At 70.4% G+C, this 115,343-nt stretch carries 56 protein-coding genes (1 of these 56 only partly in view); 13 read left to right on the forward strand and 43 right to left on the reverse strand.

The features are described from left to right. The 4 genes from ACZ5DS_RS08320 to ACZ5DS_RS08335 form a co-directional block, all read right to left on the reverse strand. Positions 1-6,862: SDR family NAD(P)-dependent oxidoreductase (locus ACZ5DS_RS08320; protein WP_468235174.1), on the reverse strand; the 6,862-nt coding region annotated here is incomplete at its 3' end. Continuing rightward, positions 6,859-20,613 (reverse strand): SDR family NAD(P)-dependent oxidoreductase, encoded by a 13,755-nt coding sequence (locus tag ACZ5DS_RS08325; RefSeq protein WP_468235176.1) that lies wholly within the window; start codon positions 20,611-20,613, stop codon positions 6,859-6,861. The genes ACZ5DS_RS08325 and ACZ5DS_RS08320, both read right to left, overlap by 4 nt. 2 nt (positions 20,614-20,615) lie before the next feature. Continuing rightward, a complete protein-coding gene (locus ACZ5DS_RS08330; RefSeq protein WP_468235177.1) occupies positions 20,616-44,006 on the reverse strand; it encodes an SDR family NAD(P)-dependent oxidoreductase in 23,391 nt (7,796 codons plus the stop codon). A 515-nt stretch (positions 44,007-44,521) separates the two neighbouring features. Next, positions 44,522-44,917, reverse strand: coding sequence for a DUF4180 domain-containing protein (locus tag ACZ5DS_RS08335; protein ID WP_468236365.1), 396 nt, complete (start codon positions 44,915-44,917; stop codon positions 44,522-44,524). Between the two features lie 737 nt (positions 44,918-45,654). Between ACZ5DS_RS08335 and ACZ5DS_RS08340 the strand changes: the two genes are divergently transcribed. The 3 genes from ACZ5DS_RS08340 (at position 45,655) to ACZ5DS_RS08350 (ending at position 48,449) form a co-directional block, all read left to right on the forward strand. Then, positions 45,655-46,803 carry a cytochrome P450 family protein gene (locus ACZ5DS_RS08340; protein WP_468235179.1) on the forward strand — a complete coding sequence of 383 codons (1,149 nt, stop codon included), beginning with the start codon at positions 45,655-45,657 and terminating at the stop codon, positions 46,801-46,803. A gap of 224 nt (positions 46,804-47,027) precedes the next feature. Continuing rightward, positions 47,028-47,720, forward strand: coding sequence for a formylglycine-generating enzyme family protein (locus tag ACZ5DS_RS08345; protein ID WP_468235180.1), 693 nt, complete (start codon positions 47,028-47,030; stop codon positions 47,718-47,720). Between the two features lie 54 nt (positions 47,721-47,774). After that, entirely contained in the window at positions 47,775-48,449 is a 675-nt protein-coding gene (locus tag ACZ5DS_RS08350; RefSeq protein WP_468235182.1) for a 4'-phosphopantetheinyl transferase family protein, read from the forward strand. Between the two features lie 19 nt (positions 48,450-48,468). On the opposite strand, the gene ACZ5DS_RS08355 is transcribed toward ACZ5DS_RS08350, so the two are convergent. The 13 genes from ACZ5DS_RS08355 to ACZ5DS_RS08415 are packed head-to-tail and all read right to left on the reverse strand — an operon-like array spanning position 48,469 to position 68,301. Then, positions 48,469-48,864, reverse strand: coding sequence for a flavin reductase family protein (locus tag ACZ5DS_RS08355; protein ID WP_468236368.1), 396 nt, complete (start codon positions 48,862-48,864; stop codon positions 48,469-48,471). Beyond that, a complete protein-coding gene (locus tag ACZ5DS_RS08360) occupies positions 48,864-50,102 on the reverse strand; it encodes a cytochrome P450 (protein WP_468235183.1) in 1,239 nt (412 codons plus the stop codon). Before ACZ5DS_RS08360 ends, ACZ5DS_RS08355 begins: the two co-directional genes overlap by 1 nt. A 5-nt stretch (positions 50,103-50,107) precedes the next feature. Then, entirely contained in the window at positions 50,108-51,889 is a 1,782-nt protein-coding gene (locus ACZ5DS_RS08365; RefSeq protein WP_468235184.1) for a non-ribosomal peptide synthetase, read from the reverse strand. After that, entirely contained in the window at positions 51,886-52,692 is an 807-nt protein-coding gene (locus ACZ5DS_RS08370) for a thioesterase II family protein (RefSeq protein WP_468235186.1), read from the reverse strand. The genes ACZ5DS_RS08365 and ACZ5DS_RS08370 overlap by 4 nt, the downstream gene beginning before the upstream one ends. 35 nt (positions 52,693-52,727) lie before the next feature. Further along, positions 52,728-53,462 carry a beta/alpha barrel domain-containing protein gene (locus ACZ5DS_RS08375; protein WP_468235187.1) on the reverse strand — a complete coding sequence of 245 codons (735 nt, stop codon included), beginning with the start codon at positions 53,460-53,462 and terminating at the stop codon, positions 52,728-52,730. Continuing rightward, positions 53,459-54,400 carry an aminotransferase class IV gene (locus ACZ5DS_RS08380; RefSeq protein WP_468235188.1) on the reverse strand — a complete coding sequence of 314 codons (942 nt, stop codon included), beginning with the start codon at positions 54,398-54,400 and terminating at the stop codon, positions 53,459-53,461. Before ACZ5DS_RS08380 ends, ACZ5DS_RS08375 begins: the two co-directional genes overlap by 4 nt. Continuing rightward, positions 54,397-55,125 (reverse strand): thioesterase II family protein, encoded by a 729-nt coding sequence (locus tag ACZ5DS_RS08385; protein WP_468235189.1) that lies wholly within the window; start codon positions 55,123-55,125, stop codon positions 54,397-54,399. The genes ACZ5DS_RS08380 and ACZ5DS_RS08385 overlap by 4 nt, the downstream gene beginning before the upstream one ends. After that, complete coding sequence (locus ACZ5DS_RS08390) at positions 55,122-56,411, reverse strand: LLM class flavin-dependent oxidoreductase (RefSeq protein WP_468235191.1); 1,290 nt, start codon at positions 56,409-56,411, stop codon at positions 55,122-55,124. The genes ACZ5DS_RS08385 and ACZ5DS_RS08390 overlap by 4 nt, the downstream gene beginning before the upstream one ends. Next, positions 56,408-59,521 (reverse strand): type I polyketide synthase, encoded by a 3,114-nt coding sequence (locus ACZ5DS_RS08395; RefSeq protein ID WP_468235192.1) that lies wholly within the window; start codon positions 59,519-59,521, stop codon positions 56,408-56,410. The genes ACZ5DS_RS08390 and ACZ5DS_RS08395 overlap by 4 nt, the downstream gene beginning before the upstream one ends. Then, a complete protein-coding gene (locus ACZ5DS_RS08400) occupies positions 59,518-61,257 on the reverse strand; it encodes a non-ribosomal peptide synthetase (protein ID WP_468235194.1) in 1,740 nt (579 codons plus the stop codon). The genes ACZ5DS_RS08395 and ACZ5DS_RS08400 overlap by 4 nt, the downstream gene beginning before the upstream one ends. A gap of 4 nt (positions 61,258-61,261) precedes the next feature. Then, complete coding sequence (locus ACZ5DS_RS08405; RefSeq protein ID WP_468235195.1) at positions 61,262-64,693, reverse strand: fatty acyl-AMP ligase; 3,432 nt, start codon at positions 64,691-64,693, stop codon at positions 61,262-61,264. Between the two features lie 11 nt (positions 64,694-64,704). Beyond that, positions 64,705-66,621 carry a non-ribosomal peptide synthetase gene (locus tag ACZ5DS_RS08410; RefSeq protein WP_468235196.1) on the reverse strand — a complete coding sequence of 639 codons (1,917 nt, stop codon included), beginning with the start codon at positions 66,619-66,621 and terminating at the stop codon, positions 64,705-64,707. A 48-nt stretch (positions 66,622-66,669) separates the two neighbouring features. Next, positions 66,670-68,301, reverse strand: a complete 1,632-nt coding sequence (locus ACZ5DS_RS08415) for a PhpK family radical SAM P-methyltransferase (protein ID WP_468235198.1) — start codon at positions 68,299-68,301, stop codon at positions 66,670-66,672. Positions 68,302-68,810: 509 nt separating this feature from the next. Between ACZ5DS_RS08415 and ACZ5DS_RS08420 the strand changes: the two genes are divergently transcribed. Both ACZ5DS_RS08420 and ACZ5DS_RS08425 read left to right on the forward strand, forming a co-directional pair. Then, complete coding sequence (locus ACZ5DS_RS08420) at positions 68,811-69,641, forward strand: AfsR/SARP family transcriptional regulator (RefSeq protein ID WP_468235200.1); 831 nt, start codon at positions 68,811-68,813, stop codon at positions 69,639-69,641. 50 nt (positions 69,642-69,691) lie between these two features. Next, positions 69,692-70,321, forward strand: coding sequence for a maleylpyruvate isomerase N-terminal domain-containing protein (locus ACZ5DS_RS08425; RefSeq protein WP_468235201.1), 630 nt, complete (start codon positions 69,692-69,694; stop codon positions 70,319-70,321). Positions 70,322-70,366: 45 nt separating this feature from the next. Here the strand turns inward: ACZ5DS_RS08425 and ACZ5DS_RS08430 are convergent, their stop codons facing one another. The 7 genes from ACZ5DS_RS08430 to ACZ5DS_RS08460 form a co-directional block, all read right to left on the reverse strand. Then, a complete protein-coding gene (locus tag ACZ5DS_RS08430; RefSeq protein ID WP_468235202.1) occupies positions 70,367-70,585 on the reverse strand; it encodes an MbtH family protein in 219 nt (72 codons plus the stop codon). Positions 70,586-70,649: 64 nt separating this feature from the next. Beyond that, positions 70,650-72,356 (reverse strand): condensation domain-containing protein, encoded by a 1,707-nt coding sequence (locus ACZ5DS_RS08435; RefSeq protein WP_468235204.1) that lies wholly within the window; start codon positions 72,354-72,356, stop codon positions 70,650-70,652. A gap of 2 nt (positions 72,357-72,358) precedes the next feature. After that, entirely contained in the window at positions 72,359-73,948 is a 1,590-nt protein-coding gene (locus ACZ5DS_RS08440) for an amino acid adenylation domain-containing protein (RefSeq protein ID WP_468235205.1), read from the reverse strand. Continuing rightward, positions 73,945-76,167 (reverse strand): penicillin acylase family protein, encoded by a 2,223-nt coding sequence (locus tag ACZ5DS_RS08445; protein ID WP_468235207.1) that lies wholly within the window; start codon positions 76,165-76,167, stop codon positions 73,945-73,947. The genes ACZ5DS_RS08440 and ACZ5DS_RS08445 overlap by 4 nt, the downstream gene beginning before the upstream one ends. Further along, complete coding sequence (locus ACZ5DS_RS08450) at positions 76,164-77,846, reverse strand: condensation domain-containing protein (RefSeq protein ID WP_468235208.1); 1,683 nt, start codon at positions 77,844-77,846, stop codon at positions 76,164-76,166. The genes ACZ5DS_RS08445 and ACZ5DS_RS08450 overlap by 4 nt, the downstream gene beginning before the upstream one ends. Positions 77,847-77,850: 4 nt before the next feature. After that, entirely contained in the window at positions 77,851-78,648 is a 798-nt protein-coding gene (locus ACZ5DS_RS08455; RefSeq protein WP_468235209.1) for a thioesterase II family protein, read from the reverse strand. Further along, a complete protein-coding gene (locus ACZ5DS_RS08460; RefSeq protein WP_468235211.1) occupies positions 78,635-78,916 on the reverse strand; it encodes a hypothetical protein in 282 nt (93 codons plus the stop codon). Before ACZ5DS_RS08460 ends, ACZ5DS_RS08455 begins: the two co-directional genes overlap by 14 nt. A 504-nt stretch (positions 78,917-79,420) precedes the next feature. On the opposite strand from ACZ5DS_RS08460, the gene ACZ5DS_RS08465 reads away from it, so the two are divergent. Further along, positions 79,421-80,689, forward strand: coding sequence for a condensation domain-containing protein (locus tag ACZ5DS_RS08465; protein WP_468235212.1), 1,269 nt, complete (start codon positions 79,421-79,423; stop codon positions 80,687-80,689). 267 nt (positions 80,690-80,956) lie between these two features. Here ACZ5DS_RS08465 and ACZ5DS_RS08470 read toward each other — a convergent pair whose 3' ends face one another. From ACZ5DS_RS08470 to ACZ5DS_RS08500, 7 genes are all read right to left on the reverse strand, one after another. After that, the gene (locus ACZ5DS_RS08470; protein ID WP_468235213.1) at positions 80,957-82,561 is read right to left on the reverse strand and encodes an ABC transporter family substrate-binding protein; all 1,605 of its coding nucleotides are present in this window, start codon (positions 82,559-82,561) and stop codon (positions 80,957-80,959) included. A 323-nt stretch (positions 82,562-82,884) separates the two neighbouring features. Continuing rightward, the gene (locus tag ACZ5DS_RS08475; RefSeq protein ID WP_468235215.1) at positions 82,885-83,850 is read right to left on the reverse strand and encodes an aldo/keto reductase; all 966 of its coding nucleotides are present in this window, start codon (positions 83,848-83,850) and stop codon (positions 82,885-82,887) included. Positions 83,851-84,122: 272 nt separating this feature from the next. After that, positions 84,123-85,058: a phytanoyl-CoA dioxygenase family protein gene (locus ACZ5DS_RS08480; protein ID WP_468235216.1), complete on the reverse strand. Its 936-nt coding sequence runs from the start codon at positions 85,056-85,058 to the stop codon at positions 84,123-84,125. Positions 85,059-85,061: 3 nt separating this feature from the next. Continuing rightward, positions 85,062-85,277, reverse strand: a complete 216-nt coding sequence (locus tag ACZ5DS_RS08485; RefSeq protein ID WP_468235217.1) for a hypothetical protein — start codon at positions 85,275-85,277, stop codon at positions 85,062-85,064. Between the two features lie 4 nt (positions 85,278-85,281). Then, positions 85,282-86,886, reverse strand: a complete 1,605-nt coding sequence (locus ACZ5DS_RS08490; protein WP_468235219.1) for a condensation domain-containing protein — start codon at positions 86,884-86,886, stop codon at positions 85,282-85,284. 117 nt (positions 86,887-87,003) lie between these two features. Then, positions 87,004-88,806: an ABC transporter ATP-binding protein gene (locus ACZ5DS_RS08495; protein ID WP_468235221.1), complete on the reverse strand. Its 1,803-nt coding sequence runs from the start codon at positions 88,804-88,806 to the stop codon at positions 87,004-87,006. Further along, a complete protein-coding gene (locus ACZ5DS_RS08500; protein WP_468235222.1) occupies positions 88,806-90,737 on the reverse strand; it encodes an ABC transporter ATP-binding protein in 1,932 nt (643 codons plus the stop codon). The genes ACZ5DS_RS08495 and ACZ5DS_RS08500 overlap by 1 nt, the downstream gene beginning before the upstream one ends. 760 nt (positions 90,738-91,497) lie before the next feature. On the opposite strand from ACZ5DS_RS08500, the gene ACZ5DS_RS08505 reads away from it, so the two are divergent. Genes ACZ5DS_RS08505 through ACZ5DS_RS08520 form a run of 4 tightly spaced genes read left to right on the forward strand, consistent with a single transcriptional unit; the run spans position 91,498 to position 97,798 of the window. Further along, positions 91,498-94,269, forward strand: coding sequence for a condensation domain-containing protein (locus ACZ5DS_RS08505; protein WP_468235224.1), 2,772 nt, complete (start codon positions 91,498-91,500; stop codon positions 94,267-94,269). Next, entirely contained in the window at positions 94,266-94,514 is a 249-nt protein-coding gene (locus tag ACZ5DS_RS08510; protein ID WP_468235225.1) for a phosphopantetheine-binding protein, read from the forward strand. The genes ACZ5DS_RS08505 and ACZ5DS_RS08510 overlap by 4 nt, the downstream gene beginning before the upstream one ends. Before the next feature lie 30 nt (positions 94,515-94,544). Further along, positions 94,545-95,825, forward strand: coding sequence for an ATP-grasp domain-containing protein (locus tag ACZ5DS_RS08515; protein WP_468235227.1), 1,281 nt, complete (start codon positions 94,545-94,547; stop codon positions 95,823-95,825). Between the two features lie 2 nt (positions 95,826-95,827). Further along, positions 95,828-97,798 carry a hypothetical protein gene (locus ACZ5DS_RS08520; protein ID WP_468235228.1) on the forward strand — a complete coding sequence of 657 codons (1,971 nt, stop codon included), beginning with the start codon at positions 95,828-95,830 and terminating at the stop codon, positions 97,796-97,798. 3 nt (positions 97,799-97,801) lie between these two features. Here ACZ5DS_RS08520 and ACZ5DS_RS08525 read toward each other — a convergent pair whose 3' ends face one another. From ACZ5DS_RS08525 to ACZ5DS_RS08540, 4 genes are all read right to left on the reverse strand, one after another. Then, the gene (locus ACZ5DS_RS08525; RefSeq protein WP_468235230.1) at positions 97,802-98,722 is read right to left on the reverse strand and encodes an NAD(P)/FAD-dependent oxidoreductase; all 921 of its coding nucleotides are present in this window, start codon (positions 98,720-98,722) and stop codon (positions 97,802-97,804) included. Positions 98,723-98,754: 32 nt separating this feature from the next. Further along, complete coding sequence (locus ACZ5DS_RS08530) at positions 98,755-100,293, reverse strand: amino acid adenylation domain-containing protein (protein WP_468235231.1); 1,539 nt, start codon at positions 100,291-100,293, stop codon at positions 98,755-98,757. A 124-nt stretch (positions 100,294-100,417) separates the two neighbouring features. Next, a complete protein-coding gene (locus ACZ5DS_RS08535; protein WP_468235233.1) occupies positions 100,418-101,893 on the reverse strand; it encodes a condensation domain-containing protein in 1,476 nt (491 codons plus the stop codon). A 601-nt stretch (positions 101,894-102,494) separates the two neighbouring features. Next, on the reverse strand, positions 102,495-102,941 hold the full coding sequence (locus ACZ5DS_RS08540) for a hypothetical protein (RefSeq protein WP_468235234.1): 447 nt from the start codon (positions 102,939-102,941) through the stop codon (positions 102,495-102,497). Between the two features lie 110 nt (positions 102,942-103,051). On the opposite strand from ACZ5DS_RS08540, the gene ACZ5DS_RS08545 reads away from it, so the two are divergent. Together ACZ5DS_RS08545 and ACZ5DS_RS08550 are read left to right on the forward strand one after the other, a co-directional pair. Continuing rightward, complete coding sequence (locus ACZ5DS_RS08545; RefSeq protein ID WP_468235236.1) at positions 103,052-103,384, forward strand: alpha/beta fold hydrolase; 333 nt, start codon at positions 103,052-103,054, stop codon at positions 103,382-103,384. Next, the gene (locus ACZ5DS_RS08550; protein WP_468235237.1) at positions 103,384-103,584 is read left to right on the forward strand and encodes a hypothetical protein; all 201 of its coding nucleotides are present in this window, start codon (positions 103,384-103,386) and stop codon (positions 103,582-103,584) included. The genes ACZ5DS_RS08545 and ACZ5DS_RS08550 overlap by 1 nt, the downstream gene beginning before the upstream one ends. A gap of 399 nt (positions 103,585-103,983) precedes the next feature. On the opposite strand, the gene ACZ5DS_RS08555 is transcribed toward ACZ5DS_RS08550, so the two are convergent. The 5 genes from ACZ5DS_RS08555 to ACZ5DS_RS08575 form a co-directional block, all read right to left on the reverse strand. Next, positions 103,984-106,125: a SpoIIE family protein phosphatase gene (locus ACZ5DS_RS08555; protein ID WP_468235238.1), complete on the reverse strand. Its 2,142-nt coding sequence runs from the start codon at positions 106,123-106,125 to the stop codon at positions 103,984-103,986. 568 nt (positions 106,126-106,693) lie between these two features. Further along, the gene (gene tuf / locus ACZ5DS_RS08560) at positions 106,694-107,881 is read right to left on the reverse strand and encodes an elongation factor Tu (RefSeq protein WP_468236371.1); all 1,188 of its coding nucleotides are present in this window, start codon (positions 107,879-107,881) and stop codon (positions 106,694-106,696) included. A gap of 183 nt (positions 107,882-108,064) precedes the next feature. Beyond that, positions 108,065-108,916: a geranyl diphosphate 2-C-methyltransferase gene (locus tag ACZ5DS_RS08565; protein WP_468235240.1), complete on the reverse strand. Its 852-nt coding sequence runs from the start codon at positions 108,914-108,916 to the stop codon at positions 108,065-108,067. Positions 108,917-108,946: 30 nt separating this feature from the next. Further along, complete coding sequence (locus tag ACZ5DS_RS08570) at positions 108,947-110,131, reverse strand: family 2 encapsulin nanocompartment cargo protein terpene cyclase (RefSeq protein ID WP_468235241.1); 1,185 nt, start codon at positions 110,129-110,131, stop codon at positions 108,947-108,949. A 10-nt stretch (positions 110,132-110,141) separates the two neighbouring features. Further along, on the reverse strand, positions 110,142-111,551 hold the full coding sequence (locus tag ACZ5DS_RS08575) for a family 2B encapsulin nanocompartment shell protein (protein WP_468235242.1): 1,410 nt from the start codon (positions 111,549-111,551) through the stop codon (positions 110,142-110,144). A gap of 376 nt (positions 111,552-111,927) precedes the next feature. Between ACZ5DS_RS08575 and ACZ5DS_RS08580 the strand changes: the two genes are divergently transcribed. After that, on the forward strand, positions 111,928-112,614 hold the full coding sequence (locus tag ACZ5DS_RS08580; RefSeq protein ID WP_468235243.1) for a phosphatase PAP2 family protein: 687 nt from the start codon (positions 111,928-111,930) through the stop codon (positions 112,612-112,614). A gap of 22 nt (positions 112,615-112,636) precedes the next feature. On the opposite strand, the gene ACZ5DS_RS08585 is transcribed toward ACZ5DS_RS08580, so the two are convergent. The 3 genes in view from ACZ5DS_RS08585 to ACZ5DS_RS08595 are tightly spaced (at most 7 nt apart) and all read right to left on the reverse strand, a layout consistent with a single transcriptional unit that may run on beyond the window. Then, a complete protein-coding gene (locus ACZ5DS_RS08585) occupies positions 112,637-113,962 on the reverse strand; it encodes a glutamate-1-semialdehyde 2,1-aminomutase (RefSeq protein WP_468235244.1) in 1,326 nt (441 codons plus the stop codon). A gap of 7 nt (positions 113,963-113,969) precedes the next feature. Continuing rightward, on the reverse strand, positions 113,970-114,521 hold the full coding sequence (rfbC, locus tag ACZ5DS_RS08590) for a dTDP-4-dehydrorhamnose 3,5-epimerase (protein ID WP_468235245.1): 552 nt from the start codon (positions 114,519-114,521) through the stop codon (positions 113,970-113,972). Continuing rightward, positions 114,518-115,343, reverse strand: the 3' portion of a protein-coding gene (locus ACZ5DS_RS08595) for a polysaccharide pyruvyl transferase family protein (protein ID WP_468235247.1). 401 nt of this gene lie beyond the right edge of the window; 826 of the gene's 1,227 nt are visible here — the last part of the coding sequence; its start codon lies off the right edge, out of view; the stop codon is at positions 114,518-114,520. The genes rfbC and ACZ5DS_RS08595 overlap by 4 nt, the downstream gene beginning before the upstream one ends.

Consider the following 115,343-nt stretch of genomic DNA (forward strand, 5'->3'; position numbering starts at 1 on the left):
TACGCCGCGGATCGACCTCACTCTCCGACAGGAACAACACCGCCGCGAGCCCCGCCCGCAACTCCTCCCGCAACACACGCGAAGAACGACCCGACGACGCAGTCCGAGCCGCGGCCGGGGGCCCCTCGAACCGGGGCACGGCAACAGGCTCCGGCTCCGGCTCCGGCTCCGGCTCCGGCTCCGGGGAAGCGGTCTCCCCGGCCGGCATCAACTGCTCGACATAAGCAGCCAACTCCATCACCGACGGGTAGTCGTACAACCGCGTCGCCGTCAACGACGTGCCATACGCCTTGTTGATCGACTTCACCCACTCCACCCCGATGATGGAGTCCAGACCCAGTTCCACGAAATTACGCCGCGGATCGACCTCACTCTCCGACAGGAACAACACCGCCGCGAGCCCCGCCCGCAACTCCTCCCGCAACACACGCGAAGAACGACCCGACGCACCGCCCCGACCCGACGCAGCCACCGGAGCAGGCAGCGCGGGGGCTGGGGAAACCGGAAGAGGCAGAGGAACCGGAGATGCCGGAGACGCCGGAGGAACTGTCCGCGCAGTCCTCTCACCCGTGTCGGTCAGTACGACGTTCCGGGGCTTGCCCACCGGAACCGTCGTCGGGACTGCCGCTGCGCCCGGGTCCTGGAGCCGGATCCGGTGCTTCCCGGGGACGGCCCTCGGCGCGGCGGGCTCCCTCGGGCCTTGTGCCGGGAGAGCCGGGGGTTCCGATGGCGTCGAGGGTGCCGGGGCGAGCTCCCGCGCGGCCGGCCGTGCCGGGGCATCACGCCCGTCGGTGGCCCAGTGCAGCGAGCGCGCGAAGGAATAGCCGGGCAGCGAGATGATCCGCGGCCTGTCGGGCGTGAACACCGACGACCAGTCCGGGAAGGCGCCCCGGCAGTAGAGCTCTCCCAGGGCGGAGCACACCTCCAGGTACCGCTCCGCCGGTACGCCGGGTGTCCGGAGCACGTCCAGCAGCGCTCCCGCCTGGACGTCCAACAGTGAACGGTCCTGGTCGCGTGGTGCTTCGCCGCGTCCGACCATGGGATGGTCCCGCCCGCTCTCGACCGCAGACAGCACGGAGAGGACATCGTCGGCACCGCTGACGACGAGTGAGCAGCGGTGGGTGAAGTGCTGCCTGCCCTCCAGGAGCGTGTAGGCCGTGTCCCGCAGCCGCTGGTGGTCGAGTTCTCCTTGCGCGAGGGCCGACCGAAGCTCCTGGATGCGCCGCTGCAGTCCCTCCGGGGTCTTGGCGGACAGGAGCAACAGCAGAGCCGGGGCCTCCGTCGCCGGGGCCGGGCGGACGGGCTCGGAGTAGCTCTCCACCACCATGTGGACGTTGGTTCCGCTCATGCCGAAGGAGCTGACCGCGCCGAGCCTCGTTCCCGTGGAGCCGGCCGGCCAGGGCCTGGTCACCTTGTTGACGTAGAAGGGGCTGTCCTTCCACGCGATGTAGTCGCTGTCCTGGTCGCAGTTGAGGCTCGCCGGGACGACGCCGTGCCGTACCGACTGGACGAGGGCGATCAGACTGACCAGCCCGGACGCGGCCAGGGTGTGACCGACCGCGGTCTTGGTGGAGGTCAGCGCGCAGAAGTTCTTCTTGTCCGTGCGTTCCCGGTACACCTCGTTCAGGGCGTTCACCTCGACCGGGTCGCCGAGCCGTGTTCCCGTGCCATGGGCCACGATGTGCTCGATGCGCTCGAGGTCGATCCCGTGCCGCTCGTAGACCTGTCGGTAGAGCCGCGCCTGGGCCGCCCCGTTCGGAGCGGTGATGCCGTTGGTGCGGCCGTCGTAGTTCATGCCGCTGCCGCGGATGACCGCCAGGACGCGATCGCCGTCGGCCTCCGCCCGGGACAGACGCTTGAGGACCAGGGCGGGGACCGCCTCACCGAGGACCATGCCGTCGGCCCGCTTGTCGAAGGCGCGGCAGACCCCACTCTCGGAGAGCATCCCCGACTTGCCCATCTCGGTGAAGCCGCGCGCGGTGGTCGCCACGTTGACGGCGGCGACCACAGCGGTGTCGCACTCGCCGCCGCGCAGGCTCGCGCATGCCTGGTGGGCGGCCGTCAGCCCCGAGGAGCAGGCAGTGTTGACAGTCAGCACCGGGCCGGAGAAGTCGAGGAGGTAGGCCAGGCGCGCGGCCATGATCGCCTCGTGCTGGGCGGTGATGCCGCCCTCTCCCCCGGTCAGCTCGGCGTAGTCGCCCTGTTCGGCACCGACGAACATGCCGATCGTCCCGGCGCGCAGCCGCCGTTCACCGTAGCCCGCGTCCTCCAGGGCACTCCAGGTCTCCTGGAGCAGCAGTCGCTGACGCGGGTCCATGGTGCGTGCCTCGCGCGGCGATATCTCGAAGAACGCGGCATCGAACTCCGCGACTCCCGGGACGAAGCCGCAGCGGACGGCCTCCCGCCACCCGGTCCCGTGCCCCTGCCAGTCGGCCTGCCGGTCCGCCGGGACGGGTGACAGCGCGTCCTTGCCCTTCAGGAGGTTCTCCCAGAACTCGTCGACGGTCCGGGCTGCGGGGAAACGTCCGCTCATACCGATGACGGCGATCGGTTCGGGCTCTGTGTCCGCTGTGGACCGCGGTGCCGGAGCGGACGCGGCCCGCGCCTCGGCCGCGGTGACGGGGGCCTCAGCCTCCGGGGTCATGGAAGGCGCGGCAGCGGTGTCCGGGGCCACTGCCCGCTCGGCGCGGTGCCGGCTCAGTGCCTCCCCGTGTTCCGCGGCCAGGTGGGCGATCAGCTTCTCCGGGGTGGCGTGCGAGAAGAAGACGGAGGGCAGCACCTCGATCGCGAGGCTCTCGCCCAGGGCCTTGGCCAGCTTGACCAGGCTGACCGAGTCGAACCCGAGCTCGGAGAAGTTCTCGTCGGCGTGGATCTGCTCGCGGGGCACCCGCAACACGTCGACGATCGCCGTCCTGAGGGTCGAGAGCACCAGCGCCTCGACGTCCGTGTCCTGCCTGCCCTCCGTGTTCACCCTGGCCGACATGTCCTGCCGTCCCTCCGTGTTCGAGATGTCCGCGGAGCGGGCGACGCCCGCGCGGGGAGTGGGTGCGGCGGGGCGGACCTCGGGTCGTGGGGCCGCCGAAGCAGGGTCCGCGTCGAGCATGCGCCGTATGCGTACCGGATCGCCGGCCATGACGATCTGCTGTGTCTGGTCCGAGCCCAGAAGGCGTTCGAAGAGCGCGAGGCCCTCGTCCTCCCCCAGCAGACGCAGCCCGCTGGTCGAGAGGTACAGCTCGATGCCCGCCGCGTCGTCGAACCCCATGCCGCCACCGCTCCACAGGGGCCAGTTGATGACGACCGTGGCACCCGACGACGCTCCCTGGCGCACCCGCTCGTCGCGATGGCGCGCGTAGGACGTCTGGAAGCGGTTGGCCACCGCGTAGGCGCAGCCGCCGAAGTCGCCGAGGACGGCCGAGGTGGACGAGAAGTAGCAGACGAAATCGAGGGGTTCCGCGGCCAGTACGTCGTCGAGCACGCGCGTGCCGTCCACCTTGGCGGAGAGAACGTCCCGGAAGGATCGGACGTCACCGGCGGTGAGCGAGCCGCTCTCGGGGACGCCGGCGGCATGCACGACACCGTGGACCGGGCCGAACCGCTCGCGTGCCGCGGCCACCGTCTCCCGCATGGCCCGAGGGTCGGCGACATCGGCCTGTCGGTACAGGACTTCGCCGCCCAGGGACTCGATGCGCGCGATGCTGCGCCGCTTGCGGGCGTCGAGGGGTGAGCGCCCGGTCAGCACCAGGCGCGCCGACCAGTTCCTGGACAGGTGCTCGGCGAGCAGGAGGCCCAGGCCGCCGGTGCCCCCCGTGATGAGGTAGGTGCCGTGCGGTCGGAGGAGGTGCCGGCCGGCCCCGGCCGGACTCGGCAGGACCCGGCTTACATGGCGCACACCGGCGCGGTACAGCACGCTGCCGGACGTCCCGGCCGTCCACTCGTTCCACAGGCGTTCGAACCAGACGCCCCGGGGCGTCCTGCTGGGGGTGTCCTGGACCTCCTCCAGGATCGCGGCGAACCGCACATCGGGAAGCGCCCGCTCGAGGGAGCGGTCGAAGCCGAGCCACGACTCCGCGTACGCCCGCTCGACGCCGTCGCGGAACTCTCCGGCCTGCAGGACGCGCCCCACCGGCAGCCCCGACGCGGCGATCGCCCGCAGAAGATGCACCGTGACGGTGTACGAGCCCGGCTCCGCAGCGTCGTCCAGGGACCACAGGTTCAGGACCCCGTCGACCGCGCCGTACCGCGCCCGGATGTCCTCGAACACCTGGACGTAGTCGTCCGGGTTCCGGTGATCGGCCTCGTAGGAGTGGTCGGACGTCCGGGCGAACGCCTGTCCCCGCGTGACGAACAGCAGGGTGAGGTCGGGGTCCCGCTCGTCGGCGATACGTGTCGGCTCGGCCCGGTCCGCCGGGTCGGGGCAGAGACAGACCAGGGTGCGCGGCGCACCGGCCCGGCGACCGGCGGGCAGCGCCTCGGGCTCCCAGGACTCCGTGAAGAGGAGGGGGGCCACAGTCCGTTCGTCACCGGTCGCCACGGCGTCGGACGGCGCTGTCGTCCCGCGCCCGGCGAGGGCGGCTGCCGAGCGTGTGGTGTCGATCCAGTACCGGTTTCTGGCGAACGGGTAGGAAGGCAGGGCGATGCGGGCCGGGCACCGGCTCCCGTGCAGGGCGTGCCAGTCGACGGTGCAACCCTCGGCCCACAGCGCCAGCAGTGCCGCGAGGTCTCGCCGGGCGAGTGCTTCGGACACGCCCGTGTCAGCGGCCGAAGGGCGCGCCCTGCCGCGGACCAGGCCCTCGGTGTCCTGGCGTCCTTCGGCGAAGTCCCGGAGCCGGACGACCAGGTCCGGCATGGCGGTCACGACGAGACCGAGCCGCTCCCGCATGGCCTCGCGCCCCACCTGGAGGGTGTGGGCGAGCGCGGGCAGGTCACCGGTCAAGAGGTTCTTCCGCTCGATCCAGTCCGCGAGCTGCGCCGCCCTCTGCCTCAGGCGCTCCGTGGTGCGGGCCGACAGGACGACCGGGACGGGGCCGGCGCAGGCGGCGAGGTCCGGCGTGTCGTCCGGGTCCGGCCGGTACTCCTCGAGGACCAGGTGCGCGTTGGTACCGCCCGCCCCGAAGGAGGAGATGCCCGCGGTCCGAGGGAGCTCGCGTTCCTCGCCGTCGACGGTGACGACCGGCCGCGTCCAGTCGGCGAGGGTCTGCTGGACCGTGAAGGGGGTGCTGTCGAAGTCGATGTTCGGATTCGGTTGGGCGGAGTGGATCGAGGGGGCGATCTTGCCGTGCTTCATCTGGAGCAGCACCTTTGTGAGCCCGGAGATGCCGGCGGCGCTCTCAGCGTGGCCGATGTTGCTCTTGACCGAACCGATCGCGCAGACCCGCTCGTCGCGGGCGTGCTCGCGGAAGGCACGGGTGAGTCCGGCGACCTCGATGGGGTCCCCGAGCGCGGTGCCGGTGCCGTGTGCCTCGATGTAGCCGACCGCGTTCGGGTCGATCCCGGCCTGTCGCCAGGCGTCGGTGATCACCCGGGCCTGGGTGGCGGGGCTGGGGACGGAGTAGCCGTTCGTCCTTCCCCCGTGGTTGACGGCGACGCCCCGGATGACCCCGTGGATGTGGTCCCCGTCGCGTACGGCCCGCTCCAGGGGCTTCAGTAGGACGGCGCCCACGCCTTCGCCCGGTACGTATCCGTCGCCCCCCTCGCCGAAGCTCTCGCACCGGCCGGTGCTGGAGACGAAGCGGCTCCGGCCGAGGAGCAGGTACTTGTTGGGATGCACCGACACGTTGACCCCGCCGGCGATCGCCATGTCGCAGACACCGGACCGGATGCTCTGACACGCCAGCTGGATGGCGGTCAGCGACGAGGAGCACATGGTGTCGACGCTCAGGCTCGGGCCCTGGAAGTCGAAGAAGTACGAGACCCGGTTGGCGACGGCCGAGATGTTCCCGGACACGGTCACCGGGTTGCCGAGGACCTGCTCCTGGGCTCCGTACAGCTGGTATTCCGAATACATGACGCCGACGTAGACGCCGACGGCGGGGGTGCGGCCGGAGTCCGTCGGCGCTTTCAGCCGGTCCGGGGTGTATCCGGCGTCCTCGACCGTCTCGTGGACGCACTGGAGGAACAGGCGCTCCTGAGGGTCCATCCGCTCCGCCTCGACGGGCGAGATGTTGAAGAACAGCGGGTCGAACTCGTCGACGCCGTCCACGAATCCGCCCCACCTGCTGTACGTCTTGCCGGGCACGTCGGGGTCGGGGTCGAAGTAGGTCCGGTGGTCCCACCGGTCGGCCGGTATCTCGGTGACGCAGTCGCGTCCGGCGGCCAGGTTCGCCCAGAACTCGTCCAGGGTGCGGGCCTGGGGGTAGCGCCCGGCCAGTCCGATGATCGCAATGTCCAGCCCCTGCCGCTCGGTCAGAGCGGGCGCGGGCCGGGAAGCAGGCGGCGGAGCCGCGGCCGTCTCGGTCTTGCGGGTGGACCACCTCGTCGACGACAGGGGTTTGCGTCGCAGGGGACCCGTGGGCCGGGTACCGGTACGGGGCGCGGCCGCACCGGCGGGCGGGGCCGGCGTGTCCGCTGTGTCCGTCGTGTTCTTGCCGAGGAGAGCCGCCACGTCGGACCTCCGGGTCGCGACCAGGTGCCGGGCCAGCTCCCGGGGCGTACCGAACTCGAAGAACAGGGTGGTGGGCAGCGACCCGAAGACTGCTTCCATCCGCGCCGTCATGGTCATCGCCATGACGGAGTCGATACCGAAGCTCTCGAAGGCCGCCTGGGCGTCGACCCGGGCGAGGGGGAGCTTGGTGATCTCGGAGAGGAGGCGCTCGAGGTATGCGCTCGCCCCGTCCTCGAGCAGGTCGCTGTCGTAGTGCGTCACGAGTCCGTCCCATCGGTGGAGAAAGCGGGGAACTGCCGCTGCGTCGGGACCGGGGTGTCGCCCCGGGTGCGGCCGGCAGGAGGAGCCGAGACCCTCACCTGGCTGTGCTCGGAGCGCAGGATCCGGTGGAAGTCACCGATGTCCGAGGCCTCTGGCAGGCCGTCGTCTCGCCACCGCCAGATGACGGACTGGCTGTGCCCGGACCGCTCGCCGCCGGCGACGAGGTCCTGCCGGTACCGCGCGTAGCCGTCCAGGAAGGCGTGGGCCGCGGCGCCGTCGACCTGGCCGACACCTCCGTCCACCCCGGAAGGGGAGGAGAACGTCACGAAGAAGTCCAGCGGCAGCGACCGGGTCGCGGTGTCCAGGTTCACCACACCCGCCGCCCTCGCGGCCAGGCCGTCGAGGAAATCGCGGTCCGGCGTGTCGGCGATGAGCACGCCGTCGGTGCTACCGGCAGCGAGGACGACTCCGTCGATCCCCCGGTGGCGCTCCAGGATCCGCGCGACGAGCCCGTCGGCCTCGGAAGGGCTGGAGATGTCCGCTCGCTCGTAGCGCACCGCGCCGCCGGCCACCTGCTCCCCCAACACCTCACGGGACTCGGGGTCCAGGGGGGGCCGGCCGACGAGGATGACGGTCGCGTTCCCCGTCTGCGTGGCGATCTGCCGGGCGAGGGCACGTTCGAGCACACCCGCTTCGCCTGCGACGAGATACACCCCGTTTTCCTTCCAGGGCAGTGTGTGAGGGCCGGTCGGGGCCTCGTACTCGGCCCAGACAGGTACCTCGCGGCGGCCTTCGACGTACCGCACGAGCGTCTCCTCGGGGCAGCCGAGGTTCTCGCGGATCCGCGATACGGCGCGTTCGGGGGAGTCCGTGCGGTCCAGCACGACGAGCTGTCCGGTGACGGCCGGGTTCTCCAGGCCGGCCGTCCTGAGGACGGCCGCGAGTCCGCAGAGCAGCGTCGCGTCGGGCGTGCCGGGAACCACGAGCTGGACATGGTGCCGGCCGGTGGCTCCGCGCGCGAGGGAGCGCAGGTGCCCCAGAACCTGCTGGCCGTAGGCGGTGTACCGGCCGTCCGGGGCCTCGTCCGCGCTGGTCAGGAGGAACACTTCGGCGTCGTCGCCCCGCAGGAGGGGCTCCAGTCCGGGCAGTCCGGCGAGCAGCACGGTCGGGCGCGCGGCGGGGTGGCCGGACCGCCTGGCCGGTGCGGGGCGGGCTCGCCACTGCCGGCTCAGCAGGACCGGCTGTCCGGCGCGGGCTTCCGTCCCCGCAGCAGAGGTCGTGTCCCGGGTCTCCGCGGCCGGGCCGAGCTCGGCCGCCCGTGGGGCGTCGCGGTCGGACGCGGCCCGATCGATCGAGAGTCCGCCGATCCGGACGCGGACCCGGCCCTGCTCGTCGGCCACGTCGAGGTCGAATCCTGGAACCCGCGCGTGCCCGTCCTGCTGTGCGCCGGGCCGGACCCAGGCCCACATGGAGGACGTGCAGGCATCGAGAACGAGGACTTCCTCGATGGCGCGGACCACCGCGGGTCCACCGCCGTCGTGAGCCCGCTCCCGCCCGGGCCCGCCGAAGACGTCGGAGCACGCCTGCACCGCGGCGTCGAGCAGGCCCGGGTGCAGCACGAGACCGTCCTCGGTGTCACGCACCGGATCCGGCAGCGCCAGCTGGATGAGGGCTTGCCCGGGTCCGGTCCGGACACTGCGGACGGCGCGGTAGGCGGGCTCGTGCGCGGGTCCGCCGGCGTGGTGGCGCTCGTCGTACTGCTCGTCGGTCGGGCCGGATGTCCCGCAGGCCCTGCGCAGGGCGGGCAGGTCGAGCACGGTCTCCTCGGCACCGTCCGCGAAGAAGAGGACCCCCTCGCCGTGCTCGACGGCGTCGGAGTCGCCCTCCCCGCCCGGTGGTGTGCTCGTGATCCGGAACCTGATGTCGCCGTCGTCCTGCGGGCGCAGTCCGACGTGCACCTCGCGCAGGCCCTCACCCGGGTCGAGAGGCTGCGTGAACACGATGTCGCGCAGCACGACCGGCGCCGAGGGGTCGACGACGGCCCGGCTGCTCAGGCAGCTCGCGGCCACGGCCATCTCCAGGAAGGCCGCGCCGGGCACGATGCGAGCGGCGCGTTCGCCGAGGAAGCGTTCCTCTCCGGTCACGACGGAGGTGAAGCGCTGCTCGGTGAAGTCGGACGTATTGACCTGCGCCAGCGGATGCAGCGGCGCCGGTCCACCGGGCACGGCCCGCTCGGCGGCCGGCAGGCCGTCGAAGGCGGAGTACCGCTCGGCCGCGAAGGGGTAGGCCGGCAGCGCGACCCGCCGCGGAGTACCGGTGCTGTAGAGGGACCGCCAGCTCACGGGCACTCCGTTGACCCACAGTTCGAGCAGCTTCTCGTACTTCCCCTTCTCGGCCCACGCCGCGATCATCACGTCGAGGTCGGAGTCCGACGCGAACAACGTCAGCGTCCGGGCGGCACCGGTGACCGAGCCGCGGACGATCTCACCGCCCGCGAAGTCGTCCGCCAGGAACCGACCGAGCCTCTCGACCAGGTCGGGCACGGAGGAGGCGACGACACCGAGGCGTTCCTCCCGTGCCTCGCGGCCGACCTGCAGGGTGTAGGCGACGTCCGCGAGCGCGAGGTCCGCGTTCTCGGGGCGGCCCAGCCACTCCACCAGTTGCTCGGCCCGCGCCCTCAGCTGTTCTGCCGTACGGGCCGACAGCGGTATCACGGCACGCGGGTCGGTGCCGGCCGGCGAAGGCTGCGGGGGGCTGTCGGGGACGTACTCCGCCATCACGACGTGCACGTTGGAGCCGCCGGCCCCGAACGCGGACACGCCCGCCACGCGGGGCGGCGCGCCGCGCGTGCCGTCCTGCGACAAGGGGGCCGGCCACTCGGCGGACTCCCGCTGCACCACGAACGGGGTCTGCTCGAAATCGATGTGCGGGTTGAGCGTCGAGGCGTGCAGAGAGGGCGCCAGACGACCGTGCTGGAGCTGGAGCAGAACCTTGGTGATGGCTGCGATGCCGGCCGCGCTCTCGGCGTGCCCGATGTTGCTCTTCACCGAGCCGATCGCGCAGAACCCCCGGTCGTCGGTGTAGGGCTCGAACGCCTTGCACAGGCCGGCGATCTCGATCGGGTCACCCAGGGAGGTGCCGACGCTGTTCGCGTCGATGTAGCTCACGTCCCGCGCGTTCACACCCGCCCGCCGCAGGGCCTCGCCGATGACCTCGGCCTGCCCCACCGGTTCCGGTACCGAGTAACCGCTGGTCCTGCCGCGGTGGTTGGCGGCGGTGCCCTTGATCACTCCGTAGATCCGGTCGCCGTCCGCGACAGCCCTGGCCAGCGGCTTGAGCAAAATCGCGCCGACGCCCTCTCCCGGCGCGTAGCCGTCGCCTCCGGCGCCGAAGCTGGCGCAGCGACCGTCGCTCGACGCGAGACGGCCCTGGCTGAGGAGCAGGTACTTGTTCGGGTGCAGCGAGAGATTGACCCCGCCGGCGACCGCTGTGTCGCAGTCGCCCGACTCCAGGCTCCGGCAGGCCAGATGAACGGCCATCAGCGACGACGAGCACATCGTGTCGACGCTCATGCTGGGACCGCGGAAGTCGAACACATGAGACACCCGGTTCGCGACGGACGCGGAGCTGCCCGACACGATCGGCGCCGGGCCGGCATCGTGCGCCATGGTGCGGTGGAGCTGGTACTCCTGGTACATCACCCCGACGAACACACCCACGCGGCCGTCGAGCAGGTTCCCCGTACGGTCCTTGCCGGTGTCCCGGACGTATCCGGCGTCCTCCAGCGTGTCGTGCACGCACTGCAGGAACAGCCGCTCCTGCGGGTCCATGATCTCCGCCTCGCGCGGGGAGATGTTGAAGAACTGCGGGTCGAAATCGTAGACGCCGTCCAGGAAGCCGCCCCACTTGCTGTAAGACTTGCCCGGAGCCCCCTTGCGCGGATCGAAGAAGTGCCTGTGGTCCCAGCGCTCACCCGGGATCTCAGTGACGCAGTCCTTTCCGGCGGCGAGATTCCGCCAGAATTCCCGCACGTCACGCGCCAGGGGGTAACGACCCGCCAGTCCGATGATCGCTATGTCGCCGGTTGCCGTGACCGGGGCCGGGTCGTCCGTCCGTCCGGCCGGTGTCGCGGAGGGCACGGGCCAGCTGCGTCCCGCCCCCAGGACTGGCCACTCAGGGGCGCCAGGAGCGACGGCTGGAATCCTCCGGGCCCCGCCTCCCGGGGGGAGGAGCTCCGCGACCTGCCGAGGACGGGTCTCGAGGAGGTGGCGGGTCAGAGCGGTGATGGTCCGGTGCTCGAAGAACAGGGTCTTCGGGAGCGAGCCGAAGACTTCCTCGAGGGTGCGGGTCATCTCCATGGTCATGACGGAGTCGACACCGTAGTCGTCCAGCGGTGCCTCGGCGTCGATCCTGTCGGCGGGCAGGTCGATGACCGCTGCCAGGAGCCGTTTGAAGTAGGCCACGGCCTGCTGTGCGGTGGTCTCGTCCAGGCCTTCCGCGAGTTCAGCCGTCCTGTTCCCGTCCGGGACGGCCGCGGGCACAGCCGCCGTGTCCAGGCCGCCGGCCTCCGCGGGCGCTGTCTCCCCGTTCCCGTCGGGGATCCCCGCCGCTGCGGCTTCGGGCGAGGGCAGGGGCCGGGGCGCGGGACCGTCCACGAGGAGTCCGGCGAGCAGGGTCCGCGCGATCCTCGGGCGATCACCCGAGAACACCATCACGTGGTCGGACGGCGACGCCAGGGCCATGTACAGGGCGCCCACCCCGTCCTCGTCCGGCAGCGGCACGAGCCCGAAGCGTTCGCGCAGCGACCGCTCGGTCGGCGCGTCGACACCCATCCCGCCGTCGGCCCACAGGGGCCAGGCGACCGACAGAGTCCTCCCCCGCCGCTCGCCCCGGGCCACCAGCGCGTTGCGATGGGCCGAGAAGGCGTCCATGAACGCGTTCGCGGCCGCGTAGTCGGCCTGCCCGACATTGCCCAGGGCCCCCGCGACCGAGGAGAAGACGACCAGGAAGTCGAGGTCCGCGTCCCGCGTGGCCTCGTCCAGGTGCACCAGTCCGGCGACCTTCGGTGCCAGCACTCGGGAGAACTCGTCCGCTTCCTTCCGGAGGACGAACGCGTCGCTGGTGACCCCGGCGGCGTGCAAGATCCCGTCGATCCGGCCGTACCGCTCCCGGGTCTCCCGCACGAGCCTCACGACGTCGTCCCTGACCGCCACGTCGGCCTGCACGTAGACCGTCTCCGAGCCGTGCTCCCGCAGTCGTTCCAGCAGGGTGTCCTTGCCCGCGTCGCGGGGCGCACGGCCGGCGATCACGATCCGGACCCCGTGAGCCCGCTGGGCGATGTCGTGGGCGAAGACCGAGCCGAGGCCGCCGGCGCCCCCGGTGATCAGATAGACGCCCCCGTCCTTCCAGGGCGTGACCGCCGTACGGCGGTCGACGTCCTCCTCGCGCCACTTCAGCACCTGGCGGAGGCCGCCGAGGTAGCGCACACCGAAGTCGGCGAGCACCGCGCGGTCCGCCGTCACACGGGAGGCGGCACGCTCCGGAGCATCTTGCGGGTCGACCAGCACCAGCTGGCCGAGCAGCCGCGGGTTCTCCAGCCCAGCCGACCTCAGGATGGCGGTCAGCCCCGTCCACAGCGACGCCTCGACAGCCGGGGCGACGAGTTGGACCCTGACCGGGTGGTGGGCGGGCTCACCGAGCAGCCGCTTGACCTCGTCGAAGACCCGCAGCGCGTGGTCGGTGTAACGGCGGCCGACGTCCGTGGCGCTCGATGCCAGCCGGACCACGCGCGCGGTGTCCCGCGCCTCGAGGGCCGCGGCGACGTCGGGGAGGTCCACGACCAGCACCAGGCCCTCGGGCACCGGAGTGGTGGCCGGCGCCGGGTCCGCGGTCACCCAGTGGGGTACGGCGAACAGCTCCCGGGGTGTCGTCGCCGCCGTGTGGGCGCGCAGAGCGACGCCCTTGAGCCGGAGACACACCCGCCCGTCGTCGTCGCACAGGTCGACGTCGACGCGACGCGAGCCGTCGCCCTCCCGGCCGGCGCCGTCCCGCAGCCAGGCCCACGCCTCGGGTGGGCAGGGACCGAGGATCTCGACCTCGTCCACGGCGAACGGCAGGAGCAGTTCCTCTCCGGATGCTCCGGACTGCAGGCCCGCGTATGCCTGCAGGCCGGCGTCCAGGGTCGACGGATGGAGCCCGTAGGCGTCCTGGGTGTCCCGCACGGCGGGCGGCAGCGCGATCCGGGCCAGGACCTGTCCCGCGCCCGTCCACAGACGCTGGACGCCGCGATGCCCCGGGCCATAACCGATACCGCGCGCCTCGGCGGTCGCGTACAGCGCGTCGGCGTCAGGTCCGGGGGTCCGGCACTCCTCACGCAGTCGCGACAGGTCGACGCGGAGGTCGGCGTTCGGGGTCGCGGGTTGCGGGGTCACGTGGACCACGCCCTCGCAGTGGACCACGTCGGCGGTTCCGGCCGCGGGGTCGCCCGGTACGAGGATCTCAAATCCGACCTCGTCGGCTTCCCGGGGCCGCAGGCGGACCTGGACGGTCAGCCCCGGCTCGTGCAGGGTGAGCGGCCGTGTCCAGACGACGTTCCCGATCTTCGCGACGCGGTACGGCTCGTCGAGCGAGGCCGCCACGGCGGCGCGCGCCAGTTCCAGACAGGCGGCGCCGGACAGCACGGGCCTGCCGCCGACCCGGTGGTCCCGCAGGAAGAACTCCTGGCCGGTGTAGACCGATGTGAAACGCTGCCCCTGGAGGGTGGAGGTGTTGGCGTGCAGGAGCGGATGGAGCCGCGCCGGGCCCGCCTCCCGGTCCTGGTCGGCCGCGGTACCGGCAGCCAGCCAGTGGCGCTCCCCCTGGAAGGGGTAGGTCGGCACCGATATGCGGCGCGGTGCGGACGCGGACTCGTCGTGGAGCTTCGTCCAGTCCACCACGAGACCGGTCGTCCAGAGCTGCACGAGCTCCCCGTACGCGCGCCGCGCGAGCGCCGCGTCCACTGTCCGTGTCCGGTCCGCGTCGGCGGTGAGGGCGGCCGAGGCGCCCTGCCGGCGTTCCGCCCGGCCCCGGTACACGTCGGTGATCCCGCTCTCGCCGTCCAGGAACGCCCGCAGTTTCGCGGCGAGTTCACCGGTCGTCGCCGCGACGAGTCCGAGGCGTTCCTCGTACGCCTCCCGGCCTGACTGGAGGGTGTGGGCGATGTCCGCGAGTTCGGCCGTGGCGCCCTCGTCCTCGGTCGTCCAGCGCAGCAGCTGATCGGCCTGGGCGCGCAGGCCCGCGTCCGTCCGGGCGGAGAGGACGACGGCGGCGGGGCCGCTGACCGGCGGGGGACCGTCTGCGGGCCTGGGAGCCGGCAGGTACTCCTCGACGATGACGTGGGCGTTGGAGCCTCCCGCCCCGAAGGACGAGATGCCGGCGATCCGCGGCGTCACGGTGCCGTCGACGCCCGTGGGGCGGCTCCAGGGTGTCAGCTCCCGTGCGACGTGGAAGGGGCTGCCGTCGAAGTCGATGTGGGGGTTGAGCACCTCGGAGTGGAGGGAGGGCGCGATGTGGCCGTGTTTCATCTGCAACAGCACCTTCGTCAGCGCGGCGATGCCGGCCGCGCTCTCCGCATGCCCGATGTTGCTCTTCACCGAGCCGATCGCACAGAACTGCGTCCGGTCGGTGTACTCGCGGAAGGCGCTGGTCAATGCGGCGATCTCGATGGGGTCTCCGAGCGAGGTGCCGGTTCCGTGCGCCTCGACGTAGCTCACCTCTCCCGCGTCGACTTCGGCCTCGCGGAGCGCGTGGCCGATGACGTTGTACTGCGCGCGGGGGTTGGGGACGGAGTACCCGTTGGTCTTGCCGCCGTGGTTGACCGAGGTGGCCCGGATGACACCGTAGACGGTGTCGTTGTCCTCGCGGGCGCGGGCGAGCGGCTTGAGCAGGACCGCGCCGACTCCCTCGCCCGGGACGTAGCCGTCACCGCCCTGTCCGAAACTCTCGCACCGGCCCTTGCTCGACGCGTACTTGCCGCTGCCGAGCATCAGGAACTTGTTGGGGTGCAACGACAGGTTCACGCCGCCCGCGACGGCCAGTTCGCAGCCTCCGGTCCGCAGACTCTGGCAGGCCAGGTGCAGCGCGGTGAGCGACGACGAGCACATGGTGTCGACAGCCAGGCTCGGGCCGTGCAGGTCGAAGACGTACGAGACCCGGTTGGCGATGGTCGACGCGCTGCCGGACAGTGTGACGTTACGGCCGCGCGCCTGCTCCTGAGCACCGTAGAGCTGGTACTCCTCGTACATCACCCCCACGAAGACGCCGACGTTGCCGGGCAGGCCGCGGGCGTCGCATCGGCTCAGCGTCTCGCGGGTGTACCCCGCGTCCTCGAGCGTCTCATGCACGCATTCCAGGAACAGCCGCTCCTGCGGGTCCATGAACGCCGCCTCACGCGGGGAGATGTTGAAGAAGAGCGAATCGAAGCGGTCGACACCGTCCAGGAAGCCGCCCCACTTGGTGTACGTCTTTCCGGGCGCGTTCTTGTCCGGGTCGAAGTAGGGGCCGTGGTCCCATCGGTCGGCGGGAATCTCGGTGACGCTGTCGCGGCCCTCGGCCAGATTCCGCCAGAACTCCCGGGTGTTGCGCGCCTGGGGATAACGGCCGGCCAGTCCGATGACGGCGATCTCCGTGTCCCGGGCCACCGGTTCCCGGCGACGGCGCGGCGCGATCGTCCGACGGACGTTCCCTGATCCGGCCGCGCCCCGGGGTGCGACGGCGTCCGCCGGGGTGCGGGACGGCTCCTCCTGGTCCTGTGCCGCGAGCAGTTGGGCCAGGCGCGCCCGATGAGCGCCGAGGAAGTACCCGGACAGGGCGCTGATGCTCTGGTACTCGTAGAAGAGCGTCTTGGACAGCGAGCCGAAGACGCCCTCCAACCGGTTGGTCAGGTTCATCGCCATGATCGAGTCGATGCCGTACTGCTCGAGGGCGTCGTCGGGGTCGATCCGTTCGGCGGGTACGCGCAGCTCGGAGGCGAGGAAGTCGACCAGGTAGCGGCAGGCCCGCTCCTCCAGCGTGCCCGCCGGGAGAGAGCCGCCGTCCTCCGAGGCCGCAACGGCCGGGGCCACCTCCTCGTGGTGCGGGAGGGTGTCGCCGGCCCGCTCGGCGGACCCGTTCGCGGCGTACGCCCTGGAGGTGAGCCCCCGGAGACGGCAGCGCGGCACGCCGTCGTCGTCGAGGAGGTCGATGTCCAGCTTGCGGACGCCGAGGTCGGGGCGGTCGTCGTCGCCGTACCGGACCCACGCCCACATCTGCGGGGTGCATGGTCCCAGGACGTCCAACTCGTCGAGCGCGAAGGGGAGGTGGAGCGTGGCGGGGGCGGAGTCCGCGTCGTCGCCGTCCCGGCCGAACAGGCCGATGGTGGACTGCAGGGCGGCGTCCAGCAGACTCGGATGCAGCACGTACCCGTCGGCGTCCGCCATGGCTCCGGACGGCAGTCGCAGCCGTGCCAGCGCCTGCCCGTCGCCGGTCGCCACACTCTCGATACCGCGGTGTGCGGGACCGTAGTCGAGGCCCATGGCCCGGTAGACGCGGTAGCACTCTTCGGCGTCCAGCCGCGCGGTACGGCACGCCTCCCGCAGCGCGGCCACGTCCACCGCCGCCTGCTCGTCGGCGCCGGCGAGGGCCCGTACCGTCCCCTGGCTGTGAACGACGCCCTCCGCGCCGGGATCACCGCCCGGAATGCCGAAGATCTCGAAGGCCGCCTCCCCGGCGGACCCGTCCTGCGCGGCGTACAGCGTCGTGACAAGGTGTACGGCGTTCTCGGCGACCGTCAGGGGCTGGGGCCACACCACGTTGCGGAGCACGGTCCGACCCGTGTGTCCGTCGAGCGAGGAAGCCAGCGCGGCCCGCGCCATCTCCAGGTACGCGGCGGCCGGCAGCACCTTGCGGCCGTTGACGACATGGTCGGTGAGGAAGGACTCCTCGCCCGAGAAGACCGAGCCGAAGCGCTGGGCGTCGAGGGTGGAGGTGTTGGTGTGCACGAGCGGGTGGAGCCGGCCGGCGCCGGAGTCGACGGGGCCGGGTTCCGCGATCAGGTCGCCCACCCAGTAGCGCTCGCGGGCGAAGGGGTAGCCGGGCAGCGGGAGCATCCGGGGGCGCCGGGGGCCGTACAGCTTGCCCCAGTCGACGCTCAGGCCCTTGACCCAGAGACCGAGCAGCCGGTCGAACTTGCCCTTCTCGATCCACAGGTCGACGGTTGTGGCCATGTCGCCGTCGTCGCCGAGGGCGGTGAGCGCCTCCCGGTGCTCCTTGACGTGACCGAGGTGCAGGTCCTCGACGTTCTCCTGGCCGGCGACGAAGGCGGCGAGTTTCCGGGTGAGTTCGGCGTGTGAGCCGACGGGCAGCGCAAGCCGCGCGTCCATCGCCTCCCGGCCGAGCTGAAGGGTGTGGGCAACGGCGGAGAGGTCGAGCGTGGCCGGGTCCTGGGAGTTCAGCCAGTCGAGCAGGTCCTGGGCCCGCTCCCGCAGACGCTCGGTGTCCTTCGCCGAGAGGACGATCAGCCGCGGGGCGTCCTCAGTCGCGGGGGCGGGTGCCGGGTCGGTTCGGCGGTACTCGGCCACGACGACATGGGCGTTGGAACCGCCGGCGCCGAACGAGGACACGCCGGCGATCCGGTCGCCCTGCGTCGTCTCCCCGTTGCGGCCCACGATCGCGGGCCGCGTCCATTCGGTCGTCTCCCGCTGGAGGCGGAACGGCGTCCTCATGAAGTCGATGTTGGGGTTGGCCTCCTGCGCGTGCAGGCCGGCCGCGATGGACCCGTGTTCCATCTGGAGGACGACCTTCAGCAGCCCGGCGATGCCGGCGGCGGCTTCGAGGTGACCGATGTTGCTCTTCAGGGAGCCGATCGCGCAGTACTGCCGGGAGCCGGTGTCCGACGCGAACGCCTGGGTCAGCCCGTCGATCTCGATGGGATCGCCCAGCTCGGTGCCGGTGCCATGTGCTTCCACGAAGCTCACCTCGCCGGCGGAGACGCCGGCGCGGGCGAGCGCCTCGCGCACGACCTCGGCCTGCGCGACCGGGCTGGGGACGGTGTAGCCGTTGGTGCGGCCGCCGTGGTTGACGCTGCTGCCCCGCAGGACGGCCCGGATGTTGTCGTTGTCCCGCTCGGCGTCGGACAGCCTCTTGAGCAGGACGACGCCCACGCCCTCCCCCGGCACGAATCCGTTGCCACCGGCTCCGAAGCTGCGGCACCTGCCGTCGTCCGACAGCATCCGTTTGCCGGACATCAGGGTGTAGTTCGACGGGTGCAGGTAGAGGTTGACCCCGCCCGCGACGGCCAGGTCGCACTCGCCGCGGCGGAGGTGCTGGATCGCCTCGTGGACGGCGCTCAGGGATGACGAGCAGAGTGTGTCCACCGGCAGACTCGGCCCCGTCAGGTCGAGCAGGTAGGACACCCGGTTCGCCACCGAGGCGAACGAGGTAAGGGGGTGCAGCTTCTCGTTCCGTTTCCACAACTCGGGCCCGTACAGGTCGAACCCGGTCTTCGAGACCCCGGCGAAGACGCCCACCTTTCGGCGATGCGCGTCGGCGAGGCGCTGCCGGGTGTAGCCGGCATCCTCCAGCGCGTTCCAGGACTCCTGCAGGAACAGGCGCTCCTGCGGGTCCATGCTCATCGCTTCCTGCGGCGAGATGGCGAAGAAAAGGGGGTCGAACTCGTCGAACCCGTCCAGGAATCCGCCCCACTTGCCGTAGCTCAGGCCCGCCGCCACCGCCTCGTCGCGGTCGGGGTGGTAAAAGCCCTCCAGCGGCCAGCGGCCCTCGGGGATCTCCGTGACGCAGTCCCGTCCGGTGGCCAGGTTCTCCCAGAACTCCCGCAGGTTCCGGGCCATCGGGAAGCGTCCGCTCATGCCGATGACGGCGACCGCGTCCTCGGTGGGCGAGGCCGCCGCGGGCGCCTTCCGCTCGGTGGCGGTGGCTGGTGCCTGCCCCTCCGTGGCGGAGGCTTTCGTCGGCCGCGGTGCCGCAGTGGCCTGCCGGGGCTTCTCCGTCCCCGTCCAGGACAGACATCCCTGCCGGTGCACCCGCAGGAGATGGCGGGACAGGGCGTCCAGGGAATTGAACTCGTACAGCAGCGTCTTGGGCAGATCCGGGAAGACGTCGGCCAGTCTCCGGTTGAGCCGGGTGACGACGATGGAGTCGATGCCGTAGGTCGACAGCGACACCTTGGGATCGATCTTCGCGACCGGGAGGCCGATGACGGCGCCGAACATCTGCCCGAGCCTGCGGACGATCCTGTCGCGCAGCGCCTCGTCGTCGATGTCCTCCGCGACGGCGGGGACGGGAGTGGGAGCCGGGGCGGATGTGGTGGTGGTCGTCTGCTGCCGGAGCAGCGTCCGGCGGATGCGCGGGCCGTCGCCTTCGACCGCCATCACCTGGCGGTGGTCCGACCCCAGTGACTCGTGGAAGACCCTGATGCCCGACTCGGTGCGTAAGGCGTGCATGCCCGTCTGTTCCCGCAGTGCGTGCTCCGTCTCCGCGTCGACCCGCATCCCGCCCTCGGCCCACAGCGGCCAGTTGAGCGAGAGGCTGCGTCCCGAACGCAGGCCCTGCGCGACCAGACCGCCCCGGTGGTGCGCGAACGCGTCCAGGAACGCATTGGCGGCGGCGTAGTCGGACTGGCCGACGTTGCCCGTGACCGCCGCCGTGGAGGAGAACAGGGCGAGGAAGTCGAGTGCGTCGTCCTTGCTGGCGGCGTCCAGGTTGAGGGTGCCCGCCGTTTTCGGGGCGAGGACCTCGCGCAGTTCCTCGGCGCTCTTGTGCGACACGAAGCCGTCCCGGAGCACCCCGGCGGAGTGGATGATGCCGTGGATCGCACCGTGCTCACGCCGCACGCCGGCCAGGTACGCCTCGACGGCGTCCGGGTCGGCCACGTCGAGCCGGGTGTATTCGACCCGCGCGTGCGGACGGTGCAGGGCCTCGAGCAGGTGGCGACGGTCGCCGTCGAGTGCGGAGCGGCCGCTCAGCAGGACGGACGTGTTCCGTACGGATCGCAGCAGGTCCCGGGCGAAGATCAGCCCGAGCCCGCCGAGGCCGCCGGTGACGACGTAAGTGCCGCCTTCCCGCCAGGGCAGGGCCGTGTGCTCGGGGGTCGGCAGCTCGTGCCAGGTCAGTACCTCACGGACGCCGTCGCGGAAGCGCACGACACGGTCGTCGCCGCGCTCGCGGCTCGCCAGAATCCGGAGTGCGGTGGGCTCCGGACCGGCGGCCGGGTCGACGAGAAGCAACTGGGGAACGATCCCGGGGTTCTCCAGGCCCGCACTCCTGATCATGCCGATCAGGCCGGACAGGAGGGTGTCCTCTCCCCGCAGGGAGCAGACGAGCTGGACCAGCGTGGAGGGCAGGTGCGGGTCGCCGGCCAGCGAGCGGAGCGCGGTGAGCACCTGGCCCGCGAGGTCGGCGTAGCGGTCCGCGAGTCCGGTGGCCGCGGACCGCAGGAGGCGCACGTCGATCGTCGCGTCCTGCCGACGCAGCGCGTGCTCCAGTTCCGGCGGCCCGGCGAGCAGCACCAGGTGTCCCGGCTTGCGGCCGGTAGCGGGCCCGTCGGCGGCCCGCCAGACCGGATGGCACCGCAGCAGCTCGGTCGACGGCGCCGCGTCCGGGGCGTCTGCGGGCGAACCCGTCCGCCCCTGACGGTTTCTCAGGTACTGCTTGACGTACTCCCTGGAGACGCGATCGGCCTTGAGATCCAGCAGAAGCCGTTCCAGCCGGCTGTCCATGATCAGCGCCCCTCGTTGTCGGTGTTCAGGCCGGTGCCGTCGAGGACGGACCGTCGGATGTGCTCGGCGGCGGCTCCGACGCCGAGAGAGCCGTTCACCACCTCGTCGAGGAGGTCGTCGATCAGCGGATCCGGCGGGCAGTCCTCCCGCTCCCCGTCCGTGGCGTCGGGGTGGGCGTCGAGGAGTCGGCCGTCGAGCGGCCGCTCCGCGATCCAGTACCGCTCCCGGGCGAAGGGGTATGCGGGCAGCGGGACGATGCGCGCCGCCCCCTCCGGGTGGAGGCTGCCCCAGTCCAGCTCGAAGCCGTTCACCCACAGGTCGAGCACCTTGGCGTACGCGCCCTTGGCCAGCCACGTCTCGACGACCGCGCTCATGTCGGCGTCGGCGGTCAGCGCGGTCAGCGCGCGGTCGGAGCGTGCCGCGCGACCGCGGTGCAGCCCGGCGGCGCCGCCGTCGGGCTGGTCCAGGAAGGCCCGCAGCCGGTCCCCCAGTTCGGCGAACGAGCTGACGACCGTGCCCAGACGCTCGCTCATGGCCTCGCGTCCGACCTGCAGGGTGTAGGCGACATCGGCCGGCGTGGCCCCCCTGCGCTCGGCTTCCGGGAGGAAGTCCAGCAGAGCGCTCGCCTGCTCCCTCAGCCGCTCCTCGTCCTTGGCGGACAGGACGACCACAGCCGGCCCACAGGTCCGATCGGCCCCGGGAGCCGGCTGGTCGCGGACGTACTCCTCGATCACGACGTGGGCATTGGAACCGCCCGCGCCGAAGGACGAGACGCCCGCCCGGCGCGGCACTTCGGTGCTGACGCCGTCGACGGTGACGACCGGCCGCTTCCACTCCGCGCCCTCGCGCTGGACGACGAACGGCGTCGCGTCGAAGTCGATGTGCGGGTTGACCTCGTCGGCGTGCAGGCTGGGGACCAGCTCACCGTGCTGCATCTGCAGAACGGCCTTGAACACGCCCGCGATCCCGGCGGCGGCCTCGGCGTGCCCGATGTTGCTCTTGACGGAGCCGATCGCGCAGTACCGCACATCCTGCGTGTCCTGGGAGAACGCCCGGGTCAGGCCGTTGATCTCGATCGGGTCTCCCAGCACGGTTCCGGTGCCGTGAGCCTCGACGTAGCTGATCGTGCGCGCGTCGACGCCCGCACGGTCGAGCGCGTCCCGCACGACCCGGCCCTGTGCGACCGGATTCGGCACGGTGTAACCGTTCGTCGTACCGCCGTGGTTGATGCTGGTGCCGCGGATGACGGCGTGGATGTGGTCGCAGTCCCGCTCGGCGTCCTCCAGCCGCTTGAGGACGAGCGCGCCGACGCCCTCTCCGGGGACGAAGCCGTTGCCGCCGGCACCAAAGCTGCGGCACTCGTCCCCGTCGGCGAGCATCTGCAGACCGCACAGACTGACGTAGCTCGACGGATGCAGGTAGAGGTTCACGCCGCCTGCCACCGCCAGTTCGCAGTCGCCGTGGAGCAGGTGCTCGCACGCCTCGTGGAGCGCCGTCATCGAGGAGGAGCACATCGTGTCGATGGGCATGCTCGGACCATTGAGGTTCAGCTTGAACGAGACGCGGTTGGCTGCCGACCCGAAGGAGGTGTAGGGCTGGGCGGTGTCGCCGCGGCTCCAGCGCCCGGGGCCGTAGAGGTTGTGCCCGGCACGGGTGATCCCCACGAAGACACCGACGCTGGACCGGTGTTCCCGCTCGAGGCGGCTCCGCGTGTAGCCGGCGTTCTCGAACGCCCGCCACGCCTCCTGGAGGAACAGCCGCTCCTGCGGGTCGATCTCCAGGGCGTCGTTCGGCGTCATCTCGAAGAACAGCGGGTCGAAGTCGGCGAACCCGTCGAGGAAGGCGCCCCACTTGCTGTAGCTCCTGCCCTTCGCGACGGCTTCCTCCTTGTCGGGCTCGTAGAAGCCGTCGAGTGCCCACCGGTCGGCGGGGATCTCCGTGACGGTGTTCCGGCCCTCGCGCAGCATCGACCAGAAGGCGTCGAGCGTCTCGGCCTGGGGGAAGCGCGCGCTCATACCCACGATCGCGACGCCACCGGTGCGCCTGGACCGCAGTGCCGGACGAGCCTGCGTGCGGCCGGGTCCGGGCGTCGGAGCGGGCGCCGGGGCCTGCGCGTCCGGGACGACGGCCCGCGGGAGGGCCGCCGCCGTTTTCTGTTCCGCGGCCGGGCCGGGGCTCACTCCGAGGGCGCGGGCCACGGCCTCGCCGCGCTCGGTGACGAAGTACTCCGTCAGCGCCTCGATGGTGCGGTACTCGAAGAACAGGGTGCTGCTCGTCTCCCCCAGATCCTTCTTGAGGCCGGTCAGCAGCTGGAGGATGAGGATGGAGTCGATGCCGTAGGCGGACAGCTGCTCACGGACGTCGATGGCTTCGGCCGGGATCAGGAGGGTCCGGGCGACCAGCTCCTTGAGATAGGTGCGCACGGCGTCGCCGAGCACCGCCCCGTCCACCTGGGGTGCACCGGCCGAGGGCGCTGCGGGGACCGGCTCCGAGATCGGGACGGGGACCGGCCCGGAGAGCTGGCCGGCGAGGAGTCCGGTCGCGGAGCGCCGCGGTTCACCGCCGGTCCGGCGGATCACCCCGTCGCTGAAGCCGACCACCACCTGCTGGCCGAGTGGGTGCGCGTCCCTCGCGGGGAACTCAATGCCCTCGAAGCCCTCCCGCTCCAGCACCGACTGCCACGTCTCGGGCCGCAGGCCGGGCCCCCCGGGTTCGCGCAGATCGGTGTCCTTGGGCCACCAGCCGTCCAACAGCGCGAACGTCAGCATGCCGAATACGGTGTAGCCGTCGATCTCGTTGACGACCAGGGCACCGCCGGACCGCAACAGCGCCTTGCTGTTGCGCAGGGACGCACGGATCTCCTCGGTGGCGTGCAGCACGTTGGTCGCGATGACCAGGTCGTACCCGCCCTCGTCGAATCCCTGCTCGGTGACGGGCCGGCCGGCGTCGAAGATCTCGCAGCGCAGGAACGGATGGTCCGCTCCGAACTCACGTCGGCCGTGGATGAGGAACGCCTTGGAGAGATCGGTGTAGCAGTACTCGCCGACGTGCCGCCGGTACGGCTGGAGCCGGCGCATGACCGTGGCGGTGGTGCCACCCGTTCCCGCACCGACCTCCAGGATGCGTATCCGGGCTTCGGGATCCTGGGCGAGCCTGCTCTCGACGAGCGCGACGACACAGTCACCGACGACGTCGTTGAAGTAGTCGGCGATCATGTTCCGCTTGTAGATCCCCTCGACCAGGTCCAGCGAGGAGCCGGGGAAGATCACGTCGACGGCGGGGACGACGCCGGTGAGGACGTCCGGCAGCGCGCGCAGCGTCGTGTCGACCAGGCCGACGGACGCGCGCAGTTCGGGGTCCGCGAGCCACTCGCGCCGGCTGCGTTCCCACTCGGCGGCGGTGGCGTCCGGATCGACGGCGTCGGGCACGGCACGGTAGGAGCCTTCGGATCCCGCCGCCACGAGCCAGCCCTGTCGAGCGAACAGCTTCAGGGTCTCCGACGCCCAGCGGTCGTACTTCCCGAGGATGCCGCCGGCCTGCCGGAAGGAGTCCGCGTCGACGGTACCGGTCCCGATCCAGCCACTCCCGTGCAGCGCGCACCACAGCAGCCGCCGGAGCAGCTCGTCCAGCGTCCGCAGCTTGGACTTGGCCCGGGCCTCCACGGTCCGCAGCTGCTCCTGGCGCGAGGGCAGCAGCGGGGTGAGCGGATCGCTGCGGCGCTCCGCCGGGTCCAGCACGCGGATCGCCTCGCGGTCGGTGTAGCCCTCGAACCGCTCGGGCCGGCTGGTGTTGAGGTAGGCGATCTGCCCGAGCGGGGCGGCCAGCAGCCGCTCGACCGCGTCCATCGCCAGCACGGGGTCGATGTCGCCGAGGCCCTCGCGCCGGTAGATGCGCTCACGGACGTGCTCCGGAACGTCGAGTCCGCTGCCGACGGCGCCCCAGTAGCCCCAGTTGACCACCTTCACGGCGTACGGGCGTTCACCGGAGAGCCGACGGGCCAGGGCGTCCTCGAAGGCGTTGCCGGCCACGTAACTGCAGTAGCCCATGGATGGGTTGACCGACGCGATCGAGGAGAAGAAGAGCATGAAGTCGAGTCCCTCGGCGTCGAAGACATCCGCCATGCACACACTCGCGTCGATCTTCGCGCTCAGGCCCTGCCGGAACTGCTGCTCGGCGGTGTTGAGCAGGCTCTGGTCCACCAGGCCGAAGACGGACTGCACCACGCCGTGGACGGTGCCGAATCGCTCCTGGATCCGGGCGTAGGCGCCCCGCAGGGAGTCCCTGTCGGCGGCGTCGGCCCGGACGTACCACGGCGCCCGCCCGAGAGCGGCCAGTCGGTCGACCTGCGCCTGGATGGCGGCGTCCTTCTCCCGGCGGCCGATCCACACGATCTGCGCCCGGTAGCGCCGGATCATGTCCTCGCTCCAGAGGCGGCCGATGCCGCCCGCCCCGCCCAGGACGACGTACACCCCGCCCTCCTTGTACGGGGAACGGGCCGGGGCCGGCAGCTCCACCTGATACAGGCCTCGACGGAACCACTGGCCGTCGCGCAGCGCCCGTACGGTCGTGGCCCCGGCCGCGAGCAGGGTGCGGGCGGGGAGCTCGTCGGACTGGCCCAGGTCGAAGGAGCCCACGCTCCAGTTGGGCAGTTCCTTGGCCATGACCTCGGCCAGGCCGAGCACCGCCGCGTCGGCCGGCAGCACCGACTCGCCCGGCCGCACGGGCTGGGTCTGCCGCGTCACCACCGTCCACGTCAGCTCCTCGGCGCCGTAGCCCAGCTCGAACAGCGCCTTGAGCAGCCGGAAGAACGCGTCCACTCCGACGGCGGTGCGCCGCAGCAGCTCACCGGGCTCGGCGGCCGCGTCCGACGGGGAGATCCATACGAGGTCGCGGACCCTGCCAACACCCCGTAACTGCTCGGTGAGTGATGCCGTGCTCGCCGAGCCGTCGGCGAGGAAGCGGGCGTCGGGGCACTCGGCCGCCAGGGCGGCCCGCTCCGCTGCGCTGCCGCCCACGACGACGATGCCGCTCGGGACGGATGTGCCGCGGACGGGCTCGGGTGCCTCTTCCTCGACCCAGACCGGCGCCAGCGCCAGGTGGGCCGCGTCGGCCCGGGGACCCGGCGCGGGAGTGCGGTCGGCCGGCCGTGCGGGGATCGTGGGACGAGAGCCGTCACCCGAGGGCAGCCAGTGGCGCTGCCGCTGGAAGGGGTAGGTCGGCAGGGGGACACGACGGTAGGTGCCGCCCTCGAAGAGCTGCTCGTAGCGGAGCTGGTAACCCTGCAGATAGAGGGCGGATATGGCTTCCAGGTGCTCCCGGCGGGCCGTTCCCGTCGCGCCCTCGGCGCACTTGCGCAGGCAGCTGTCGCCATACTGCTCCAGAGCGGGCTGCGGACTCACCGCGTTCTCCGTGAGGTCGGCGGTGCGCACCTCCGCTTCTCCTCCGTCCGCGAGCCACCGCCCCAGAAGCGTCACCAGGTGGGCGGTGTCGCGGGCCACGCACGCCAGCCGGACGGGGCAGTGCCGCCGGCCCCGCACCAGGGTCGAGGCGATGTCGCCCAAATCGGTGTCCGGGTGGCGGCGCAGGTGCTCCACCAGCCGTTCCGCCTGCATCCGCAACTGCTCCGGGGAGAGGGTGGACAGCACCACGAGGTGGTCCTGGACGGGCGCGATGTCGCGGCGCGGCAGGTCGGGAGCTTCCTCGACCACCACATGGGCGTTGGTACCACTGAACCCGAAGGAGCTGAGCGCCGCGCGCCGCGGCCGGCCCGGCTCGGCCGTCCAAGGGCGGTGCACCGTGTTGACGTAGAACGGGCTGCCCTCGAAGTCGATGTGGGGGTTCCCCTTGTCGAAGTGGAGGCTGCGGGGCAGCTCGCGGTGGCGCAGGGCGAGCAGGATCTTGATGAGACCCGCCATCCCCGAGGCCGGCGCGGTATGCCCGATGTTGGTCTTGACCGAGCCGATGGCGCAGTACCCGCGTCGGTCGGTGTAGTGACGGAACGCGCGGGTCAGGGCCTGGAACTCGATCGGGTCGCCGAGCTGGGTACCGGTTCCGTGTGCCTCGACCAGCTGGATGCCGGCGGGGTCGATGCCGAAGGTGTCGTACACCTGGCGTTCGAGCCTCTCCTGCGACTTGGCGCTCGGCGCCGTGATGCCGTTGGACGTCCCGTCCTGGTTGATGCCCGAACCGCGGATCACGCCGTGGATGTGGTCACCGTCGGCGAGGGCGTCCCGCAGCCGCTTGAGCATGACGACGCCGACGCCCTCGCCGGGGACGAAGCCGTCCGCGCCCTCGGCGAAGGAATGGCACTGACCGGTCTCCGAGAGCATCCCGGCCTTGTGGGCGTTCAAGTAGTAGTCGGGTGCGCACTGCACAGACACTCCGCCGACCAGGGCCATCTCGACCTCGCCCGTGCGCAGTGCCTGGCACGCGAGGTGGAGGGCGACGAGCGATCCGGAGCAGGCGGTCTCGACGGCGATGGCGGGACCCTGCAGGTCGAGCAGATAGGACAGGCGTGCCGGGATGATCGCCTCGGCGTTGCCCCACATGGCCTGGGCGGGGGCGTCCGCGCTGGAGCCGGGCAGGTAGTCGCTGACCTGGGTGCCGATGTAGACGCCGCAGGACCGGCCGCGGATGGCGTCGCCCGCGTAGCCGGCGTCCTCCAGCGCCTTCCACGCCTCCTCCAGCACGATCCGCTGCTGGGGGTCCATGTAGGTGGCTTCAAGGCCGGATATCTGGAAGAACAGCGGGTCGAACCGGTCGATGTCGTCCATCAGCGAGGCATACCGGGGGTGGGGCGCGCCCGGCGCAACCAAGGCCGACATGTCCCAGCGGGAGATTTCGCCGACCAAGCTGCGGCCGTCGGCGAGATGCTGCCACAGCTGATCGGTGTCCTTGGCCGTGCCGAACCTTCCGCTCATGCCGATGAGGGCGACGGGCTCGCCGGCGGGGTCGGGGACGGTCGTGGACACGTCCGGCCTCGGCGTGCCGGTCGCGGCGGGCACGGGCACCGGGGCGTGTATGACCGGCGGTTCGGGAACAGGCGTCGGGGCAGGCTCGGGCGTCGGGCCCGCCGCAGGTACCGGGGCCGCCGGGGGCACCGGGGCGGCCAGGAGCGGTGACGACGCGTCGAGGTGGTGCTCCACCACATAACCGGCGAGCGCGCGCACCGAGCTGTGATCGAAGAGGTCCGTGACCGAGAGTGAGATGCCCAGGTCGGTGCTGAGCTGCTGCGTGAGCTCGACGCCGAGAATGGAGTCCACGCCGTAGTCGGCGAAGGAGTCCTCCTCGGATATCTCCCGGCGATCCAGCCCCAGAGAGGTCTGGAGCCGCTCGACGATCACGGACCGCACCCGCTCCCGCGCGTAGTCCGCGCCCATCGGTGTGGGGGCGTGCGCGCCGGTCCGCTCGCCGGCGTCGGCCACGACGATCTGGTGGCCTGCGTCGTGCATGGCGTCGGCGGGGAGGGACACGGCGGCGAAGCCCGACTCCAGCAGCACCTGCCGCCAGGTTTCGGGAGCCAGCCCGGGGCAGCCCGGTATGCGCAGTTCGGTGTCCTCGTAGCGCCACCAGCCGTCGAGCAGCCCGAAGGTCAGGTGCAGGAACGGGGTGCGGGTCGCCAGTTCGTTGAGGACGAGCGTGCCGTCCGCGCCCAGCAGCGCCCGCGTGTGCCGCGCCGCCGCCCGGACGTCGCGCGTCGCGTGCAGGACGTTGGTGGCGATGACGATGTCGTAACCGCCCTCGTCCAACCCCTGCTCCTCGGGGGCGCGTTCCACGTCGAACAGCTCGAACCGCAGATACGGATGGTCGGCGCCGAACTCCTGCCGTCCGCTGCGCAGGAAGTACTGGGAGACGTCGGTGTAGCAATACTCCGCCATGCTGTCGCGGTACTGGGCCAACCGGCACAGCACCTTCTCGCTGGTGCCTCCGGTGCCGGAACCGATCTCGAAGACGCGGACGCGGTGGGCGGGGTCACGGGCGAGCAGGGCCTCGACGCGGGCAGCCACCGACTCCGCCACGAGCTCGTTCAGCGCCGTGGCGCTCTCGCAGTCCCGGTACACACCGCGTACCAGACTCATCGACGACTGGGGGAAGATCACGTCAGTCGCGCGCCGTCGGCCCGAGAGGACCTCGGGCAGCTCGCGGATCACCGGCTCCAGCAGGTTGACGTAGGGGTTGGTGCCTTCGCTCGCCCGGCACACCGCCTCCCAGCGCCGCCACACGTCGGCGCCGTCGAGACGCGCCCTGTCCGTAGGTGTGTAGCGCTCGGTGTCCGCCTCGAGGTAGCCGTGCTCGGCCAGGATGCGCAGGCCTTCCCCGAGCCAGCGGTCGTAGCCGCCACCCGGTGCCAGGGCGGCTCGCAGGTCGGCGAGGGAGCCGCCGGCGCGGTTCATCCCCAGCGTCTGCAACTGCAGCAGGAGCAGTTCGCACAGCAGGGCGTCGTCGAAGCCCCGGGAGCTGCCGGAGTCCGCGAGCACGCGCTGCACCAGCCGGTCGTCCGGGCCGCCGGAATCGGTGGGGCGGGTGTCGTCACCGGCCGACCGCGGGGCGGTGGTCTTCTCCACGGCGAGCTGGTGGTACGGCCCGCGCAGCAGGAGGTCCAACGCGGCCATGCCTTCGGCGGGTTCGATAGAGCCGATGCCGCTCCGCTCCATCCGCCGCTGATACCCGGATGAGGCGACGACGCCGACGCTGCCCCAGTAGCCCCAGTTCATCACCTTCACGGTGGTGGGACGGCTCTGCCGCCACAGCCGGGCGAACGCGTCCTTGAAGACGCACCCGCTCACGTAGTTGCTCTGTCCTGCGGAGCGCTGGAACGAGTTGGTCGAGGAGAAGAACAGTGCGAAGTCCAGTGGCTCGTCCGCGAAGACCTGCGCGATGCGGACGCTGATGTCCACCTTCGCGCGCACGGCAGCCCGGAAACGTTCCTCCGGCATCCTGGCCACGCTCTGGTCGAGCAGCGCGAGCGCCGAGTGGACGACGCCGTTGATCTCGGGGAAGCGAGCCCTGATCCGCGCCACGGCGGCCGCCAGCGCCTCCCTGTCCGTGGCATCGGCCTGCAGGTACCAGGGGGCGGGTCCCAGCTGGGACACCGCGTCGATGCTGGCCCGGATGGCCTCGTCCTCGGCGCGGCGGCCGATCCAGACCACCTGCGCGCCGTAGGTGCGTACGACGTGCTCGGTCCAGACCGCGCCGAGTCCGCCGGCGCCACCGATGACCACGTAGACCCGGTCGCGCCGGTACGGCAGCGCCGCAGCGGGGAGCCCGTCGAACGCCACCGGTGCCAGGGTCTGCCGGAACCAGTTCCCGCCGCGGTTGGCCCAGCTGTCGCCGGACGGCTCCACCGGCAGGCCCATCGCCTGCCTCAGCACGTCGTCCCGCACCGCCTCCACATCGGCGAGGCGCACCCGCCACCGCGGGTTCTCCTTCGCCAGCGACCCCAGCAGGCCATGCACACCGGCGTGCGTCGGGTCGACGCGGTCGGTGTCGACGACGCCCTGGCTGCGGACGGTGAGGGCGGTCCACTCCAGGTCCCGCTTGTCGTAGCCGAGTGCCAGCAGCGCCTTGGCCAGACGGAAGCCGGCGTACACGCCCTCCTCCTGGCGGGTGATCAGGTCCTCGCTCTCCGGGAGCACCGTCGCACCGCCGCTCGCCACCCAGACGACGCCGTCGTAGTGTCCGCCGCGCGCGAGTCGCCCCCGCAGGCCGTCGACGGTGTCGTCGGCGCGCAGCAGCAGGACGTCCACGTCCTCCCCGCGCCCGGTGAGGAGAGAGCCCAGCGCGTCCGGGTCCGTGCCGACCAGAAGCGTCCGCCCCGGCGAACCGTCGCCGTCCGCCCGCGGAAGGGGGACGGCCTCCCAGCGCGGCTCCAGGAGCACCGGGCTCCCGGCGACTGGCCGTTCCGACACCGGCGGCGCCTCGGCCCCGGCGGACAGGGGCCGGGTGCGGAAGCCCCGGAACCGCACCCGGACCTCGCCGTGCGCGTCGCACAGGTCGACGTCGAACGCGTCGCCCCTCTCCGTGGTGCTCCTGAGCCACGCCCACATGACCGGCTCGCAAGGGCCCAGGATCTCGACGGCCGCGACGGCGTACGGCAGGTGGAGGCCGCCGCCGTTCCTCAGGCTCGCGGAGGACTGCAGTGCCGCGTCCAGCAGCCCCGGAGGCAGCACCTGCCCGCCCGGGCGGTACTCGGGCGCCTCGGGCAGCGCCAGTTCGGCGAGGACCTGGGCGTCTCCCACGAGGAGCCGCCTGACTCCCTGGAAGGAGGGCCCGTACGCGATGCCCTGACGCCGGTAGGCGAGGTACATCTCGCTCGCGGTCGTCTCGTAGCGGCCGCACTCGGTCCGCAGGGCCGCGAGGTCGAGCCGTGGCCGAGCCGCGGGCCCGTCATCGGGCTCGATGCGCCCCTGGCTGTGCACGACGGGGCCGTCAACTCCGCTCGCCAGGACGCGATAGCGGGTCCCCGCGACGCCGTCCGGTTCCAGTTCGACCTGGAGGTCGAGCGGGTTGTCCCCGGCCCTCACCGGCCGCAGCCACACGACATCGCGGAAGGTGATGGCGGCCGTCGGCGCGTTGTGCTGCGCGGCGTGGGCGGCTCGTGCCAGCTCCAGGTGGGCGACGCCCGGCAGGATCTTCTCCCCGGCCACGACATGGTCGCGCAGGAAGGACTCCGCCCCGGTGAGCGTCGTGGCGAACCGGCCTTCCGGGCCGGCGGCACGGCCGGGTGAGGCCGTGAACACCCCGCCCGTCGCCGATCGCTTCGTGCCCTGCCGCCACAGGCGCTTCCTGGCGAAGGGGTAGCCGGGTAGCGCGACCGGCGCGGTGCGCCGGCCGCCGGACAGCCGGTTCCACGTCAGGTCGTACCCCTGGCAGTAGGCCCTCGCCGCGGCGCGCAACGCATCCCGGAGACCGGCGTCGTCGTGGTGCGGTCCGGCCGCCTCCTCCAGCAGCCGGTCCCCGGCCTGCCGGGCCGCCTCGTTCGGTGTGAAGTCCTTGGGTACGTCGCCGGTGAGGACGTCGGGGTCGTCCCCGTCCGAGGCCCACGAGCGCAGCAGGCGCACCGCCTCGGCGGCGTCACGAGCCACGACGGCGCAGCGGTGCCGGAAGTGGGGCCTCCCCTCCAGCAGCGTCGCGCGGATGTCCGGTAGACCGTGCGGCTGCCCGGGATCCTCCAGGAAGTCGATCAGGTCGGCGACACGCTGCCGCAGCGACTCCTCGGACTTGGCCGACAGGGCCAGCAGGTGGACGGGCATCTGCGTGACCTCGTTCTCTCCGTCCGCCGGGGGACTCTCGACCACCATGTGCGCGTTGGTGCCGCTCATGCCGAAGGAGCTGATGGCGGCGATCCTCCGGCGCCCGGCGGCCTGGGGCCACGCCCGGTTCGTCTTGTTGACGAAGAACGGGCTGTCCTTCCAGTCGATGTACTCGTTCTCCTGCGCGCAGTTCAGGGATCCGGGGATCGTCTCGTGGCGCATGGCCTGCAGGACCCCGATGAGGCTGACGAGCCCGGAAGCAGCGAGCGTGTGGCCGACGTTGGGCTTCACGGACGTCAGAGCGCAGTACCGCCTCTTGTCGGTGAAGCCCCGGAAAACGTCGTTGAGCGCGTTGACCTCGACGGGGTCGCCGAGCCGCGTGCCGGTGCCGTGGGCGACCACGTACTCGATGTCGGCCGGGTCGACACCGTGCCGCCGGTAGGTGTCGCGGAGCAACGCGACCTGGGCGTCGCCGTTCGGGGCGGTGATGCCGTTGGACCTGCCGTCGTAGTTGATGCCGCTTGCGCGGATGACGCCGTGGATCCGGTCGCCGTCGGCCACCGCTGCCGAGAGCCGCTTCAGCACCACGACGGCGACGGCCTCGCCGAGCACCATCCCGTTCGCGCGCCTGTCGAAGGCGTAGGTGACGCCGTCCTCGGACAGCATGCCTGCCTGCCGGGTCCGGGTCAGCAGCTGCGAGGTGGTGATCAGGCTGACGCCCGCGGCCAGGGCCACCTCGGACTCGCCGGCCCGGATGCTCGCGCATGCCTGGTGAGCGGCGACCAGCCCCGACGAGCAGGCCGTGTTGATGGCCATCACGGGACCGCTCAGGTCGAGCAGGTAGGACAGGCGTGCGGCGAGGATGCCGTCGTGGTTGGCGGTGACGCTGCCTGCCTCGGGGTCCGGGGTGTCGTAGTCCCCCTGCTCGACTCCCACGAACATGCCGATGCTGCGGGTCGACGCGGGCGTCCAGCCCGCGTCCTCGAGGGCGCGCCACGATTCCTGGAGCAGCAGACGCTGGCGCGGGTCCAGACTGCGCGCCTCGTTCGGGGATATCTCGAAGAACAGCGGGTCGAACTCGTCCAGGCCGGACAGCTGGCCGACACGGAACGCGCCGAAGGGGCTGTCGTACGGCTCGCCCCACAGGTCGAGGCGCTCGTGGGAGACATGGCTGACGGCGTCGCGGCCCTCCGCGAGAAGCGACCACAGCTCGGAGGGGTTGTCGGCGCCGGGGAACCGCCCGCTCATGCCGATGACCGCGATGGCGTCGTCGTCCTGGGGCTCCGTACGCGGCTTCCCGACGCCGAGATCCGCGTCCGGGGTTCCGGCGGCGTCCTGGACGGGCTCGGCGCCGGCGGGCGGCCGGTCGGCGGGGATCGCCTCATCCCGCGGGGGTGCCGGTTCTGCTGCCGTGGGTCCGGAGACGGCGCCGCCGACGCCCTGGCCGAGGTAGAACGCGGCCAGGAGCTCCTTGTGCTCGGTGGCGAAGTACTCCCGCAGTTTTCGCAGCGTGGAGCGGCTGTAGAAGAGGGCCGGCGTGACCTCGACGCCCCAGTGGTCGCCCAAAGCGGTGGCCAGTCCGGCCAAACTCACCGAGTCGAAGCCATAGTCGGCGAGGTTGTCGTCCTCGTAGAGCTTGTCCGGGGACAGGCCGACCGCGCCACTGACGATCCGCCGCAGGTCGTGTGTCAGGCGTTCCTCGACGTCAGGGGCCGGCGCCGAAGCCGGGCCGCCCACGCCGGTGGGGCGGGCCGGGGGGACCGCGGCTGCGCCGGTTCCCGGTGGTGCCGGGACGTCGGCGGGGGACGTCAGTCCCAGAAAGCGGGACACCCGGCTCGGCCTGCCGACCAGAATCATGTGCTGGGCGGCCTGCTGGGACAGCAGGCTGTCGAACAGGGCGATGCCGTCCGCCGTCTCCAGGAAGTCCTGACCGCTCGACTTCAGCAGCATCGTGGTGGTGTCGCGGTCGAATCCCATGCCACCCTCGCGCCACAGCGGCCAGTTGACGACCACGGTCCGTCCTGACAAGCGGCCCGCCCGCACCTGGGCGTCACGGTGTCGGGCATAGGACATCTGGAAGCGGTTGCCGACCGCGTAGTCGCAGGTGCCGAAGTCGCCGATGACGGCGGCGGTGGAGGAGAAATAGCAGACCAGGTCCAGCTCTTCACCGACCAGCACCTCGTCCAGTGTCAGCGTTCCCCGGATCTTGGGGCCGAGGACGTCCTCGAAGGAACGCAGGTCCTTGTCCAGGACGCTGCCCTGCCCCTGGACACCGGCCGCGTGGATGACTCCGTGCAATGCGCCGAAGCGCTCACGCGCCTGCGTCACGGCCTGCTTCATGTCGTCCGCGTCGCAACTGTCCGCCTGGACGTACAGCACCCGCTGTCCGGCGGCGAGGCCACGCAGGGCCTCCTGGCGTGTCTCGTCCAACGGGGAGCGCCCGGTCAGGACGAGATTCGCCGCGTAGTGCTCCGCGAGGTGCCGGGCCACGATCATCCCCAGCCCGCCGCAGCCGCCGGTGATCAGGTAGGTGCCACCGTGCCGGAGGGCGCCGGAGCGGTTCTCGTCGAGCGTGGCCTCACGGACGCGGCTCACGAAGCGCCCGCCCGAGTGGTACAGCGCGCTGATCGCCCGCTCCTGGCGCAGCTCTGCGACCAGCCGCGTCAGCCAGGCGGCGGTGTCCGCCGGCCGCATTGGGTCGGCGGCGTCCTGGAGCACGGCCACCACGGACAGCTTCGGCATCACCATGCCCAGCGAGCGCTCGAAGCCGAGGTGCGCCTCCAGCAGCGCGCGCTCCCGGCCGTCGCGGTACTGCCCGGCCACCATGCAACGGCGTACGTCGAGCCCGGAGCCGGCGATGGCCTGAACCGTCAGGACGACGTCACCGAAGTCGCCGTCTGTGCCTCCTGGTTCGAGCGCCTCCATGCTGACGACCGCGTCGACGGGAGTGGGGCCGGCCGCGATGTCCCGGAAGGCTTCCAGGTAGTCCTGGGCCGAACCGCGGCGGACCTCGTAGCGGTCGGGGTGTGTCTTCCGACCGGTGTCTCCGTGTCCGACGAAGACCGTGTGGAGGGAGGGGTCGAGTTCCCGTGCGGCCCGCGTGACGGCCTCCTGACGCTCCGCTCCGGTGCACAGGAAGACGATGCCCCGCGGCGCACGCCCGGTGCCGGCTTCCAGAGGCGCGGGCTCCCAGTCCTCCACGAAGGCCAGCGGCCGGGTCCGTTCCTCGGCGGACGGGTCTGGGGGCGCCGCGGCGTCGGCCGCCGCGGGCTCGGCCGGGGCCACCGTCCGCGGGGGCTGGAGCGCGAGCGCGGGAGGCGCGTCGAGCCAGTGGCGTTCCTGGACGAACGGGTACGTCGGCAGGGAGATGCGGAGCGGCTCGGTGTCGCGGGCGAGGGACGTCCAGTCGAGGGCCAGGCCCTTCACCCAGACGTTGGCCAGCTTGTCGTGGCGGCCCTGGGCGAGCCACTGCTGTACCAGGTCCCGCATCTCCTCGTCGGCTTCGAGGAGAGCGACGGCGTCCTTGTTCTGCCGCACGCTCCCGCGGAAGACGTTCGCGGTCTCCTGCTCGCCGCCGAGGAACGCGCGCAGTCCCTCGCACAGCGCGTCCCGCCCGTCGGCGATCAGGGCGAGGCGCTCCTCCATGGCCTCGCGGCCGACCTGGAGGGTGTAGGCGATGTCCGCCGGATCGGCGTCCTGGCCGGGCCCGGCCAGCCACGTCAACAGTGCCCGGGCCTTCTCGCGCAGCCGCTCGTCGTCCTTCGCCGACAGCACCAGCAGCTCCGGACGCGGGACTCGGGCCGGACGTGCGGGCCGCTCCGACCCGGGCTGGTACTCCTCGATGATCACGTGCGCGATGGCACCGTGCGCGCCGAACGACGAGACGCCGGCGATCCGGGGCAGGGTCCGCTGCACCCCGTCGACCGTCCGGGTGGGCCGCTCCCACGGTTGCAGCTCGCGCTGTACGTAGAAGGGCGAGTTCGGGAAGTCGATGTACGAGTTCAGCTGCTCGGAATGGAGGGAGGGCACGAGCATCCCGTGCCGCATCTGGAGCAGGACCTTGGTGACGGCGACGACGCCGGCCGCGCCCTCGAGGTGACCGATGTTGGACTTCACCGAACCGATCGGACAGTACTGCTTCCTGCCGGTGTGCTTGCGGAACGCCCGGGTCAGACCGGTGATCTCGATCGGGTCGCCGAGGGCGGTGCCCGTGCCGTGGCCCTCCACGTAGCTGATGTCCTCGGCCGAGAGCCCGGCGTCCGCCAGGGCGCTCGCGACCATGTCCGCCTGCGCCAGCGGGTTGGGCACGGTCATGCCGTTCGTCTTGCCACCGTGCACCGTGGCGACGCCCCGGATCACACCGTGGATGTGGTCCCCGTCCTCGACCGCCTGGTCGAACAGCTTGAGCAGGACGCAGCCGACGCCCTCGCCGGGTACGTAGCCGGTGCCGCCCTCACCGAACGAGCGGCAGCGTCCGTCCTTGGAGAAGAAGTTCATCTGGCTGAGCGAGACGTACTTGTTGGGGTGCAGCGACAGGTTCGCGCCGCCGGCGAACGCGAGCGACGAGGAGCCGTTCCTGATGCTCTCGACCGCCATGGCGATCGCGTAGAGCGACGAGGAGCAGGCGGTGTCGACGGTCAGGCTCTGCCCGTGCAGGTCGAAGAAGTAGGAGACGGCGTTGGAGGCGGCGGCGCGGTCGGACAGGACGACGTCCTCACCGCTGTACAGCTGGTACTCGTTCCACATCATGCCCAGGTAGACACCGACCTTGCGGGCCTTGTCGGGGCTGAGGGACCTGCGTGTGTACCCCGCGTCCTCCATCGCCTCCCAGGCGGACTGGAGGAACAGCCGCGTCTGGGGGTCGGTCAGCGCGGCCTGGTTCGCCGACATGTTGAAGAACAGCGCGTCGAAGTTCTCGGCGCCGTCGATGAAGCCGCCCCATTTGCTGGAGCTCTTGCCGGGTGTCTTCTCGGCCGCGTAGTACAGGTCCTTGTCCCACCGGTGCGGCGGGATCTCCTCGATGCAGTCCTGACCGCGCTCCAGCACCTTCCAGAACTCTTCGAGGTTGCGCGACTTCGGGTACCGGCCGCTCATGCCGATGATCGCCACGTCGCGCGGGCGTCCCGCGGCCCGGCCGTTCGTTCTCCTGGCCGACGGTGCCTCGTCGAGGTCGGGGGCGACGGTCCTCACCTCCGCGAACCGGCCCTGCGGCGTGACCGGCCCGGAGGGCACGGGGGCCGCGGGCGCGCTCTTCGCCGGCGCCTGTGAAGCCGCCGCGGTGGACCGCGCCGGCCCCAGCAGCTCGGTCAGGCGTGCCGTCTGGTACTCGGTGAAGTACTCCGCCAGTTCATGGATCGTGCGGTACTCGAAGAACAGCGTTCCCGGAAGGGAGTCGAAGTCCTTCGTCAGAAGCCGCATCAGCTCCATGATCTGGATGGACTCGATGCCGTACTCCCCCAGCTCCGCAGCGGCGTCGATCCGCCCCTTCGGAATGTGGAAGACCTGCGACAACCGGTCCCTCAGATACTCGACCGTCCGGATGAACATCTCACCCGAGTCCTCCACGGGCGCCGGTTCCACGCCCTTCGCGACGGCCACGGGCTCGTGCACGGTCACCGGTTCCGGCTCGGCCCCGGCACGCTCGGCACCGGCCCGCTCTGCCCCCGCGACCCGCAGGACCTTCTCGATCTTCCGACGCTCGCCCTTCGTCACGACGACCTGGGTCTCGTCGGACATCAGGATCTCCAGCACCGCCCCGATACCCTCCTCGGTCCGCAGCCCTCGCATACCCGAGTGGTCGTGGTAGAGGGTCTTCGCCGGGCCGTCCTCGGCGAGCTCGCCGAGCATGCCGCCCTCGTCCCAGTACGGCCAGTTGACCGATACGCTCCTCCCGTGCCGCAGGTCCTGCGCCCGCAACTCCTCCCGGTGCCGGACGTAGCCGTCGAGGAACCGGTTGGCGGCGGCGTAGCTTCCCTGTCCGAAGTCGCCGACGTAGGCGGCGATGGACGAGAACACGAGGAAGAAGTCGAGCGGGTCCTCCGCGGTCAGTTCGTCCAGATGGACGGTCCCGTGCGTCTTCGGCGCCAGGACCCGCTCGAATTCGGCCCAGTCCACGTCCAGGACGCCCGTACCGCCCATGACGCCCGCGCCGTGGAAGACACCGTCCAGACTGCCGAATCGTTCCCGCGCCGCGTCGAGCGCCGTGCTCACACCGTCGCGGTCGGCCACGTCGCAGGCGAGGTAGAGGACCTCGGCCCCGGCGGCCTCCAGTGCGGCGAACTCCTCCCGCAGCGAGGCGTCCGGTTCCCGGCGGCCGAGCAGGACGAGCCGCGCCCGGCACTCCCGGGCGAGGTACCTGCCCAGGTGCAGCCCCAGGGCCCCGGCTCCACCGCTGAGCAGGTAGACGCCGCCCTCCTTGAGAGGCAGCTCGGAGGCACCACTGCGCGCTTCCGCGGTCCACGGCCGCAGTACCCGCTCCGAGCGGACGCCGTCGGCGTGCCGGATCTCGTGCCGGCCGCGCGGGGCGGAGCCCTCCGCCCGGCCGAGCTCGCGCAGCACACTGCCGGCGACGGCGTCCGCGTCCCCCGCGTCGGCGACCTCGAGGCTTCCCACCCGGAACAGGTGGTCGACCGCCGTCATGGCACGGCCGAAGCCGACAAGCGCCTCCGCTGCCGCCCGCTGCGGCCCGGTCCGGTCCGGCAGCACGGAAAGGTACTGGACCTCCTGCTCGGTCCCGGTCCGGTGCACGGACCGGAACAGGTGCAGCAGGCCCTCCAGCTCGATCGTGAGCTCGGACGGGTTTGGGGTCAGCGGCCAGAAGTTGACGATCGCCCGCGGTGACAGGTCGCGTTCGCCCAGAGTCCGCAGAAGCCGGTCGAAGTCCTCGGCGCTGCGGCGGTCCACGGTGAACAGGTCCGGTCCCGACTCCTGGAACACGTTCCCGCTCCGCACACGCACGACGCGGCCCGCGTACTGCGACCCGATGCGGGTGCCGCGCGTGTCCTCGTCGTCGAGGATGAGCAGCGTACGCCCGGCGCCGGGGGACTCCACCTCGCGGGCGGAGCCGGCGTCGGTGTCGGCATCGGTCCAGCGCGGCACGTAGTAGTGCAGCTTCTCGCTCTTGTCGGCCGTGAACTCCTTGAACACCAGGCCGGTGAGCCGGACGCACTCCATGCCGCTGTCGTCGCAGATCGCGAGGTCGACACTCATCGTGCCGTCACGAGCGATCCGGTGGACGGTGGCGTGGCAGTAGGACTGCCGTGGTATCGGTGCGAAGACCACGAGCTCTTCGAGGCTGAACGGAATGCGCAGCACACCGTCCTGCTCGCCGATACCGCGCAGCGCGTTGAGCGCGGCATCGAACAGCGAGGGATGCAGGGTGAACCGGGGGTACTCCTCTTCGAGGCCATCAGCCAGCACGATCCGGGCCAGAGCCTCGGTCTCGCCGCAGTACAGCGTCTCCATGGCCTGGAAGGTCTCGCCGTACCCGAACCCGAGTTCCCGGAGGCTCGCGAAGATCTCGGCGTTCTCGCGGCGGGTGGTGCACCGCGCCTTGATCGTGGGAATGTCGATCGCGCCACGCGGCCGCGTGGACCGGTCGGCTGCGTAGCCGGCTCGGCCCTGGGAGAAGACCGTGCGTTCTCCCTCGGTCCCGTCGTGGATGACGAACTCCAGCGCGTCCTGTTCCAGCGGGGTCAGCTCGATGTGCACGGTGCGGGAGGCACTGTCCATGACGATCGGACGGCCCCAGATGATGCCGCGCAGGGTGACGCTGTCGGACCCGGTGGCCAGTCGGGACGCGGTGTACGCCATCTCCATGTGGGCGACTCCGGGCAGCAGGATCTTCCCGTCCACGACGTGGTCGCGCAGGAAGAACTCGCTGGCCGACAGGCGTTTGGCGAAACGCTGAGACCGGAGTGTGGAGATGTTGCTGTCCAGCAGCGGGTGCAGCGCGGTGGACGCGGGAAGGGTGTGCGGCTGCGCCGCGCGGCCGGACCTCGCCGAGTCGGCCCAGTAGGTATCGCGGGCGAAGGGGTAGCCGGGCAGCGACACGCACGGGAGCGGCCGGTCGCCGAAAAGGTTCTCCCAGGCCAGCTCGTACCCCTGACAGTAGAGGTCGGCCAGGGCCCGGACCGCGTCCCGGTACCGGGCGTCCCCGTCTCCCTCGCGGACGCGTCCTATCAGCTCGTTCCCGTACTCGGTGAGCGCGTTCTGGGGGCGGAAGTCCCTCCCGGGCAGCCCGCGGAACACCTGGGGGGCCTTCTTGCCGTCGAGAACCTGCTGCAGCAGCCGCTCGGCGTCCTCGGGGGTTTCCGCGACCAGCGCACACCGGTGCGCGAAGTGGTGCCGCCCCGCGAGCAGGGTGCTGCTGATCCGTCCGAGACCGGCGTCATCGGCCCCACCGGCCCGGAGGAAGGCGAGCAGGTCCGCCACCCGTGTCCGGAGCGCCTCCTCGGTCTTCGCCGACAGCGCGAGCAGGTACGAGGGCCGGGAGACGGCCGGATGTCCGGCCGATCCGTCGCCGTGGCTCTCCACGACGACGTGGACGTTCGTCCCGCTGATGCCGAAGGAGCTGACGGCACCCGTCCGTTCCCGCCCAGGTCGGGGCGGCCACGGCCGGGCCTCCTTGTTGACACGGAACGGGCTGCGCGTCCAGTCGATGTACTCGCTCTCCTGCTCGGAGTGCAGACTCGCGGGCACCGTCCGGTGCCGCAGGGCCTGCACCAGGGCGATCAGGCTGACCACGCCCGAAGCGGCCAGGGTGTGCCCGATGTTCGTCTTGACCGAGGTCAGGGCGCAGTACTGGGTCTTGTCGGTGTGCCGGCCGAACGCCTCGGTCAGCGCGTTCACCTCGATGGGGTCACCCAGCCGGGTGCCCGTGCCATGGGCGATCACGTGCTCGATGTCGGCGGGTTCGATGCCGAACCGCTGGTACACGGAGTCGAGCAGGGCGACTTGTGCGGGCTGGCTGGGCGCGGTGATGCCGTTGGTGCGGCCGTCGTGGTTGAGGCCGCTCGCCGTGATGACCGCGTGCACCCGGTCACCGTCGGCGAGGGCCTTGGCCAGCGGCTTCAGTACGACGGCCGCGATCGCCTCGCCCATCACCATGCCGTTGGCACGCTTGTCGAAGGCGTAGCAGACCCCGTCGGGCGACAGCATCCCGGCCTGGGTGGCGTGCTCGTAGAACTGGGGCCCGGCCAACAGACTGACGCCCGCGGCGACCGCCGTGTCGCACTCACCGCTGCGCAGGCTCAGGCACGCCTGGTGTACGGCGGCCAGGCCGGCCGAGCAGGCCGTGTTGACGGTCAGCACCGGCCCGGAGAAGTCGAGGAAGTAGCTGAGTCGCGCGGCCAGGATTCCGTCGTGGCCGGAGGTCAGCGTTTGTTCCTCCTCGGCCAGACCCGGGTAGTCGCTCTGTTCTGCGCCCACGAACATGCCCATGGTGTTGTCGCGGAGTTGCTTCGCCCCGTATCCGGCGTCCTCCAGGGCCCGCCAGGACTCCTGCAGCAGCAGACGCTGCCGGGGGTCCATGTGCTCGGCTTCCTTGGGGGAGATCTCGAAGAAGAGCGGGTCGAACTCGGCTTCGCCGGGTAACCATCCGCCCCTGACGTCCGAGGCGCCGGCGACGCCGGCCCAGTTTCCCAGCCGGTGCGCGGGGATCGGCGCCACGGCCTCCTGGCCCTCGGCGAGCAACTGCCAGAATTCGTCGACCGTGCGGGCCTGGGGAAAGCGGCCGCTCATACCGATGACGGCTATCCGGTGGTCTCCGTCGTCACCGGCATCGGATCCGGAAGGCGTCGCAGGGCGGGCCGCCGGGGCGGACTCGTCCCGTGCAACCGTGGACGCCTTCCCCTCGGCGGGGACCGTCTCGTCGACGGTGTTGTCGTCGGCGGCCGTGTACTTCCCCACCACGGCGTCGGCGTACTGCTCCTCGAGGAGACGGTCCCTGAGCATCTCGAGGGTGAAGTATCCGTAGAAGAGCGACGGCGCGACGTCGATGCCGTAGTGCTCGCTCAGCCGAAGGGCGAGCTGTGTGTTGCCGACCGAGTCGCACCCGAGGTCGGACAGCCGGTCCCGCAGATGGATCTCGTCGGCGGAGAGCTTCAGCACGCCGCTGACGAGGCTCCGGAGATCCGCCTCGACGCGTTCCCGGACGTCGGTGTCCGTCCGCTCCCCTCGTCGTGTGCGCGCGGTCTTGTCCGACACGAGCCCCTCCTGCTTGATCGCGGACTCCGGCTCCTCGCCCGTCGCGGACGTCGGCGTCCCGGTAGGAGCGTTCTCCTCTGCGGCGTCCGGTGTGATCCAGAAACGGTGCCGGTCGAACGCGTAGGTCGGCAGCCCAAGTCGCCGTCCCGGGAACGACGTGAACAGGGCCTCCCACCGGCGGTCGTGTCCTTCGGCGAAGGACTCCGCCAGGTTCAGCAGCCGCTCCCGGTACTCGGCGGCGGGGAGATCGGTACCGAAGTCGAACTCGACCTCGCCGGCGGGCCGGGGTGTTCCGGCCGGATCGCTGTCCGAGGGCGTGCCCGCCGGCTCGTGGAAGCAGTCGTCGGCTCGCCCGGTGTCGAGCAGCAGGGTCAGCTTCGCCCGGAGATCGTCATGGTCGCGCACGACCAACGCGGTCCGGCGGTCGAGGTTTTCCCGGCCCAGGAGCAGCGTGGCACTGAGGTCGTTCAGGTCGGCCTGGGCACCGTCGCCCTCGAGCCATTCCCGCACATCGCGGAGCCGCCGATCGAGCGCGGTGCCGGTTCTGGCGGACATACAGACCAGGTACGCGTGACGGTCCGGCGGATCGGCCGGTGCGGTGGTCGGCGCCTCTTCGAGCACGACGTGGGCGTTGGTGCCGCCGATACCGAACGAGCTGACGCTCGCGCGACGGGGCAGCGGTTCACCGGCCCCCGACCGCAGCGGTTTCCACTCACGCAGCCGGTCGACGATGTGGAAGGGTGTGCCGTCCAGGTCGATGCGCGGGTTCAGCCGCTGGAAGTCCCGCAGAGCGGGCAGCTGCCGGTGCTCCAGCGCGAGCAGCACCTTGATCAGGCCGGCGATCCCGGCGGCGGCTTCCAGGTGGCCGATGTTGGGCTTGACCGAGCCCAGCCCACAGTAGTTGTGCTCACGCGAGGCCGCCGTCTCACCGCGCGCTCGGCGGAAGCCCTCCACCAGCCCCTCGATTTCGACCGGATCGCCGGTCGGCGTGCCCGTGCCGTGCGCCTCGACGTACCCGATGGTCTCGGGGGAGACGCCTGCCCGGACGATGGCGTCAGCGACGACCTGCGCCTGCGCGTCGTCGCTGGGATAGGTCAGGGTGCGTGTCCTGCCGCTGTGGTTCACGGCACTGCCCTTGATGACGCCGTAGATGCGATCGCCGTCGCGCACGGCGTCCGCGAGCGGCTTGAGCAGGACGGTGCCGCCGCCCTCCCCGCGTACATAGCCGTCGGCTCGCTCGTCGAAGGGATGGCACGAGCCGGTGGGCGACAGCATGCCGGTCTTGGCGAAGGAGGTGTGCCGGGCCGGAGTCAGTACGAGGTTGATCCCGCCGGCGAGCGCGAGTGCGCACTCGCCTTGTTGAAGGGACTGGACCGCGAGGTGGAGGGCGTGCAGGGAGGCGGAGGACGCCGTGTCGACGACCACACTGGGGCCGTGGAAGTCGAAGAAGTGGGAGATCCGGTTGGCGATGACGGCGCCGATGGTTCCCGTGGAGTGGTGCGCCGCGACCTCGCGCAGCTGCCTCTCCTGAAGCTCCTTGTAGTCCAGGTTGAACGAGCCGATGAACACCCCGACGTCGCGCCCGGAGAGCGCGCTGGGCGCGATGGCGGCGTCCTCGAGACAGGACCAGGCGAGTTCCAGCATGATCCGCTGCTGCGGGTCGGTGCTCTCCGCCTCCAGCGGGGAGAGGCGGAAGAACTGTGCGTCGAAGGCGTCCACATCGTCGATCAGGCCGGCCCATCTGCCAGGAGGGCGCCCTGCGTCTTCGCCGGAGGCCTCCGCCGACGCGCCTCTCCCCATGTCCCAGCGGGCTTGTGGGACTTCACGGATTTGCGACCGGTCGTTGCTGATGACGTCCCAGAATTGGCGGTGGTCGTCCGCCCCGGGAAATCGGCACGCCATGCCGATGACAGCTATGGGGACATGCTGCGACATCAGTGGAGACTCCCCTTGTCGTTCGCGATGTTGTGGACCACCACCGTGGCCGCCCCTTACCGAACCCGGGCACGCCGAACCGGCAGAACCCTCTCCTGGTGAGCGGCTCGAACCGTGGATGCTGCCTGGATGCGTCGCAGCCGACTGCCGGCCTCCCCCGCCGGGGTGCCGCTGTCGGATCTCGCTGGCTCCGCGTGGTCGCGGTGGCTGCTGCCCTCACTGGGAGTGTGTGCGTTCACCGACCGCAGGGCGCATCCCGACGGCGAACAGGAAGGTCAGGAGGTGCGCCTGCACAGGGGGACCACGCTGTCCCATGTGCCCGAGCGGCAACTGTGCCACCTCGAAGGCAGGTTGACACTCATGGCGGTGGTGTCACGCGCGTGGGGGCGACTCGTCGTCACACCCCGGTCAACCGTTCGCCGTCCGAGGAACCTTCCGGGCATCCCTTCGACAGGGACCAGGCCCGGAGGTCCGGGCCGGCACAGCTTCGGCCCGCCTCACGTCGGCTTCCGTCGTCAGGACGGGTGCTGGCCCCGCCCTTTCGCGCCTGTGGTGTCCAGGCGTGCGTCGAGGGCTTCCACGTCGGGAAGGAACCAGATATGACTTGCCGCATTGGACTCGTGGACCAGAGCGCGCAGTGCGGCACTGGCCTCCATATGTCGCGAGATATCACCGATGATGGCCAGCCGCATTCGATAGTTGACGAACTTCTGCATGATTTCGCCAGCGATACGAGTGCCGAGGGAGAAGAATTTTGCGTCCAGGCGACTCACAGGCACGGCCACGATCTCGGCGTCGAACAGTGCCGAACCGATCAAGTCCAGTGCGTCCTGCTCTGTGACGACGGTGGGTCCGGCCGGGTCGCACATCAATACCTGTACCCCGCGCCGCTCCTGCAGTAAGTCGGTCAATTCGCTTCCCCCGTAGTGAAAAACCATGAGCACGATCGCTGAGGAAGCTAACACGCAGGTGATCACGGGTCAACGTCCGTTCTGTTCGACGGAAAACTATCCAGCCAAGGTGCTACATGCATGTTTACCGGCCGTCCGCCCCCCGCCGCGCGACCGCGGATCCCCCGAAATCACCGGTTCCCCAGGGTCCACTCACCGGTCGGGGGATGACAGACAGGCCTCTGACGCGACGCCGCGAGAGCAAGCACCGGCGAGGCGCGAGGCGGTTTCTCCTGGTCGGCCCAGGGAGCCGCACCGGAACGGGTCAGTGGCCGGAAATCGGCAGGCAAGGTTTTCGCCAGCCGGCCCGCCGGACCACAGCAGCACGGCCACCGGCTCGCCGACGGGCGATCCCGGAGCCCACGAAGGTGTGATGAGTGGCGGCGGCAGGCGTCCCCCCACCCGAAACGCGCCACTCCAATTCTGGCGCCGAGTACCCTCGGCAAGCGCCCGCGGGTGCGGATCGCGCGAAAGATCCGAGGCCGCTTCCGCTCGCCGGGGAAGTCTTGCGGAACACGCCATTTAATGATCGACTGCCCGCACCGGCTACCCGTACACCCGTTCACGGTGCGCACCGAATTCGTCGTTGAAAGTTTGGTTGACATACGGGAGGAATTATGTCCAGCGGCCACGACGGCGCGGCTCCGCTCCAGATAGACGAGAAAGAGTTCGAGCAAGATCCGCATGCGTTATACGACATGCTTCGCTCTGAGGCACCGGTACGCGAAATCATCGCACCGGGCGGGACAAAGGTCTGGCTCGTCACTCGCTACGACGACGCCAAGTCTGTACTGAACGACAATCGTCTGTCCAAGAACATCGAGGCTGGCCAGAAGGTCATCCAGCGGCACACCGACGGCGAGACGGGCATGGTGTTCGCCAGCGAGTTGGCCGCGCACATGATGAACGCCGATCCGCCGGACCACACCCGGCTGCGCAGGCAGGTCAACAAGGTTTTCACGCAGCGAGCGGTGGAGAAACTGGGTCCCCGGATCGAGGAGATCACCACCGAACTGCTCGATGCGATGGAGGGCCACGACGAGGTGGACCTGATGCGCGCCCTCGCCTACCCGCTGCCCATGGCGGTGATCTGCGAGCTCCTGGGCGTGCCGTCCGACGACCAGGAGCGCTTCAAGGGCTGGGTCCCCACCCAGCTCTCCGGTGGTGATCCGGAGAGCATGGCGCAGGCCACGACGGCTCTGCTCGGGTACCTGTACGAGTTGATCGAGAGCAAGCGGTCACAACCGGCGGACGACCTGCTCACCGGCCTGGTGCGCTCCAGCGACGACGGCAAGCTGAACACACAGGAACTGGTGTCGATGGCGTTCCTGCTGCTGGTCGCCGGCAACGAGACGACGGTCAACCTCATCGGCAACGGTGCGTACGCGCTGCTCCGCCACCCCGACCAGCTCGCCGCTCTGCGCGCGGACCGCGCCTTGATGCCCGGGGCGGTCGACGAGCTGCTCCGCTACGAGAGCCCGGTCAACACGTCGTCGCTGCGCTTCACCACCGAGCCGATCGAGGTCGACGGCGTGGTCATACCGGAGGGCGAGCTGGTAGTGGTCGCTCTCACGTCGGCCAACCGGGACGAGTCCCAGTTCCCGGACGCGGCCAGCCTGGACATCCATCGTCAGGCGGGCGCCAACCTGTCCTTCGGACACGGCATCCACTACTGCGTCGGAGCGCAGCTGGCCCGGCTGGAGGCACAGATAGCCTTCGACCGGCTCTTCGAACGGTTCCCGCACATCCGGCTGGCGGCGGACCCGGCCGACCTCCGTTGGCAGCCGGGGACGGCCCTGCGCGGGTTGAAGTCCCTGCCGGTGTCGCTCGGAGCCGCCCAGAGCTGACCGTGAGCCGGCCGCACCGGCGTGGCCGGCCTCGGCCGGTGGCCGTAGCTGCAAGGGGAGCGTGACCGCGCGGCGAAGCGTCGTGGTCACGCTCCCCCTCCGCGCACAGATGTGGCTGTGGTCGGTGTCCGCGTGTCCTTGATGATCTACTTGTGCATCTGCGGGTGCCTCGACGGCAATCGACCGTTGAGGACACGAACCGAGTGTGTAGGAGTAGGACCGCGATGAGCCATGAAGCAACGCTGCGTCGGTTAGCCGCCGAACCCATGATCGGCCTGCCCGCCGGAGAGATCGTGCTGCGGGACGAGGGCACGATGACGGACTGGAAGGTCGAGGTCGCCGCCTTCCAGCTGGCGCCGACTCCGGTCACCCGGGAGTTCTACGCCGCCGTGCTGGGCGAGGCGCCGGAGAGCGCCGCAGGACCGCGGACGCCGATGACCGAGGTCTCATGGAAGGACGCGGTCCGGTTCTGCAATCTGTTCTCGCAGGCGGCCGGGCTCGATCCCTGCTACTCGATGGGCGACAGCCGCGACGCGGAGGACGTGATCTGCGACTGGTCGGCCAACGGCTACCGCCTTCCGTCCGAGGCGGAATGGGAGTACGCCTGCCGGGCCGGGAGTTCGGACGTCCGCTACGGAGAGCTGGACGAGATCGCGTGGTACCGCGGCAACTCCGGGGGCGAGCTGCACGACGTCGCGCAACGGGAGCCGAACGCGTGGGGCCTCTACGACATGATCGGCAATGTCTGGGAGTGGTGCTGGGACGTCTACGACATCCGGGTCTACGGCCCGTACCGCGTCTTCCGCGGCGGCGGCTTCTTCGATCAGCCCCGGGGGTGCCGGGCGTCGTGCCGCCGCAAGAGCCACCCGACCCTCGCCATCGACGACCTCGGGTTCAGGCTCGCCCGGTCGCTGTGAGCGCGGCAGGCGGGAGGAATCCAGGGAACGGGACATGGGAAATGGGGGGTTGTGGTGATCCATGAGTTACTGCCTTCGCCCATCGGCACGGGCAGCACGTTCGTCGACTACGACGCGGCGCTGACCGCCCTGTACCCGCAGGAGTCCGCCGCCGTCGCGAAAGCCCAGCCGAAGCGTCGACAGGAATACGCAAACGTCCGCATGTGCGCGCGCCGCGCGATGAGCGAACTGGGCGTACCGCCGGCGCCTGTGCTGTCGGGGGCGCGTGGTGAACCGCTCTGGCCCGACGGCATCGTCGGCAGCTTGACCCACTGTCCCGGGTTCCGGGCCGCCGCCGTGGGTCGCTCCTCCGCGTTCGTCGGGCTCGGCATCGACGCCGAACCCGACCTTCCCCTGGCTGAGAACCTGCTGGAGTTCATCTCGCTGCCCCAGGAGCAGGCGCGGGTGCACGCGTTGACGCGGTCCTCTCCCGGAGTCTGCTGGGACCGGTTGTTGTTCAGCGCCAAGGAGGCCGTGTTCAAGATCTGGTTCCCGCTCGCCCAGCGCGAACTCGACTTCGACGAGGCGGACATCCGCATCGACCCCGACTCCGGCACCTTCTCCGCGCGACTGCTCGTCCTCGGCCCCACCGTGGACGGGGAACGCATCGAGGGGTTCAACGGCAGGTGGCTCTCCCGCCAGGGCATACTGCTCACCGCGATCGCCTTGCGGCGGACCACGTGGCAGTGACCGTCACGGCTTCAGCCAGTCACTCTCGGCCGGCCGTCACGGAGCCGAAGGCCCTCCCGTACCAGACCAGCGGTGCGCCCTCGGAGCTCGGAGCGGTCGATCCCGACGTGGCGAAGCGCCGGGCGATGTGCTGGTGCCCTTCCTTGAGGATGTTGACGGTGAACTCACGGATCGTGCGGAACGCGGGGTAGCAGCTCAACGTACGGGCGATGCCTACCAGCAGCAGCGGCGGTTCCAGGGACGCCGACGTCACCGAGGTCGCCGTGAAGCCCCAGCAGTGGCCCGCGTCATCGCGGGCGGCGACGATCGTCACCCCCGCCGCGAGCCGTGACATCGCCTCCCGGAACACCGGGGTGTCCAGCGTCCCCGGCACCGGGGGGACCGCGAAGCCGTCCCTGTGCCGGTGTTCCGGCATCACGCCAGGCCCCGCGTCACCTTGGCGTGGACCGGGAGACGAGTCAGGCCCAGCATGAAGTTGGAGCGCAGACGGCTCGGGCTGCCCGCGGCCTCGAAGGTGACGCCCCGCCGGACGATCTCCTCCAGCAGCAACGCGACCTCCATCTGCGCTGCGCCCATCCCGATGCACCGGTGCACGCCGACCCCGAACGCGATGTGCCGGTTGGGGGTGCGCCGTACGTCGAAGCGGTCGCTGTCCGGGAACTTCTCCTCGTCGCGGTTGGCCGATGCGTTCCACAGCGTCACCGCGTCCCCCTCGCGGATCAGCTGCCCGTGCAGCTCGACGTCGCGCGTGGCGATGCGCTGCACGTACGCGTTGGTCGACGTCCAGCGGAAGATCTCCTCGACTGCGGTCGGCAGGAGTCCGCCGTCGTCGAGCAGCAGGTGCGCCTGGTCGGGGAAGTCCATGAAGGCTTGGACGGCGGCGGATGCGGTGAACGGGGTCGTCTCGTTGCCGCCCACCGCCACGTTCAGGCAGTTGTACAGGACCTCGTCCTCGGTGAAGCGACGGCCGTTGATCGAGGCTCCCAGCAGAATGCTCACCAGGTCGTCCGAGGGGGCGCGTCGCCTCGTCTCCATCAGGTCCACCATCACGTCGAAGATCTCGACCTGGGAGGAGACCAGCACCGCCGACGGTGTCGAGTCGCTGTGGTACCGGGGGTCCTGGAATCCGATCATGGAGCGGGTCAGTGCGAGGAGGTGCAGGGCGTCCCTGCGCTCGAGGCCGAACATCGCCGCAAGAAGCCCGGCGGGCAGTTCGGGTGCCACGTCGGTGGCGAAATCACCGCCGCCGTCCTTCAGCATCCTGTCGAGCGCAGCGTTGACGTAGTCGCGCACCACGCGACGGGCGCGGTCCATCAGAGCGGGTAGAAAGGCTCTGTGCACCTGCTGGCGCATCAGCCGGTGCTGCGGGTCGTCCGAGGCGATCAGCATGCGGCCGGACGCGGAGTCCGCGTCCCTCCTGTGCGAGCCGCCCATCACCGTCCCCCACCGGGACGAGAACAGGCCCGTGTCGACGTAGGCGTCGTGGACGTCCTGATAACGCGTCAGTGCCCAGAACCCGGACGACCCCGGGCCACCGGTGGTGTCGCCGCCGGTGGCGTTCCAGTGGACGGGGCGATCGCGGCGCAGGACGCGCCATGCCTCGTGCGGGTCGCCGTCGGTGAACAATTCGAGGTCGGTAAGGTCGATCACCATGGCCGTCATGGTGTGAGCGCCTCCTTCCGGAGCCCGTCGATCAGGCGGGCCTGTTCCTCCAGCACGCTGTGCTCGAAGAGCGCTTCCGGGGTGACCGGTACGTCCAGCTGCCGCCGCAGCAACAGACGCACCCGAACCGCCAGGAGGGAATGTCCGCCGAGCGTGAAGAAGTCGTCCAGGACACCGACCGACTCGACGTTGAGCAGGTCTTCCCAGATCGTGGCGAGAAAACGTTCGGTATCGGTGCGCGGGGCCACGTACCGGTTGCGCCGGGAGGCATGATCCCCGAGCATGTCCGCCAGGCGGTGCCGGTCCCTCTTGCCGTGGGCGTCCGTGGGCATCACGTCCAGGACGATGATCTCCGCCGGTACGAGATGAGCTGGCACCGTGGCCCTGAGGTGGCCGCGCAGCTCCCGGAGCAGGAAGTCCTCCCGGCCGGCGACCACGAAGGCCACCAGCCGCTTCTCCCCCGGTTCGCCGTCGCTGAGGACGGCCGCCTCCGACACCGCCTCGTAGCGGCACAGAGCCCGTTCGACCTCTTGTGGTTCCACCCGGTGGCCGCGGATCTTCACCTGGCTGTCCGTGCGCCCCAGGTACTCCAGTTCGCCGTTCGATCCGGCCCGTACCCGGTCCCCCGTCGCGTACATCCGTGACCCGTCGTCGGCGAAGGGGTCGGGGACGAACCTCCGTGCGGTGAGCCCCGGGCGCCCGAGGTACCCGCGCCCGACGCCCGGCCCGCCCACATACAGGTCGCCCGGCACCCCCGCCTCCACGGGCCGCAGCCGCTCGTCCAGCACATACAGCCGGGCGTTGCCGAAGGCGTGCCCGATGGGCACCTGCTCCCCCAGGGGCGCCAGATCGGTCACCGGGAAGCCGGTGCACGCGACCGTGGCCTCCGTCGGCCCGTAGAGGTTGAACAGGTCCCCGGCGAAGCCTCCCTCGCGCAGCGCGCTGCAGGTCGCCGGGAGCAGCACGTCACCGCCGGAGCACAGCAACCGGAGTCCGGAGAGCGCCTCACGGTCGTGCCGGGCCAGGTGGTTGAGCGCGATGGCGGGCGCGAGCATGGCGGTGATCCGGCGCCGGCGCAGCTCCTTGCCCAGGTCGGTCTCCATCAGCTCCGGGATGCCCGGCACGACGACGACCTCCGCGCCTCCTGCGAAGGAGCGCCACACCTCGAAGGTGAAGGTGTCGAAGGAGATGCTGGACGACTGGGCCGTACGGTCGCCGGGGCGGAGGGCGGGCAGCGTGTCGGCCAGGGCGAAGTCGGCCATCTGCCGGTGCTCCAGCACTACGCCACGAGGCGTGCCGGTGGAGCCGGAAGTATACAGCACGCAGGCCGCCGCGGCGGGTTGCGGGGCAGCGGCCGGTCCGCCGGGCGCGGGCGGCCCGTCAGCCGGCAGCGGCCACTCCAGGACCGGCAGGCCCGTGCCCGCCAGGCGTTCCCGCCAGCCGGGGGCGACCAGGACGTGGTTCACCACACCGTCGCGGAGCATCTGGTCGCGTCGCGGTGCCGGGTACACCTCGTCGATGGGGAGGTACGCGGCGCCCGCCCGCAGGACGGCCAGCACGGCCACGACCACGGGGACCCCGCGCGGCAGGTGGAGGGCGACGGTGTCTCCGGGGGACACGCCCCGGGCGGCGAGTGCGCGGGCCGACGACCGGGTCACCTCGTCGAGTTCCCGGTAGGTGAGCCGGCTGTCGGGGTCACTGACGGCGATGGCCGTCGGATGCCGCCGGGCGGTCCGTTCGAACAGCTCGGTCAGGGTGCTGGGCCGGTCCGCCGTCATCGTGCCCCTCTCGTGGTCGTCGTGTCCGTTGCGGAGGCCGCGTAGGCGTATTCCTCCTCCAGCAGACGGGTCAGGGCTGTCGGCGCGGCGAGACAGCTGAGCTTGTCGCCCTCGAGGACGCGGTGCCGCGCGTTCCCGTACTCGCTCCATCCGAGCATCGCCTCGGGCGCCACTTCGGGGTCCGCGGTCCAGCCGATCGCCGTCAAGGGGCTGCGCACCGGACGCGGAGCGGGGAGCCGGTAGCCGTAGCACAGCTCCACATCGGCCCTCAGGACCCGCAGGGCCAGCGGAAGGAGCTCCGGAAGGATCTCCTCGCCCCCGAGGGCCGCAGACACGTGGTGCAGTTCGGCGGCGAACTGCTCGTCCGTCATGGAGGGGTGGTAGATGCCGCCGACCCCGGCCTGGGGAGCGCGGTAGCGCTGCTCGGCGGGCAGGTGCGGCACGGCTGCGGAGGACACCACGAGCAGGGTGGCCCGGGGCAGCCCCAGGTCCTCGACGCGGGCGGTCAGCGCGTGGGCCAGCAGGGCACCCATGCAGTGTCCGAACAGCACGTAGGGCTGGTCCAGGTGGGGCGCCAGGGCTTCGGCCGCCTCCTCGGCGAACTCCGGCACGCTGCGATAGGGGGGATGCCGGATGCGGTTCTCACGACCGGGCAGTTGTACGGGGCAGACCTCCAGGGGCCCGATCCGGGTCGGCCAACGGCGGAACGAGGAAGCACCCGTGCCCGAATAGGGCAGGCAGAAGAGCCGCGCCTCGGCCTCCGGCGAGGGGGGCTTCAGCAGCCACCGTCCGGTCGATTGCATTGCTGTCCTCCAACAGTGTCCGGCGGAGCTGTACGTCAGTGGGCGGGCGTGCCGGACGCGACCCGGTCGACTGTGGCGCGGAAGCCGGCCAAGGCCGTGACCGGGTCCGTACCGTCGGCGAAGAGGCACGAGTTGACCAGGACCGACTGGAAGCCGATTGCGAAGGCCTGCTCGACATCGGCGGTGGAGCCGATACCGCCGTCGAGCATGACGGGGACCGGACTGTCGACGAGCATCTCCCTCATCGGTTCGAGGTGCTGGGGCTCGATGCCCCGTCGAGCCCCGATGGGCGATCCCATCACGCGCACCATCGTGCTCCCCAGTTCCACGCACTGCGCGAAGGTTCGTTCGTCGGGTGTGATCAGCGGCCACACCTCGAACCCGTCGGCGGTCAGTTCGCGGGCCGCCTCCACCACTTCGGCGTTCACACTGAGCTTGAAGCCGGGGTCGAGGACTTCCAGCTTGATGACCCGGATACCGGTCAACTGGGCGGCCTGGCGGGTCCGCTTGACCGCCTCCGCGGCGCTGGTGGGGTGGTTGATGTTGAGGACGGGGCTCAAGGCCAGTTCCTCACCGACGAGCGCCATCACGGAGCCCAGCGTCGCCGTGTCGTAGCCCACGGGCAGATCGTCGCCGGCGGTGACCTGGTCGATGGTGTGGGTGTTCACGGCGAGATGCCGGCAGCCGCTGGCGCGCAGCATCTCGGCAGCCAAAGAGGTGTTGACACGGTGGGCGGGCTTGGCACCGAAGCAGTGGAAAAGGTCGATCACGATACTCCCCGGAGGCGCGACGTGGATGGGGTGGGGTGAGAGAGAGGGGTGAGCCAGGAGGGACGGTGGAGTCCTTCGCCCAGGACGGCCTCCCGATAGGCGCGGCCCAGCGCGTCCGTCACGGGACGGCCGACCGCGTACGTGTGCGTGTCGAGACCCGCCACGGGCACCAGGCCGCTTGCCGTCCCGGTGAGGAACACCTCGTCGGCGGCGAGCAGTTCGCCGTGCTCTACTGGTGCCTCGACGGTCTCGATGCCCAGATCCCGGGCGAGGGTCAGGACGGTGTCGCGGGTGATGCCCGCCAGGACGCTGTCCTCGAGCCAGGGCGTCACCAGGCGGCCGTCGCGCACCAGGAAGACGTTGGCGATCGTGGACTCGGCGACCCTGCCGGAGTTCGGGTCCAACTGGATGGCGTCGTCGAAGCCGTCCGCGGCGGCGCGTGTGCGGGCCAGCGCGGACACCACGTATGTGCCGGTCGCCTTGGCGCGCACCGGAAAGGTGAGCTGTGACGGACGGCGCCAGGGCGACACCGTGACCCGTATGGGGCTGGACAGGGAGTCGTCGGGGGGAAGGGCCCAGATCTCCGTGCCCAGAGTGAAGTCGAAGTCCCGCAGATTCACGCCGAGGCGCGGCTCTCGGGTGTGGAGAACGGGCCGCACGTAGGCGTTGTCCAGTCCGCAATCGGCGGCCGCGTCCCGCACGTGCCGGCGCAGGGCGGCCAGGTCGTAGGCATGCGGGATGCCCAGCAAAGCCGCCGAGTCCAACAGCCGCTCCAGATGCGCGTCGAGCCGGAACAACATCGGGCCCGCCGACGTCGCGTACATGCGGATGCCTTCGAAGACGGCCGTGCCGTGCTGGACACTGTTGCTCCCGAACGGCAGCTCCCGCTCCTGCCACAGGCCGTCCATGACCGTGGTGTGGGAAGTTCGCGTGGTCACCACCGAGCCCCCACCTCCGAGGGTCGGTCGGCCGCCGCGAGCACGGCGGCCGCCATGAGGTCCTGACGGTCGAGGACGGCCGCGTGGTCGCCGGGGAGCAGGCGTACTGAGGAACCGGCCCCGCCCAGGCGCGGCCACGCCATCACGTCGGCCTCGCGGACCAAGGGGTCCTCGGTACCCCCCAGGGCGTGTACCGGGCACTCCAGGACCACCGGACGACGTGGGTGGCTCGCCACGGCGGCACAGTCCGCCCGCCAGACCGGCACCATTGCGGAGAGCAGCTCGGGGTCGTCCAGGACCATGCTGGGCACTGTGCCCTGCGCGGCCAGCGCCGCTGTCAGTTCCTCGTCCGACAGGGTGTGCACAGCACGTCCGGCCAACAGGTGAGGCGGTGGGCAGCCGGCGACGACCAGCCCACGCGCGCCGGTGCCGCGTTGCTGCAGCCGTGCCGCCATCTCCGTGGCGAGCAGGGCGCCCATGCTGAATCCGAACAGCACCAGTCCGTCGGGGGAACGTCCCAGGCCGAACTCCGTCTCCAATTGGTTCCACAGGTCGTCGGACAGATCCTTGAAGCGTGCCGCGGCGGTCTCTGCGAAACGGCTGTCGCGCCCCGCCAGGGCGGGCAGATGACAGTGCCCGTGCTCGCGCAGTTCCACCACCATCCGGGAGTACGCACCACGGCCGCCGCCCACGGGCGGGTACAGAGCGAACCAACTGTCGGTCACTTGGGCACACCCGCCGTTTCGTGCAGCGCGACGCGCAGTCGGCCCAGCTCCTCCACGCTCTCCAGAACGTGTTCGCGCGGCAGCCCGAAGTCCACCAGGCAGCCGAGTTCGGTGATGCCAGCGGCGCCGAGCCGCTCGACCTTCGGCAGGCAGCTCTCCGCACTGCCGAACAGCCCCGAGGTCCCCATGTAGCGGCGCACCCCGTGCTCCAGGAGCGCTTGACGGTCCGCTTCGGTCACCTCGTCCGGGTCGATGCCGGCACCCCCGCCCGCGGCGTACTTGCTGAACAGGTCCATGTGGGCGGAGAGATACCGGACCAGCGGGCCGCGGACGCGCTGTTCGACGCTTGCCGGGTCGGATGCCAGGTGGGTGTGGAGCATGCAGGTGACCTGGCGGCCGGTGGTGGGGTGCCCTGCTTCGGTGAGCGCCTCGTGGTAGAGACCGACCCTCTCGGAGATCTCGTCGATCGTCTGCTCCAGGAGCGCGGTCAGGACATGCAGGTTGAGCCGGCCCGCCGTGCGCCAGGTGTCAGGGTTGCGAGAACTGGTCAGCCACACCTCAGGGGTGCGTTCCGGACGCGGGTAGGTCCGTACCTCGACAGGACGTCCGCCCGGTCCTTCGCGGGTGATACTCCCGCCGTGCCACAAGGTGTGCAGGTCCGCGAGCCTCTCTTCCAGTACGTCCTTGCGGCGTTCGTAGCCCTCGGGGTTGAGGACGAAGTCGTCGGCGTGCCAGCCGGAGGCGAGGGAGATGCCCATCCGTCCCCGGCTGAGCGAGTCCAGAACGCCCCACTCCTCCGCCACCAGCAACGGGTCGCGCAGGGGCAGCACAACGCTGCCGGAACGCAGTGCGATTCGGCTGGTGCGCGCCGCGATGGCAGCCAGCAGGAGGCCGGGGCTGGGATAGGGGGCGCCGAACGGGTCGAAGTGCCGCTCGGGCACCCAGATCGCGTCCAGGCCGAGGGAGTCGGCGAGCTCGGCGCACTCCAGCACGAGGGCGTGTTTGTCCCAGGCGTGGTCGTCGGTGTCGGCGGAGAAGAAGAACAAGCTGACCCTGGGCGTGGACTGCGCACCGTTCGACGCGACGCCCGCCACGGGGGCGCCGGCCTCGGGCACCGGGCCGGCGACCGGCGCCGCGCGGTCGGGGCCGGCGACCGCGCGCGGGGTGGTCGTCCCGGGTGTCGCCGTCCCGTCGGCGCGGAAGCGCTCGCGCAGGAGCCGTTCGACCAGGCGGCGGCGCTCGGGACCGAGTTCGTCGAGGAAGGATCGCGGGGTGTCCGTCGTCATGCGCCGGTGTCTCCTTCCAACTCGGCCAGCCGGGCTTGGACCTCCTCGTCGGAGAGGGCTGCGACCTCGGCGAGCAGGGCGGCTGTCTCTTCGTCGTCGCCAGAGGTCTGCGCCGTGGCGCTGTCCGCCACGGGCACTCCGAGCCGTTCCAACTGCTCGGCCAGACCCACGACCGTGGGCAGTTCGAACAGGGTGGTCATCTCCAGGCCTTCGGCACCTTCCTTGCGCATGCGCGTGACCATCTGCATGGCCATGAGGGAATGCCCACCGATCTCGAAGAAGCTGTCGTTCAGCCCGAATTCGTCCGTGCCGAGCAGCTCTGTCCACAGTGCGGCGACGTAGCGCTGCGCCGGCGTGGTGCCGATCTCCTTGCGGGGCGCGGGGGTTTGCGGTGTGGCCTGCGTGCGGGGGGCGGCCTCAACCTGCTCGGTGCGTACGGTCTTCACGGGCAGCGGGTCGAGCCAGTGCCGGGTCCGGGCGAACGGATAGAGCGGAAGCGACAGTCGAAGGCGGTCCTCCTGGGCGTAGAACTCGCCCCAGTCGACCTCCCCGCCCTCCAGCCAGAACCCGGTGAGCAGCTCGAGCAGGTCCTGCGGCTCTTCGCCGTCCTCTCCCGCGAGCGCGGTCAGGAAGGTCGCCTGCGTTCCCGCACCGGCGGCCAGGCGGGTCAGGGTGCGGCCGGGGCCGAGCTCGACGAACACGGAGACCCCGTCCCGGACAAGGGTGTTGAGACCGTCGTTGAACCGTACGGTGTGGCGCAGCTGTCGTCCCCAGTAGTCGCCGTCGGTGGCCTCCTGCGCGGTGAGGTACTCGCCTGTGACGTTGGAGACGACGAGTCCCTGCGGCGCGTGCAGCTCGTGGGAGCCGGCGGTCTGCCCGAACGCGTCCGCGGCCGTGTCCATCAGGGGCGAGTGGAAGGCTCGGGTGACCTCGAGTCGCCCGCAGGAAACGCCGTCGGCGCGCAGGCGGGCGGCCAGTTCCTCGATCTCCTGCGGCACACCGGACACCACCACGAGCTGGTCGGCGTTGACCGCGGCGAGGGCGAGGTCGCCGGGCACGTCGTCCAGCAGTTTGACGGCCTCTTCCTCCGCGAGGTTCACGTACAGCATGGCGCCCTCGGGAGTCTCGCTCATCAACCGGCCGCGCCAGGCGACCAGTTCGACGGCCGACTCGAGGTCCAGCACTCCACCGAGCGTGGCGGCCACGAGTTCGCCGACGCTGTGCCCGAGCATGGCGTAGGGCCGGACGCCGTAGTCCATGAGGGTGCGGCCAAGGGCCCACTCCACCGCGAACAGCGCGGGTTGGGTGTACTCGGTGGCGGTGAGGGTGGTTCGCGCCTCCTCCAGGGCGGGCGCGTCCGGGCGCAGTACCGGCAGCAGGTCGACCCCGGCGCGCTCCTGGAACAGACCGATCACGCGGTCCAGGTGGGCGGCGAACACCGGGTCGCCCTGCGCCAGTCGGGCCCCCATGGCCGGAAGCTGGGTTCCCTGCCCGGGGATGAGGAAGGCGGTGCGCACCGATCCGCGTGCCTGCGCCTCGCGTTGGCTGCGACTGCCGCGTGCGGACAGTCCATAGGCCACGTCGTCCAGGTCGTGGGCGGTCAGGGCGCGGCGCAGCGGGAGTTCACGCCGGCCAGTGGCCAGGGTGTGGGCCACGTCGGCCACGTCGGCGTGCGGGTTCTCCCGGGCCCACTGCCCCAGTGACTGGCTCAGTTCCTCCAGCGCCTCACCGGACTTCGCGGACAGCAGGACGGGGTGACGGCGCCGGCGCGAGGCTCCGCCGGAGCGTACCGGCGGAGCCTCCTCCAGTACGACGTGGGCGTTGGTGCCGCCCATGGCGAGGGAGTTCACCGATGCGAGCAGTGGTCCGTCCCCTTCCAGACGGGTCAGCTCGGTCGCCACCCGGAACGGCGAGGAGTCCAGGCCCAGTTTGGGGTTGGGGCGGCGGAAGTTGACCACGGGAGGAACCTTGCGGTTCTTCAGGGAGAGGACGGTCTTGATGAGACCGGCGATGCCCGCGGCGGCGTCGAGGTGGCCGATGTTCGGCTTGGCCGATCCCAACCAGCAGTACGAGGTGTCCTCGGTCCAGTTGCGGAACGCGCGTGTGAGCGCCGCAACTTCGATCGGGTCGCCCAGCGGGGTGCCCGTGCCGTGCGCCTCCACCATCTGGATGTCCCGCGCGTCAACCCCCGCTCGGCGCAGCGCACGCGCCACGGCGCGGCTTTGTCCGTCCACGCTGGGCGCGGTAAAACTCGCCTTCGCCTGACCGTCGTTGTTGATGGCCGAGCCGCGAATGACGGCGTGAATCTGGTCGCCGTCCCGCAGGGCGTCGGCGAGCCGCTTGAGCACCACTACTCCCACGCCGCTGCCCACGACGCTGCCGCCGGCGTCAGCGTCGAAGGCACGGCAGTGCCCGTCCGGGGAGGAGGTGCCGCCGGGGTTGGCGAGATACCCCGCGGCGTGCGGCATGCGCACCGACGCGCCGCCCGCCAGCGCGACGTCACACTCCTCGTCGACGAGGGCTCGACAGGCCATGTGCACGGCCACGAGCGAGGTGGAGCAGGCGGTCTGCACGGCGAGACTTGGTCCGCGCAGGTCGAGTTTGTGGGAGACGCGGGTGGTCAGGTAGTCCTTGTCGTTGCCGACCATGGTCTGCAGGTCACCGACCAGGCCGACCACGTCCTCGGCGTGCGGCATCACGTTGTGCAGGATGTAGGTGTTCATGGTGGAGCCGCCGAACACGCCGACGACGGCGCCGTCGCGCCTGCTGTCGAAGGCGGCGTCCTCCAACGCGTGGTAGGCGCATTCGAGGAACACCCGGTGCTGTGGCTCCATGATTGACGCTTCTCGCGCGGCGTAGCCGAAGAACGCCGCGTCGAACCGGTCGGCGTCCTCCAGCGGTGCGGAGGCGTTGACGTAATAGGGGTCGTCCACAAGGTCTCGCCGGGCTCCGTTGGCGAGCATCTCCTCGCGGCTGTGCCGCACGATGCTCTCCACGCCCTCGCGCAGATTGCGCCAGTACTCGGTGACGTTGTGGGCACCGGGCAGCCGAGCCGCCATGCCGGTGATCGCGATGGAGTCGGGGTGTTCGTGAGCGGGAATCCGAGTCACTGATCGTCCTTCACTGTCGCAGCTGCCAGGGTGTCGGCGGGGCCGTCGCGGTCGACGTGCCGCAAGGCGGCCAGCCGCCGGGCCAGGTCGCGGGGACGGGGGTACTCGAACACCTCGTGGACGGGAAAGTCGACGCCGAGCGCGGCGGAGATACGGCCGTGCACCCGGGTCACCACCAGGGAGTGGGCGCCCATGTCGAAAACGTTGACGTCCGGCGCCACCTCGGGGGCGGCCAGGGCGGCCGCCCAAACGGCACAGACGGCGGCCTCGATCTCGGCCGGGGAAGCGGCATCCGGGAGGCGTTGCGCATGGCACTCCTCGGCCAGCCGCTCGAGGGCGGCCTCGTCGAGCTTGCCGTTGGCGGTGGTGGGCAGCCGCTCCAGGAGGACTTCCTGCTCGGGGAGCATGGCGGGGGGCAGCCGTGCGGCGACGTGCTCCCGGACGGTCCCGATGTCGATGCCGGCGCCGACCAGGTAGGCGACCAGCCGAGCGGGGGTGCCGATGACGCGTACTTCCGCGGACACGACACCCGGTGCGCTCCGCAGCGTTCGCTCCACCTCACCGAGTTCGGCCCGGTACCCGCGGATCTTCACCTGACGGTCCGCGCGTCCGACGACCACGAAGACACCGTCGTGCCGTGCGTACGCGAGGTCCCCTGTGCGATAGAGGACCTCGTCCGTCTCCGGGCACCTGACGAATCGTTCGGCGCTCAGTTCCGGTCGCCTCAGGTAGCCGTCGGCGACACCGGGGCCACCGATGCGGATCTCGCCAAGAGCGCCGACCGGTACCGCACGGCCCTGTTCATCGACCAGGTCGATGCGGGCGGCCGCGGTGGCGCTGCCGACGGGAACCAGTCGCGGCGGTTCCGCTCCTTCGGGCGGGCGGGGTATCTCGTACATCAGGCAGTTCACCGTGGCTTCGGTGGGCCCGTACCCGTTGAACAGCCGGCAGTCGGGGGCCGCCAGAGCGCGCATGCCCTCGGCGGTCACCCCCTTGAGCACTTCACCACCCAGAAGGACGAGTCGCAGGTCGGGCAACCGCTCGCCCACGGCGATGAGTTCATCGGCGAACGACGGGGTGGTGAACAACACCGAGACACGTTCACGGCGCAGGAAGCGGGCATAGGCCCGGGCGCTGAGCCGGTCCTCCTGACCGGGCACCACGACGCAGCCGCCGAACGGCAGGAAGGTGAAGAGTTCCTGAAGCCCGAAGTCGAAGCCGAGGGAGAGCGTCTGTGCCACCCGCGCCCACGGGCCCAGGCGCCAGGTGTCGGCGCACCAGGCGATGAGCCGGCCGATCTGTTCGTGTCGGATGAGGACGCCCTTGGGCCGACCGGTCGATCCGCTGGTGTAGACGGTGAAGGCCGCGGCGTCGGGGATCTCAGGTACGTGCGGGCGCGAAGGTTGTGGGGCGTGCTCGTCGCCATCCGCTACGGCGTCCAGGACGACGACCTCGATGGCGGGTTGCGCGACTGCCGCGAGGCGGGCGGCACGGTCGGCCTGATTCGCGGAGGCGATCAGGGCCGCCGGTGGGCAATCCCCCAGCATGTGCCGCAGTCGCTCGTCGGGAAAGTCGACAGGCAGGGGCAGGACGCCGAGTCCGGCCTCCCAAGCACCGTACAGGGCGACGACGAAGTCGGCCGGAGACGTGATCAGCAAACCGGCCTGCTGCCGCGCCAAGGCCGCGGCGGTCGCGTCCTGCTCGGCCCGGGCGGATGTGCCGGCGAAGGCGGTCATGCGGTCAGCTCCTTCCGTCGTGCACGAGGCGCAGCGCGTGGGCGACCCGTTCGACCCGCCGCATGAACTCGGCGCGGCTCCACACCTGGTGGGGTCCATGGATCGCGGGCGCACCGGGTGTGTGCTCGGCCGCGGCCCTGACCCGCTGAAGCAGCGAAGGCTCCAGGGGCGGGGTCGCGCAGCGTCCGATGCGTTCGAGGAGTGCGGCGTCGTGGTCGGACAGGACGGTGAGGTCGGCCAGCCGCGCGCCGTGGGCCCGCTCCGAGGCGGCGAGTGCCGCGCAGAACGTGTCGAGCACCCCGCGGGCCGTCTGTTCGGTGAACAGATCGGCGGCGTAGTCCAACGTGAGGTGGAGACCTTCGGGACCGGGCGTGACCACCAGGTCCAGGTCGTATCGACAGCTTCGCCGTACGATGGGGACGGACCGCAACACGAGCTTGCCAAGGGTGATTTCGGTCTCAACGCCGGACAGTGCCTCCAGCAGGCCCGCCACGTCCGGCAGTGGGTTCTCCTGGTAGGTGATGAGCGTCTCAACCAGCGGTGTGCGGCCGGGCTCGCGGTCGGGACGGACGGCCTCGACGGCGCGGGCCAGCGGATACAGACCGGCGTCCAGGCCGGCGGTGAGCTGGGTGCGGGCTTCGGCGACCAACGGTTCCAGGAGCTGATCCGGCTCGACGTCGAGGGCCAGGGGGACCGTGTTCGTGCACAAGCCGCCGATGGCCCCGTGGCGTCCGCCGGTGCGGCCGGTCACCGGCACACCCACCACTACGGGCGCCGGCGTGCCGTAGCGCCGCAAGGTGGCGGCCCACAACACGGCCATGAGGCCGACCGGGTCCTGACCCGCCGGCCCGGGGACGACAGGGGCGGGCACCCGCGCCTCGACCCGGGCGCCCCGGCGGCTGCGAACGGCGGTGCGCGGGAAGTCGGTGCGCACGCCGAGTGACGCGGCGCGGCGTGGCAGTACCCCGCGCAGGAAGGCGTCACGTTCGCCGGCTTTCTCGGAGTCGAGGTAGGCCCGCTGTTCTCGCACGTACGCGTCGTACGACCCCGGTTCGGGCAGACGCACCGGGCGTCCGGCGATCAGGGCGGAGTAGGCGGATCCGAGGTCACGCAGTGCCAAGGACAGCGACCACAGATCGGTGACCAGGTGATGCACCACGACCTGGTAGACACGCCGCGTCGGGGTCTGCCACCGATACAGGCGCAGCAGCGGTCCTCGCTCGGGGTCGAAGGGCAGCGCGGCCGCCTCGGACAGCTGCTGCGCCAACCGGTCCTCGGCGACGGGCACCGGCGTCAGGGCGAGGGCGTCGCGCATGCGCCTGGCGGACACGGGTTCTCGGCGTCCGTCGGCCCCGGACGACGTGAAGCGGACGCGCAGCTCCGGTTGGTGCTCCAGGGCCGTGCGCAGTGCCTGTTCGAACAGATCGTGGTCGGTGCCCGGTCCGGGCTCGCAGGCGAAGGAGATGGTGTAGGCGTCGCTGTCGGGGTCGAGCATGTGCAGGAACAGCAGGGATTCCTGAGCCTTGGACAGTGCGCCGGAGGCATCGTCGCCTGCCCTGACCGGCGCCGGTTCGGCAGTGCCGACTCGCTCCATCAGGTCCGCGACGGTGGCGCCTGCCAGAAGGTCGCGGACGGGGATGTCCACGCCGGCGTGGCGCGCGATCAGTTCCGTCAGCCGTACGGCGCCCAGCGAGTCGAGGCCGTGCAGGGTGAGCGGTCGGTCGTCGCCGACACCCGTGCCGAGCACCTCCCGCACGGCCATGCGTACAGCGACTGTCGGGGCCGTGTCGCCCGGAGCGGGGACCGGGCCGTGGTCGACGCGGTGGCCGGCGTAGTCGCCCGCCAGGTACCGGGTGCGGCACTCGACGCGTCTGAGCTTGCCGCTGGTGGTCTTGGGCACCGTGCCTCGGGGCACCGCGACGATCTCGTGCGGGGCCAGGCCGAAGGACGTGGCGACGGCACCGGCGATCCGTGCCCGGTCGTCGTCTGTCAGGCTCTGTCCCGGGCGCAGTTCCGCGACGATCACCACGCCCTGGTCGTCCGGTGCGGCGAACGCGGCGACGCAACCGGGGCGCACCGCCGGGCAGAGGTCGACGACGAGTCGTTCGATGTCCTGGGGGTGGTGATTGCGGCCCCGAACGATGATGACATCCTTGATGCGGCCCGTGACGTGGAGTTCGCCGTCCTGCAGAAAGCCGAGGTCACCGCTGCGCAGCCACTTCTTGTCGCTGTCGCTGACGTTCGCGGCGAACACCTCGGAGGTGAGGTCGGGCCGATTCCAGTACCCGGCGGCGACGGCCGGCCCGTGCACCAGGATCTCGCCCACTTCCCCCGCGGGCAGCGGCGTGCCGTCCGGCCCGCCGACGGCGACCTCGCAGTCGCGCGGCACTCCACAGCTGACGACTTCCTCTCCCTCACGGGAGATGCGGGTGCTCACGCCCGTGCCCACGGGCACCGAGGTCACCAACAACGTGGATTCCGCCAGCCCGTAGCAGGGAACGAAGGCGTCCTCCCTGAACCCTGCCGGGGCGAGCGCCTCGGCGAAGCGGCGGAGTGTGGTGGTCGATACGGGTTCGGCACCGCTGTAGGCGGTCCTCCAGCCGCTGAGATCGAGGCCGGGGGCCAGTCCGTCGCGGTCGACGGTGCGGGCCACGAGTTCGTACGCGAAGTTGGGGGCGCCACTGGTGGTCACCCCGTACGTGTGCACCGCGGCGGGCCATGCCGTCGGGTTGCGGATGAAGTCGATCGGCGAGGCCAGGTAGGCGCTGCACCCGGTGTGCAGGGGGTGAAGGATGTTTCCGATCAGGCCCATGTCGTGATACGCGGGCAGCCAGCTCAGCACGACGCTGTCCGCCGTGTGCCGGAACGCGTCGCGGATGGCGGTCAGGTTCGCCGTGAGATTGCCGTGCGTCACCATGACGCCGCGCGGTTCGGCGGTGGAGCCCGAGGTGTACTGCAGGAAGGCCAGCGTGTCGGGGGCCGGGGACCCGCTCGGGACGTGTCGGTCCTCGCCGGTGCGCCACAGCACCGGGGAGGCGAGCGCTTGCGCCACGTACTCCGCCATGCCCGCGTCGGAGGTCCAGGCCACCCGGGAGCCGCTGTCCTGCTGGATGCGCCGTACCTTGGCGCGGTCCTCCGCGGTGTCGAGCAGGGGGTACACCGGGACCGGGACGCATCCGGCGTACAGGCAGCCGACGAATGAGGTGACGAAGTCGAGTCCGGGCGGCTGGACCAGCAGAACGCGGTCGCCCGGGGCGACTTCGGCGAGCAGCGCGGCAGCCACGGCGGCTGCGGCGTCGTCGAGTTCGGCACATGTGCGTGTGTCGGTACGTTCCTTGAGGTCGGTGAGCCAGGACAGCGCGACGGCTGTGCCCTCTCGCTCGGCGCGCGCCCGTATCGCTCCGACGAGGTCGAGCGGGGTCGATGTGCGTGCCAACCGGGTCTCCCTCATCGTTCACCTGCTCGGGCATGGGGGTCGGGTCGCTCGTCGGGCCCCGTCGTCCCTTCGCCCCCGGACCGGTCCAGGTAGGCAGCCAGGTCGCGCAGGCGTGGGTTCTCGAACACGGCGACCAGGGGGACTCCACGGCCCCTGGCGCGACGCAGGCGTCCGGCCAGACGGATGGCCAACAGCGACTGGCCGCCGAGTTGGAAGAAGTCGTCCGTCGCGCCGACGGGCCGGACACCGAGGACGTCCGAGAACACTTCGGCGAGCATGATCTCAGTGGCGCTTCGCGGCGGGACATGGTCCGGACGCTCTCGTCCGGGGTCGGGGCCGTGGCCCGCGGGCGGTGGCAGCGCCGCTCGGTCGGCCTTGCCCGCGGCGGTGGTGGGGATGCGATCCACGGGCACGATCGCGGACGGGATCATGTAGGGCGGCAGATGTGCGCGGGCGACACGGTGCAGTTCGGCCGCGCCGGGCTCCCCGCGACCGGGGACGTAGTGGACGGCGATACCGCGCCCGCCCGGACAGTCGTCCCGCACCGAGGCGACCACCTGGTGGACGTCCGCCTCCCTGGACAGCACACCCTCGATCTCCCCGAGTTCGATGCGGTAGCCCCGCAGTTTGACCTGTCCGTCGGTGCGCCCGAGGTACTCCAGCCCCGCCGGTCCCGGCCGGGCCAGATCGCCTGTGCGGTACATGCGTGAGCCGTCCGCGGCGAACGGGTCGGCGATGAAGCGCCGGGCGGTCAGGCCGGGCCGGGCGTGGTAGCCGCGGGCGACTCCCGTGCCGGCCACGTAGATCTCGCCGGTCTCACCCTGACGCACCGGGCGCAGTCGGGCGTCGAGGACGTACACCCGTACGCCGGGGAGCGGGGCTCCGATGTGTGGCTGCGGCGCGTCGGCCATGGGCGCGGCAGTCGCGTCGACCGTGCACTCCGTGGGGCCGTACAGGTTCACGGCGACCACCCCGCCGACGGCGGCCAGTTCGCGCAGCCTCGTCCACAGGGAGGGTGCGACGGCTTCGCCTCCGACGAGCAACCGCAGGGGGGTGCGGCCCGGGGCGGGGCTGAAGTGGTCGAGGAGTGGCGCAAGGTGGGAGGGCGTGATGTCCAGGTCGGTCAGGGAGTGGGCATCTATGGCGGCGGCGAGTTCCGCCGGGTCCGATCGGGTCTTCTCGTCGAGCAGGACGAGGGTGTCGCCGCGGAACAGTCGCAGCCACTGCTGGACGGACGCGTCGAAGGAGATGCTCGCGTTCCAGCCCACGCGGCCCGGGGGCGTTCCGGTGAGCATGCCACGCTCCATGGCGTCCAACAGCCGGGGCAGAGATCCGTGTTGGACGGCCACGCTCTTGGGGCGTCCCGTCGAGCCCGAGGTGTAGAGCGTGTACGCGAGACCGGCGGGATGCGGCGGGAGCGCCCGATCCCCGGAGGTCGTGGAGGGCACGGAGAGCCGCTCCACGCGCAGCGCCCGTGCATCCGACCCCCCGGGCAGGCGGCCCACCGTGGTGGAGTCCACCAGCACGAGGCGCGCCCCGCTGTCCGTGAGCATGTAGGAGAGCCGTTCACTTGGGTGAGCGGGGTCGAGCGGGAGATAAGCGGCGCCCGACTTGAGGATGCCGAGCAGCCCGATGACGAGTCCCGTGCCTCGTCCCAGACACAGTCCGACCACGGTTTCGGGGCCGGCGCCGCGGGCGGCGAGGGCTGCAGCGACGGCGTCGGCTCGGCGGTCGAGTTCGGCGAAGGAGAGGCTTCCGTCCTCCGCCACGACGGCCGTACGGTCCGGGAAGCGGCCCACACATGCCTCGAACCGCTCCTGCAGGGAAGCCCGGTTGTCCGGCTGTATCCGGGGCTGCGTTCCAGGCGGAGGGGAGTACGCGGAGGAGACCTGGTCGACCGTCGCGGCAACGGACGCCGAATCAGTCATGATGCTCGCACTCCTTTCCTGAAGGTGGCCCGGGTCGGCGTGGATGGTTCAGAAGCGAAAGCGAGCCGGTGCCGAGTCGAGCGCGCCGACGGCGGCTGCGAATTGCTGCTCGAGCGAACGCAGTTGGGATGTGTCCTCCGATCCGCCGGTGTCGCGGACGCGCATGATCTGCTCGGAGAGCTGCAGGATCGGGGTCAGCTCGTCGACGCCGACGCCTTTGCCACTGAGGTAGGGAAGCGACCAGAAGTCGAAGTCGTACAGCGGAAGCCAGGTGGAGCCGGTGACCCTGTCGAACATGGAATCGGTCAGGTCGGCCGCCTCACTCGAGGTCATCGTGGCGTGGCTCCAGCTGTAGCCCTCGCCCTCGATGCCGAGCACCTCTTTGTTCCGGTAGACGGGCGAGCGGGGGTTGGCCCACCACGCCTGCGCCCTCCAGAAGGTCGGCTTCGTCTCGTTGAGGAAGTCGACGGTGTTGCTCACCGTGCGGGCGTTCTCACCGGGAAACCCGACGATGATGGAGGCGAAGGTGGTGATGTCACGCTCGTTGAGCCGTTCGAGCCCGACGCGATACTGGCTGTCCTGAGCGAGCTTGTGCATGTTGGCGAGAATCTCGGTGTCGCCGGATTCGATTCCCAGGAACACCCCGGAGCAGCCACTCTCGGCGGCCAGGTCGAACGCTTCCTCGTCCCGGGCGTTGGAGCATCGGAAGTAGGAGTACCACCGCAGCCCGAGGTCCTCCTCGATCATCATGCGGCAGATTTCCTTGAACCGCTTGGGCGGTACGTTGAAGGTGTCGTCGACGAACACGACGTTCTTGACGCCGAGTTCCGCCATGGCGCGCAGCTCCTTGCGCACGGTCTCCACCGACGCCGTCGTCAATGCCCCGGCCCGTGAGGGGTAGTCGCAGAAGCTGCACTTGAAGGCGCAGCTGCGGGCGGTGCGCAGCTGAGCGGTGGCCCCTATCAGTTCCGGAGAAAAGCCCGACCAGTCGATGGAGCTGTCGTCGAGATCGTTGCTCTCCGGACGCCGCCGGGTCAGTCGCCACATGCCGTCCGTGCAGTGGATGACGTTGTCGACGGCGGAGATGTCCCGCCCTTCCTTGAGGGTCAGGGTGAGCCGCGCGAGGGCGGTCTCTCCTTGTGATTCCTGCACGTACGAGTCGGCACCCATCGCGTCGAAGAGGTCTTGGACGGTGTCCGTGATGCCGTTCATGCACAGGTTGTCGACAAGGGGGCCGCCGATCACGATGTGGCTGTCGGGCGAGTGCTCCCGAATGAACTCCACGATGGGCACGACCGGAAGGATGTTGACGTAGAACGTGGTGGTGACGGCCACCACCGTGGGCCGCTCCGCCAGCAGGTCCGCGAGTCGATCGCGCTCGCCGCTGTAGAGCGACACCGGTTCGGCGCTCAGGCCGCGCCGGCGAAGAAAGCTGGTCAGATACAGCGCCGCGAGGTTGAAGACCTCTCCGACGTGATAGCGGTCTTTCCGTCCGGTGACGCGATTGCGCAGGGTGCTGAAGGCGTCCATCCATGGCATCGGTCGCCCGTCCACGACCAGATGCTCCTTGCGGAAGACCTGATACTCCGGTGAACCGGGGCCCGCCCGTTCACTCATGACCCGATAGTCGTCGAAGTTCCCCTCGTTGTAGCCGATGACCACACAGTCGAGGCCGGCCATGCGATGCACACCCCCGCAGTTCGGTCGGAGCCCACGGACGCATCCGTCGTCTTCCCGGGCGCGGCGCCGGGAACGGATGGACCGTACGGGGGGCCGGTTGTACGGGAGTTACGTGCCCGACGCCCTGCGCGCCCAACGCACTGCGGGATTTCGCCATATGGCCGGATGGCGTCCCCCTGAAATCAGGGCGGGAGGCCACTGATCTGCGCCCGCACTTCGACTCAATGGCCGCGTTCCGCAGCCGAGACCACCCGGGCCATCCGCGACGAACCCGAATGAGCCCTCCCATTCGTGGACATCACCTACAACCAAGACACCTACGGGACTTGATCAATCCCCTTGCACTTGCATGGACACGTGCGTAACCTCATTTCGGTCGCCGACTCGTACGAGCTCTGCAATTCTATGGTTGGTCGCTACACGGACGCCTTCACCTCATATCCACGTCCCTTTTTATGCGAGGCCATCAGCCCCCCACGCCAGTCCCCTGATGAGGAGTCTTGCGCTCGATGGATAACGCGATCTCGGTTCACACCCTCGGAAGTTTCGAGCTGGCCATTCACGGGAAACCCGTCCAGCGCTGGAAGGCGGGCAAGGCCCGCGACCTCTTTCAGTTCCTGTTGCTGCGCCAAGGGCGAGTGGTTCCACGGGAAACACTCCACGAGTCGCTGTGGCCGGGATCCTACTGGTCGGCGAATTCAAGTTCGCTCAAAGTGGCGGTGCACACCCTGCGTCGGGTTCTGGCCAACTGCCAGGCATCGTCCGAGGAGACGAGCTCGCCGTCGCTGCGCCTGGTCACTCGCGAGACCGGCTACGCCCTGCAGGCCAGGGGGGTCTGGGTGGACTCGGAGGTCTTCGACGACCTGGTCGACCAAGGGCACCGCGCCGAGTCGGCCGGGGCTCATCGCGAAGCGAGCCAACACTACCGGGCGGCCGTCGAACTGTACGGAGGCGACTTCCTGGCAGGAGCCCCCATGGAATGGGCCAATGTCCACAGGGAATGGCTCCGAAGCCGATTCCTCTATGTTCTCCAACGGTTGGCCGAAACCAGTCTTGTGGAAGACGATCCACTCTCGGTCATGCGCTATTGTCGTCGGATCCTTGAAATCGAGCCCTATCGCGAGCAGAGCTATCGCATGCTGATGTACACGCATGCCCAGCTCGGGCAGCTCAATCAGGTTCGCCGCTGGTACGACCTATGCACAACACGTTTACGTGAAGACCTGCAAGCCGCCCCGGAACCCGCGACCAGGCTCACCTATTCCCGTGCCATGCACGGCCAACTCGACGCACACGGCTGGGAATCCATCGACTGCCCCAGCCCCACGGCAGCCCGCTGAAATCGGCCGGCCAAAGCCTGGCCGCCACTGAATCGCCTTACACTGTCTGCATGATCAGAGAGGCGTATCTGCAGGGGGCCGCGGCCGCCGCCGATCTCATTGGCCGTCCATCCGTGGCCGCCGCATGGGACGAGCCGAGCGTCCTTCCCGGGTACCGCGTCGCCGGCCTGTGCGGCCATCTCGCACGCAACATCGTGCTCGTCGAGCCGCTGCTCGCCGCCCCTGCCGGCGGCGCGCACCCCATTCCTGTCCTCGATCACTACACCGGCGACGACTGGCTGGACGCGGACCCTCGGAGTGAGGAGCATCTCGCGATCCGCGAGCGGGGCAAGAAGGCTGCGGCCGACGGCCCCGAGAGTCTGGCGGAGCGCGTGTCCGGCGCCGTGAGCCGGCTGAATCGGGCCATCGCCGCGCAGCCCGCGGACCGGGTCGTCGACCTGCCCGGCATGTGGAGCCTGACGCTCGACGACTTCCTGCTGACCCGCCTGGTCGAGGTGGTGGTCCACTGCGACGACGTGGCGGTGAGTGTCGGCCTGCCCACCCCCGAACTGCCCACCGCGTACTACGAGGAGACGATCGCTCTCCTGTCGCGGCTGGCGATGCGACGGCATGGGCCGATCGCCCTGGTCCGGGCACTCAGCCGAAGCGAGCGGGCGCCCGGCACGATCTCCGCCTTCTGACCGCGGCGGTGGTCACCTGGGCGGCCCGCACGTCACGCCGCTTCGTCACCGCGTCGGTTGGTCCATGGCCGCGGCGAGACTGCGCGGACGCATGTCCACCCAGTGCTCCTCGACGTACTCCACACACGACGCGTGCCCCGTCGGCCCGTGCACCGTGCTCCAGCCCCCCGGCACGTCGAGGTCGGCGGGCCACAGCGAGTGCTGGCCCTCCTCGTTGCACAGGACGAGGTAGGAGCCGTCGGTGTCGTCGAACGGGTTGCTCATCACAGTCCTCCATGTGTCGTGGTCATCCCGGCCGCGTCGAGCGAACCGGGTGGTGTGGCGCCGTTCAGGTGGGCGTCGCCCTCGAATCGGGCCGGTCGAAACCCCCCGTCCCGTCGGCGGCGGACGCGCGGCCGAGGAATTCCACGAGGCCGTCCACCGACTCGCTGTCGAAGAGATCGATCAGTTCGAGTTCCAGATCCAGTTCCGCGCCGAGCCGGCGTACGAGCTGCGCACCGCGAAGTGAACTACCGCCGATGGCGAAGAAGTTGGCCGAACAGTCGACCTCCGGCAGACCCAGGACCTCCGCCCACACAGCCGCGATGCGCCCGTGCAGTTCCGTGCGCGGCGCGACCGTACGCGCGGTATCGCTCGGCGCCACACGGTGGGGTACGTCCTCCAGGCCCCTCAAGGGCTTCGTCCCCACGGCGGGCAGCGACATCGCCGCCTCGGCCAGCCTGGCGAGAGTCGAGTCGGGACTCGCGACGGCGGCTTCGAGTATCTCGACATAAGCCCGGGCGACACCGTCCATGCTGCTGGCGTCGAACAGGTCCGTGGCATAGCGCAGGTTCAGGACGTGTTGCGCGTCTGCCAGCTCCCGCACCTCGGCCAGGAGGTCGAACTCCGTGGTGACCTCGATGCGAGGCAGCAACCGCTCGCTCACCTCCGTCGCGTCCACGCCGATCAGACGCAGGGGTTCGCTTTCGGGCACGTGCTGGAAGGCGACTTGATAGAGCGGGTGGCGACTGCTGTCGCGCGGCGGGTTGATCCGGTCGACGACGTGGTGGAAGGGAGCGTCCCCGTGCTCGAACGCGGTCGAAAGGTCCGAGCGGACCGCGACGAGCAGTTCGGACAGGGTCAACTCCGGGTCGCAGTCCGCGACCAGGACCACTGAGTTGACGAAGTAGCCCAGCAGGTCCTTGAGCTCCGGCTCGCTCCGCCCCGACAGCGGCGTACCGACCACAGCCCGCGGCTCGTCCGCCCACCGCGCCAGCAGGACGTCGAAGATCGCCAGGTAGACCACGAACGGGGAGACGGAGGCGGTGCGGGCCAGCTCCGTCACACCGCGGACCGCGGCAGCCGGGAGCGGGATCTGGCAGTAGGCCGCCGTGAAGCGGCGCAGAGCGGGCCTCGGCCTGTCGGTGGGCAGCTCCGGCGCGCGTACATTCCGCAGCCGTTGCGCCCAGTGTTCGACGGAGACTTCCAGGACGGGGGCCGCCTCCTCGCGCTGCCACCGGGCGAAGTCGGCGTACTGCACGGTGAGTTCAGGCAGTTCAGGTCGCCTTCCACGGACCTCCGCGGCGTACAGTTCGGACATTTCTCGCCGCAGCAGGACGTCCGAGCCACCGTCCCAGACGATATGGTGCGTCACCAGCACCAAGGTGTGCCGGTTCACCGCCAGCCGGAACAGCACGCCGTGCAGCAAGGGCGGGGACGACAAGTCGAACGGTTTCTCCAACAGTCCCGCCAGATCACCGGCGATGGCGTTGTCCTGCTCCTGTCCGTCCCGGTCGCCCAGATCGACGCGCCGCAGCTCGAAGGGCCCGCAGCCACGGACCACCTGCTCGGGTCGTCCGTCCACCGGGACCAGTGCGGATCGCAGCACCTCGTGCCGTTCGACGAGCGCGGTCAACGCCCGCCGCAGGGCTTCTGAGTCGAGTGGACCGGTCAGCTCCCAGCCGGCGAGCATCGTGTACGCCGACAGCCCGGGAACGAGTTCCTCGGCGAGCCAGAGCGCTTCCTGCCCGAACGACAGCGGTGCGTTGTCTTCCATCGTCAGCTCCTTCGCGAAAGGTCTTCCGCCAGGGCGCGCCGGTCCGTCTTGCCGTTGGTGTTCAGTGGCAGCCGGTCTAAGCAGACGACGCGCCCGGGGAGCATGTGCTCGGGCAGTACGGGGGCCAACTCCTTGCGCAGCCGGTCCAAGAGCGCCTCGTTCTGCTTGTCGTCCGCAGCGTGCCGGAGGCCAACGGCGTGCTCGGTGACGACGCACGCGGCCAGGGCCGGTTCCCCCCGCGCCGTGCTCTGGACGACCGCGGCAGCGTCGCCGATCCAGGGCACGGCCCGCAGGGCATGGTCGATCTCGCCCAATTCGATACGGAAGCCTCGGATCTTGACCTGGTCGTCCCGGCGCCCGACATAGTGCAGTTGGCCGGCCTCGTCCGTATGGGCGAGGTCTCCGGTGCGATACCAGCGGCCCGGCCTGTCGGGCAGCTGGAGGAAGCGCTCGGCGGTCAGTTCGGGCATGTCGACATAGCCGCATGCCACCTGGCGGCCGCCGATGAGGATCTCCCCGGTGCGCCCAGGGGGGACCGCCCTCAGTTCCTCGTCCAGGACGACGGCCGGGCTGTGGTCGTAGGGCGTGCCGATGGGGGTGGCTGATGCCGCCCGGGTCACCTCCTCGGCCGTCAGCCGCTTGAACGTGTTGTAGACCGTGGTCTCGGTGATGCCGTAGACGTTGCACCATGCGGGCTGCGGTCCGGGCTGGGATCGCGCCCAGGACTGGATGGCCCGGTAGTTGAGTGCCTCACCGCAGAAGGTGACATTGCGCAGCGGCAGGTCCACCCCCTCCTCCTCAACGACTTCGGCGAGGTGGTGGAAGACGCTGGGCACGATGTGGAGTCGTGTCACGCGGTGGCGCAGCAGCAGCTCCGCCAGGGATTCGGGGTCCTGCTGGGCGTCGCGTGGAACCGCGACCAAGGTGGCGCCGATGGCCACCGCCGCCCACATCTCCCACACGCTGACGTCGAATCCGTGGGCGTGTTGCAGGGGCCACACCTCCCGGTCACCGAACCCGAACAGCGGCAGGGCGTCGGCGAGCATCGCGAGGACGTTGGCGTGCGTCACCTCCACTCCCTTGGGCACGCCGGTGGAACCGGAGGTGTACATCACGTACGCGACGGACCCCGGTCCGGGCACGGTGCCGTCGTCGGCGGCACCGGCGAAAGGCCCGGGGATCAGATCGTCGCCGTCGACGTGCAGCATGGTCAGCGCCGCGATCTCGGGTGCGGCACGACCGGACTCGTCGCAGACGACCACCCGCAGTCCGGCGTTGTCGACGATGTGGCGCAGCCGGCGGGACGGATGCGCGGCGTCGACGGGGACGTAGGCGCAGCCTGCGCGCATCAGGGCCGCGGAGGCCACCAGGGCCAAGGGCCCGCGGGCCACGCTCATGCCGACCCGGTCACCGGGCCGGATGCCCACCGCACGCACCCTGGCGGACAGGGCGTCGACACATCGGTCGAGCTCGGCATAGGTCAGTCCCACAGGGCCCGCGGACAGCGCCGGGCGTTCGGCGAACTGTCGGGCGGAGTGGCGCAGGACATCGCTCAGAGTGCGCAGGGACAGTCCGAGCGGTGCGGTGTTCACAGGGTCCTCCCTGTGGGGGTGCGGAGCGACTCAGGCTCACGTGCGCCGTCGCCGTACGGCGTGTCCTTGCGCGTCGGCAGCGGGTGGGTCTTGCCCTGTGTCCAACGGGCGATGTGGTCGAGGTCCACGGAGCCGGTGCCGGCGGGGCTTCCAGGGATGGCCAGCAGACCGTCCTCGGGGCGGGCAGGTGCGACGACCAGGCGCATGGCAGCGCCGAAGTCGGGCTGTGTGACCCGCAGGCTCTCCGGGCAACCGGACAGTCCGACGCCGGGTTCGCCTGCGTGGCCTCCGGGTTGACCGCCGTGGACCGGGGTACCGCTCAGGGGCGTCGGCGCGAGGGCGTTCACGCTCCCCCAACGGGTGGGCTCGGCGCTGCCGGTGCGTTTGGTCAGCAGTGCCTTGGCGCTGCCGAGCATGCCCGCCACAAACGCGGCCGGCCCGCTCCAGGGTTTCGGCACGATATCCGCGGCCAAGGCGTCGAGGAGTCGCCGCAGAGGCCGTTCGTGGCCGTTGTAGCAGTACGTGAAGGCCTCGTCGTACCGCCGACAGGGACGGGTCACGGCGGCGAACAGCTCCTCGCGCAGCAGTTCCCGGAACAATACGAGCAGGGCGAGACCGTACTCGTCGTGGTGCGAGGTGCCGCGCCAGGCCAGGACCTCATCGCGCAGGGCGCGCAGCGGCACGGGGGCGTGCTCGGGCACGTATCGAAGCGCCAGGTCGCGGTAGTACGCGTACAGCTCGGCGTCCACATCGAGTTGCAGCGCGCCGCAGCGAGCCTCGTCGTGGGGTCCGGCTGCGGCGAGCGCCGCGGCTGCGCGGCGGGCCCGGGTGCCGGGGAAGAAGTTCCAGCCGAGGCCTGCGGTTCGACCGGCCGCGTCCCCGTTGTTGCAGCTGATCACGTGTCCGCTCGGCGGTGTCACCAACCGCGGCAGTTCGTGGGGGGCGAGGCGTGGCGTCGGCCACGGTTCCCGTGCCGGGTCGGAGAAGCCGCGTGGTCCGCCCGCGCGCCTCGGGTGGCGGCCCGTCACCGTCCAGGCGACGTCGGCCGCCGTGTCCGCGAGGATGACGTTCAGGGGAGGCATGCCGCAGTCGTTGAGCAGGTCGGCCGCCGCAACGACGTTCGCGCTTTCGTACAGTCCGACGAGGGCGAAGTCGAGTGCCGTCGGGTCGGTGAGGTTGCCGCTCAACGCCAGTGGGCGGCCGCGCAGTTGGCCGACGACCGGGCCCCACGGGGTCTCGCGCACCTCCACCTCGACGTCGTCGCCGCCCATGACGCCGACGCCCTCCCGCCGGATGCTGAAAGCCCGGTCGCGGCCCTCGTGCCGATATGTGCCGGGGGTGCTGCCCGAAGTCAGCTCCCGCAGCTCGCAGGTGTCGGCCGGGAGACGGGTGAATCCCCAGGCGATTCGACCGTTGGTACCGGCGACGATCACCGGCAGGCCGGGAACGGTCACGCCCGTGACGCCGGTGTCCCCGACGACGAGCCGGGCGGCGTACATCAACGACGGGCTGGTCAGCTCCAGGTGCATGTCGTTGGCGAGGACGGCGGTGTCTCCGTCGGTGACGGCCCAGGCGTTGCTGCCGATGGGACGGCCTTCCGAGACCACCAATGGCCCGGGAGGGCCGGGTGGTTCGGCCATGAGTGCCTTCACCTCGGCGACCGGCAGGGCGGGTCGGCACACATCCGGAACCGTGCCGTCGATGCCGACGGCGAACTCGTCCTGCGGGTCGAGCAGGAAGTCCACGACGGCCGCGGGCAGCGTCCGTCGCATCACCTCGACCATGCGGACGTCCTGTCCGTCCGATGAGAGCGCTTGGAACAACCCCTGTGTGACCGCGATGCAGTCCACCGGTGTCCACTCACCGCCCGGGCCGTTCGGTGCGGCGGCGTTGACGCCGTCCGCGTACGCCCGCAGAGTGTGCCGCTGCGACGCGGGCAGCAAGTCCCAGCAGGCCCGGGCGACGTGCGCGAGTCCCAGGACGCGCTGTCGCACGTCGGCCTGCACGGCTTGAGGACCGAGTATTTCGGCGAGCCGTCCGTGCGTGCGTCGTCGCAGGAAGTCCATCTGCTCGCGGCGGTGTCGGGCGACCACCCAGCCAAGGCCGAACGCGGCGGCCGTCCAGCTGGGCGCGGTCACGACCGGCCGCTCGAGTGCGTCGGAGGCGACTTCGACGATGCCGTCCGCGGTACGCAGCCGAACGGGTGCGGTGGCATTCATCGCGGCACCGCCGCAGGGGACGGTACGACGATCGCGTCAGGTGCCTCGGCGAACAGCCGCAGGGCGTCCACGACGGCGCTCAGGACAGCGTCCGGCTTCTGGGGGTCTCCGGGGTCTTCGGCGTGTTCGACGGTGATCCGCAGTGTGCCGTTGTCGTGGGCGAACAAGGTGACGCTCAGCCGCGGGCCGAGCGCGGAAGGCACCAGGAGGCCTCCGTGGTCGTACAGCGGTGACATGCGCAGGGCGGACTCGGCGGGGGCCCGGTATGGCCGGTCGAAGGCGACCACCACATCCACCAGGTCGTCGGGACGCAGTCCCAAGGTGTCGCAGGGTGGCCCGAGCAGGTCGTCCAGCGGACTGTCGGCGCACCGCCGGGCCTCGGCGAGCTGGGCCCGCGTGGCCCGCACGATGTCGCGCGGTGTCGCGCCCACGGGGACCGGTACGGCGAGCAGTGTGCTGTTCGCGAAGGGGCCGACAGTGCGCTCGTGAGCGGCGTGCGCCCGGTTGTCGAGCAGGGTGCCGATCCCGACGTGCCGACGGCCCAGGTGACCGGCGAGCGCGGCGGCGACGGCTGCTGTCGCCACGACGAAGTCCGTGGTGCCCTCGGTGCCGGCCCATGCGTGCAGCCCCCGCAGCACGGAGGCGTCCAGTTCGGCACCGCGGCGCACGTACCGGACGCCGCGCGGAGCGGGTTCCGCCGTGGCGGCCAGGTCTGCTGCGAGATCACGAGCCACGCGCGTCCAGTGGCGGCGGGAGTCGACCGTCACGTCGCCCTGCCGACCTCTGCGGTGGAGGGCGTAGTCGATGTGGGTGAGGACGTCGCTGTCGCCCATGTGGACACGGCCCTCGGTGACCAACTGCGTGTAAGCCTCGGCGAGGTCGTCCAGGAGGACCGTTTGTGACACGCCGTCGACGGCCAGGTGGTGGAGATGCAGCACGAGCAGGTCGGCCGCATGACGCCGGCGGAACAGCTGGGCGCGCAGGAGGTTGCCCCGCAGGAGGTCGAACGGCTTGAGGTGCGCGAGGCGTACCTCCTTGAGGATGGCCGCCTCCTCGGCCTGCCCTCCGGCGCTCACGGGCATGTCCCGCTCCACCAGTTCGACGTCACCGGGCGCCCAAGGTGGAACGATCACCTGCTGGCGTGCGCCGCCTCCGTCCGGCGTGGGGAAAGCCAGACGCAGCGCGCCGTGCCGAGTGAGCAACGCGTGCAGCGCGCGCCGCAGGACAGCGCCGTCGACGGGCGGATCCACGGCGACGGGCACGACGATGCTGTGGACCGGTGAGGGCCCGAGGGCGTCCTCGATGCGCAGCAGTCGCTCCTGCTGGGGCGACACCGGACCTGTGACGCGGCCCGAGGGGCGCAGCCGTTCGTCGGCGGTGACCGAGTCCTCGCCGAGCGCGGCGATCGTTCGAGTGACGAAGTCGGCGAAGACCGGATGATCGAAGATGAGTCCGGTCGGCAGATCGGCGTCGAGTGCCTTGCGCAGGCGGGACATCAGACGGGTGGCGAGCATCGAGTGGCCACCGAGCGCGAAGAAGTGCGCGTCGTCGTCGACCTCGGGGACGTGCAGGAGGTCCTGCCAGCATCGGCGGGCGGAGTCGGCCACCGTACGGGTGTCGCGTCGACCGTGCGGTACGGGGCCCGTGTCCATCAGCGTCTCTCCCTCATCGTTTCCCATGGGTTCAGCGCTCTTCTTGTGCCAGTGCGGTGCGCAGCGCGGCCCGCACCAGAGCGATGACCATCAGCTCGTTCTCCTCGATGAACAGATGGCCGCCGTCCAGGTCGTGTCGGCGCAGGGGCTGCTGCGTTTCGCGGGCCCAGCCGGCCATCACCTCGGGTCCGGCCTCGGGGTCGTCGCGCCCCGCCAAGGCCACGATCGGCGTGGACAGGACAGGGCCGGGCGTGTGGCGATAGCGGTCGGCCAGCGCGAAGTCGGAACGCAGCATCGGAAGCAGCAGGGAGAGCATCTCCTCGTTGTCGAGGATGGCCTGGGGAGTCGCCCCCATCTCCCGCAGCAGAGCGATGAACTCCTCGTCCGGCAGGGTGTGTTTCGGGGACAGCGCCCCACACTCACGTGGCGGTGCGCAGGCCGCAACGACGAGGAGGAGCGGAGGGCGGCCTCGTCGGGCCAGGCCGCGGGCGACCTCGAAGGCCAGGAGTGCGCCCAGGCTGTACCCGAACAGTGCCAGGGGCAGGTCCTTCTGCAGCGGGGCGGTGGCCTCGACCACTTCGTCGGCGATCCGGTGCAGGTCGTGCTCGAGCGGCTCGCCCCACCGGTGGGCCCTGCCCGGCAGGCACAGCGGGAGCACGTCCGCAGTGCCCGCGAGTGCCTTGTCCCAGGTGCGGTACATGACGGACGAGCCACCCGCGTAGGGCAGGCACAGCAGGCGTACGGCGCTGTCGCCGGGGGCGGGAGGGGCGGGGAACCACAGGCCCGTCCCGGTGGCCGAGCCATGCCGGCTGTCGTCACGCGTAGGCACGGGACTGCCTCTCGTAGTGGTCTCGGCGGATGCCGTCGTGCTCGGCCATCGGATGCTCGTGGACGCCGAGTCGGGAGATGCGCCCCTGGTCGACGACGCCGCTCAGATCGACGTCCTCGAGGAGTCGAGCGTCGCTGCTCGGATGGCGGAATCCCACGCCGTCGAGGTGAATCCCGTCCACCAACATGTCGCCGGCCAGGACCACGACGGGCGCCTTCCACCGGATCCGCCGGGCGCCTGTCGCCCGGGCCCCCGTACCGTCCTCCACCCCTGCGACTTCCCTCCGCCGTCCAACGTTCACTGCAGGACCATGAGCCGGGCCGAGGCTAGGACGCCACGGTTTTCCCGCGGTTACGCCGGCCAGGAAGGTGAGCCGCTGGTGGAGCGGCGGCACGTAGGCGCCCCGGCTCGTCTCGTCGTCGGCGCCGGTTGCGGAGTTCAGGCGCCGTGGTCAGGCCGAGGGGTGCCTGCGGCCTCGGCGAACAGCCGGTCGGCCTCGGGGCCGGAGTAGCCGCCGTAGTCCGACGACGCCCGCGCACGGGCGTCAGCGACCGATGATGCCCGTGCGCGGGGACCGAGCCGCGAGGCCCCCTCCTCAAGAGGGTCTCTCGTTGCTATCGTGACGTCGCTCACCGCGCACCACGAGGACTTCCCCGTCGTGCCCGCGGAAAGGACGGAACCGCCGTTGAAGCAAGGTGTCGATCCACAACGGGCCAGGCTGGTCGAGGCGTTACGCGCCCGGCGGCGAACACAGACCCCCCGGACGCTCCCGATGACCGCGACCCAGCAGGGAATGTGGCTCGCCGAGCAGTTGAGCCCGGGCGTCTCGGGATACCACGACACGGCGGTCCTGCGCATCGACGGCCCCTTGGACGCCGAGGCACTGCGTCTGGCGTTGGGCGACGCCCGTGCGGTCCACGAGGCGATGTGGTGCCGTGTCATCGAGGTCGGCGAAGAGCCCCGGCAGTCTTTCGACGCCCCTGCACCGGAGTTGGCGTACACGGACCTGGGTGCCGTCGATGCGCAGACCCGGGCGGCTCGGATCGAACGCCTGACCGCGTTGACCGCCACCGAACCTTTCGACTTGGAGACGGGCCCACTCTGGCGTGCCCGACTGATCCGGGTCGAATCGGACGAGCACGTGCTGGTTCTCGTCTTCCATCATCTGATCAGTGACGGCTGGTCCCATGGTGTATTGCTGCGCACACTCCTGACGCACTACGCGGCACGAGCGCAGAACACAGCCCTGCCCCCCGCTCCGGATACCACCGGCTACCGCAGATGGCTGCTCTCCCGGGCCACGCAGGAACAGGCCGCGGTGGACAGCGGCAGGGCCCGCGAAGTGGCCGCGCTCCTCGCCGGGGCCCCGTACCGGGCAGCGCCGCCGGGACTCAAGGGGACACCGGACGATCGGTTGGCGGCGGCTGTGGAACTCCCCGTGACGGGCGCTACATGGGCCTCATTCGACCGGGCGTGCAGGAGGGCGGGGGCCACTCGCTACATGGGGCTGACGGGCCTGTTCGGTCATCTCCTTTCCCGGACCTCGAGAGCCGAGCGCGCGGTCCTCGCCTCACCGGTCGCGATCCGGGACGTACCGGGCAGCGCCCATCTGATGGGTTGTCTGATCAATGTGGTGCCCCTTGTGCTCGTGCCCCGCCCCACGGTTGACCTCACAGCCGCACTGACCGCGGGACGGGATGCCGTCCTGACGGCCCTCCGGTACGCGGACGTGCCCTATCGTGACGTGGCCCGTGCCCTGGGGCCACTGACCGCGTCGGACGACCCGGTCACCAATGTCGGTGTGGAGGAGTTCAACGCCCCGCAGGATCCGGTGCGCGTGGGCGATGTGGTGGTCACTCCGATGCCACGCGGCCATGTCCGGCTGCGGCACGACCTCGCACTGAGCGTCGCACGCCACGGGGCGAGCGCCCAACTCCTTCACCCCGTCCAGAGCTGGGACGTGCACGAAGTCGAGTCCCTCGCACAGAACCTGGCGGAGCTCATCGGTGACGCTGCGGCGTCTGCCACCCCGGCGGCGTGATCCCTGTTGCCCCAGCGCCTACGGCACAGGGAGGGCAAGAGCGTCGAGCCCTTCACATATGCGATCGAAGCGCAGTGCGTGAAGACGGCCACCGTCCAACGGGAGTAAACGACCGCTTAAACGCGCGTCCGGGCGCGCAGGTCCGCGCGCCCGGAACGGTGGCCCATCCGGAGGGCCGGTTGGCAACCGCCCGACGCTACCGTCGCAGAGGCGTCGTGGGATCGGGCAGTGACCGAACAGGAGTGACGACACAGCGGACGCGTGCGGTCACGCGCGCAGGCCCCACTCCTGGGCGTTGTAGATGACCAGCCCGTTGGTCGGGTTCGCCCGCACGTTGGCGAAGCGGTCATCCACGACGAGCAGGCTCGGTTTCTGGCACAAGGGCAGCGAATACGCCTCATGGGACAGGACTTCGTCCGCATGGTTGAGCAGCTCGTGGGCCTTGACCAGGTCGAGCGTCTCGTTCGCCTCGCCGACCAGGCGGTCGACCTCGGGGTGGGAGAAATGGCCGAAGTTCATTCCGCCGCCGGTCGTCCACATGTCACGGGCCGGCCCGACCCGCAACGGGCTTCCGATCCAATTGAACGCCACGATGTCGTAGTCGCCGGCCACCAACGTGCCGGGCCGGTCGGTCGGTTCAATGCTGACCTCCAGCCCGATGAGGCGCAACTGATCGCGCACCAGCTCGCCGGTGCGTCGGCGCATGACGTCACCGGGCGCGTGCCTGAATCGCAGCACGGGGACGGCCGAGCCGTCCGGGGTGCGCAAGCGGCCGTCGCGGATCGTATATCCGGCGGCATGCAGCAGCCGCTCGGCCGCCGCGATGTCGCCACTGCCCTGGCCAGTGCTGGTGATCACGTCGCGGTAGGCGGGCTGCCCCAGATAGAAGTTGTGGCTGTTCGACGGTTCGACGTCCGGATGGAAGGTGCCGATGGTCTCGGCCAGGATCTTGTCCCGGTCGACAGCCGTGAAGATCGCCCGACGCAGGTCGGCGTCGGCGAGGAACGGATTGCGGGTGTTCAGGTCCAGATGCTCCCAGACCAGCCCCTGGCTCAGCTCGTACCGGACACCGGGCATGTCACGGAACGCGTCCACGAGCGCCTTGGTGGGCTGCGGGGTGGACATGCCGTGCACCACCCGGTGACGCACCGCGTCGACGAGCGCCTCCGGGTCGGTCACCACCCGGAACACGACGCGGTCGAGGCTCGGCGCGACTCGGCCGTACCACCTCGGGTTCGGAACCAGCACCACCTCGACACCGGGCTCGACGTGCTCCACCTGGTACGGTCCCGCCGACCAGGTGGGTACCACCTGGTCGAACGAGGCGAACGCCGCCGCAAGACCGTCGGCCGTCCCGAGGTCACCGGCGCGCGCCGCGATGTGCGCCGGATACAGGTACGAGAACATCGCGTCCCAGTCGGGAAACGCCTTGCCCGACACGAGCGTGACCACGACGGTGCGGCCGTCGTCCGCGCCCTCCACGGACTCGACCAGCTCGTACCCGGCATGGGTCGACGGCTCGCACGCGGGGCTGTGGAGCCCGCTGGACACGCGCCAGGTGTAGCGGAAGTCCTCGACTCCGACCGGGGTCCCGTCGTTCCAGCAGACTTCTGGTCGCAGCCGGTACACGATGGTCTGCGGGTCCGTCGCGACCAGCTCCGGCTCGCTGGCCAACAGATCCTCGTTCCAGTGGTTCTGCAGGTCCGGGAACGCGACGTACGGACTCGGTGTGATCAGTTGCAGCACCATACCCGTGTCGACGACGTTGCCGACCGATGAGAGCAGGTTCCAGTTGGGCGGGGTGTTTCCGACAGCATGCACGTAGGTGCCGCCCGGCTTGACGGCCGTCCGGTTCGAGTCGTTCAGCTCCACGGTGATCCCTTCACTCGTTTGATGCTCAGCACCGGAGTAAGCCCCCTCGTGGCCCTCGCGTAGCCGACCGGCAGGTCGTCGCCGCGGGTCACGGTGGCGATGGTGTGCGTGTTGACGGCGAGGTGGGTACAGCCGCCGGCACTGAACATGCGGGCCGCAAGATCCGCGTCGACACGATGTACGGGCCAGGGGCCGAGGCAGCGGAACAGCCGAATCACAAGGTCCTCCAGCTCGCGTCGGAACCTACCCACGGCTGGTTCGGGAGCAGTTACGCACGCGGCATCCGGTACTCACGGAAGGTGCCGCCGAGCCGAGGCGCGTCGTTACCCTGTGCCGGCGACATCGTCATACACACACCCGGCGAAGATCTTGTCGATGAGTTCCATGGTGGGTTCCGAGAGGAGCACCCCGGCTGCAGACGCCGTCTGGGCAAGCTGTTCAGGGGTGGAGGCACCGACCAGTGCTGAGGTGACACCGGGTCGGTTGAGCACCCATGACACCGCGAGCCGGGCCGGCGTCATGCCCTGGTGCCGGGCGAGCCGGGCGAAGAGTTGCACTCGCTCCAGGATCGGCTCCGCCATGAAGTGGTCCATCAGGAGCCTCCCGGTGGGGTCGGCGGCCCTGGAATCCGCCGGGGGCGGTTCGCCGGGCGCGTACTTGCCGGTCAACAGGCCCTGTGCGAGAGGCCAGAAAGCAACCGTGCCGATGCCGAGGTCCTGGCACAGCGGCACAACGGCCTTCTCCGGGACCCGCCAAAGGACGCTGTACTGCGGTTGACTCGCGACCGGGGGCCGGACACCCATTTCGGTTGCCGCCGCACAGGCCGCAGCGATCTGTTGCGCCGTCCACTCGCTGAATCCGTAGTGGGCGATCTTGCCTTCCTCGAGGAGTTCCCCGAAGGCCGCGATTGTCTCCGCCAGGGGTGTGCGGTCGTCGAACCGGTGGGCGCTGAGCAGATCGATGTGTTCGGTGCGAAGAGCCCGCAGGCTGCGCTCGACACCTGCTCTGACGGCTGCCCGTGACAGCCCCGCCACCGTGCCCCCGGGCTCGTAGTAGACCTTGGTGGACAGCACGTAGGACTCTCTCGGAGCACCCCGCAGGGCGATGCCCAGTGCCTCCTCCGCGTCACCGTACGAGCCGGCAGTGTCGAACAACGTGATGCCGAGATCGCGGGCGGCGCCCACGAGGCGGGCGGCGCCGCGCCGCCCCTCCCGCGACAGGGGGCGCCAGGTGCCGAGGCCGACCTCGCTGACGACCGGGCCGCCGGCTCCGAGGGTACGATGGCGCATCGTCTCACTCCCCCACGGGCCACCGCCTCAGGCGCAGCCCCCAGTGCTCGAAGTTGTAGGCGTGGATGTCACGGTGGCGTAGCAAAGTCATCACCGTCAGAGCCGACCGAGTGGATGACCGTCGCCGGACCGCTCGGGGTGTGCGTCATCGCAAGCATTGGCTCCTCAGCGCTTCACGACCCGGAGGTCCGGGTCGGCTGGGACGGCCGGCGCCCGGGAGACGCCGGCCGCACCTGCCCCTGCGGGGTGCGATGTGCGACGCAGTCCCGGCCTCAGGTGTTGAGCTCGTGCCAGCCGGTCAGTTCGATCAGTTCCTCGGCGAGTGCCCTGGGGGTGCGCCGCCGGTCCAGCTGATCGGCGGTGAGCTCGACGCCGTAGTAGTCCACGATGCGTTTGAGAACGCGGTCCCTGGCGGGCTCGTCCCCTCCCAGGGAGTAGAAGTCGTCTTCTGCCGAACACTTGGCGACGTCGATCTCCTCGCGGTAAAACCGCGTGATGATGCTCGCGAAGATATCAAGGTCACCGTGGACCACGGTGTCCTTGCCCCGGACCGCGACCACGAGGGACAGGCGCCTGCGGTCGGTGATGTTCGCCTTACTGCCGTGAATGGTGCCGCCGTCGAACAGAGCCGCCGACCCGGCGGGGATGTCGGGTTCCTCGCGCAGGTGGGCGATTCGCTCGAGCAGTTCCGGCTGGACCTCCGGTAGACCGTCCGGGTGGAAGATGTGGGGTGCGAGGCCGAAGCGGTGGCTGCCCCGGTAGAAGACCATGCCCGAGTTGTCGTTGGTGACGTCGTCGAGCGCGATCCACAGGTGCAGGTAGTGCGGCGGGTCGACGGGCCCCGCGAACAGCTCCTGGTGCATGCGCAGCGGCTTGCAGCCGGGGCGCTTGGGGAAGGTCTCGAGGTAGAACAGCGCCGGATCCCAGTCGACGACCCCACGGAACAGATCGAAGAAGCGGTCCTGGTTGCCGAAGCGGTTGAACCACTCGTCGTAGCGCTGTATCTCCGTCATATTGCGCAGTACGCCGTCCGGATGGAATTCGTAGTGCACACGAGGGACGTCCGGGAGCACCTCCTTCTCATAGCGCTCGAGCTGCGCCCGGGTCTCGGCGACCTCGTCCTTGCTGAGGAGGCTGTCGATGAGGACCACACCGTCGCGTTCCAGGCGGGACTTGATGGATGGGTCGTCGATGGTCACGAAGTCCACTGATCACTCCTCTTCCGCTTTTGCTTCTGCGGCTTGGCGGGTGGGGACAGTGACGGATTCGGCCCCCGCCTCGTGGGCTCTGGCGGGCTGTTCGTCGTGCTCTTCACCCTTCTGCTCGGCGTTCTCCTCCGCCTCCAGCGCCTCCAGTGCCGCCAAGTACTGGTTGCGTACTTCGGTGAGATCGTCCTCGTTGAGGATGCGGGAAAATGACGTGGGCACCAGGTCAGCCTTTCTGTTGCGATAGGTGTTCGAGGTCCGAACCGGCCCCGCCGCAGCGGGCGAAGGCAGCCAGCAGGTCTTGTTCCGCCGCGGCGAACGCCGTGCCCGACCAGTCGGCGAGCCGGTGGTGTGTCACCCCGTTGAGTTGTCCGTTCTCGGTGAAAAGTTCGAGCACCAGGGCCAGCGAGGTGGGGTCGACCGCGTCGCCCTCCTGGGTGACGTAAGCAGCGTCGAGCCGCCCTCCCGGCAGGTCACGGCGCTCGTCGCGTGGGGGTTGGAGGGCGAAGGCGACCTGCGGCAGAGTGTTCGGTCCGCTGGGCAGTTCACCACGTTCTGCCAGGATGCTCAGGCTTTCCTCCGTCGGCATCTCCTGGTGAGCAAGAGCCTCGGCCATCGCCTCGTTCGTCAGCTTGACCAGGTCCTCGGCCGTTGTCCCTGCGGGGCGGTCGACGGTGACGTGGACGGAGTTGGCGAAGCAGCCCACGGTGCCATCCGTGCCGGGCAGGCCCCGGTTCGAGGTCTGGATGGCCACGGCCGGAGTGCCGTCACCGGTACGCCGTGCCGTGAAGTCGAGGACAGCGCTCAGCAGGACGACGAACAGAGTGGTCTCGCAGCGTGCCGCCAGCGCGCGCAGGGCGCGGGTGAGCTGTGTGTCCACGGTGAACGGCCGTGCCCTGCTGATGAAGCTGCGAGCCCGTCCCGAAGCCCCCGCCGGGTAGAGCGAGGGCGTGGGTGAGCGACGCAACGAGGCACGCATGGCGTCGAGGTGAGCTTCTAGACGGTCACCGCACAGGGTGGCGTGCTGCCATTCGGCGAAGTCGGCGTAGTCCATGGCCAGCGGGGGCCGCGCACTGCCCTCGCCCAGGCGGCACGCGTACGCGTGGGCGAGGTCGTCGACGAACAGCCCCTGGGACATGCCGTCGAACACGATGTGGTGAAAGACGGACACGAGCACCCACGCGCGCTCACCAGTCCGGGCGAGAACGAAACGCGCGGCCGCACCCCCATCGGTCAGATCGAAGCCGCGGAGCCGCTCGCGGCGCACCCGCGCGTGCAACGCCGGCTCACCGCCGTCGCGCAGATCGACCTCGGTGACGTCGGGGCCGATGTCGGCGAAGCGCTGGGCCGCCCGGCCGTCGTGAACGCCGAACACCAGCCGCAGTGCGGACTGCCGCGAGACGGTGTCCTCCAGGGCGCCCCGCAGCGCAGGGACGTCGATATCGCCGGTGAACCGCAGGACGCCCACGTTGTTGAAGAGCCCCGCGCCACCGGTGGCGGTGTTCATCTTGTGCAGCGCCCGTTGGCTGAGTGCCAGCGGGAACCAGGTGCGGCGCCGGCGCCGGGCCACATCGGCGAGGGAACGCCGCGGTGTGGCGGGCGCTGCGCGCAGCTCGTGTATCACACGGGCGACGGCCGCCGGTGAGGCGTCGCGGTACAGTTCGGCGAAGGGGATACGGACGCCGTACTCCTTGCCGAGCAGTGTCAGGGCCCTGGTGGCGAGCGCCGAGTCTCCGCCGAGTTGGAAGAAGGACTCGTGCTCTGCGCAGGCGGACACGTTCAGGAGGTCGCAGAACACTGCTCCCACCCTTGTCGCAACGCCGTCGGCCATGAGCTCTCCCAGGGTGATCGATCCGGTAACGGGGCGGAACGAAGACGGTGCCGGGAACGGTAACGCCCCCCAGTTAGCCTCCAGTTACGGGCCGTGCGCCGAGCCGTGCGGCCGGGGTCACGCGTACGCGCGAGCCTGTCTGTCGTAGAGGTCGCGGTAGAGGCTGTCCCGCTGTGCCATCAGGTCGCCGTGCCGGCCCAGTTGGACGATGCGCCCGTCCTCGACGACGACGATGAGATCGGCGTTGCGCGCCGTGGAGAGGCGGTGTGAGGCGAACAGCGTGATGCCGCCCGCTGCTTCCGCACTCTGCCGGGCCGCGTCGACGTAGGCGCTCAGCAGGGCATCCTCGGCCAGGGGGTCGATGGCGGCGGTCGGTTCGTCGAGCACCAGGAGGCACGGGGCGCGTCGCATGCAGGCGCGGGCGAGAGCGATGCGCTGCCACTGCCCGCCGGACAGCTCGGTACCGGCATCGAAGGAGGCGCCGAGTTCGGTGGCAAGGCCGTTCGGGAGGCGCTCGACGAGGTCCGCGGCGGCGGCACGTTTCACCGCTTCCCCCACTCGCGCGGCGTCGTCGGCGTGCGCAACCGATCCGACGCCCACGCTGTGCTGGACGGTGAACTCCAGTCGACTGAAGTCCTGGAAGCAGCCACTTGTGCGCGCGTACCAGGCCTCGAGGGGCGCATCCCTGAGATCCACGCCGTCGACGGTGATGCGGCCATGCGTGGGTTCATAGAGGCCAGTGATCAGTTTGATCAACGTGGACTTGCCCGCGCCGTTGGCCCCGACGACGGCGACAACGGTCCCGGCGGTCAGCTCCAGGTCGACGTCCCTCAGGACGGAGGTGCCGGTGTCCGGGTACTGGAAGTGGACGCCTTCGAAGCGGATCCCCGTGGACAGACGGGGGCCGGGGGCGGGTGCGGTAGGGGCCGGCCGCGCCACGTCTGCCGCATACCGCTCCAGCCACAGCAGCCGCCGGGACGCGGAGAGGACCTGCTGGAGGAAGCCGGCGAAGACGACGGCCTGGCCGAGTTGGGTGCTGATGGACGTGACGAGCCCGAGGACGAGGACGACATCCCCGAGCGAGGTCGTGCCGCTGGCGAAGTCGTGCAGTACGAAGAACAGGGCGCCGCAATAGCCGACGGCGAACAGCGCCCCGCCCGCGCAGTTCAGGGCCAGGCCGCTCCACACAGCGCGGGTGACGGTGGCGTCGGCGTCCGCGGCGGCGGTGCGGTAGCGCTCGCGCAGCGCGGGTCCCAGGCCGAAGAGCCGGATCTCCTTGCCCGCGGGCAGGGAGGTTCCCGTGGTGTACAGGTGGCCGGCCAGCCGGGAGTTCGTCGCCGACCGGGCGATGGCGTCGGACCGTTTGCGCTGCCCGCGGCGGGAGGCGAGCAGCGAAGGCAGGGCCAGCAGCGGCAGGAACAGCAGGAGGGGCTGCACCATGGCGAGCACCAGACCGGTGACCAGTGCGCGCACCACGGCGCCGATGACGAGGGAGAACACGTCCCCGCCCTCGGAGAGGTGGACGCGTTCCTGCCGCAGCATCTCGACGCGGTCGAGCACCTCGGGATTGTCCAGGTGGGCCACCCCCGGCAGACCACCGATCGTTCGCATCAGCCGCCGGTCGACCACCGCGGCGGTGGCCTCGATCATGCGGACGTTGAGTTCGATGGCGTAGCTGATACTGCCCATGGACAGACCGGTGGCGAGAGTGGCGGCACCGACAGCGGTCCACAGGGCGGTTTGGTCGTGCGCGACGATGGCGTCGACGACGACTTTCACCAGGTAGAGGATGACCACGGGGATGGTGGGCCGCAGGCCGAAGCTGACGAAGGTGATCAGAGTGGCGCGGCGATCGGCTTCAAGGGAGAGCGCCAGCGCTGCACGCAGCGGGCCGCGGTGCGGTCGGCCGGGGGGCGTCATCAGTCCTCACCCCGCTCGGCGTAACGGTCCGCCTGCACTGTGAACATGTGTGCGTACCGACCGCCCCTGTCCATGAGCTCCTGGTGGCTTCCGCTCTCGGCCACCGCTCCGTCGGCGAGGACCACGATCGTGTCGGCGTGCCGGACGGTGGAGAACCGGTGGGAGACGAGCACGATGGTCCTGCCCTCGGCCGCGGCCAGCAGCAGGTCGTACAGCTCTGTCTCGCCGCGTACGTCGAGCGCGGAGCTGGGCTCGTCGAGCACCAGGGTCGTGCCGCCCGCGGACAGCGCCCACAATGCACGGGCGAGTCCGACACGCTGCCACTGTCCGCCGGAGAGGTCCACGCCGCCGTACTCGCGGCTGAGGACCGTGGACCAGCCGTCGGGCAGGGCCCGTAACACCTCGTCGAGTCCTGCGGTGCGGGCGACTGCGGTCAACTCCGCTTCGCTCGCAGGGCGGTGCGGGGCGCCAAGGGCGACATTGTCCCGCAGCGGCAGCCGCCATCTGACCCAGTCCTGGAAGAGGGCGGCGCAGCATTTCCACCATGTGCCGGGCGGAAGGTCCCGCAGGTCGGTGCCGTCGACGAGGACGCGGCCCTCGGTCGGCTCGTACAGACCGCACAGCAGTTTGGCCAGGGTGGTCTTCCCCGCGCCGTTGACACCGACGACGGCGAGGGACGTTCCCGCCGGAACGGTGAGGTCGAGGTGGCGAAGTACCCAGCTGTCGGACCCGGGGTAACGGAATCCGACGTCTTCGAAGACGATGGACCGCCGCGGCATGGCGGTGGAGGGCGGAGCGGCGGGGGACGGGGTGACCAGGGCGTCACCGCCGCCGGCGCCCGGCGCACGGGGCGCCGGTTGGGCCGCGTCCGGTGGTGCCGTGTGCGCCTCCAGTTGCCGCACGGCCGCGAGTACCGTGCCGCCGACTTCGATGTTCAGCAGATCGGGGGTGACGATGCCGAGCCCCAGCAGCCCGACGCCTGCCACGGCGAACATGACGAAACTGCCGACGTCCACCCGCCCGTCGACCGCGTCCGCCACCAGCAGCACGAACGCGAGTCCCTGCGCAGCCAGCACCACCACGCCGCTCACCAGGCTGACCCGTGCGGCACCCGCGCGGTCACCTCGGGTACTGGCGATGGCCTTGCGCCACTCCGTGGTGTAGCGGTCGAGCAGCCAGTCGGTCAGTCCGAAGGTCCGCACCTCCTTGCCCGCCGAGGCGCCGCACAGAGTGTTCTTCAGGTACATAGCGCGGCGCATGAGGGCGGGGGTGCCTTCGGCGGACTCCAGGGCCCGCTGGTACATGCGCGACACGATGACCATGGCGTAGCCGTAGGCCACTGCCAGCAGCACGGCGAGCCACCAGCGGTAAGCGAGCAGGAGGAGCACACCGGACGCCGCGCCGCCGCGCGCGATGCCGACGTTGACAGCTCCCACCACGGCGTCCCGGACACAGGTGCCGTTCAGTCCGCGGTCCGCGGCGGAGGCGAGTTCCCTGGTGCGCGCCTCTTCCAGGCGGCCGAGGTCGGCGGGGCGTTCCAGCGCGGTCAGCACACGCTCGGCCAGCCCCCGGTGCAGCCGCCTGCCGAGGGACTCGGCCACCGCCTGGGCGAGCGGAGGCACCACCTGCATCAGCAGGAACACGGCGCCGAGAGCGAGCGCTGCCGCACCGCCCCCGCCGTCGAACAGGTCCTTCCCGTGCGAGGTGGCGAGCCTGCCCGCGAGTGCGCCGGAGGTGACGGCGAGGGATGCGGGCAGCAGCGCCGCGAGGGTGACCAGGCCCGACAGGCACAGAGTGCCGAGGCGGTCCATGGCCAGCATCTCACCGGTGAGCACGGCGATCGGCGGCGTGCGTCGACGTATGCCGCCTTCCCCGGCCCCGGCGGACTCCCCGGCGGCTTTCTGCCCGCCGCTCACATCGCTGACTGGCACGTAGGCTCTCCCTCGGCGCATTCCCCGTCGCATTCCAAGTGCGGCGCGGCAACGCTATCCACTCGTGGTTTCCGGCCGGTTATGTGCGCGGTGCGCAGTCGGCACGCACCGACCCCGGAATTGTGCAGGCTGCCTGCCCGAACGACATCGCCGCAGCTCACAGCGCTGAAGCGCATTTTCGAGCGGCACGAACAACCAGACAGCAGCTCGCCCGCCACGCAGGAACGCGCCCCGTCGCCGACCGCCGTACGCGTACGCAGTGCGCCGCGGATTCCGCCGACCCGCTCCGGGAGAGAGGCGGCCCGCCGAAGTACCGGTACACGCGGCCCCGCCGCATAACCGACCGCTAACTCCGCCGCCCTAGTGTGCGTCGGTATCGGGCGTCCGACTCGTGTCCGTCCGGCGACCTCGTGGGAGACGAAGAACATGTCTTGGGGGCGGTTGCGCCGTGAGGCTCCGATTCACTTCAACGCCGGCCCAGACGGCACGGGTCATGGGGCGTCGGCCCGCCATGCGGACGTCGAGACGGTCGGGGCCGGCGACGACGTGACCCTGTGGAATGCATCGGCCCACCCCGGTCCGGACGCGTGTGCATCGGCAGGGGGGGCGGCGCGCACGGAGATCGCGCCGCTGACCGAGGAAATCGTGCGGCGAGGGCTCCGCTTCGACATATCCGTCCGGGTGCGACGGCTGCGCTCGAACAGGGCGTTCGCAGCTGTACCCAGCCGTCGTAGCCGTGAGGGGACTGATGAGGGGGCCCATGATGCCCGGAGAGTGGTCGATGTCCGTACCGGAGGCTCCGGTCCAGTCGCTGCGATCCTCCAGCGAACAGGTGCTGTGTGAGATGTTCGCCGGCCTGTTCGGGCTGGACAGCGTCGACGCCGACGCTGACTTCTTCGATCTGGGCGGCACTTCGGCGCTGGCCACCCGACTGGTGGGCCAGATCCGAACGGTCTTCCCGGGAGACATCACGTTCGGCGACGTCTTCGAGAAGCCCACCCCCAGGGGGCTGGCGGAGGTGCTCGACCAGGCGGCAGCGGCGAGCCCGCCCCCCCGGCCGGCCGGCCGTCCGGCGAGGATCCCGCTGTCCCCTGGGCAGTCGACGTTCTGGTTCTACGAACAGCTGCGTGGCCCCAGCGCGGATCACAACATCCTGCTGTCGCTGAAGCTGACCGGGCCGCTCAACCGGGACGCGCTCGCCTGGGCGTTCGACCGGCTGATCGACCGGCACGAAATCCTGCATACCGTGTTTCCCTCCGATCAGGACGAGCCCCACCAGGTCGTGCTCGACCCGGCTGCCGCCCGGCCGGGACTACGCGTCGTGGACGTCGCCGGCGGCCAGGTCTCCGCGGAGCTGTCGTGGCGCGCCGCGCTGCCGTTCGACCTCACCACCGAGCCTCCGTTGCGTGCCTGGCTTCTGGCGATCAGCCCGGACGAACACGTCCTGCTGATCTCCCTGCACCACATCGCAGGCGACGGCTGGTCGACGGCGCCGCTCTGGCGTGACCTGTCCGCCGCGTACTTCGCGAGGCGCGACGGACTGCCATGGCAGCCGCAGCCGCTTGCCGTGCAGTACGCGGACTACAGCATCTGGAAGCGGGACCTGCTGGGCCGCGAGTCCGACAGCCACAGCGTCATCGCCCGCCAGGCGCGGTACTGGGCACAGACCCTCGCCGGTCTCCCGGAAGAGCTGCCGCTCCCGGTGGACCGGCCGCGTCCGGCGCGGTTGACCGCACGCGCGGACGGCGTGCGGTTCACCGTCCCGCCGGATGCGCGTCGCCGGCTTCTCGCGCAGGCGACGGCCGCGCAGGCCACCCCGCTGACGACTCTTCGCGCGGCCGTCGCGGTCCTGCTCGCCAAACTCGGCGGCGGCAGCGACATCCCGATCGGCGGCTTGGTGTCGGGTCGGACCGGTCCAGGGCTCGAGGACGCCATCGGCTTCTTCGTCAACACCCAGGTGCTGCGGTGCACCTGGGAGGGAGACCCGACCTTCGAGACGGTGCTCGCCCGCGTCCGCCAGGCCGAGATCGGGGCGTACGCCAACCAGGACATGCCGTTCGACAGGATCGTCGACCTGCTGAAGCCGGCCCGGCTCGCGTCAAGGAACCCGCTGTTCCAGGTGATGGTCGTCCTCGACGAAGGGATCGGCGCCGGTCGGGACCTTTTCGGTTGCGTCGTCGAGAGGCAGGAGGTGGACCTCCTCGGTCTCCCGACGTTCGACCTGTCCTTCAACTTCGCCCTGCCCGAGGCGCACGAAGGCGCCGACGCCGGTATCGAGGGCTGGCTCGGGTACAGCCCCGACCTGTTCGACCGCTCGACGGTCGAGCGCATCGCCGATCAGGCTGTACATCTCATCGACGCGGTGACCGCGAATCCGGCAGCGCCGCTCAGTGCGTTGGCCCTGCCGTTCCCGGTCGAAGCCCGGCCGGTGAGAGGGACAGCCGTCGATCCGACGGTCTCGGTGACCGCGGACACCGCCCCGCGTCCCCGCACACCGCGGCTGGACGCCCTCTGCGGCGCGTTCGCCCAGATTCTCGGAGCAGAGAAGTTCGGGGCCGACGACAACTTCTTCGAGCTCGGCGGACACTCCCTGATGGCGGTGCGCCTGGTGAGCCGGATTCGCTCGACGCTCGGCACGGACCTACCGGTACGCGTGGTGTTCGAACAGCCTTCACCGGCGGGGATCGATCGGTGGCTGGACCAGGCCGAGGCGGGAACCGGCACGCCGGGTCCAGCCACCGACGGCCTGGACGTGGTGCTGCGCATCCGCCCCGAGGGCGACCGAACGCCGGTGTTCGTCATGCCCCCCGCCCTCGGGCTCAGTTGGTGTTACACGCCGATGAGCCGCTGGCTCGCGGACGGATTTCCGATGTACGGCCTGCAATCACGCGGAATCCGCGGGGACGGGCTTGTCGGCCGGACGCTGACGGACATCGCGACGGACTTCGTAGAGGAGGTGCGTCGCATCCAGCCGAACGGCCCGTACCAGCTCCTCGGCTGGTCATTCGGTGGCAACGTCGCTCATGCCATGGCCGTGCTGCTCGAAGCGGCCGGAGAGGAGGTCTCCATGCTGGCGGTCCTCGACAGCTACCCCTGGGACGGCGGGCAGGCCGACCCGGCGCCGAACGTCGAGCCCGCGGTGGCCGACCCGCAGCTGACGACGGAGGAGCTGCGCCGGGTGCTCCAGGCGTCGCCCGGCACGGCGGCGGCCATCCCCGACGAGTGCCTTCCGGCGCTTGCCCAGGTCTTCGCGAACAACCGCAGCGCCCTGCTGCAGCACCGATCCGGCCGCTTCGGCGGGGACGTCCTCATGTTCACGGCGGCGGACAGTGTCGAACAGGGAATGGATCCGCGCTCGTGGCAGAAGTTCATCGACGGCAGCCTGAAGACCTGGTCCGTGAGCGGCAACCACTACGAGGTCTTCGGCCAGGAGCCGTTGGAAACGATCATGTCCGTCGTCAATGCGGAGCTCACCGCGAACCATGACCGGAATCGAGCACGTGCGACGCAGGAGAGAGGAGTGGCCGGATGAGCGGCGACGAGTCGACGTCCACCGTCGACACCACCGCAGTACTGCTGGGGATCTGGCAGCAGTTGTTCCGGGATCAGCAGGTGGGTGTCGATGACGACTTCTTCGACCTCGGCGGGCACTCGCTGCTCGCCACTCGCGTGATCTCCCAGGTCCGTGCGGCGCTCGGCAAGCGGGTCATGTTCAAGGACATCGCGGAATGCCGCACGATCGCGCTTCTGTCGGCCCGGATCGACGAGGAGAGGTAACGGGCCGTGCCTGCGAGGAGCGGACAGGACATGCGTCGAGGAACCGTGGTCGTCGTCGAGCCGTACTCGTCGGGAAACATGCTCGCGCCGGCCTTCCGGCAGGGCGGCTTCTCGCCGTGCGCCGTGACGTTGTCCGGGGTCTCGGCACCGAACCCCGCGACGCTTCGCCTCTCCGACTTCGACGAACACATTGCGTACGACGGCGGTGAACTCGGGTCGCTGGTCGGCCGGTTGCAGGCTCTCGCTCCGGTCGCGATCGTGCCGGGGACCCATACCGGCATCAAGCTGGCCGACGAGCTCGCCGCGGTGCTGACACCGAAGCTGGCGAACGTTCCGGACCTCGGATCGGCGCGGCACCACAAGGGCGACATGATCGCCGCCGTCGCGGCGGCCGGCCTGCCGACGATCAGGTCTCTGTGTACGTCCGACGCCGACGACGCGCTCGACTGGATCAGCCGGGAGCGATTGGTCGGCCGTGATCTGGTGGTCAAACCCGCCGACTCCGCCGGCACGGACAGCGTCCGGTTCGTTTCCGGCGGACATGACCCGCGTGCCGTCGTCACAGAGTTGCTCGGCTCGGCGAGCGTGTACGGTTCGCGCATTTCCGAGGTACTCGTACAGGAGCATGTCAAGGGCGTCGAATACGCCGTGGACACCTTCAGCTACGAGGGCAGGCACACGGTGAACGACATCGTGCGGTACCACAAGGTCTCCAGTCGGCGGCACATCCCCCTGTACGCGAGCATGGAAATCCTGGCGATGGACGCACAGGGCAACGACGCGATCATCGACTATGTCAAAGGTGCCCTCGACGCGCTCGGGATCACGTTCGGCGCGGCGCACACCGAGGTGATGGTCACCGAGGCCGGGCCGCTGCTCATCGAGGTCAACGCCCGGCTCTCGGGCGGTGGGCACCCGTGGACCTGCGAACTGGCGACCGGTGACAACAGCGTCGATCGCATGGTGCGGTACTTGGCCGGGGACCGGAACATCCCGGACGGCTACCCGCTCCAACTGACCACCCTCGCGGTCTTCTTCGCCGTGCGGTCCGCCGGAGTCGTCAGCGGTATCTCCCGCCTGGACGCCATTGCGGACCTGCCCAGCTGTTACAACCTGCAGGTCAACGTCCAGGACGGAGACTACGTCCCGGAGACGGCCGACATCTTTGACGCGCAACGGCTGGGCATGGCGGTCCTGGCGCACAGCGACCCCGCACAGGTCGCCGCCGACCACCGAGAAGTCCGCAGAATCGCGGCCGGTGCCGGGCGGCCGGGTGGCTTCACCATAGATCCGAACCGAGGCGTGGAGTAGTGATGGAGCAGCGGAACCCGTTCGTCGTCCACACGGCAGCCGGTGCGTACACGCGTGACCTGCGCGACCCCGCACTCGTGCCGATGCTGGGCGTCGACGACAGCCGGCTTGCCGCCCTCGCGGACCTGATGGGAGCACCTGTCCGGCGCAAGGACCCGGACGTCTCGGGGACTCTGGTGGTGGCGCCGGCAGGCTCGGCGGCCACGGCCGTGGGACGGGCGTTGGCAGATCGCTTCGATGCCTCGTTCGCGACGCTGTCCACCGGCGGACTGGGGCGGATCCTCGACGCACGCCGCGAAGACACGCAGGTGGTCTTCGTCGCTCTGCACGACGAAATCGATCTCGACGTGGTCACCGAGTCGCTGGAGGTCGTCAGCGCATACCGGCAGGGTGGCCGGCACGCCACGATCGGATTCGTGCTGGGGCCGGACCTGACCGAGCTGAGCTGGTTGCTCGCCAAGGGACTCAGCTGTCACCTCCGCAAGCCTCCGGAGCAGAGCCGGCTGACCGTGGTCCCCTGGCTGCGTCAGCATGCGGCGGCGAGCCGAATCCCGGCCGCGGACGGCGCGGACGCCGCGCCGGAATGGGTCATCGGCGACCGGGCGAGCCGCGCGGTGCTCGAGCCGATGCTGTCCGAGCGGTACACCGGACTCGTGTCCTTCGCGTCGGCCGGGCGAGAACACGCACTGATCCTCAGCGACACCGTGGTCTGCGGCGACCATGCCGGACATCGGGGGCCGTCTGCCCATGGCGCGGCCGCACCGAGCTGTGCCTTCTCGGACCGCTGCTTCCGGGACGGCGTCCGGGCGCGGGACGTCATCAAGGCGGCCGGCGTCCAGGCGGACATCGTGTTCGCCAACTCGTGCATGGCCTGGCGCCCCGGCACCGGTCTGGTGGCGGCCGAGTACCAACTGGCGGGCGCATTCCAGTACGGGATTCCAGCGGCCTACATCGGCGCCGTTCATCAGATGCTGCCGAACCTCACGATCAACGACCTGGTCGGCACCGCGACGGCGGCGGGCACGGACGCCGGGCGGATCTGCGCCGCGATCAACGACCATCTCCGGGAAACCGGTCGCGAGCTGCCCTACTTCGCGGTCCTCGGACTGCCCTGGGTGACCGCGGGCCATGGATCCGAGCCCCCGTCCACCCCCGACGGCGGGCCGGGCGCCGACGCGCACGACGGCGTCCGCGACGTCAAGCCGCAACTGCTGCAACTCGGCCGGACGGTGCGGGCGCTCCGCGAGTTCGGGCCCACCGGATTCATGCCGCCGGACGGGATCGTCGCCATGGAAGCAGAGATCTTGGAACTGGCCCGGACGCTGAAGCGGACGACCCTCGGCGCGGATCCCGCCGAGAAGGCCGACGGCCCGCTACGCCGGCTGGGCACCCTGATCGCCGACGCCGAACTGAGCGCGGTCTCCGACTTCCATGAGTTCGGCAAGATGAGCCACTCCGCCCTCAACGAGATCTGGGAGGGCATTCTCGACACGAGCGTCCGCCCGATCGACGATGCCTGCCCGTACTGCACGGGCCGACTGGCGGAACTCGTCGCGCGGCACCCCGTGTACGAGCAGGTCGGGCGTCGCGCGCTGGTCTGCAACGTGTGCGGGCCGATCGCCGACTTCCCGCTCGACCCGGTCATCGGCGAGGTGCGCATCGAATGCCCGAGTGTCTGGAAGCGGCCGGGCACCGTCACCGTCGACGTGCTGATGACACCCGCCGCGAGCCTCTCGCGGGAAACCATCGCGGCCGGCGCCGTCCATACCTCGGGGGCCGCGAACTTCGGCATGACGTTCCCGGACGCGCAGCGGATCGCCGTCCGGCCGGGGTCTCCCGCACGGATGCGCGTCGACGCCACGCTGAGTGCCGAGGCATTCACCCATCACGCGCACTTCGTCAGGTTCGTTGCCGTGGCAGGAGGGCTCGTCCACTACGCCTCGCGGCCGGTGGCGGTCGCACCGGCCGCGTGAGCTTCACTCCCAGTCGTCCAGCAGTTCACTGGCGAAGGCGAGATCCTCGCAGATCGCGCGGGCGGCGTTGATGCCGCTGCTGGCCGCTCCGGTCCACATGAAGTACGAGGATCCTTCGACGTTCCCGGCGCTGTAGACAAGGGGATTCGACGTCATCCCGTACAGGCTCGTCTCGGGAAATCCCTCCGCCGACAGCTCGAGGTCGAGGTCCTCGGCGAATGTGCGATAGGGCCGGACCACCTCGCCGAGCAGCAGGGTGTCGGCGCTGAGGGTCCGCCCATGAGCCGTCTGCAGGGTGACGCCGCCCGCCGGGTCCGCGGAGGCACGGACCACCTCGTCGCACAGCACTTCGACGTCATGGCGGGTGAGCAGACGGGCAAGTCGTCCCCGGCTCGCCGACGGTTCCCCGACCAGAACCGTCATCCGCTTGGCGAACTGCCTCGACAACGCCGCCATCTTGAGCGTCTCGTCCCCGGTGCCCACACAGACGAACCTGCTGCCACTACGCTCATAGGTGTGGCAGTAGGGGCAGTCGAAGGCCGATCTGCCCCAGACACCGTCCGGCAGCCAGTCCGGCAGGACGTCGACGCGGCCGGTGGCGAGAAGCAGCCTTCTGCAGCGCAGACCGGGATGCGCGCCACCCTCGACGACAACGTGGTCCTCGTACGCGCGAACGGATGTGACCTCGTCCCACAGCATGGTCACGCCGTATCGACTGGCGTCCTGTTCCATCTTCCGGTAGATGTCCGCCGGGGCGGCCCCGTCGGCGTACGGGACGTTGTTGACCGAGCTCGCCGGTGAATTGCGTCGCCGGGGCTTGGAGATGACGAGCGTGCTTCGCATCGAACGGCCGAGCATGGTGGCCGCGGTCAGGCCCGCCGCTCCCGCACCGATCACAATGACGTCATAGAGATCGTCGTACATCGAGACTCCCATCGACAACTCCGAGACGGTCGCTACCCGGCGGGCTGAAAGAGCTCCCGCAGCGCTGCGCGATCGACCTTTCCCGTCTGGCCCACCGGAAAGGTCCGGCATACGACCACGCGACGGGGTTCCATGTACCTGGGCAGCCATTCCCCCAGACTTTCCCTGACCGTCCTGGCGTCCAGCTCTCCCGAAGCCCTGAGCGCGAGCGCCAGGTACGGCGAGTCCCCGTCGTCCACCTTCAGGGCGATCGCCTCGTCGACGTCGAGGACCCGCATGGCCACCTGCTCGATCTCGCCGAGCTCGATCCGGAACCCGTGGATCTTCACCTGCGAGTCCATGCGGCCCAGGAACTCGACCCATCCGTTCGACGTCCAGCGAGCACGATCGCCGGTCCGGTACATCGTGTAACCCTCGCCCTGGTCCCACGGATCCGGCAGGAATCGGTCCGCCGTCAGGGCAGGATCGCCGAGGTATCCTGCGGCCACGCAGACACCGGTGATGTACAGCTCCCCCGGTTCATCGACGTCGCAGGGCGTGAGATCGTCGTGGAGGACGTAGTACCGGCTGTTCTGCATCGGATGCCCGTACGGGATGCTCCGCCACGACGGGTCGACCTCGTCCACGACGAAGTCGTTGGACCAGACGCAGGCCTCGGTGGCACCGCCGAGCGCCACCAGAGTCGCACGCGGGAACTCACGGCGGAGAACCTCGAGGGTGTTCAGCGGGATCCAGTCACCGCTGAGAAAGACCCGGCGAAGTCGATCCCGGTGCCGGCGGGACGACTCGTCCAGGAGCAGCGTCACGGCGGTGAACATGGCCGGCGCGGAGTTCCACAGCGTCACCGGGTGCTCGACGAGGGCGATCGCGATCTCCTCGAGCTCTTCCAGATCGGCATCGGGAAGCAGGAGAACACTCGCACCGGCAGCCAGGACCCCGAAGACGTCGTACACCGACAGATCGAAGCTGAACGCCGCTGTCTGCAGCAGGATGTCGCTCGCTTCGACGGAGTTGCGCCGATTGAACCACTCGATCAGGTTGACGACGCTGGTGTGCCGGACCGCCACCGCCTTCGGCCGCCCGGTGGAGCCCGACGTGAATATCGTGTACGCCAGCTCGTCCGGTCCCGCGGGCCCGGCCTCCTGTGGACGGGCCGAGGGCCGGGAGGCGCATCTCGCGAGCACCTCGGGTTCACTGCCGTGGCGTACCGCGATGATCGTCATGTCCTCGCCGATGTCGCTCGCCCTGCCGCAGTACGGTTCCGTGACGAGGACATGACCGATGTTGCTCGCCTTGAGCACCTCCGCCATCCGGCGCGCCGGCCATCGTGGATCCAGCGGGACATAGTAGGCGTCCGCGCGCAGAATCGCATGGATCGCCACGACGGCATCGGGGACGTGATCCGCCAGCAGGCCGACCGGCGTGCACGGAAGGACGCCGTGCGCAGCGAGATGCTCGGCGAGCAGTGAGCTCTCGGCCGCGAGTTGGCCATGCGTGAGCGCCACTCCGGATGTCGTTCGCAGGGCCGGATCGTCGGCGTACTTGGCCGCGGCGGCATCGATGAGATCCATGATGCGACTGGTCGCGGAATAGTCGTACCACGTCTCGTTCCACTGTTCGACTGGGCTCGGATGCCGAGCCGGCTGATCGGCGGTCATGAGACGCTCCCAGGGTCGCGAGGCAGGGACTGAGCGGTCAGTCGTCGGCTGATGTCGGCCCCCGCCAGGAAGCGAGCGAACGCTGCGGATCCGCGGTGGCGGCGAGCACGGCATCGGCGATCGCCGTCACCATGTCGTGCGCCCGCCCGTGACTGAACCGGCTTTCATCGAACTCCAGACGCAGGCGGTAGCTTCCCGCCTGCTCTTCCACGAGCAGCGCCAGCGGCGAACCCGTGCTCGGCTCGCCCTCCAGCGGGTCGAACTCCAGTGGTTCCACGTCGCCGAGCGGCCAGTCGGGCAGCTGGACCGGCGCGGCCACGGTGATGCCGACCGCCCCGAGATTGCGCATGTCGGCGCCGTCACCGCCCCCGGCGGTGATCACGTTGTAGAACGGCATGTGCTGCCGCTCCATGGTGGCCCACACCTCGCGCTGCACCGCCCGCGCCAACACACCGAACGTCGCGTCGGCGGCGAACCCGACGCGTACGACCCTCGGTCCGGCCAGTGGGCCGACGTGTGCCTGCGACTCGGGTGTCAACCGGTTGTCCACCACGGTCGCCACCCAGAGATCGGTCTGCCCGGTGTAGCCGTGCAGCATGGCCATCGTCCCCGAGGCGAACAGCGCGAACAGGTTCACCCGTAGCCGGCGCAACCCGGCCACCACGGCGCCGTCCGGGTCGGACAGCACCGTCTCCACGGCCCCGGTGGGCGCCAGCGTCGCCCCCTCGAGCCCCGGCCTGTCGCCGGGCAGGCTCATGACCGGCAGATCGCGGAGCCGCGACGTCCAGAACTCCTCGTCACGGCGGCGTACCTCCGGGTCGGGGTTGCGAAGCAGGCGAGCCGTCTCCTGGTACGGCTGCTTGATCTCAGGCAGGTCGTCCGACTCCCCGCTGATCTCGGCGCGGTACAGACGCGTGAACTCCTGCAGCAAGAGGTTCTGCCCGTAGCCGTCGATCACCAGTTGATGGCAGGTCAGGACCAGCAGGTGGTGGTCCTCGGCGCGGCAGACGAGCGTGACCCGGAACAGCGGCTCGTCGCCGAACCGGAACGGGGTGCGGGCGATGCCGCGAAGGAGTTTCTCCGCCGTGTCCGCGGCGGCGTCAGGCGCCTCCACCACCCGCAGCTCAGGCGGCTCACCGAGATGTGCGACCGGCGCCGAACCGCTCCCGAACACGGTACGCAGGACGGACTGTCGCAGCGACAGTCGCCGGACGGCCGCGGCCAGCGCCGTACGGTTGACCGGACCACGCAGGCGGAACACCACGGTCGCCAGGAACACCGGCGTGGGGGCGAGCGCACACGCCGCCCGCCACAGGTCGCTCTGCTGGGGCGAGAGCGCGGTCGCGGCCGGCGATCCGCCGAGCGCGGCCGGACGACCTGCGTAGTGCCCTACGAGAGCGGCGATCTGCTCGTCGCCGACCACCGGGCCCCAGAAACAGTTGTTCCGCACGCTCGATCCCTCCTGTGGTCCGATGCCCCAGCCGCGGGTGACGGTGTATGTGGTGGTGGTCATGCTCGGGCACTCAGCCTCAGCCGCGCGGTGAACCGGTCAATGTACTCTGCGAGGTCGGCGGCGACGCTGGGCTCGAAGGTCATCACGGGCTCCAGCCGGTCCCCGGATCGCGCTCGATGCGCATTCCAGCGTGATCTGGCGGTCCGACCACCGACGCAGTGACGGGGCACCGGCGTCGGCGTACGGAAAGCAGAACAACCGAGCCGGTGCGTCGATCGAAAGCTCACGGATCAGCCATCGCGACCGCACAAGCGCCACGGTGCCTCCCCAAGGAGTCGGTTGGGACGGGGCCCAAACTAGCGATGAGGGGTTAGATCGGGGTTACGCTCGCCGCCCGACCCGCTCATCGCTCGGAGACGACGGTCGACCAGTTCAGGCCAGTAGGCTGAACACCGGTCCACACGGCTCGAGGCGGTGACCGTCGATCTCCCGTGCCGGGTATCAGTTCTGATGCGGTATCGGTCATCACACTGACCCGTTGCTGACTTTCCTGACGCCGCGCCTGTCACCTGCGCACGCGCGTCACGTGATCTCGGTGGGCTTTCCAAATTGGCTCGTCAGGTCGACGGCCCCGAGGTTGGTCGAGGAGCCCAGCAGCTCGTCATAGAGCTCCTGGACCGGATCGGTACCCATCTCGGCCACGACGGCATCGAAGCCGCGATGCAGTGACGATCTCGACTGTGGCGCCTCCTCGGACGAGGGCCTCGACCGCGTCGAGTGCCTGGTTGCCGCCGTGGTCGTCGTAGACCATCACGTGACCCTGCAGCCGTCGTGCCCCGGCAAGTACGTCCCAGGTGCCGTGGACCAGGCCGGCCCCGGGAATGCGGGGTGCCGCGGGAGTGCCGCCGGTCGCGACGATCACGACGTCCCAAGGCTGTTCGAGAAGCGTCGGGCCGGTGACGTAGGTGTTCAGCGAGATCGGAACGCCCAGGCGGGCGAGTTCGTCGGTGCGCCAGTCGATTATTCCGCGGAGGTCGCGGCGGCGAGGGGCCAGTGAGGCCAGCAGCAGCTGTCCTCCCACCTTGTCGGCGGCCTCGAAGAGGTGCACGTCGTGGCCGCGCTCCGCCAGGACGCGGGATGACGCACGGACGGATGCGGTCCGTGCGACCGTCGCGGACCTTGTTCGGCAGTTCGGGGTCGGCCATCAACGCCCTGGTCATGCCGACCAGATCGAGCAGGCCCTCCGCGATGGCGTACCGGGCGGTGGCGACGTCACTGATCCAGGCGGCGTGCATGACCGGGACGGAGAGCTTCGGCCACTCCATGGGCGGCCTGACCGCGCTCATGCTGGCCCACCAGGAACCGGACCGGATCCTGAGCTTCGTCGACATCGAGGGCAATGTCGCCCCCGAGGACTGCTGCCTCAGCCGGCAGATCCTCACCCATCCCGCGACGGACGACGAGCGTTTCCTCGACGGCTTGGTCGAGCGGGCACGCCGGTCGACCGAGTCTTCGAGTCGATGGTCGCTCTGTCGGACCACGGCGACCTGATGACCAAGTTCCTGGCACTGCCCTTCCGCCGCGTGTTCATGTACGGCGTCGAGAACGCGCACTTGTCCTACCTGCCCGAACTCGCCGCGAACGGTGTCGAGACGGCCGAGATCCCGCACAGCGGGCACTGGCCGCTGTACGCCAACCCCGTCGCGATGTGGGAGCGGATCGCCGCGTTCCAGTCACGCACCGGCTCCTGACCAAGCCCTGCCTGTGCGGCAGTTGACGCATCCGTTCCGGCCGTCCCAGGCCCTCACCCGTATCCAGCAGTCCTCCCTGCGCCCCACCGGGGCCGTCCCACCGCCGGGAACTGTGCCCCTGGCCCGGGGAGAACCCGACTTCCCCACCCGGAGCCGATCGCCGAGGGCCTGCGCGAGGCCCTGTGGGGCGGCCACACCCACTACGGCGACGCCAACGGCGATCCCGAACTCCGCGAGGCCATGGCCGAGTCGGCGAGCCGCCTCGCCCCGGAGCCCTACTCCGGCACGAACGGCCGATATCAGCGTATGCAAGAGCCCCCGAACACTCTCGTGACGATTGCCGCAGCGCACTCTGCATTCGATGACTTGGCCGGGGTGATGGCCAGGTCGACCTGTGTGTCATCCGTCGACCGGTTGCGGGTGGAGCAGGAGCAGGGCGATGTCGTCGTTGCGGGGCTCGGCGTACTGGTCGCGGCGGACGAGGATGTCGGCGAGGGCGTCCATGGGCTGGTGCTGTGCCCGTGTGAGCCGGTCTGCGAGGTCGGCTGTGGCGTTCTCGAGGTCGACGCCGGCGGTTTCGACGAGCCCGTCGGTGTACAGGGCCAGCACGGCGCGCGGCGGCAGGCGGATCTCGGTGGCGCGGTAGTCGGCGGCGGGGTCGATGCCGAGCAGGAGTCCGGGAGGCATGTGAAGGACCTCGGTGTGTCCGTCGGGGTGGCGCAGGAGCGGGGGTGGGTGGCCGGCGGTGGCCAGGTGGGCGCGCTGGTGCGCGAGGTCGAGGTGGGCGTAGAGACAGCTGGTGAACAGCCCGGTGTCGAGGTCGGTGAGCAGGCGGTTGGTGCGCGCGAGGACTTCACCGGGGGGTGCGCCGGCGGTGGCGTGGACGGCGGTGCGCACCTGTCCCATGAGGGCGGCGGCCTTGACGTTGTGGCCTTGGACGTCGCCGATGGCGGCGGCGACGGTGGTGTCGTCGAGGCGGATGAGGTCGTAGAAGTCGCCGCCGATGTCCATGCCTCTGGTTGCGGGCAGGTAGCGGGCGGCCACCTCCAGTCCGGGCACGGTCGGGAGGGTGGTGGGGAGCAGGCCGGTCTGCAGGCTGTGGGCGAGCTGGTGTTTGGCGTCGTACAGGCGGGCGCGGTCCAGGGCTTGGGCGATCAGTCCGGCGAGAGACGTCAGTACGGCGCGCTCGTCGGGAGTGAACGGGTGGGGCCGGTCGTAGGAGAGCACCCAGCAGCCCACCGGGCGGCCGGAGACGATCAGCGGCAGGAAGGCCCAGGCCCCCCTCTGGGTCAGCCGCGGGATGTCCGGGTTGAGCTGCTCCATTTCGCGCGGGGAGGCGAAGAAGAGGGGGGCTCCGCTGGTCAGCGCCCGCACGGTGGGGGCTGACTTGTCCCGGAAGGGGGGAAGGTCGAGGCGCTTGAGGACCTCGGGCCGGTAACCGCGCTGACCGACGATGCACAGCCGGCCGCCCTCGGCCACGGACACGACGAAGCCCTGGGCGTCGAAGGCGGGCATGATCTGGTCGGCGGCCAGCTCGACCACGTCCCGCACGCTGACGGCCTCGGTGAGACGGGCGGCCAGGTGCATCAGGTCGTACAGCGAGCCTGCCCGGGTCGGCGTGCCGTGGCTCTCCCTGCGCCCCGGCCCCCGGCGGTCCGCGGGGGCGGCGCGGTCACTGGGGGTGATGCAGAGGCTGATGCCGGAGGCGTCCGGGTAGAGCCGGAGGTCCAGCCGTCGGTCGGGTGGGCGCAGGGCGGTGAAGGATGCGGGCCGGCGGCTGATCACCGCGGCCCGGTAGTGGTCTTCGAAGACCGGGTCGTCCAGCCACGGCAGGGCCTCGCACAGCAGCGCTCCGAGCAGGTCCGGGACACAGCCACCGACCAGGTCGGCCGCGGTGGCGCTGATGAAGGTGATCCGGCCCTCCAGGTCCAGCGCGCAACAGCCCTCCGGAAGCCGGTCGACGAAACCCTCTAGCGCGGCCAGCGCCTCGACCGGCCCGGCCGTACGGGGACGCGGCGGGGCCGGCACGTGCGGCTCGCGTCCGGGCAGTACCGGGTGCCCGCCCTCGGCGGCACGCTGCAGGAGCGCGCCCATGCGGGCGCAGGCGGTGCCGATCACACCGCGTTCGTGCGCGCTCAGCCGCGGCGGGCGGGAGCCGGGCCACAGCAGCTCCAGCGCGCCCCGTGCAGTGGCGTCTGTGGTGACCGGCGCGGCAGCCAGCGCGAGGTGGTACGGCAGTGCGAGCGCGAACCGAGGGTAGTGGCGGGCCAGCTCGGCCTGGCTGCCGAGCCACACCAGGCGCCGCTTGCGCACGGCCTCGGCCGCCGGGCTCGGGTCCGCAAGTGGCACGCGCACCCAGGGCGCGGCGATGCGCCGGGGAATCCCGGTCAGTACCGCCAGCCGCAGCGCCCGCTCGCCCGGCGACAGCAGGTACACCGCGCCCACGGAGGCACCGGTCTCCTGTACCGCCTGAGCCAGGGCGGGGTCCAGCAGCTCCGGGCCGGTGCCGGCGGCAAGGTCGAAGCCAGCAGTGTCCTGCACGCTCACCCTCCCCGGGCGCGCCGGTCGGCCGCCTGCCGGTGCGCCGGACGGCAGTACCGTCGGTTGCGGCCGGCCTGATCCGGTGGCAGCAGATCACACCAGCCGCACCGGATATCGGTCATATGCGCACAATACGCCCGCATGGGTGATGGTGTACGGCGGCTCTGCTCCCCTCCGACGAACCACCGACACACTCGGCTGAGCGGAGAGAGTGCGCCCCCTGTCGGTGCCGAAGGGGGGCCTGGATCGGCTCGGTCGCGGTGGGCGGACCGGCTCTCGCCTGTCTCGGCCGGGTGAGCGCGGTCCCCGCTCTCGCCGTCCTCAGCGGCACCTCCCTGGCCTGCGTCCATGGAGGGCACCTGCTCTATGTCCTTGCGTCAGGAAATCACCCCCCGAGCACCTCCTCGGCCGGGTCACCACCGCCTACTGGACCCTCACCGCCCGCTTCACCCCGGTCCGGCGGGCCGGTCGCTCCTGACCCGGCTCAGCCGCACCCCGTCAGCAGCCCGGTCGGCGCCGACCGGCTTCAGGGATGCGGCTGTCCGGCGTGTGCGGCACGGAGGCTGGGTCACGCGAGGATCTTGCTGACTCGGCCGTATCCGACCGTCTTGCCGCCTTCGCGGATGGCGAAGGGCTGCGTCCGGTCCACTCCGACGGGCGCGACGAGCTCGACGGCAAGGTGGCATCGGTCGCCGGGCATGGCCATCTTGGTGTCCTCGCGGAGTTTCATGCTTCCGGTCACATCCGTGGTCCGGAAGTAGAACTGGGGACGGTAGCCGTCGAAGAACGGGTTCTTGCGGCCGCCCTCTTGCTCCGTGAGGACGTAGACGTCCGCCTCGAACGTCGAATGCGGGGTTGCCGTGCCGTGTGCGGCGAGGACCTGGCCGCGCTCGACCTCGTCCTTCTCGATCCCGCGCAGCAGCACCCCGACGTTCTCGCCCGCCTTCCCCTCGCTCTGCAGCTTCTTGAACATCTCGATGCCGGTCACCGTGGACCTCTTGGTGTCATGGAAGCCGACGATGTCGACCTCGTCGCCCGCCTTGACGACGCCCCTCTCGATGCGCCCAGTGGCCACCGTGCCCCTGCCGCGGATGCTGAAGACGTCCTCGACCGCCATGAGGAACGGCTTGCCGAGGGCCCGTGTGGGGATCGGGAAGGAGTCGACGGCATCCATCAGTTCGAGCACGCTCCTGACCCACCTCTGGTCGCCCTCGAGGGCTCCGAGCGCCGAGACCCGGACGACGGGGACGTCGTCTCCCCGGAAGCCGATGTCCGTGAGGAGGCCGCGCACCTCCTCCTCGTGGGCCTCGGTCCACCCCTCGGCATCCGGATGATCGGACTTGTTCATGGCGACGATGAGTGATTCGAGACCGATGCTGTGCGCCAGCAGCGCATCCTCGGAGGTCTGGACCTGGGGTCCCTCGACCGCGTCGACGACCAGGATCGCTCCGTCCATCTGAGATGCGCCGGTGATCATGTTCTTCACGTAGTGGATGTCTCCGGGACAGTCGACGTGTGCATAGTGCCGAGTCTGCGTCTGGTACTCGACGTGGGTGTTGCAGACCGAGTGGCCGCTGACCTTCTCCTCGGGCCGCTTGTCGATCTCGGCGACGGTGACGGCTTTGTTGAGCTTCGGATACTTGTCCGCCAGCACTTTCGTGATCGCCGCGGTGAGAGTGGTCTTGCCGTGTCCCCTGTGCCCCAGGGTGCCGATGCTGACATGCGGCTTGACATGCGCGGACTGCGATGTGGCCATCATGATCCTCCGGTTTCGCAGGACCCCCGAGCGCCGGGTCACCATGCTCCCCGCCTCTGCGTGACGGTGCGCACCGCCGAGTGGTTGTAAACCGCCATACGGGTGAACTGAAGGCCAACATGACACCATGTGATCGATCGACTGCTGGGGGTGGTTGCCATGCCACAGAAGAGCCGAGGTCTCTCAGACTCGGTCCGCCGCGATCAGCAGGTAGTGGAAGCTGCCCTCCTTGTACGCCGTCAGGAACGGGTCCTCGACGCCTGTGGCCAGCGAGGACTTGGCGCGCAGCTCCCAGTAGGGGATGGTCGCGTCCGTGAGGTCGACGACGTTCATCGGGACGAGGCCGCTCGCGGCCATGGCCTTGAAGTAGGCGCTGCGCGGGTGGATGTTGCAGGTGTAGTGCTCGTCGATGCGGCTGACGGCCTTGGAGCGGCCGCCCGTCACGTCGTTGTAGCAACCCGTGATGACGACGTAGCGGCCGCCGAAGACCAGTTGGCGGGCGTGTTCGGCGAAGAGGTCGAAGAGGTCCACGTACATGGTGGATTCGTTGTTCCAGATGCCCTGGAACGCGCCGGTCGGCAGGCCGGTGTCCAGCATGTTGCGGAAGTGGTAGCGCACCTTGTCGTCCACACCCCGCTTGCGGGCCTGGCCGCCGGCGAACTCGACCTGGGCCTCGGAGATGGAGACGCCGTCGACCTGGCAGCCGAAGCGGGCGTTGGCCATGATGCTGGTGCCGCCGCGGCCGCAGCCGGCGTCCAGCAGGCGGTGGCCGGGGGCGATGGGGCCGAGGTGGTCGAGCAGGACGTCGGCCTGGGCCGACTCCAGGCGGTGGAGCTCGGCGACGATGCGCTCGTCGCGGGTGTCCTCGGGGCCGTCCAGGACGGAGGGGTCGTAGTCGCCGATCCCGTAGTGGTGGTGGTAGAGGCCGTCGACGTCGCCCAGACGCAGGTTGACCGGGTTCTTCTCGGCGTTCCAGTAGTCCGCCACGGATCGCTGGTACGCGGTGCGCAGGACGGGGGCAGGGGTGGTGGTCATGAAAGTGGTGCTCCTTGCAGTGTGCGGAAGTCAGGAAGGGGTGGAAGGGGTGGAAGCGGAGGTGGAGGTGGAGGTGTAGCGCCGGCTGCCGCTGTGCCATGCGCGGTTGCCGCCCAGCCAGGCCCAGACCCCCGCGAGGAAGCGGCGCAGCTGGGGTGAGCCGGTCAGGGCCAGGGCCGCCGCCTCGGTCTCGAAGGTGCGGACCAGCTCGTCGTGGATGGCCGCGCTCCGCTCGATCGCCTCGCGCGGCGTGCAGCGCTCCTCGGCGGCGATCACGGTCGGCAGGTTGAACTCCACGCTGTCCGAGTGGTGTTCCTTCGCCATCGAGTACAGGTCGTTGACGAGCGTGGCGGCGGTGGACGCCATGGTCATGGCGCGGCGGACGCGCGGATCGGCGTACTCGGCGGCGGGCAACACGTAGCCGCCCACCATGTCGGTCGTCGCGACGCACGGGACGAAGCTGTTGATCTGACGGTGCGCCAGATACTCCCAGACGGCGGGCATCCGGCCCTGGGAGCGCCAGGACCCCTCCTGTCCGTAGCCCACGAACAGCACCGCGACCTCGTGGCGCAGCCGAGCCAGTTGGGACCAGTCGGCGTACCGGGCCATGTGTGCGAAGGCGGAGCGCAGGGCGGTCCGCACCGGGTCGTCCTGCATGGCCTGCTCGACGGCGGGAACGTAGCGGAGCGGAGGGTGGGCGGGGTCGATGGCCGAGTAGGCGATGCCGAGGTGCGCGCCGAGCAGCGCCGGCGCGGATCCCATCGTCTCGTCGTCGCAGTAGTAGTCGTCCGTTGCCCACTCCGCCAGGGCGCACTTGCCGGCGGCCAGCAGCCGGTCCGGGTCGTCGGTGTCGGGGTGCGCGAGCATCATCAGGCGTCCGAAGTCCGCCGCGCGGACGCGGTCGAGGCGGCCGGCGTAGAGGCCGATCTCCTCGGCCCACGCCAGCAGGCGGGCGTTGACCTCCTCGGCGAGCGCCGGGTCGTCGCGGAGCGCGGGCGGGCAGTACAGCTCGGGGACCCCGGTGCCCTCAGCCTCCGTGCGCCTGGCCGTGATCCGGGCGGCCGACGTACCCAGCCCCGTCGGTCCGGTCGGCAGGGCGAACCCCTTCGCCGGTCCCTCCGGGCGGACACTCGGGTGCTCGGCGAGCAGTGCGGCCACACGTCGGGCCACGTCGTGACGGCCCGTGGGCGCCGTGATCCGGGACAGCAGTGACATGGACTTCTCCTTACGACGGCGTGCCGAAGACCTCGACGTTCTCCAGAACGCCGAGCGCGTCGGGTACGAGTACGGCCGCCGAGTAGTAGGTGCTGACCAGGTAGGAGATGATCGCCTGTTCGTTGATGCCCATGAACCGGACGTTCAGGCCCGGCTCGTACTCGTCCGGGATCCCGGTCTGCCGCAGGCCGACGACGCCCTGCTCGTCCTCGCCCAGCCGCATCGCGAGGATCGCGGAGGTGCCCTGCTCGGAGACCGGGATCTTGCCGCAGGGAAGAACGGGCACACCACGCCAGGCCGGCACCGGGTGTCCGCCGACCTCGGCGGTGTCGAACGCGAGCCCCCGCTTGTTGCACTCGCGGCCGAAGGCGGAGATCGCCCGCGGGTGGGCGAAGAGCACTTTCGTCCCGCGCCGCATGCTGAGCAGCTCGTCCATGTCGTCCGGCGTGGGCGGGCCGGAATGGGTGGAGATGCGCTGGCTGTGGTCGGCGTTGTGCAGCAGGCCGAACTCGGTGTTGTTGATCAGTTCGGACTCCTGGCGCTCGCGCAGGGCCTCGATGGTCAGCCGCAGCTGCTGCTCGACCTGGTCCATCGGGTCGTTGTAGAGGTCCGCGACCCGGCTGTGCACACGCAGGACGGTCTGCGCGACGCTCAACTCGTACTCACGGGGCCGGAGTTCGTAGTCGACGAACGTGCCCGGCAGCACCGGCTCGCCGGCGTGACCGGAGGCCAGGGCGATGGCCGCCTCGCTCTTCTTGTTCTGCGGCCGTGTCCGTTCGGCCTGCCGCCGCCGGACGTGGGCCCGCAGCCCCTCGTTCCGGCCCGCCACCTCCGCGTACGCTTCCCGGGGAAGCGCCAGCACCGTGCACGCTGTCAACGCGCGAGCCGTGAACTCCCAGGTGCCCGGCTGCTCGGCGACCATCTGCCCGCCGAGGAACCCGCCGTCGGCCAGCACGCCGCGACGCGTCTCCTCGCCGTACTGGCCGGGCGCGAGCTTCTCGACCTTGCCGTGCGCGATCAGGTAGACGTGGTCTACGGCCCGGCCCTGCCTGGCTATGACCTGGCCCGGTTCGTACTCCCGCTGCTCGCACCGCTCGGCGAGGGCCCGCAGCACCGCCTCGTCTCCGAAGCCGCGCAGCAGCGGCAGTTCACCCAGTTCGGCGGGGACGACCTTGACCGCGGCCCCCTCCTGGACGAACGTCACCCGGCCGTCGCCGATCTCGTACACCAGCCGCCGGTTGACCCGGTACGTGCCGCCCTTCACCTCCACCCAGGGCAGCATCCGCAGCAGCCACCGTGAGCTGATGCCCTGCATCTGCGGCACGGTCTTGGTGGTGGTCGCCAGGTTCCGCGCGGCGGCGATCCCGAGACTGAGCTGTGCCCGGGCTGCTGAGGGGTCGGGCTGCTCCGGCTGCGACATCCTGGTCCCTTCCGTATGGGTGCCTGCATCAAGAAGGAGCCCCTGACGGGCCGACCGGCCCGTGAGGCTCCTGTGACGCAAGTGAATCAACGTCAGATGATGTTGGTCGAGACAGCCGGAAGTAAACCGACGTATTTGCGCCACTGCACGGACAGGGGTCGCACCGGCCGACCGCCGGAGGTCGCGTAGAACTTCTCGATCACGGGTACGGGCTGCTCGCTCGGCCGCGTTCCGGGGTAACTCCGCTATTTCCTTGCGGAGTTGTAGGGTGAGTCGGACACCACCGGGGGGAGTTCGCGTTGGATCGCCTGGCAGGAGCGGACCTGGAAGTCGGCCCAGCCCGGTTCGTGCTTGACGGACCGGACGCGGTGGGCGTGTGACCGGCCGCCCGGCGCCCGCGGTGCTGCCCCCGTCGCTGCGCCCGTGGCTCGGGCTGATCGCGCCCCTCGCCGCGCTGGTGGTCGTCGTGCTCGGGGTCCTGTACGCCGGCCACGGCGAGCCCGGCAGGGTGGACCGGTGGATCATCCGGCCGACGGCGGACAGTGTGCGGCCGCCGTGGCGGTACGTCGCTCTGACCTTGGACTTCCTGGGGGAACCCGCCGGATCGACGATACTGGTCGTGGCCGCCGTGACGGGCTGCCTGCTGCTTCGGCGTCCTCGCGCGGTGGTGCTCGTCGTTGCCGGTGCCGGCATGACCGTGGCGACGACCACACTGCTCAAGTCCCTGGTGGGACGCACCATCCACGGCGACGGCAACCTGTCCTACCCGAGCGGGCACACCGCGTTCGTCACCGCGCTCGCCCTCGTGGTGGCGCTGCTCGCGACCGGCCGGCTCGGCCTCGGCAGGACGGCCGGCACGCTGCTCGTGCTCACCGCGGCGCTGGTTGCCGGCGCCGCCATGGGCTGGGCGCAGGTCGCCCTGGGCGCGCACTACCCGACCGACGTCCTCGGCGGCTGGTGCACCGCGCTGGCGGTGATACCGGCGACCGCGTGGCTGGTCGACCGGATGGCTGACCGGCTGGTCGATCGCATGGCCGACGCCGGTCGGCGGGAGCCTCGCTGACGTCACGTCACGTCACTTCACTTCACGCCAAGCGGCGGAATACGGGCTTCACCGGCCGCCCGGCCAGCCAGGGGGTGGGGTCACCGGCGTCCAGCGCCTTCCGGTACACCGCACATGCCTGGGCCACCACATCGACGGTGCGGTCGATGTCGGCGTCGCTGAGCGCGCTGCTCACCACGAACGACGGGGCCAGCACCCCGCCCGCGAGGAGCCGGCGCAGGAACAGGGTGCGGTACTCCTGCGACGGCTGCCCGTTCTCGTCGAGGGTGGCGAAGACCAGGTTGCTGGCCCGGCCCCGGACGGCGATGTGGTCGCCGACGCCCATGCTCGCCGCGGCGCCGCGGACACCGGCGGCCAGCCTCTCGCCGAGGGTGTGCAGCCGCGCGGTGATGCCCTCCTCGACGTAGGTGGTCTGCACGGCCATCGCGGCTGCCAGGGAGTGCGTTTCCGCACCGTGCGTGGTGGACAGCAGGAACACCCGGTCGTGGGAGTGACGCAGCCCGCCCCGCTCCATCAGCTCGCGGCGCCCGGCCAGCGCGGAGACGGCGAACCCGTTGCCCAGCGCCTTGCCGAACGTGGAGAGGTCGGGGACGACGCCGTACAGGCCCTGGGCGCCCGCCTCGGACCAGCGCAAGCCGGTGATCATCTCATCGAAGATCAGTACGCAGCCGTGCCGGTCCGCCAGCTCGCGGAGGCCCTTGAGGTACCCGGGCGGCGGCTCGGTGTGGGTGGCGGGTTCGAGGATCAGGCAGGCGACCTCGTCCTGGTACCGGGTGAGCAACTCGTCGGTGGCGGCCAGGTCCCCGTAAGGGAACGCCACGGTGAGCTCGTTGGTCGCCTCCGGAATACCGGCGGACATCGGCGTGGTGCCGATGAACCAGTCGTCGACGGAGAAGAACGGATGGTCGCCGCAGATGGCCACCCGCGGGCGCCCGGTGACGGCGCGGGCGAGGCGCACCGCGGCGGTGGTGACGTCGGAGCCGTTCTTCGCGAACTTCACCATCTCGGCGGTCGGCACCGTGGCCAGGAAGCGTTCCGCCGCCTCGACCTCCACGATGGACGGCCGGACGAAGTTGCTGCCGCGGTCGAGTTCCCGCCGCACCGCCTCGATCACGCGTGGGTGGGCGTGGCCGAGGCTGACCGATCGCAGGCCGGAGCCGTACTCGATGTAGCGGTTGCCGTCGATGTCCCACACGTGGGCACCGCGGCCGTGGCTGATGACCGGGGCCAGGTTCTCGGGGTACTGGTCGTCGCCCTTGGCGTAGGTGTGCGCGCCCCCGGGGATCATGGCGTGCAGCCGCTCGTTCGCCGTCCGCGACCGGGGCAGGAGGAACTCTTCGGTGTCCACGCTGACTTCAGCTCTCCTTCTGCTTGAGGACCTCGGCGAGGCTCGGCGCTTCTCGGTCCCGCTGGGACATCGATGTGACCGGCAGCGGCCAGGGGATGGCGAGCTCCGGGTCGTCGAAGGCGATCGTCACGTCCTCGGCCGGATCGTGCGGGCGGTCGATCCGGTACGAGGTGTCGGCGGTTTCGGTCAGCGCCTGGAAGCCGTGCGCGCACCCCGCCGGGATGTACAGGGTCGTCTGCGTCTCGCCGGACAGCTCGAAGGAGGCCCGATTGCGGTAGGTCGGCGAGTCCGTCCGCAGGTCCACGACGACGTCGAAGATCCTCCCGTACGAGCACCGCACCAGCTTGGCCTCGCCGGCGCCGGAGCGAAGGTGCAGGCCGCGCAGCACGCCCCGGACCGAGCGGGACACGCTGTCCTGGACGAAGGCGTCCGGGTCGAGGCCCACCGAGCGGACCACGTCGGCGTCGAAGGTGCGGCAGAAGAAGCCGCGCTCGTCGGCGTACGGCGTCGGCTCGAACAGGAACGCGCCGGCGATCTCCGGGACTTCGGTCGCTTTCATCGAGCCTCCCGATGCGCGTGGGCGGGTGCGTGGTCGGTCGTCGGGAACAGGGCCGCCGTCAACGCGGCGAATTGGTGGGCGAGTTGCCGTGCGGCGGTCTGGTTCCGCTCGGTGAGGGTCTGCCGCAGCTCGGCCGAGTGCTTCTCCAGGTCCCGGAATTGTTCGAGCAGCCGGTCGGCGTCGACCGCGCGCGCCGGGTGGCAGTACGCGCCAAGGCCCATCCGGTCCATGAGCGCGTCGCTCTTCGCCGCATAGCTGAGGGCGAGCACCGGCGTACCGGTCTTCAGCGCGCAGATCAGGTTGTGGTAGCGGACCGCCACCACGGTGTCGGCGGCCGCCATCTCCTTCATCAGGTCGGCCAGCGAGGCCGGCTCGGCAGCGGTGACCAGCGGCGAGTCCACCGCGTCGAGGATCGCGGCGACCACCGACGCATCGCACGCGTCGCCGGTGAGCAGCCGGACCGGCCTGCCCTCCTCGACCAGCGCGCGGACGAACCGGATCGTCCCGTCGAGGTAACGCCGGTATATCTCCTCGGCCCGGGCGCGGTCGTCGTTGCCGCCGTGAAAGTCCATGACACCGACGCAGACCGGGCCCGGCGAGCCCGAGGGTGCGCTCGCCCGCGGCGTCGGCAGGGCGAACGCCAGGTCCGGGTAGACCTCGTCGCGCGCGGTGTCCACGCCCATCGCCCGCATCGCGTCGCGGGACTGGGCGTCCCGGTACGATCGGTACGCGGCCAGCCGCGCCGACCAGCGCACCAGGGCCCGGGTCGGCCGGTTGCCGATCTCGGCGGCGCCGACGCTGACCAGCGCGACCCGGGTGCGC

It is taken from the genome of Streptomyces sp. NPDC031100, from assembly GCF_055570785.1.

Coding starts and splice junctions, on each gene's coding strand:
- ACZ5DS_RS08390 (WP_468235191.1), bottom strand. CDS start 56,411: ATGACGACGGACACCCCGCGATCCTTCCTCGACGAACTCGGTCCCGAG.
- ACZ5DS_RS08465 (WP_468235212.1), top strand. CDS start 79,421: ATGACCGCGACCCAGCAGGGAATGTGGCTCGCCGAGCAGTTGAGCCCG.
- ACZ5DS_RS08445 (WP_468235207.1), bottom strand. CDS start 76,167: ATGAATGCCACCGCACCCGTTCGGCTGCGTACCGCGGACGGCATCGTC.
- ACZ5DS_RS08520 (WP_468235228.1), top strand. CDS start 95,828: ATGGAGCAGCGGAACCCGTTCGTCGTCCACACGGCAGCCGGTGCGTAC.
- ACZ5DS_RS08575 (WP_468235242.1), bottom strand. CDS start 111,551: ATGTCGCAGCCGGAGCAGCCCGACCCCTCAGCAGCCCGGGCACAGCTC.
- ACZ5DS_RS08420 (WP_468235200.1), top strand. CDS start 68,811: ATGGATAACGCGATCTCGGTTCACACCCTCGGAAGTTTCGAGCTGGCC.
- ACZ5DS_RS08510 (WP_468235225.1), top strand. CDS start 94,266: ATGAGCGGCGACGAGTCGACGTCCACCGTCGACACCACCGCAGTACTG.
- ACZ5DS_RS08410 (WP_468235196.1), bottom strand. CDS start 66,621: ATGACTGATTCGGCGTCCGTTGCCGCGACGGTCGACCAGGTCTCCTCC.
- ACZ5DS_RS08345 (WP_468235180.1), top strand. CDS start 47,028: ATGAGCCATGAAGCAACGCTGCGTCGGTTAGCCGCCGAACCCATGATC.
- ACZ5DS_RS08565 (WP_468235240.1), bottom strand. CDS start 108,916: ATGACCACCACCCCTGCCCCCGTCCTGCGCACCGCGTACCAGCGATCC.
- ACZ5DS_RS08545 (WP_468235236.1), top strand. CDS start 103,052: ATGCCGACCAGATCGAGCAGGCCCTCCGCGATGGCGTACCGGGCGGTG.
- ACZ5DS_RS08340 (WP_468235179.1), top strand. CDS start 45,655: ATGCTTCGCTCTGAGGCACCGGTACGCGAAATCATCGCACCGGGCGGG.
- ACZ5DS_RS08515 (WP_468235227.1), top strand. CDS start 94,545: ATGCGTCGAGGAACCGTGGTCGTCGTCGAGCCGTACTCGTCGGGAAAC.
- ACZ5DS_RS08530 (WP_468235231.1), bottom strand. CDS start 100,293: ATGGATCTCATCGATGCCGCCGCGGCCAAGTACGCCGACGATCCGGCC.
- ACZ5DS_RS08355 (WP_468236368.1), bottom strand. CDS start 48,864: ATGCCGGAACACCGGCACAGGGACGGCTTCGCGGTCCCCCCGGTGCCG.
- ACZ5DS_RS08450 (WP_468235208.1), bottom strand. CDS start 77,846: ATGGGAAACGATGAGGGAGAGACGCTGATGGACACGGGCCCCGTACCG.
- ACZ5DS_RS08365 (WP_468235184.1), bottom strand. CDS start 51,889: ATGACGGCGGACCGGCCCAGCACCCTGACCGAGCTGTTCGAACGGACC.
- tuf (WP_468236371.1), bottom strand. CDS start 107,881: ATGGCCACATCGCAGTCCGCGCATGTCAAGCCGCATGTCAGCATCGGC.
- ACZ5DS_RS08495 (WP_468235221.1), bottom strand. CDS start 88,806: ATGACGCCCCCCGGCCGACCGCACCGCGGCCCGCTGCGTGCAGCGCTG.
- ACZ5DS_RS08525 (WP_468235230.1), bottom strand. CDS start 98,722: ATGTACGACGATCTCTATGACGTCATTGTGATCGGTGCGGGAGCGGCG.
- ACZ5DS_RS08550 (WP_468235237.1), top strand. CDS start 103,384: ATGACCAAGTTCCTGGCACTGCCCTTCCGCCGCGTGTTCATGTACGGC.
- ACZ5DS_RS08490 (WP_468235219.1), bottom strand. CDS start 86,886: ATGGCCGACGGCGTTGCGACAAGGGTGGGAGCAGTGTTCTGCGACCTC.
- ACZ5DS_RS08435 (WP_468235204.1), bottom strand. CDS start 72,356: ATGGAAGACAACGCACCGCTGTCGTTCGGGCAGGAAGCGCTCTGGCTC.
- ACZ5DS_RS08430 (WP_468235202.1), bottom strand. CDS start 70,585: ATGAGCAACCCGTTCGACGACACCGACGGCTCCTACCTCGTCCTGTGC.
- ACZ5DS_RS08330 (WP_468235177.1), bottom strand. CDS start 44,006: ATGTCGCAGCATGTCCCCATAGCTGTCATCGGCATGGCGTGCCGATTT.
- ACZ5DS_RS08360 (WP_468235183.1), bottom strand. CDS start 50,102: ATGGTGATCGACCTTACCGACCTCGAATTGTTCACCGACGGCGACCCG.
- ACZ5DS_RS08505 (WP_468235224.1), top strand. CDS start 91,498: ATGATGCCCGGAGAGTGGTCGATGTCCGTACCGGAGGCTCCGGTCCAG.
- ACZ5DS_RS08415 (WP_468235198.1), bottom strand. CDS start 68,301: ATGGCCGGCCTCGACTGTGTGGTCATCGGCTACAACGAGGGGAACTTC.
- ACZ5DS_RS08475 (WP_468235215.1), bottom strand. CDS start 83,850: ATGCGCCATCGTACCCTCGGAGCCGGCGGCCCGGTCGTCAGCGAGGTC.
- ACZ5DS_RS08535 (WP_468235233.1), bottom strand. CDS start 101,893: ATGACCACCACCACATACACCGTCACCCGCGGCTGGGGCATCGGACCA.
- ACZ5DS_RS08325 (WP_468235176.1), bottom strand. CDS start 20,613: ATGGACAGCCGGCTGGAACGGCTTCTGCTGGATCTCAAGGCCGATCGC.
- rfbC (WP_468235245.1), bottom strand. CDS start 114,521: ATGAAAGCGACCGAAGTCCCGGAGATCGCCGGCGCGTTCCTGTTCGAG.
- ACZ5DS_RS08400 (WP_468235194.1), bottom strand. CDS start 61,257: ATGACCGCCTTCGCCGGCACATCCGCCCGGGCCGAGCAGGACGCGACC.
- ACZ5DS_RS08425 (WP_468235201.1), top strand. CDS start 69,692: ATGATCAGAGAGGCGTATCTGCAGGGGGCCGCGGCCGCCGCCGATCTC.
- ACZ5DS_RS08370 (WP_468235186.1), bottom strand. CDS start 52,692: ATGCAATCGACCGGACGGTGGCTGCTGAAGCCCCCCTCGCCGGAGGCC.
- ACZ5DS_RS08570 (WP_468235241.1), bottom strand. CDS start 110,131: ATGTCACTGCTGTCCCGGATCACGGCGCCCACGGGCCGTCACGACGTG.